General features: G+C 63.2%; 112 protein-coding genes (1 of these 112 only partly in view). 70 read left to right on the top strand and 42 right to left on the bottom strand.

Translation table 11 applies throughout. The features are described from left to right. Positions 1-119: the 3' end of a glycine cleavage system protein GcvH gene (gene gcvH, locus J2X56_RS12395; protein WP_121038740.1), read on the top strand. Its footprint begins 259 nt before the window's first position; 119 of the gene's 378 nt are visible here — the last part of the coding sequence; its start codon lies beyond the left edge, outside the window; its stop codon occupies positions 117-119. Between the two features lie 14 nt (positions 120-133). Here the strand turns inward: gcvH and ssuD (J2X56_RS12390) are convergent, their stop codons facing one another. Continuing rightward, positions 134-1261 (bottom strand): FMNH2-dependent alkanesulfonate monooxygenase, encoded by a 1128-nt coding sequence (gene ssuD / locus J2X56_RS12390; RefSeq protein WP_039787651.1) that lies wholly within the window; start codon positions 1259-1261, stop codon positions 134-136. A gap of 1046 nt (positions 1262-2307) precedes the next feature. Next, complete coding sequence (gene gcvA / locus J2X56_RS12385) at positions 2308-3201, bottom strand: transcriptional regulator GcvA (RefSeq protein WP_209582866.1); 894 nt, start codon at positions 3199-3201, stop codon at positions 2308-2310. A gap of 76 nt (positions 3202-3277) precedes the next feature. On the opposite strand from gcvA, the gene J2X56_RS12380 reads away from it, so the two are divergent. Continuing rightward, positions 3278-4429 (top strand): MFS transporter, encoded by a 1152-nt coding sequence (locus tag J2X56_RS12380; RefSeq protein ID WP_310160555.1) that lies wholly within the window; start codon positions 3278-3280, stop codon positions 4427-4429. Positions 4430-4550: 121 nt separating this feature from the next. Further along, the gene (locus J2X56_RS12375) at positions 4551-4706 is read left to right on the top strand and encodes a hypothetical protein (protein WP_310160554.1); all 156 of its coding nucleotides are present in this window, start codon (positions 4551-4553) and stop codon (positions 4704-4706) included. Positions 4707-4718: 12 nt separating this feature from the next. On the opposite strand, the gene epsC is transcribed toward J2X56_RS12375, so the two are convergent. Then, a complete protein-coding gene (gene epsC / locus J2X56_RS12370; protein ID WP_121038749.1) occupies positions 4719-5663 on the bottom strand; it encodes a serine O-acetyltransferase EpsC in 945 nt (314 codons plus the stop codon). A 450-nt stretch (positions 5664-6113) separates the two neighbouring features. Between epsC and J2X56_RS12365 the strand changes: the two genes are divergently transcribed. Together J2X56_RS12365 and J2X56_RS12360 are read left to right on the top strand one after the other, a co-directional pair. Then, entirely contained in the window at positions 6114-6614 is a 501-nt protein-coding gene (locus tag J2X56_RS12365) for a spore coat U domain-containing protein (protein ID WP_121038752.1), read from the top strand. 452 nt (positions 6615-7066) lie between these two features. Beyond that, the gene (locus J2X56_RS12360) at positions 7067-7444 is read left to right on the top strand and encodes a hypothetical protein (RefSeq protein ID WP_121038755.1); all 378 of its coding nucleotides are present in this window, start codon (positions 7067-7069) and stop codon (positions 7442-7444) included. Between the two features lie 19 nt (positions 7445-7463). Here J2X56_RS12360 and J2X56_RS12355 read toward each other — a convergent pair whose 3' ends face one another. Further along, the gene (locus J2X56_RS12355; RefSeq protein ID WP_310160553.1) at positions 7464-9179 is read right to left on the bottom strand and encodes a chloride channel protein; all 1716 of its coding nucleotides are present in this window, start codon (positions 9177-9179) and stop codon (positions 7464-7466) included. A gap of 256 nt (positions 9180-9435) precedes the next feature. Between J2X56_RS12355 and J2X56_RS12350 the strand changes: the two genes are divergently transcribed. Next, positions 9436-10440: a sulfonate ABC transporter substrate-binding protein gene (locus J2X56_RS12350; RefSeq protein WP_121038761.1), complete on the top strand. Its 1005-nt coding sequence runs from the start codon at positions 9436-9438 to the stop codon at positions 10438-10440. A gap of 87 nt (positions 10441-10527) precedes the next feature. On the opposite strand, the gene J2X56_RS12345 is transcribed toward J2X56_RS12350, so the two are convergent. The 3 genes from J2X56_RS12345 to J2X56_RS12335 form a co-directional block, all read right to left on the bottom strand. After that, on the bottom strand, positions 10528-12240 hold the full coding sequence (locus J2X56_RS12345) for an acid phosphatase (RefSeq protein WP_121038764.1): 1713 nt from the start codon (positions 12238-12240) through the stop codon (positions 10528-10530). Positions 12241-12713: 473 nt separating this feature from the next. Further along, on the bottom strand, positions 12714-13430 hold the full coding sequence (locus J2X56_RS12340; protein ID WP_121038768.1) for a Pr6Pr family membrane protein: 717 nt from the start codon (positions 13428-13430) through the stop codon (positions 12714-12716). Between the two features lie 385 nt (positions 13431-13815). Then, positions 13816-14091, bottom strand: coding sequence for a hypothetical protein (locus tag J2X56_RS12335; protein WP_134040135.1), 276 nt, complete (start codon positions 14089-14091; stop codon positions 13816-13818). A gap of 214 nt (positions 14092-14305) precedes the next feature. Between J2X56_RS12335 and J2X56_RS12330 the strand changes: the two genes are divergently transcribed. Together J2X56_RS12330 and purU are read left to right on the top strand one after the other, a co-directional pair. Then, a complete protein-coding gene (locus J2X56_RS12330; protein WP_039787631.1) occupies positions 14306-14827 on the top strand; it encodes a polymer-forming cytoskeletal protein in 522 nt (173 codons plus the stop codon). Between the two features lie 350 nt (positions 14828-15177). Then, positions 15178-16047 (top strand): formyltetrahydrofolate deformylase, encoded by an 870-nt coding sequence (purU, locus tag J2X56_RS12325; RefSeq protein ID WP_121038771.1) that lies wholly within the window; start codon positions 15178-15180, stop codon positions 16045-16047. Positions 16048-17067: 1020 nt separating this feature from the next. On the opposite strand, the gene J2X56_RS12320 is transcribed toward purU, so the two are convergent. The 6 genes from J2X56_RS12320 to J2X56_RS12295 form a co-directional block, all read right to left on the bottom strand. Then, positions 17068-18708 (bottom strand): fatty acid--CoA ligase, encoded by a 1641-nt coding sequence (locus tag J2X56_RS12320; protein ID WP_310160552.1) that lies wholly within the window; start codon positions 18706-18708, stop codon positions 17068-17070. Between the two features lie 145 nt (positions 18709-18853). Beyond that, a complete protein-coding gene (locus J2X56_RS12315; RefSeq protein WP_310160551.1) occupies positions 18854-19144 on the bottom strand; it encodes a copper-binding protein in 291 nt (96 codons plus the stop codon). 98 nt (positions 19145-19242) lie between these two features. Next, positions 19243-20625 carry a copper oxidase gene (locus J2X56_RS12310; protein WP_310160550.1) on the bottom strand — a complete coding sequence of 461 codons (1383 nt, stop codon included), beginning with the start codon at positions 20623-20625 and terminating at the stop codon, positions 19243-19245. After that, the gene (locus J2X56_RS12305; RefSeq protein ID WP_310160549.1) at positions 20622-22007 is read right to left on the bottom strand and encodes a TolC family protein; all 1386 of its coding nucleotides are present in this window, start codon (positions 22005-22007) and stop codon (positions 20622-20624) included. The genes J2X56_RS12310 and J2X56_RS12305 overlap by 4 nt, the downstream gene beginning before the upstream one ends. Before the next feature lie 93 nt (positions 22008-22100). Then, positions 22101-22541 (bottom strand): hypothetical protein, encoded by a 441-nt coding sequence (locus J2X56_RS12300; RefSeq protein WP_121038786.1) that lies wholly within the window; start codon positions 22539-22541, stop codon positions 22101-22103. A gap of 52 nt (positions 22542-22593) precedes the next feature. After that, on the bottom strand, positions 22594-24930 hold the full coding sequence (locus J2X56_RS12295) for a heavy metal translocating P-type ATPase (protein ID WP_204725220.1): 2337 nt from the start codon (positions 24928-24930) through the stop codon (positions 22594-22596). Between the two features lie 80 nt (positions 24931-25010). Here J2X56_RS12295 and cadR point away from each other — a divergent pair, with 80 nt between their 5' ends. Continuing rightward, on the top strand, positions 25011-25463 hold the full coding sequence (gene cadR, locus J2X56_RS12290) for a Cd(II)/Pb(II)-responsive transcriptional regulator (RefSeq protein WP_121038792.1): 453 nt from the start codon (positions 25011-25013) through the stop codon (positions 25461-25463). A gap of 9 nt (positions 25464-25472) precedes the next feature. Here cadR and J2X56_RS12285 read toward each other — a convergent pair whose 3' ends face one another. The 4 genes from J2X56_RS12285 to J2X56_RS12270 form a co-directional block, all read right to left on the bottom strand. Next, positions 25473-26375 (bottom strand): alpha/beta fold hydrolase, encoded by a 903-nt coding sequence (locus J2X56_RS12285; RefSeq protein WP_121038795.1) that lies wholly within the window; start codon positions 26373-26375, stop codon positions 25473-25475. A 139-nt stretch (positions 26376-26514) separates the two neighbouring features. Further along, positions 26515-27486, bottom strand: a complete 972-nt coding sequence (locus J2X56_RS12280) for a Gfo/Idh/MocA family protein (RefSeq protein ID WP_209568478.1) — start codon at positions 27484-27486, stop codon at positions 26515-26517. Next, positions 27483-27905, bottom strand: a complete 423-nt coding sequence (gene cueR / locus J2X56_RS12275) for a Cu(I)-responsive transcriptional regulator (RefSeq protein ID WP_121038801.1) — start codon at positions 27903-27905, stop codon at positions 27483-27485. Before cueR ends, J2X56_RS12280 begins: the two co-directional genes overlap by 4 nt. A gap of 2 nt (positions 27906-27907) precedes the next feature. Further along, complete coding sequence (locus J2X56_RS12270) at positions 27908-30160, bottom strand: heavy metal translocating P-type ATPase (protein WP_310160548.1); 2253 nt, start codon at positions 30158-30160, stop codon at positions 27908-27910. Positions 30161-30324: 164 nt separating this feature from the next. On the opposite strand from J2X56_RS12270, the gene J2X56_RS12265 reads away from it, so the two are divergent. Next, positions 30325-30525, top strand: a complete 201-nt coding sequence (locus J2X56_RS12265; RefSeq protein ID WP_034335405.1) for a heavy-metal-associated domain-containing protein — start codon at positions 30325-30327, stop codon at positions 30523-30525. Positions 30526-30529: 4 nt separating this feature from the next. Here the strand turns inward: J2X56_RS12265 and J2X56_RS12260 are convergent, their stop codons facing one another. The 3 genes from J2X56_RS12260 to J2X56_RS12250 are packed head-to-tail and all read right to left on the bottom strand — an operon-like array spanning position 30530 to position 33211. Continuing rightward, positions 30530-31699, bottom strand: a complete 1170-nt coding sequence (locus J2X56_RS12260) for a VWA domain-containing protein (protein WP_204725224.1) — start codon at positions 31697-31699, stop codon at positions 30530-30532. 21 nt (positions 31700-31720) lie between these two features. Next, entirely contained in the window at positions 31721-32308 is a 588-nt protein-coding gene (locus J2X56_RS12255) for a GNAT family N-acetyltransferase (RefSeq protein ID WP_034335411.1), read from the bottom strand. 27 nt (positions 32309-32335) lie between these two features. Further along, on the bottom strand, positions 32336-33211 hold the full coding sequence (locus J2X56_RS12250; protein ID WP_034335413.1) for a MoxR family ATPase: 876 nt from the start codon (positions 33209-33211) through the stop codon (positions 32336-32338). Positions 33212-33413: 202 nt separating this feature from the next. Here J2X56_RS12250 and J2X56_RS12245 point away from each other — a divergent pair, with 202 nt between their 5' ends. From J2X56_RS12245 to J2X56_RS12235, 3 genes are all read left to right on the top strand, one after another. Then, positions 33414-35663: a site-specific recombinase gene (locus J2X56_RS12245; protein WP_310160547.1), complete on the top strand. Its 2250-nt coding sequence runs from the start codon at positions 33414-33416 to the stop codon at positions 35661-35663. A gap of 364 nt (positions 35664-36027) precedes the next feature. Next, positions 36028-36348, top strand: coding sequence for a cytochrome c (locus J2X56_RS12240; RefSeq protein ID WP_039787601.1), 321 nt, complete (start codon positions 36028-36030; stop codon positions 36346-36348). 13 nt (positions 36349-36361) lie between these two features. Further along, positions 36362-36715, top strand: a complete 354-nt coding sequence (locus J2X56_RS12235; protein WP_039787599.1) for a cytochrome c — start codon at positions 36362-36364, stop codon at positions 36713-36715. Positions 36716-36796: 81 nt separating this feature from the next. On the opposite strand, the gene J2X56_RS12230 is transcribed toward J2X56_RS12235, so the two are convergent. Next, on the bottom strand, positions 36797-37228 hold the full coding sequence (locus J2X56_RS12230; protein ID WP_088754068.1) for a DUF1841 family protein: 432 nt from the start codon (positions 37226-37228) through the stop codon (positions 36797-36799). 274 nt (positions 37229-37502) lie between these two features. On the opposite strand from J2X56_RS12230, the gene J2X56_RS12225 reads away from it, so the two are divergent. Continuing rightward, the gene (locus J2X56_RS12225) at positions 37503-38684 is read left to right on the top strand and encodes a branched-chain amino acid ABC transporter substrate-binding protein (RefSeq protein WP_310160546.1); all 1182 of its coding nucleotides are present in this window, start codon (positions 37503-37505) and stop codon (positions 38682-38684) included. A 7-nt stretch (positions 38685-38691) separates the two neighbouring features. Here J2X56_RS12225 and nth read toward each other — a convergent pair whose 3' ends face one another. From nth to fdxA, 5 genes are all read right to left on the bottom strand, one after another. Then, positions 38692-39342: an endonuclease III gene (gene nth, locus J2X56_RS12220; protein ID WP_039787592.1), complete on the bottom strand. Its 651-nt coding sequence runs from the start codon at positions 39340-39342 to the stop codon at positions 38692-38694. Next, complete coding sequence (gene rsxB / locus J2X56_RS12215; protein ID WP_034341160.1) at positions 39339-40061, bottom strand: electron transport complex subunit RsxB; 723 nt, start codon at positions 40059-40061, stop codon at positions 39339-39341. The genes nth and rsxB overlap by 4 nt, the downstream gene beginning before the upstream one ends. 129 nt (positions 40062-40190) lie before the next feature. Next, complete coding sequence (locus J2X56_RS12210) at positions 40191-41426, bottom strand: polyhydroxyalkanoate depolymerase (RefSeq protein WP_121038817.1); 1236 nt, start codon at positions 41424-41426, stop codon at positions 40191-40193. 317 nt (positions 41427-41743) lie between these two features. After that, complete coding sequence (locus tag J2X56_RS12205) at positions 41744-42817, bottom strand: NAD(P)/FAD-dependent oxidoreductase (RefSeq protein ID WP_039787591.1); 1074 nt, start codon at positions 42815-42817, stop codon at positions 41744-41746. 313 nt (positions 42818-43130) lie between these two features. Beyond that, positions 43131-43454: a ferredoxin FdxA gene (fdxA, locus tag J2X56_RS12200; RefSeq protein ID WP_039787587.1), complete on the bottom strand. Its 324-nt coding sequence runs from the start codon at positions 43452-43454 to the stop codon at positions 43131-43133. A 466-nt stretch (positions 43455-43920) separates the two neighbouring features. On the opposite strand from fdxA, the gene J2X56_RS12195 reads away from it, so the two are divergent. The 5 genes from J2X56_RS12195 to J2X56_RS12175 all read left to right on the top strand — a co-directional run bounded on the left by J2X56_RS12195 (position 43921) and on the right by J2X56_RS12175 (position 49941). Then, positions 43921-45093, top strand: a complete 1173-nt coding sequence (locus J2X56_RS12195; RefSeq protein ID WP_134135336.1) for an ABC transporter substrate-binding protein — start codon at positions 43921-43923, stop codon at positions 45091-45093. A gap of 194 nt (positions 45094-45287) precedes the next feature. Continuing rightward, positions 45288-46463 carry a nicotinate phosphoribosyltransferase gene (pncB, locus tag J2X56_RS12190; RefSeq protein ID WP_034340811.1) on the top strand — a complete coding sequence of 392 codons (1176 nt, stop codon included), beginning with the start codon at positions 45288-45290 and terminating at the stop codon, positions 46461-46463. Positions 46464-46541: 78 nt separating this feature from the next. Next, positions 46542-47354 carry a hypothetical protein gene (locus J2X56_RS12185; RefSeq protein ID WP_245202157.1) on the top strand — a complete coding sequence of 271 codons (813 nt, stop codon included), beginning with the start codon at positions 46542-46544 and terminating at the stop codon, positions 47352-47354. Between the two features lie 191 nt (positions 47355-47545). Then, a complete protein-coding gene (locus J2X56_RS12180; RefSeq protein ID WP_199725010.1) occupies positions 47546-48910 on the top strand; it encodes a sodium:proton antiporter in 1365 nt (454 codons plus the stop codon). Between the two features lie 50 nt (positions 48911-48960). Beyond that, on the top strand, positions 48961-49941 hold the full coding sequence (locus tag J2X56_RS12175; RefSeq protein ID WP_310160545.1) for a D-glycerate dehydrogenase: 981 nt from the start codon (positions 48961-48963) through the stop codon (positions 49939-49941). A gap of 111 nt (positions 49942-50052) precedes the next feature. Here the strand turns inward: J2X56_RS12175 and J2X56_RS12170 are convergent, their stop codons facing one another. Then, positions 50053-50310, bottom strand: a complete 258-nt coding sequence (locus tag J2X56_RS12170) for an acyl-CoA-binding protein (RefSeq protein WP_034340818.1) — start codon at positions 50308-50310, stop codon at positions 50053-50055. 18 nt (positions 50311-50328) lie between these two features. Continuing rightward, positions 50329-50685: an FKBP-type peptidyl-prolyl cis-trans isomerase gene (locus J2X56_RS12165; RefSeq protein WP_039787583.1), complete on the bottom strand. Its 357-nt coding sequence runs from the start codon at positions 50683-50685 to the stop codon at positions 50329-50331. 324 nt (positions 50686-51009) lie between these two features. On the opposite strand from J2X56_RS12165, the gene J2X56_RS12160 reads away from it, so the two are divergent. The 5 genes from J2X56_RS12160 to J2X56_RS12140 all read left to right on the top strand — a co-directional run bounded on the left by J2X56_RS12160 (position 51010) and on the right by J2X56_RS12140 (position 55684). Further along, positions 51010-52002 carry a cytochrome D1 domain-containing protein gene (locus J2X56_RS12160; protein ID WP_134134945.1) on the top strand — a complete coding sequence of 331 codons (993 nt, stop codon included), beginning with the start codon at positions 51010-51012 and terminating at the stop codon, positions 52000-52002. 28 nt (positions 52003-52030) lie between these two features. Then, entirely contained in the window at positions 52031-52852 is an 822-nt protein-coding gene (locus J2X56_RS12155) for a polysaccharide deacetylase family protein (RefSeq protein WP_134134947.1), read from the top strand. 81 nt (positions 52853-52933) lie between these two features. Beyond that, positions 52934-53920: a sterol desaturase family protein gene (locus J2X56_RS12150; RefSeq protein ID WP_034340837.1), complete on the top strand. Its 987-nt coding sequence runs from the start codon at positions 52934-52936 to the stop codon at positions 53918-53920. Next, entirely contained in the window at positions 53920-54765 is an 846-nt protein-coding gene (locus tag J2X56_RS12145; RefSeq protein WP_121038840.1) for an EI24 domain-containing protein, read from the top strand. The genes J2X56_RS12150 and J2X56_RS12145 overlap by 1 nt, the downstream gene beginning before the upstream one ends. A 112-nt stretch (positions 54766-54877) precedes the next feature. Further along, on the top strand, positions 54878-55684 hold the full coding sequence (locus J2X56_RS12140) for a molybdopterin-binding protein (RefSeq protein ID WP_121038843.1): 807 nt from the start codon (positions 54878-54880) through the stop codon (positions 55682-55684). Between the two features lie 81 nt (positions 55685-55765). On the opposite strand, the gene J2X56_RS12135 is transcribed toward J2X56_RS12140, so the two are convergent. After that, on the bottom strand, positions 55766-56329 hold the full coding sequence (locus J2X56_RS12135; protein ID WP_145603080.1) for a phasin family protein: 564 nt from the start codon (positions 56327-56329) through the stop codon (positions 55766-55768). Positions 56330-56775: 446 nt separating this feature from the next. Between J2X56_RS12135 and J2X56_RS12130 the strand changes: the two genes are divergently transcribed. Together J2X56_RS12130 and J2X56_RS12125 are read left to right on the top strand one after the other, a co-directional pair. Further along, positions 56776-57624, top strand: a complete 849-nt coding sequence (locus tag J2X56_RS12130; protein WP_409025217.1) for a histone deacetylase — start codon at positions 56776-56778, stop codon at positions 57622-57624. A 44-nt stretch (positions 57625-57668) separates the two neighbouring features. After that, positions 57669-58568 carry a DMT family transporter gene (locus J2X56_RS12125; RefSeq protein WP_039790411.1) on the top strand — a complete coding sequence of 300 codons (900 nt, stop codon included), beginning with the start codon at positions 57669-57671 and terminating at the stop codon, positions 58566-58568. Between the two features lie 24 nt (positions 58569-58592). On the opposite strand, the gene J2X56_RS12120 is transcribed toward J2X56_RS12125, so the two are convergent. After that, entirely contained in the window at positions 58593-59399 is an 807-nt protein-coding gene (locus J2X56_RS12120) for a helix-turn-helix transcriptional regulator (RefSeq protein WP_134134955.1), read from the bottom strand. 130 nt (positions 59400-59529) lie between these two features. Here J2X56_RS12120 and J2X56_RS12115 point away from each other — a divergent pair, with 130 nt between their 5' ends. From J2X56_RS12115 to arsC, 5 genes are all read left to right on the top strand, one after another. Then, positions 59530-60291, top strand: a complete 762-nt coding sequence (locus J2X56_RS12115) for a methyltransferase domain-containing protein (RefSeq protein WP_204725232.1) — start codon at positions 59530-59532, stop codon at positions 60289-60291. Positions 60292-60728: 437 nt separating this feature from the next. Then, the gene (gene pbpG / locus J2X56_RS12110; RefSeq protein ID WP_121038858.1) at positions 60729-61829 is read left to right on the top strand and encodes a D-alanyl-D-alanine endopeptidase; all 1101 of its coding nucleotides are present in this window, start codon (positions 60729-60731) and stop codon (positions 61827-61829) included. A gap of 173 nt (positions 61830-62002) precedes the next feature. Beyond that, positions 62003-62359 (top strand): helix-turn-helix transcriptional regulator, encoded by a 357-nt coding sequence (locus J2X56_RS12105; RefSeq protein WP_121038861.1) that lies wholly within the window; start codon positions 62003-62005, stop codon positions 62357-62359. A 13-nt stretch (positions 62360-62372) separates the two neighbouring features. Continuing rightward, entirely contained in the window at positions 62373-63662 is a 1290-nt protein-coding gene (locus J2X56_RS12100) for an arsenic transporter (protein WP_121038864.1), read from the top strand. Between the two features lie 40 nt (positions 63663-63702). Next, on the top strand, positions 63703-64128 hold the full coding sequence (gene arsC, locus J2X56_RS12095) for an arsenate reductase (glutaredoxin) (protein WP_134134959.1): 426 nt from the start codon (positions 63703-63705) through the stop codon (positions 64126-64128). An 18-nt stretch (positions 64129-64146) separates the two neighbouring features. Here the strand turns inward: arsC and J2X56_RS12090 are convergent, their stop codons facing one another. Then, positions 64147-64932, bottom strand: coding sequence for an IclR family transcriptional regulator (locus J2X56_RS12090; protein WP_034329682.1), 786 nt, complete (start codon positions 64930-64932; stop codon positions 64147-64149). A gap of 331 nt (positions 64933-65263) precedes the next feature. On the opposite strand from J2X56_RS12090, the gene J2X56_RS12085 reads away from it, so the two are divergent. The 13 genes from J2X56_RS12085 (at position 65264) to J2X56_RS12025 (ending at position 76762) form a co-directional block, all read left to right on the top strand. After that, positions 65264-66277, top strand: coding sequence for a sulfate ABC transporter substrate-binding protein (locus J2X56_RS12085; RefSeq protein WP_034329680.1), 1014 nt, complete (start codon positions 65264-65266; stop codon positions 66275-66277). A gap of 63 nt (positions 66278-66340) precedes the next feature. After that, positions 66341-66937, top strand: coding sequence for an NADPH-dependent FMN reductase (gene ssuE, locus J2X56_RS12080; RefSeq protein WP_121038873.1), 597 nt, complete (start codon positions 66341-66343; stop codon positions 66935-66937). A gap of 105 nt (positions 66938-67042) precedes the next feature. Further along, positions 67043-68026: a sulfonate ABC transporter substrate-binding protein gene (locus tag J2X56_RS12075; protein WP_121040312.1), complete on the top strand. Its 984-nt coding sequence runs from the start codon at positions 67043-67045 to the stop codon at positions 68024-68026. A gap of 48 nt (positions 68027-68074) precedes the next feature. Then, on the top strand, positions 68075-69226 hold the full coding sequence (gene ssuD, locus J2X56_RS12070) for an FMNH2-dependent alkanesulfonate monooxygenase (protein WP_121038876.1): 1152 nt from the start codon (positions 68075-68077) through the stop codon (positions 69224-69226). Positions 69227-69233: 7 nt separating this feature from the next. Beyond that, on the top strand, positions 69234-70073 hold the full coding sequence (ssuC, locus tag J2X56_RS12065) for an aliphatic sulfonate ABC transporter permease SsuC (RefSeq protein WP_310160531.1): 840 nt from the start codon (positions 69234-69236) through the stop codon (positions 70071-70073). Between the two features lie 30 nt (positions 70074-70103). Beyond that, positions 70104-70937 carry an ATP-binding cassette domain-containing protein gene (locus tag J2X56_RS12060; protein ID WP_310160529.1) on the top strand — a complete coding sequence of 278 codons (834 nt, stop codon included), beginning with the start codon at positions 70104-70106 and terminating at the stop codon, positions 70935-70937. A 106-nt stretch (positions 70938-71043) separates the two neighbouring features. Next, positions 71044-71259, top strand: coding sequence for a molybdopterin-binding protein (locus J2X56_RS12055; protein WP_006464491.1), 216 nt, complete (start codon positions 71044-71046; stop codon positions 71257-71259). A gap of 63 nt (positions 71260-71322) precedes the next feature. Continuing rightward, positions 71323-72159 (top strand): EAL domain-containing protein, encoded by an 837-nt coding sequence (locus tag J2X56_RS12050; RefSeq protein WP_121038885.1) that lies wholly within the window; start codon positions 71323-71325, stop codon positions 72157-72159. Between the two features lie 39 nt (positions 72160-72198). Next, positions 72199-72783, top strand: a complete 585-nt coding sequence (locus J2X56_RS12045) for an alpha/beta hydrolase (RefSeq protein ID WP_039790379.1) — start codon at positions 72199-72201, stop codon at positions 72781-72783. A 160-nt stretch (positions 72784-72943) separates the two neighbouring features. Continuing rightward, positions 72944-73834 carry a sulfate ABC transporter permease subunit CysT gene (gene cysT, locus J2X56_RS12040; RefSeq protein ID WP_204725235.1) on the top strand — a complete coding sequence of 297 codons (891 nt, stop codon included), beginning with the start codon at positions 72944-72946 and terminating at the stop codon, positions 73832-73834. Between the two features lies 1 nt (position 73835). Continuing rightward, positions 73836-74741: a sulfate ABC transporter permease subunit CysW gene (cysW, locus tag J2X56_RS12035; RefSeq protein ID WP_252696797.1), complete on the top strand. Its 906-nt coding sequence runs from the start codon at positions 73836-73838 to the stop codon at positions 74739-74741. Between the two features lie 9 nt (positions 74742-74750). After that, on the top strand, positions 74751-75830 hold the full coding sequence (locus tag J2X56_RS12030) for a sulfate/molybdate ABC transporter ATP-binding protein (RefSeq protein ID WP_204725236.1): 1080 nt from the start codon (positions 74751-74753) through the stop codon (positions 75828-75830). Then, positions 75827-76762 carry a CysB family HTH-type transcriptional regulator gene (locus J2X56_RS12025; protein ID WP_121038898.1) on the top strand — a complete coding sequence of 312 codons (936 nt, stop codon included), beginning with the start codon at positions 75827-75829 and terminating at the stop codon, positions 76760-76762. Before J2X56_RS12030 ends, J2X56_RS12025 begins: the two co-directional genes overlap by 4 nt. 19 nt (positions 76763-76781) lie before the next feature. Here J2X56_RS12025 and J2X56_RS12020 read toward each other — a convergent pair whose 3' ends face one another. The 3 genes from J2X56_RS12020 to J2X56_RS12010 form a co-directional block, all read right to left on the bottom strand. Then, positions 76782-77261 carry a GNAT family N-acetyltransferase gene (locus tag J2X56_RS12020; RefSeq protein ID WP_121038901.1) on the bottom strand — a complete coding sequence of 160 codons (480 nt, stop codon included), beginning with the start codon at positions 77259-77261 and terminating at the stop codon, positions 76782-76784. Positions 77262-77387: 126 nt separating this feature from the next. Further along, entirely contained in the window at positions 77388-77588 is a 201-nt protein-coding gene (locus J2X56_RS12015) for a hypothetical protein (RefSeq protein WP_083859771.1), read from the bottom strand. Between the two features lie 145 nt (positions 77589-77733). After that, positions 77734-78600, bottom strand: a complete 867-nt coding sequence (locus J2X56_RS12010) for a M15 family metallopeptidase (protein ID WP_209568462.1) — start codon at positions 78598-78600, stop codon at positions 77734-77736. A gap of 219 nt (positions 78601-78819) precedes the next feature. Between J2X56_RS12010 and J2X56_RS12005 the strand changes: the two genes are divergently transcribed. Beyond that, positions 78820-79104, top strand: a complete 285-nt coding sequence (locus J2X56_RS12005) for a hypothetical protein (protein ID WP_034338034.1) — start codon at positions 78820-78822, stop codon at positions 79102-79104. Between the two features lie 367 nt (positions 79105-79471). Here the strand turns inward: J2X56_RS12005 and J2X56_RS12000 are convergent, their stop codons facing one another. Next, entirely contained in the window at positions 79472-80284 is an 813-nt protein-coding gene (locus J2X56_RS12000) for a phosphodiester glycosidase family protein (RefSeq protein ID WP_209568460.1), read from the bottom strand. Between the two features lie 412 nt (positions 80285-80696). Between J2X56_RS12000 and J2X56_RS11995 the strand changes: the two genes are divergently transcribed. From J2X56_RS11995 to J2X56_RS11955, 9 genes are all read left to right on the top strand, one after another. Then, positions 80697-81818, top strand: a complete 1122-nt coding sequence (locus J2X56_RS11995; protein WP_039790367.1) for a branched-chain amino acid ABC transporter substrate-binding protein — start codon at positions 80697-80699, stop codon at positions 81816-81818. A 99-nt stretch (positions 81819-81917) separates the two neighbouring features. Continuing rightward, a complete protein-coding gene (livH, locus tag J2X56_RS11990) occupies positions 81918-82844 on the top strand; it encodes a high-affinity branched-chain amino acid ABC transporter permease LivH (protein ID WP_034350126.1) in 927 nt (308 codons plus the stop codon). Positions 82845-82887: 43 nt separating this feature from the next. Continuing rightward, the gene (locus J2X56_RS11985; protein WP_121038907.1) at positions 82888-84114 is read left to right on the top strand and encodes a high-affinity branched-chain amino acid ABC transporter permease LivM; all 1227 of its coding nucleotides are present in this window, start codon (positions 82888-82890) and stop codon (positions 84112-84114) included. Next, positions 84111-84887: a high-affinity branched-chain amino acid ABC transporter ATP-binding protein LivG gene (gene livG, locus J2X56_RS11980; RefSeq protein ID WP_034338298.1), complete on the top strand. Its 777-nt coding sequence runs from the start codon at positions 84111-84113 to the stop codon at positions 84885-84887. The genes J2X56_RS11985 and livG overlap by 4 nt, the downstream gene beginning before the upstream one ends. Then, entirely contained in the window at positions 84887-85591 is a 705-nt protein-coding gene (locus J2X56_RS11975; protein ID WP_034338301.1) for an ABC transporter ATP-binding protein, read from the top strand. The genes livG and J2X56_RS11975 overlap by 1 nt, the downstream gene beginning before the upstream one ends. Before the next feature lie 198 nt (positions 85592-85789). Beyond that, on the top strand, positions 85790-86293 hold the full coding sequence (locus J2X56_RS11970) for a sugar dehydrogenase complex small subunit (protein ID WP_134134975.1): 504 nt from the start codon (positions 85790-85792) through the stop codon (positions 86291-86293). Between the two features lie 18 nt (positions 86294-86311). Beyond that, positions 86312-87916 (top strand): GMC family oxidoreductase, encoded by a 1605-nt coding sequence (locus J2X56_RS11965; protein WP_034334885.1) that lies wholly within the window; start codon positions 86312-86314, stop codon positions 87914-87916. Beyond that, a complete protein-coding gene (locus J2X56_RS11960; protein ID WP_134134979.1) occupies positions 87909-89273 on the top strand; it encodes a cytochrome c in 1365 nt (454 codons plus the stop codon). The genes J2X56_RS11965 and J2X56_RS11960 overlap by 8 nt, the downstream gene beginning before the upstream one ends. Before the next feature lie 169 nt (positions 89274-89442). Continuing rightward, positions 89443-90282 carry an ABC transporter substrate-binding protein gene (locus J2X56_RS11955; RefSeq protein ID WP_134134981.1) on the top strand — a complete coding sequence of 280 codons (840 nt, stop codon included), beginning with the start codon at positions 89443-89445 and terminating at the stop codon, positions 90280-90282. Positions 90283-90367: 85 nt separating this feature from the next. On the opposite strand, the gene J2X56_RS11950 is transcribed toward J2X56_RS11955, so the two are convergent. After that, entirely contained in the window at positions 90368-91267 is a 900-nt protein-coding gene (locus J2X56_RS11950; RefSeq protein WP_227022600.1) for an IclR family transcriptional regulator, read from the bottom strand. A gap of 175 nt (positions 91268-91442) precedes the next feature. Between J2X56_RS11950 and J2X56_RS11945 the strand changes: the two genes are divergently transcribed. The 8 genes from J2X56_RS11945 to J2X56_RS11910 all read left to right on the top strand — a co-directional run bounded on the left by J2X56_RS11945 (position 91443) and on the right by J2X56_RS11910 (position 98933). Beyond that, positions 91443-92246 carry an ABC transporter substrate-binding protein gene (locus J2X56_RS11945; protein WP_121038922.1) on the top strand — a complete coding sequence of 268 codons (804 nt, stop codon included), beginning with the start codon at positions 91443-91445 and terminating at the stop codon, positions 92244-92246. A 118-nt stretch (positions 92247-92364) separates the two neighbouring features. Continuing rightward, positions 92365-93063, top strand: a complete 699-nt coding sequence (locus J2X56_RS11940; protein WP_121038925.1) for an amino acid ABC transporter permease — start codon at positions 92365-92367, stop codon at positions 93061-93063. A 10-nt stretch (positions 93064-93073) separates the two neighbouring features. Then, positions 93074-93769, top strand: a complete 696-nt coding sequence (locus J2X56_RS11935) for an amino acid ABC transporter permease (protein ID WP_204725621.1) — start codon at positions 93074-93076, stop codon at positions 93767-93769. Then, positions 93769-94497 carry an amino acid ABC transporter ATP-binding protein gene (locus J2X56_RS11930; protein ID WP_121038928.1) on the top strand — a complete coding sequence of 243 codons (729 nt, stop codon included), beginning with the start codon at positions 93769-93771 and terminating at the stop codon, positions 94495-94497. The genes J2X56_RS11935 and J2X56_RS11930 overlap by 1 nt, the downstream gene beginning before the upstream one ends. Positions 94498-94535: 38 nt before the next feature. Then, positions 94536-95738 (top strand): pyridoxal phosphate-dependent aminotransferase, encoded by a 1203-nt coding sequence (locus tag J2X56_RS11925; protein WP_121038931.1) that lies wholly within the window; start codon positions 94536-94538, stop codon positions 95736-95738. Positions 95739-95764: 26 nt separating this feature from the next. Next, positions 95765-96463: an RraA family protein gene (locus J2X56_RS11920; RefSeq protein ID WP_204725245.1), complete on the top strand. Its 699-nt coding sequence runs from the start codon at positions 95765-95767 to the stop codon at positions 96461-96463. After that, the gene (locus J2X56_RS11915; protein WP_310160512.1) at positions 96456-97499 is read left to right on the top strand and encodes an amidohydrolase family protein; all 1044 of its coding nucleotides are present in this window, start codon (positions 96456-96458) and stop codon (positions 97497-97499) included. The genes J2X56_RS11920 and J2X56_RS11915 overlap by 8 nt, the downstream gene beginning before the upstream one ends. A 66-nt stretch (positions 97500-97565) precedes the next feature. After that, positions 97566-98933: an MFS transporter gene (locus J2X56_RS11910; protein ID WP_204725247.1), complete on the top strand. Its 1368-nt coding sequence runs from the start codon at positions 97566-97568 to the stop codon at positions 98931-98933. A 42-nt stretch (positions 98934-98975) separates the two neighbouring features. On the opposite strand, the gene J2X56_RS11905 is transcribed toward J2X56_RS11910, so the two are convergent. After that, positions 98976-99323: a FlxA-like family protein gene (locus tag J2X56_RS11905; RefSeq protein WP_039790353.1), complete on the bottom strand. Its 348-nt coding sequence runs from the start codon at positions 99321-99323 to the stop codon at positions 98976-98978. A gap of 194 nt (positions 99324-99517) precedes the next feature. Next, positions 99518-100633, bottom strand: a complete 1116-nt coding sequence (hppD, locus tag J2X56_RS11900) for a 4-hydroxyphenylpyruvate dioxygenase (protein ID WP_310160509.1) — start codon at positions 100631-100633, stop codon at positions 99518-99520. A gap of 147 nt (positions 100634-100780) precedes the next feature. Between hppD and J2X56_RS11895 the strand changes: the two genes are divergently transcribed. The 4 genes from J2X56_RS11895 to alkB all read left to right on the top strand — a co-directional run bounded on the left by J2X56_RS11895 (position 100781) and on the right by alkB (position 104242). Then, complete coding sequence (locus tag J2X56_RS11895) at positions 100781-101299, top strand: Lrp/AsnC family transcriptional regulator (RefSeq protein ID WP_039785713.1); 519 nt, start codon at positions 100781-100783, stop codon at positions 101297-101299. A 185-nt stretch (positions 101300-101484) separates the two neighbouring features. After that, positions 101485-102627 carry a bifunctional DNA-binding transcriptional regulator/O6-methylguanine-DNA methyltransferase Ada gene (ada, locus tag J2X56_RS11890; protein WP_310160505.1) on the top strand — a complete coding sequence of 381 codons (1143 nt, stop codon included), beginning with the start codon at positions 101485-101487 and terminating at the stop codon, positions 102625-102627. A gap of 53 nt (positions 102628-102680) precedes the next feature. Then, entirely contained in the window at positions 102681-103592 is a 912-nt protein-coding gene (locus J2X56_RS11885) for an alpha/beta hydrolase (protein WP_310160503.1), read from the top strand. Then, a complete protein-coding gene (gene alkB / locus J2X56_RS11880; protein ID WP_209568445.1) occupies positions 103589-104242 on the top strand; it encodes a DNA oxidative demethylase AlkB in 654 nt (217 codons plus the stop codon). Before J2X56_RS11885 ends, alkB begins: the two co-directional genes overlap by 4 nt. A gap of 11 nt (positions 104243-104253) precedes the next feature. Here the strand turns inward: alkB and J2X56_RS11875 are convergent, their stop codons facing one another. Both J2X56_RS11875 and J2X56_RS11870 read right to left on the bottom strand, forming a co-directional pair. Further along, a complete protein-coding gene (locus tag J2X56_RS11875; RefSeq protein ID WP_310160501.1) occupies positions 104254-105489 on the bottom strand; it encodes a DNA topoisomerase IB in 1236 nt (411 codons plus the stop codon). Positions 105490-105623: 134 nt separating this feature from the next. Next, positions 105624-107327, bottom strand: coding sequence for a ShlB/FhaC/HecB family hemolysin secretion/activation protein (locus tag J2X56_RS11870; RefSeq protein ID WP_310160499.1), 1704 nt, complete (start codon positions 107325-107327; stop codon positions 105624-105626). Positions 107328-107577: 250 nt separating this feature from the next. On the opposite strand from J2X56_RS11870, the gene J2X56_RS11865 reads away from it, so the two are divergent. The 4 genes from J2X56_RS11865 to J2X56_RS11850 all read left to right on the top strand — a co-directional run bounded on the left by J2X56_RS11865 (position 107578) and on the right by J2X56_RS11850 (position 110406). Beyond that, complete coding sequence (locus J2X56_RS11865; RefSeq protein ID WP_310160497.1) at positions 107578-108822, top strand: filamentous hemagglutinin N-terminal domain-containing protein; 1245 nt, start codon at positions 107578-107580, stop codon at positions 108820-108822. Between the two features lie 14 nt (positions 108823-108836). Beyond that, entirely contained in the window at positions 108837-109349 is a 513-nt protein-coding gene (locus tag J2X56_RS11860) for a hemagglutinin repeat-containing protein (protein ID WP_310160495.1), read from the top strand. Positions 109350-109452: 103 nt separating this feature from the next. Further along, a complete protein-coding gene (locus J2X56_RS11855; protein ID WP_310160493.1) occupies positions 109453-109932 on the top strand; it encodes a hypothetical protein in 480 nt (159 codons plus the stop codon). 84 nt (positions 109933-110016) lie between these two features. After that, on the top strand, positions 110017-110406 hold the full coding sequence (locus J2X56_RS11850; protein ID WP_276842278.1) for a hypothetical protein: 390 nt from the start codon (positions 110017-110019) through the stop codon (positions 110404-110406). A 146-nt stretch (positions 110407-110552) separates the two neighbouring features. Here J2X56_RS11850 and J2X56_RS11845 read toward each other — a convergent pair whose 3' ends face one another. Next, positions 110553-110825 carry a hypothetical protein gene (locus J2X56_RS11845; RefSeq protein WP_310160489.1) on the bottom strand — a complete coding sequence of 91 codons (273 nt, stop codon included), beginning with the start codon at positions 110823-110825 and terminating at the stop codon, positions 110553-110555. Between the two features lie 44 nt (positions 110826-110869). Then, positions 110870-111054 (bottom strand): hypothetical protein (locus J2X56_RS11840; protein ID WP_310160487.1); only part of this gene is annotated, 185 nt, incomplete at its 5' end.

Raw genomic sequence — 111054 nt, 5'->3', positions numbered from 1 at the left:
CGCCTGACGCCATCAATGGTGAGCCGTATGAGCAATGGATCTTCAAGCTCAAGCCGGCCGCGCCATTTTCGGCGGAGGGTTTTCTTGATGCGGCGGGTTACATCAAGCTGATTTCCTGAGGCGCTTTTTGCGTTCAGGAAGCCGATGCGGCGGCGCGGATATCGAAGGCGCCGCCGGTTTGGGCGCGGTCACGCAAGGTGACCGCGTTCTTGCCCAGCAGGGGGAAGACCAGTTCGGCAAAGCGTATCGCTTCTTCCAGGTGCGGGTAGCCGGAGAGGACGAAGGTGTCCACGCCCAGGTCCGCATATTCCTGCAGGCGTTCGGCGACGGTGGCCGCATCGCCAACCAGCGAGGTGCCGGCACCGCCGCGCACCAGTCCCACGCCGGCCCACAGGTTGGGGGCGATTTCCAGTTTGTCGCGGCGGCCGCCGTGCAGGGCGGCCATTCTTTGTTGTCCTACTGAATCCATCTTGGCGTAGTTCTGCTGGGCGCGGGCAATGTCTTCGTCGGTGAGTTTGCTGATGAGGCGTTCGGCGTCGGCCCAGGCTTCGGCCGTGGTTTCGCGCACGATGGCATGCAGACGCACGCCGAATCTGACGGTGCGGCCTTGCTTGGCGGCGCGTTCGCGTACGTCTTCGATCTTCTGTTTGACGGCGGCGGGTGGCTCGCCCCAGGTCAGGTAGGCGTCCACATGCTTGGCGGCGAGGTCGTGCGCAGCAGGGGAGGAGCCGCCGAAATACAGTGGGGGGTAGGGCTGCTGTATCGCCGGATGGAACAGCTGGCCGTTGCGGATGCGGAAGTGCTTGCCTTCGTAGTTGACGGTCTCGCCCTGCAGCAGCTTGCGCCAGATGGTGAGGTATTCGTCAGCAGCTTCGTAGCGTTCGTCGTGCTTAAGGAAGACGCCGTCGGCTTCCAGTTCCGTGGCATCTCCTCCGGGCACCACGTTGAGCAGGAGGCGGCCGTTCAGGGCCTGGTCCAGCGTCGCTGCCTGTCTCGCCGACGGGCCCGGGCCGCCCAGAGACGTCCTCAGTGCCACCAGCAGCTTGATGCGCTGAGTCACCGGGACCAGGCTGGCCGCCACTACCCATGGGTCCAGGCAGGACGCTCCCGTCGGGATCAGCAATCCATCGTATCCCAGCGCTTCACTGGTCACCGCTATCTGGCGCATGTAGTCCAGCGTGGGGGCTCGGCCGAAATCGGATTTGCCCAGGTAACGTGTGTCGCCCGACGTAGGGAGAAACCAGAAGAGTTCTAATGACATGCCAGAGTTTCCTTTTGCATTTTTCGCTTTGGCGTTATTAGAGCGCTCTGTTCTCTTTGTGGCTAAGAATGTTTTCTTCTTTGCTTAGTTGGTTTTTGGTTTTGTTGTCTTGGCTGCGTGCTTTTCTGGTTTTTTGGTATGGGGTAGTCTGCACGGAAATCTTTCCTGCGCTCTAGCTTAATTCTTATCACTCTCCGGTCGGGAGGACGCGCCGGGAGCGGCCCGGCAGCCGCTCACTTTTCTTGTCTCGCCAAGAAAAGTAAGCAAAAGAAGGCGACCCCAAAGAGCCAGCCCTCCTCCGGAGGGTCCCCGCCGCAGCGGAGCGAAAAGTGGGAAGGATAGAGTCGCTTCGCTCCGACTATCCTTCTGATCCACTTTTCGCTCCGCTGCGGCGGCTGGCTCTATGGGGACAACATCCCTACGGGCTCGCCTTCGGCCTCGCCGCGTCTCCGACTCGCCTTCGGCTTTGGGTTGGCTCGCCTGCGGCATCGACCTTTTGTTCGTTCCCACTCCCGCTCTGGGTTTTGGGTTTTTCCTTTTTTGTTCTTTTTTTTGTTTTTTTGTTTTTTTGGTTTTTTGGTTTTTGTTTAAATAATTTCCGTCCGTTCGTCCTGAGTAGTCGCGCAGCGACGTATCGAAGGCTAAAGAACGCCAAGGCAAAGCCGGAGGCAAGTAGGAGAGGGTGCGAGGCCGAAGGCGAGCCGTCTCAGTCGTCCGCATCTGCGCCGCCGCTTCAGTACCCAATAAAACGGATCAGAAAAATAACCGGAGCGAAGCGACTTTATTTTTCCCGTTTTATTGGGTACTGAAGCGGGGACCCTCCGAAGGAGGGCGGCGGAGTTGCGGTCGCCTTCTTTTGCTTACTTTTCTTGGCGAGACAAGAAAAGTGAGCGGCTGCCGGGCCGCTCCCGGCGCGTTCTTCCGACCGGAGAGGGAAAATAATTAAGCTAGAGCGCAGGACAGAATTCCGTGCAGACTACGCCAAACCTAACAACCAGAAAAGCACCCAGCCAAGACAGGACAAAACAAGACAACACAAAACCAACTCAACCACCGATCAAAGCCCCGCGATATTCCCCAAGCCATTTGGCAAACAATTGCGCCTCAGCTCCTGCCTGCAAGCTGATCCCGAGGTAGTAGGGTGCGAGGTTCAAGCGCAGATCAGGGAAGGGACAAACCAGCCGTCCCGAGCGCAGATCGTTATCCGCAAGTGATACAGGCGACAAGGCCACCCCCAGCCCATCCATGACCGCCTGCAATACAAAATGCACGTGATCGAAATGCAGCATTGCCTGGGAACGTGAGCGTTTCAGGCCGGCCAGCTTGCGCCAGTCCTCCCAGTCATTGCGCCGACTGCGCGACACCAGCACCGTATGCCGCGCCAACTGCGACACGTCCTCCAGCGGCATGGATTGCAGCAGCGCAGGAGAAGCCACCAGCACCAGCTCATCCTCCATGAACCGCTGCACCTTCAGGGTCTCAGGCCAATTGGTCTCTCCCCGCCGGATCGCGATATCAAACGAAGAGCCCGCCTTGCCCACGGTCGCCGTACTGGTCACCACCTGGGGCGCAATCCCCGGATACCGCTCCACGAAATCGGACAGATGCGGAATCAGCCAGCGCACCGCAAAGGACGGCCGCACATTGATGACCACCGTGCGCGTAGGCGCATCCCGCATCACCCGCCGCGCCGCATTGGCCAGAATATCGAGCGCCGGACTGGCCTCCTCGAAGAACTGCCGCCCACGCTCGGTCAGCAACACCTGCCGCGTACGCCGCTCGAACAAGGGCATGCCCAGATAGTCTTCCAGGTTCTTGATCTGGCGACTGACCGCGCCATGTGTGACATTGAGCTCCTGCGCCGCAAGCGTGAAACTCTGGTGACGGGCCGCTGCCAGAAAGGCGCGGATGGCATTGAGCGGAAGAGTGAGATCGGCCATGCGTCAAATATTATCACGCATGCCCGGAATTAATATCGTTTGTCAGCCCACCCCACGCGGCGCATCATCGGCCTCCATGACCACGCCAGACCACCGCCAGGCCGATATCGATTCGCGCCACGCCGCCATGTCGCTCTCGGCCGCCTTGCCCTGCGATATCGTCCTCTACCTGCTCCTCCCCATGTACGCCGCCCAGTTCCACGTCAGCCTCGCCGAGGCCGGCGTGCTGCTCGCGGCCAACCGGCTGGTGCGCATCGCCGGCTATCGCTGGGTCGCCAGCTTCTACGCACAACGCGGCGATCGCCCCACCTGCACCCTGGCTGTCTGCGCCGCCATCCTCTGCGCCCTCGGCTATACGGTCGCCAGCGGCTTCTGGGCCCTGCTGCCACTGCGCCTGCTGTGGGGTATGGCCTTCGCCGGACTCAACCTCTCCACCCAGGCCATGTCCACCGCCAACCCCCAAGGCGCAGCCCGCCGCTCCGGCCGCTCGCGCGGCGTCATCGCCATCGGTCCCATGCTCTGGCTGCCTGCCGCCGCACTGCTGGCCCCCCACATCGGTCCGCGCATGGTGTTCGCCCTGGTGGCGGCCACCGCGCTGCTGGGCCTGCTGGCCGCACGCCGCCTGCCTCAGCACGCCTACGCACCGCCCCAGCCACGCCGCTGGAAACTGCCCAATGCCCTGGACTGGTGGTCCTTCCTCGAAGGGCTGACCCTGGATGGCCTCTTCATCGTCGGCCTGGCCTACATGAGCAAGCAATCCTTCGGCGCTGATGGCGAACTGGTCGCGGGGGTATTGATGGCGCTGCGCTACGCGGGGGAAATCGTCCTCAGCCCCCTGGGCGGATGGCTGGCCGAGCGCTTCGGTGCGGTCAAGGTACTGGTGACGCTGTCACTGGCCACCTGCGTGGCACTGGTCGGCTTCGGCGGGGGATTGCTGTGGCTGTTCGCCGGGCTGATCGTGATCCTGCGGGCTCTGCAACTGCCGCTGCTGGCCCCCATCGTCGCCGCCCGCACGCCACCGGCGCAGCGTGTGCATGCGCTGGCTGGACGTGCGATCTGGCGCGATATCGGCGCAGGCATGGGGCCGATGCTGGCCGGCCTGCTGCTGCCGGTGATGTCATCCCTGTGGCTCTACAGCCTCGCGGCCTCGGCCCTGGCGCTGGCAGCCATCGCCTGCGGACGCCAGCCGGTACCCGTGCCGCCAGGGTCCCTCTCCGGTCAGCCCTGAGCAGGGCGGGGCGCGCTTTATGCGGTGAACAGATATCCATCTGCCCATTGCTTCGTTCACAGCAGCACGCAGCTTGACTAGCATGGCCCTGATCCCTTCCTTGCCGGACTCAGGAGCCTCCATGAACGATCACCACATCTACCAGGAACTCGGCCACTTCGCGACTGAACCGCTGCTGCCCGCCGAAGGCCGTGCCATCGGCGCTGCCTTCGTCATTGGCCTGTCCGTGCTGGGTACGCTGTACCTCCTGCAACACTGGCTGGGCGCAGCTGGTTGAACGAGCGGCTGGTCAGGGCTGGCGGCAGTCGCTCAGCATCTCCGCCTGCGAGATGTTGCTGCCCGCCGGCACGCTGTGCGTGAGCCACACGTTGCCGCCAATGACCGACCCTCGCCCGATGGTGATGCGGCCCAGCAGCGTCGCGCCCGCATAGACCACCACGTCATCCTCGACGATGGGATGGCGTGCAATCCCCTTGACCAATGAACCGTCCGGCTCCTGCGGAAAACGCTTGGCACCCAGCGTCACGGCCTGGTACAGGCGTACGTTGCGGCCAATGATGGTGGTCTCGCCGATCACCACCCCGGTGCCGTGATCGATGAAGAAACTCGGCCCGATCTGCGCCGCCGGATGGATGTCGATGCCGGTGGCCGAATGCGCGATGTCGGCAATCAGCCGCGCCAGCAGCGGTGCTCCCAGCTGATGCAGGGCGTGCGCCAGGCGATGATAGATGATCGCCGTGGTGCCCGGATAACACAGCAAAATCTCCGAAATGCTCGACGCCGCCGGGTCGCCGTGATACGCCGCCTGGATGTCGCTGACCAGGATGTCGCGCACGCCCGGCAACTGGTGCGCGAAGTCGCGCGTGATGGCCGTGGCACGTTCCCGCAGCAGACCATCCTCTTCCACATCGCTGCTGAAATACAGACTGCGCCGCACCTGTTCGCGCAGAATGGACAACGCAGCATTCAACTGGCTTCCAACGAAATAATCGATGGTCTCATCGGATAAATCGGTGTGCCCGTAATGCGTGGGGAACAAGGCGGCCTGCAGATGCTGCAACAGCTTCTGCATGGCTTCCCGCGAGGGGAGTTCGCGGATCTCGCCGCGGTAGCGGATCTTGTTGGTGACTTCGCGCGAGGTACGCAGGCCGGCGACCACGGCGGACAAGCCCAGGCCTGCAGACTCAACCGAGTCAGACAATGCGTTCAGTTCGGGGATGTAATCAGGTTCCATGCCCGCATGCTATCAAAAATGCGCGCGGGGTGCCGGACAGGGCAGGGAAGCCATCGAAGAGAAAAGCCAGGCGGGGAAACACGGGAAGAGAGATTCGCGGTGCCCAGTTCTATCTGAAAAGTGGCACCGCTGTTGAATCTGCTCTGGTCATGGACTGTACCCGCGAATGAAGGTTCCTGCAAAGTATCATTGCGCATATCCTCATGCGCATTTGATCTGCCGCAAATCCGCACCACGCTTGCCTGGCCAGCCGACGCCGTGAGACTTGATGAATATCTCACGACATGATGCATTTATATCATTCAGGAAAATCCTGACGCAAAAGCGCGTCACCTCAGGAAGCTCCCGATATTGGGTGGAACAACAAAAACTTAAAGTCTCGTCATACCAGCTGCAGCAAGAAGTCCGAGCGAGGGGCGAGGACCAGGCAGCCAAACCAGGAGAGACTCGATGTTCCACGCCAAGAAAAACCGCTTCGTTGCCGCCACCGTCGCCGCTGTCGTGCTGGCCTCCAGCGCACCGGCCTCGTTTGCCGCCACTGCCAGCGGTACGCTGACCATCAGCGCTTCGGTCGTGGCCTCCTGCACCGTGGTCGGTTCGGCCATCGCCTTCGGCGCCTACACCCAGAGCCTGGTCAACCAGTCCGGCACCATCACTGTCCTGTGCACCAACGGTACTGCCTACAACGTCGGTCTTGACGCTGGTACTGGAACCGGTTCCACCGTCAGCAGCCGCAAGATGAGCGCGGCCGGCGGCGGTACCCTGAACTACGCGCTGTACCGCGATTCGGCCCGCAGCAACAACTGGGGCTCGACCATCGGCACCGATACCGTCACCGGGACCGGCTCCGGCCTGACCCAGACGCTGACCGTCTACGGCCAGATTCCTGCCGCCCAGACCCCGTTGGCGGGCGCTTATTCGGACACCGTGACCGTCACGCTGACCTACTGATGTTGCGCCACATGCGGCAGCAGGCCAGATTCCCTGCGCCCATCGTGGCTTTTAGGGCCTGTTCACATTCAATCTGTGAGTGCGAGAGGTCGCCAAGCGTTGTCTGCCTAGGCGCGGCGACGCGCCGTGGTGGTGCCACGGCAAGGAGCTGCAACAACGGCAGGCGACGCTTGGCGGCCTCTCCCGGAGGGTTGCCTCCAGAAGGCGCGCTGGCCGCGTTGCACGTCAGGGCTGGTGGCACCACCACCAGCCCTGACGCGCGCCTTGCCAGCCCGCCTTCTGGGGGCAACGCATCTCACAGATTGAATGTGAACAGGCCCTAGTACCTCGATTACCGGGAAGCCCTGAGGGGGGCTTACTTTTGGGCGTACTTCCGCAAGGAGGTGCGCCCTTTTTTTGTTTGTGATGCAATACGGGCTCGATCCGACAGATCCAACAAGGGAGGCCTTTCCATGCGCGCACCGCGGTTTTCATCGTTCCACCTTGCGCTTCTTTCTCTGCTGTCCAGTCTGCTGCTGTCCGCCGCAGCGGCCCGTGCGCAAGTCCCGGTGCAGGTGCCGGCCGCCGTCCCCGTGCCGGCCAGTACTGCTGCCCCTTCGCCGGTGGCCAGCGACATCACCCGCAGTTGCGCGGCGGGCAGCGGCTGCGTGCTGACCTGCCTGAACATGGCGGCCGAAACGGTCATGACCGAGACCGCCACGCGCGCGGTCCGCATCATCTCGCTGGCCAACGGCAACAGCGAATTCCGCATGGACAACGGCAATGCCGGTATCAACGTGATCCTGGTCTCGCATGACAACCTGATGTGCAAGCTCAGCGGTGGCGTCTGAGCTGCAGTCAGACGAGGCTTCAGCTTCCCAGCAATTTTTCCCGTACTGATTCTTCCTCGGCATGGCTGGCACTGGCACGTGCCAAATCTGACAAGGACAGCACGCCGACCAGCTGTCGGCGTTCCGGTCCATTCACCACCGGCAGGCGCGCCACCCCTTGTCGCGCCATCGCTCCGGCAGCCGCGCGCGCACTCAGATGGGGCAGCAGGTAGCCGGCCTCGGCTTGCATCAGGGTGCCGCAGCCTGCGGCCGGATCGGCGGCCTGCAGGCGGCTCAGCGCAACCATGCCGAGCAGGCGGCCATGCGCCGTCACCGGATAGTAGCGATGCACACGCTCTGCCGCGCGGCACCGCGCCAGCGCTTCACCGGCCGGCAGCGCCGCTTCCAGCGCCTGCGGGGGGGACATCAGGTCTTCCACATGCACCCGTTCCAGCGGATCGACACCATATTCGCGATGCACATGCAGGCCGCGCCGTGCGATCTTCTCGGTCATGATGGAGCGCTTCATCGACAACACGTTGACGCCATAGGCAACGGCCGTGGTGGCAATCAGCGGTAGCAGCGCATTGCCCGCGTGGGTCAGGCCGAAGGCGAAGACGATGGCCGTCAGCGGCGCACCGAGCACGCTGCCCAGCACACCGGCCATGCAGACCAGCGGCCATAGTCCCGGCGAGCCGCCCGGCAGCCACGGTGCGAGCACCAGGCCCAGACCGGCCCCCATCATCAGCAGCGGTGCCAGCACCCCGCCCGAGGTCCCCGACCCCAGCGCCAGCAGCCAGATTACCGCCTTCACCAGCAGCAGCGCCAGGGTCGCCGACACCAGCATGTGCTGGTTCAGCAGGTCGGCGATGACGTCGTAGCCCACGCCCAATGCGCGTGGTTGCAACAACCCGCCGAGCCCGACGGCGATGCCGCCCAGCGCCGGCCACCACATCCAGTGCAGCGGCAAGCGATGGAAGCCGTCCTCAATGCGATACAGGGCCAGCGTCAGCAGCGCCGCCAGCACACCGCTGGCCAGGCCGGCGGCGAGGCAGGACAACAGGGCGATCGGCGCGGCCGGTGCCACTTCCAGCGGAAACAGCACGCCACCTTCCATCAGCCACGGCCGCAGGAAGCCTGCGATGGCGCAGGCCAGCGCGACCGGCAGCAGACTGCGCGGGCGCAGTTCGAACAGCAGCAGTTCCACCGCCAGCAGCAGAGCGGCCACGGGCGTGCCGAAGATCGCCGTCATGCCGGCACAGGCTCCCGCGACCAGCAGGGTCTTGCGCTCGGCCGCAGTCAGGTGCAGCCACTGCGCCAGCAGGGAGCCGAGCGAGCCGCCGGTCATGATGATCGGCCCTTCGGCACCGAACGGACCGCCGCTGCCGATGGCGATGCCCGATGACAGCGGTTTCAGCAACGCGACCTTGGGCGACATGCGGCTCTTGCCGAAGAGGATGGCCTCGATCGCTTCCGGAATGCCGTGGCCCCGGATCTTGTCGCTGCCGTAGCGCGCCATGAGTCCGACGGTGAGACCACCGATCACCGGCAGCAGGGCCGCCATCCAGCCCAGTGCATGCGCGGCAGGCGAACTGGCCTCGAAGGACAGGCGCTGGAAGTAGAACAGGTTGGTGAAGAGCGCAATGAGCTTGAGCAGCAGCCAGGCCGCGCCCGTGGACAGCGCGCCGATGGCCGCCCCGATGGCGCATAGCAGGGGCAGCCGCCGGTCGGCGGTGTAGTCGCGTTTGTGTTTCATTGAATGGCGAATTTGAGGGGTAGTGGTGACGACCTCATCGTGGAGAAGAAGTCGCATGGATAAAAGGATAGGGAATTAATATATCACAACGTGATATAAAATATTCGGCCAGGAAGAGGCCGGGTGTTGCATGCATGGCGCGACTTATCCGCTTTTCTTCTATGCACAGGAGGAATGATTCGTTCGCAGCATGAGGAGGGCTCGCTACCCTGTGAGCCAGGAAATATCGACCTCAACCATGAATGATGGAGTCCCCATGCCGCAGTACGAAGACAAACGCCAACGCGCCCTCGCCACCGTGGAATTGAACAGCAAGCGCCGCCGCCTCATCGGTGCCGGACTGGCCCTGGGTGCGGCCGGTGCGGCTGCGGCGTTCAGTCCGCGCCTGGCACACGCGGCCACGCGCCAGTTGCGTGTGGGTTATCAGAAAGGGGCGCTGAGCATCATTCGCGCCCATGGCACGCTGGAGCAGCGGCTGGCATCGCTGGGGGCGACCGTGAAGTGGGTGGAATTCAGTGCCGGCCCGGTGCAGCTGGAAGCGCTGGGGGCGGGCTCGATCGATTTCGGCGACGTCGGCGAAGCGCCGCCCATCTTTTCGCAGGCGGCCGGCACGCCGCTGGTCTACGTGGGCGCGACGGTGCCGCGTCCTTATGTGGAAGCAATCCTGGTCAAGGATGACAGCCTGCAGAAACCGGCGCAGCTCAAGGGCAAGCGCATCGCCCTGAACAAGGGTTCCAACGTGCATTACTTCCTGGTCAAGCTGCTGGAAAAGCATGGCCTGCAATACGGCGACGTGACCCCGGTCTGGCTGGCACCGGCCGATGCGCGCGCTGCGTTTGAACGCGGCTCGGTCGATGCCTGGGCGATCTGGGAGCCCTATCTGGCGGCCGCCCAGCAGACCCTGAAGGCGCGCATCCTGGCCGACGCCGACGGGGTGGTCAAGAATCGTGCCTATTATTTTTCGACCCGTGATTATGCGCGGGACAATGCCGACCTCATCCGCATCGCGCTGGAAGAGCTGGCCAAGGTAGATGAGTTCGCCAAGACGCGCCCCGATGACTACGCCAGCGAACTGGCCGGCATCCTGGGGCTGCCCAAGGGCGTTCTGGACGTGGTGGTGCGCCGCTACAACTACGGTACGCTGCCGATCACGCACGCCATTCTCGACGAGCAGCAGCAGATCGCCGATACCTTCCTCGATCTCAAGCTGATCCCGAAGAAGATCAACCTGCGCGAGACGGCACCACCCTGGCTGGCGTAAACCATCCGCGCACGGTTCGTCACACCATGAACAAGGCCGCCGCAGGAAAACCCTGCGGCGGCCTTGTCGTTCTCGCGTAGCGGTTGATCAGGCCTTGAACTGCAAGGCGTTGGTCAGGTCGCCCATGGGCTGCTGGCCGCGCGCGATCATGGCGTCGTCACGTTCCTTGAGGCCATTGAGCTTTTCCAGGCCGAAGGTGCGGGTGATGAGGCGCAGGATGGAGGCGGTGTCATAGACGGTGTGATCTACCGTCCCCTTGCGGGCGAAGGGCGAGATCACCAGCGCGGGCACGCGCGTGCCCGGCCCCCAGCGGTCGCCCTTGGGCGGGGCCACGTGATCCCACCAGCCGCCGTTCTCATCGAAGGTGATTACCACCACCATGTTCTTCCACTGCGGGCTGGCCTGCAGGCTCTTGACGATGTGGGCGATGTGGCGGTCACCCGAGGCGATGTCGGCGTAACCGGCGTGCAGGTTGAGGTTGCCCTGCGGCTTGTAGAAGGTCACCGGCGGCAGGCGGCCCGCCTCGACATCGGCCAGGAAGCGGTTGGTGCGCGACTCGTCGCCCAGGCCGCCATCCCGCAGGCGCTTGTTGCGCTCGGCCGGATTTTCCGGACCCAGGTTCTTGAAGTAGTTGAAGGGCTGGTGGTGATACTGGAAATTGGGAATCTTGGGGATGCCCTTGGAATCCTTGAACTCATCCAGCGTGGCCTGCCATGCACCCGCATACCAGGCCCAGTCGATGCCCTTCTTGTTGAGCTTGTCGCCGATGTGTTCATGCGTCTGCGGCACCAGCACGCTGGGCTGGTTGGGTTCGGCGTAGGCCGGATTGTTGCGGTCGCGGCTCCAGGTCGGCCAGTACGGCGGGGCCATGGTGTTGACGGCGTAGCCGTCCGGCGTCAGTGCGCTGGGGCCGAACTTCGGCGGACCTTGCAGGGCGCTGGCCGGGCTGCCTTCGGCCGGCACCAGTTCCGGCGAGAGCGGATCATTGTTTTTGGTCTTGGCCACTTGCGTGCGTGAGACCGAGCTCATCACGTTCGGATAGTAGGGCGCAGTGGCGCAGATCAGGTACTGGTGGTTCAGGAAGGAGCCGCCGAAGGCCCCCTGGAAGAAGTTGTCGCACAGCACGAATTCGCGCGCCACGTCCCACAGGCGCAGGTTGTAGCGGGTGTCCGCATAGTGGCCCATGGTCAGGCCACCGGAATCGGCCCAGGCCACGAAGCCATCGTTCTTGCCGCCGTTGATCTGCATCTGGTTCTGGTAGAACACGTGCCACAGGTCGCGCGTGACCAGGCTCAGCGGCAGCGCTTCGCCTTGCGGGCCCTTGAGCGCATAGGGTGCATTGGGCAAGCTGGTCTGGTATTGCTTGCCGCCGGCATAGTTGACGCCTTCCACGCTCTGGTCCTGGATCAGCACGCCGTTCCAGGCGGGCGGCAATTCCTTGAGCAGGCTGCCGTCGCGGTCACGCTGCTGGTAGTCCGAGGGCTTGAGCGAAGAGAGCGGCTTTTCCAGGCCGGGGAAATCGGCGAAGAGATTGTTGAAGCTGCGGTTCTCGGCGTAGATCACCACGATGGTCTTGACGTTCTCGCGCAGGGCGCGGTCCAGCGCGGCGGACTCGGCCGGGTTGCCGCTGGGGTAGGGCACCGGTCCCTGGCCTTCGGTGGCGCAGGCGGCCAGGGTGGTGCCGGCACCGAGGGCCGCCATGCTGCCCAGGAAGCGGCGGCGGCCGGGTTGTTGCGGGATAGGGGGTGTTTCGCTGGACGCAGGCTGGCTGCCGGCGATGTCGTCGTCGTGCTTGCTCATGGATGAATTTCCTGTCGGATATTGTTGTGGGGTTTGGCGCGTTGCGGGGGCAGCATAGCGCGACCGTATGACAAGGATGTGTCTTTTCCATCATGCTGGCAATCAAGAAAGTGACGAAACCGGCACCAAGAGACAGTGAAAGTTTGAGTAAAAGAAACGCTAGGATGGTGCTCATGCGTGGCGAAGGCCATAAAATGCGTCGACCGCACCGGTTGGGGCCACGCATCTCGCGGCCCGGCGACCGGGTCAGGTGAGTCCGGCAGGCCAGGGGATGGCCGGTTCGGCGCTCATGTCAAGGCGGTCTTGTTTGACGAGGGAATCATGGTGCTCAAAACTTTTCAATACCTGCTCATCGGTGCGGGCTTCAGTGCGTGCATGGTGTTCATGCTGGCGCTCGCCATCACGGAGCCGCTGACCTAGTGGCCTGGCGGCAGGGCCGGACGCGCAGTCCGGCCGCCCATCATCAGTACGTCCTATTTGCCTTGCAGCACCGGTTTTCCTGACCGGTTGACGGCGATGAACAAGGCCATCAACCCGACGAACGCGCCGAACAGCAGGGTGGCGTTCAGGATCACGCGCGGATAGCCGAGCGCGTTGACGTCGATGAAGGGGTAGGGATAGAAGCCCGACAGTGCCCCTCGCCACAGCGTCACCATCAGATACCCCAACGGGTAGACCAGCCACAGCAGTGCCTTCTTCAGCGAGGCCTGGAATACCGGCACGAAAAAAATCCAGTACACGATCGCCAGCAGCGGCACCACCGTATGCAGGCTCTCATTGACCAGCGCGCGAAAGCCGGTAGGCGTCCACAAATGGCGCAGCAGCAGGTTGTAGGCGATGCCGACGAAGGCCAGGTACGTGACCACGGCCGAGATCACGGTGGGCTGCCGGAAGAAGCGGCTCATGGGCGATCTCAGCGAGAGCGCCAGCGAGGTAAAGCACAGCGCGCTCATGAGGATGGTGAGGTTGGTCAGGTACATGGTCAGCCGGTCCAGGCCATCCAGGATGCCGCCGCCGCGTGCCAGCAGGCGGTTGATGGTGATGTCGGTCTGTGCCACGAAGGCGAACCAGCTGATCACGGCGATCAGGCCGGCGACCGTGCGGGCTGCAGCCGAGTGGCGGCGCGCCGGGAAGAGATGTGCGCCAAAGGAATCCAGCGATTCCGGCGAGGGGATCCTGTCGTTGCTCATGGTGTGGTCTGCGGGAGGAGAGAGGGCTGCTGCCGCCGGACGGGTGGAGCTCCGGCGGCAACCGGCAATGGCTCCATCATAAATCGGGCGGGCATGGTTGTGCTTGCCGCATGACATTCATTTTCAACGCTTACATCAAGACACATCGCCGATGCCCTTTGCGAGGGGCCTGTCGCATTCATGGTTGCGAGAACGCATGGCGGATGCGGCAGGCTCCTTCTTCGGGATGAAGCTGGCTCATCCATGCGGTGAATTGTGCTCATCAATGCGCTCAGTGGGGGAAGAGTGTGGCCTTGAAAGGTGGGGGAAATTGACCGGTTGAATTTCTAAGTTTTTTCTCTGTTGCAGCCGATCGATGTGGCCGCACCAAAATGGGAGAGGTTCTCTACAAGCCATATCCGGAGCGGACTTTGCGGAAGAGGGTGTCGCCTTGTGGCGACGCATGCTCTCTAACAACTGTTACATTTTTTTTAGTTACAAGGCGCTTCAAAATATAAATAATTTGCCCTGTATTCGCTGTGTATTCACTGCAGAAAAACGGTGCTTCCGGCGATGCATTCACTGTTACAAATTTGCGGTGAACTTTGCAAAAGGCATCCTGCCGAATCGCACAGGTTTCCTCCCGGACAACGCTTGGATGCTTCGCGTTCGGGCAGTCCATTCCCCTCTCATGGACCTCGGGAGGAGCCGCTTCCGTCGACCTTGTCGACGTTCCGACGCGCCGCTCGTGTTGCCGGTCTTTCCGATGATCGTGCAGGGCGGCCTGGCACCGCGCAGGCGGTGTGCGTCATGACGCTGTCGTGCGCACCTTGGCGCAGGCTTATTTTTCGCGCGTAGATTTTTACGCATCAGGCACTACCATTTCAGGAGATCACATGCTTCGCTCGGAATCCCTCTTCGGCAAACGCGAAACCAGTTCGACCAATTCCCCGTTCAGCAGTGCGGGCAACGTCTCTTCTACTACAGGCGGCAATGTGACCAGCGTGAACAAACCTACCCAATATCCTTCTTCCGTCTCCAATACTGCGCCTGCGGCGACCGAGGAGAGCGGCAGCAAGCTGACCGTCGGCCCCAACATCAAGGTCAAGGGCGAGATCGAGGACTGCGACACGCTCGTCGTCGAAGGCAAGGTGCAAGCCACGATCAACTGCCGTGTGGTGCAGATTGCCGAGCGTGGTGCCTTCAAGGGTTCTGCCGAAATCGACCTGGCCGAGATCCGTGGCGAGTTCGATGGTGATCTCACCGTGCGCCAGAAGCTGGTGATCTATTCCAGCGGCAAGGTGACCGGCAAGATTCGTTACGGCAAGCTGGTGATCGAAGAGGGTGGCCAGTTGGCCGGCGATCTGCAGGTGGGCGGCGGTCACGAGCAGAAGGATCTGTTGCAGAAGACCGCATGAGCTCCCCTGCGGGTGGTGCCGAAGTCGCAGTCTCGCGCGCCATCCGGTGAGGAGGCCTCTTGAGGCCGGGCCAGTGGTGTGTCTTGCTGGTCTTGTTTCTTTTTGGAAATAATTTTCGGGGCGAGGCGCGATTTGTTGTCAAATCGTGCCGATCTGCCGTGATTTTTGTCGGAATGACCTCGCTTTGACGCGTCCGGCGTGCGTTTGCGCGTGCCGGATTTGTCCGCATGGCCCGGCCGTGCGACAATAGCGCCTTTCGTCCTTTTGCCCGAAAGCCGGGCCGGTAGCGTCCCTGCGTGGGGCTGCCGACGGGACGCTGGCGCTTCTCGGTTTCATTCCTCAGTTCACTCATGGCTCACCCGGAATACATTCTTACCTTGTCCTGCCTGGACCAGCGCGGCATCGTGCATCGCGTCTCGGGCTTCCTGGCCGATCACGGCTGCAACATCATCGATTCGGCGCAGTTTGGCGATGCGCAGTCCAAGCTGTTCTTCATGCGCGTGCATTTTTCTTCGGAAGATGCCGGGGTGTCGGATGCGGCCTTGCGTGCGGATTTCGGCGTGCTGGGCGATTCGCTGCAGATGAACTGGCAGTTGCATGATGCGGGCAAGAAGCCGCGTGTGATGCTGATGGTGTCCAAGATCGGTCACTGTCTCAACGATCTGCTGTTCCGCTACAAGAGCGGTTTGCTGCCGGTGGAGATTCCGGCGATTGTCTCCAACCATACTGATTTCTATCAGCTGGCTGCGAGCTACAACATTCCTTTCCATCATCTGCCGCTGGCTACCGGCTCTTCCATCGAGACCAAGCGGGCCCAGGAGCAGCGGATCATGGAAATCGTCGATGCCAACCAGATCGATCTGGTGGTGTTGGCGCGTTACATGCAGATCCTCTCGCCTGAGATGTGCGAGGCCTTGCGCGGACGGGCGATCAATATTCACCACTCCTTCCTGCCTAGCTTCAAGGGCGCCAAGCCTTACTATCAAGCGCATGATCGTGGCGTCAAGTTGATCGGGGCAACCGCGCACTTTGTTACCGGCGACTTGGATGAAGGTCCGATCATCGAGCAAGGCGTCGAACGCGTCGATCACTCCATGGGGCCGGATACCCTCACCGCCATCGGACGCGATATCGAATGCGTCGTGCTGGCGCGCGCTGTCAAATGGTTTACCGAGCATCGTATCTTGCTCAATGGACATAAGACCGTGATCTTCAACTGATCCGCTGCTTGTCTTCGCCTTGGACGCCGTCCGGCCTTTGGTCGGGCGGCGTTTTTGGTTTTGTTTTTGGTTTTGGTTTTGTTGTCTTGGCTGAGTGCTTTTCTGGTTGTGCGGTTTGGGGCAGTCTGCACGGGATTTCTTCCTGCGCTCTAGCTTAATTCTTATCTTTCTCCGGTCGGAAGGACGCGCCGGGAGCGGCCCGGCAGCCGCTCACTTTTCTTGTCTCGCCAAGAAAAGTAAGCAAAAGAAGGCGACCCCAAAGAGCCAGCCCTCCTTCGGAGGGTCCCCGCCGCAGCAGAGCGAAAAGTGGGAAGGATAGAGTCGCTTCGCTCCGACTATCCTTCTGATCCACTTTTCGCTCTGCTGCGGCGGCTGGCTCTATGGGGACGGCACCCCCCACGGGCTCGCCTGCGGCCTCGCCACATCTCCGACTCGCCTTCGGCTTTGGGTTGGTTCGCCTGCGGCATCGACCTTTTGATCGTTCCCATTCCCGCTCTGGGTTTTGGGTTTTTCCTTTTTTGTTCTTTTTTTTGTTTCTTTGTTTTTTTGTTTTTTTGGTTTTTGTTTAAATAATTTCCGTCCGTTCGTCCTGAGTAGTCGCGCAGCGACGTATCGAAGGCTAAAGAACCCCAAGGCAAAGCCGAAGGCGAGTCGGAGGGGGGGCGATGCCGAAGGCGAGCCGTTTCGGCCGTCCGCATCTGCGCCGCCGCTTCAGAGCCCAACAAAACGGATCAGAAAAATAGTCGGAGCGAAGCGACTCTATTTTTCCCGTTTTGTTGGGCTCTGAAGCGGGGACCCTCCGAAGGAGGGCGGCGGAGTTGCGGTCGCCTTCTTTTGCTTACTTTTCTTGGCGAGACAAGAAAAGTGAGCGGCTGCCGGGCCGCCCCCGGCGCGTTCTCCCGACCGGAGAGAGAAAATAATTAAGCTAGAGCGCAGGAAAGATTTCCGTGCAGACTACCCCATACCAAAAACCCAGAAAAGCACTCAGCCAAGACAAAACAAACCAAAAACCAAGAAGGATCACCCCCCAACCGGATACTGCTCCCGCATCACCCGCTTGTTGAGCTTCCCGACGCTGGTGCGAGCCAATTCAGGAACAAACCGCACCCGATCCGGCACGCCATAACGAGAGATGGTCCCAGCCTCGGCAGCAGCCATTACATGCTGCCGGATATCCTCTTCAGAAACCGCAGCCACATCCTTCTTCAGGACGACCAGCGCAACCGGCCGCTCCCCCCATTTACCGTCCTGCACCCCGATGACGGCCGTCTCAGCCACGGCAGGGTGTCGCGCGATGATGTCTTCGATCTGCAGCGAAGAGACCCACTCGCCCCCGGTCTTGATGACATCCTTGATCCGATCCGTGACCTGCAGATAGCCTTCGGCATCGAGATGCCCGATATCCTGGGTATGCAACCACCCCCCACGCCACAATTCTTCAGAGGCTTCCGCCTGATGCAGATACCCCTGCGTCAGCCAGGGCGCGCGTACCACCACTTCACCGGTGCTCTTGCCATCCCGCGGACAATCATTCATATCGCCATCCACCGTGCGCAAGGCCACCAGCGGCACCGGCCGCCCGGTCTTCACGCGCAGGACGGCTTCACGCTCGCTGCCCAGGTCCTCGGTCGGCACCTGCGCCAGCGTCAATATCGGACAAGTCTCCGACATCCCGTAACCAGTAAAGACATCAATCCCCCGATCCCGCGCCATGCGCGCCAGACTGCCCGTCATCGCCGAACCACCAATGATCATCTTCCACTCTGACAGATCCACTTCCCGCGCCTGCTCGGAGGTCAACACCATCTGCAAAATGGTCGGCACGCAATGCGAGAAGGTCACCTTCTCCTCACGGATCAGCTTGCAGATCGTGTCCGGCACATAGCGCCCCGGATACACCTGCTTGACCCCCGCCATCGTCGCCACATAAGGCAGCCCCCAGGCATGCACATGGAACATCGGCGTCAACGGCATGTAGACATCATCCCGATGCAAACGCCCCTGCTGCGGCGCCAGCGCCAGCCCGGCCGTGGTGCCCAGCGTATGCAGGACCAGTTGCCGATGGCTGAAATACACGCCCTTGGGCAAGCCCGTGGTGCCGGTGGTGTAGAAGGTCGTCGCGCGCGCGTTCTCGTCAAAATCCGGGAAGTCATACTGCGCAGCCGCCTGCGCCAGCAACGCTTCGTATTCGCCCGCGAAGCCCGGCCCCTGCGGGCAGGGACTGCCATCGTCGGTCAACAGCACGCAGCGCGTGAGGGTGTTCAACTCACCACGGATCTGCTTCAACACCGGCATGAAATCCGAATTCACCAGCAAGACATCAGCCTGCGCATGATTGAGCGTGTAGGCAATCTGCTCCGGCGACAACCGTACATTCACCGTCTGCAACACGCAGCCCATCATCGGCACCGCAAAGAAACACTCCAGATAACGATTGCTGTCCCAGTCCATCACCGCCACCGTATTGCCGGCCTGCACGCCCATTTCCTTGAGCACATTGGCCAGCCGCTGCACGCGCTCGTAAAAACCGGCATAGGTCAGCCGGCGCGCACCGTAAATGATTTCCTGCTCGGGGGCGGTGGCCAGGGCGCTGTGCAGCAACTGCTTGATCAGCAGCGGATAGCCATAGGCCGACGGGGTTTGCTCGATCGCTTGGGGCATGCCGGAGTCTCCTCTGTTGTGCGGCAGCAGGGCCGCCTCTTATGGATGGGATGGATGAAACGAACTCCGATGATACCGCCAAGTCTCCAACCGCATCGTCGCCGGGACGACGAAATTGTGGATCGTCCCGGCACTCCTTGAGTGGTCAGCGCTTTTCTTCCAGCGAGGTCACGGTCAGCGCACCATCGACCCGGTCAGCGGTGAAGCTGATCTTCTCGCCTTCGCGTGCCCGCGCCAGGATCTCGGGATCGGCCTTGAACACCATCGTCATGCCGCCCATCTGCAGATTGGGAATCTCCGCATGGCGGATGGTGAGCTTGCCCGTGCTGGTGTCGACCCTGCGGATTTCGCCATCCACTTTGGGTGCATCACCCTGTGCGTGTGCCGCCAGCGCGGTAAAACAAAGGGCCGTGGTGAGGAGGAGGGAGTGCAACATGGTCTTTCCTTTCGTGAAGTCGTCAGCGACGCAAGGTCGCTGATCCAAAAACAATGATGTAAAAATATGATGATAGAGGTGCTCAATAAGTCATTTTTTCAATGATGTCCTTGATGCCCTCCCGGCTTGATGACCTCCAGCGTGGCTGGCGCAGCCGTGCCGGAAGGAGCGGCCCGCCGGGTCTCGGGCATCTCGCCCTGCCATTCCCGCGCCACCGTGCCGGCCGGTGCGCGATACCAGCCCGGATCCCGGTAATCATCCCGCGCCAGGTTGCGCCGGACTTTCACGGTGCTGAACATGCCACCCATCTCGATGGGGCCATACGGTCCGCGTCCGGTCATCATGGGCAGGGTGTTGTCGGGCAGGGGCATCTCCATCTCGCCCATCGATCCCCCCTTGTCACCCATGGCCATGTAGTCGGGAATGAGACGGCTGATCTTGCTGACGACCTTGGACTGGTCCACCCCGATCATGGTCGGCAGGTCATGGCCCATGGCGTTCATGGTGTGATGCGCCTTGTGGCAGTGCAGGGCCCAGTCGCCTTCTTCAGTGGCATCGAACTCGATGGCCCGCATCTGGCCCACCGCAATGTCGGTGGTGACCTCGGGCCAGCGCGCCGTCGGCGGCACCCAGCCGCCATCGGTGCCGGTCACGCTGAACTCGTGGCCGTGCAGGTGCAGCGGGTGATTGGTCATGGTGAGATTGCCCACGCGGATGCGCACGCGGTCGTTCTGCCGCACCACCAGCGGGTCGATGCCGGGGAAGGCCCGGCTGTTCCAGGTCCACAGGTTGAAGTCCAGCATGGTGCTGACCTTGGGCACCGAGGCGCCCGGCGCGATGTCGTAGGCATTCATCAGGAACACGAAATCCCGATCCACCCGCATGACGCCAGGATCCTTGGGATGCGTCACCCAGAACCCCATCATGCCCATGGCCATCTGTACCATCTCGTCGGCATGCGGGTGATACATGAAGGTGCCGGCGCGTTTGGCGGTGAACTCATACACATAGGTCTTGCCAGGCGGGATGGCCGCTTGCGTCAGGCCCGATACGCCATCCATGCCATTGGGCAGGCGCTGTCCGTGCCAGTGCACCGAGGTCGCTTCGGGCAGCTTGTTGGTCACGAAGATGCGCACCTTGTCACCTTCCACCACCTCGATGGTCGGGCCGGGGCTCTGGCCGTTGTAGCCCCACAGCCTGGCCTTCATGCCGGGCGCGATCTCGCGCTCCACGGCTTCAGCGATCAGGTGAAATTCCTTGATGCCGTTCTTCATGCGCCAGGGCAAGGTCCAGCCATTGAGCGTAACCACCGGCTGGTAAGGGCGGCCAGTGGCGGGTTGCAGCGGGGGCTGCGTGGCGGCGCTGGTTTGCAGCGGGGCTTCAGGCAGACCGGCGGCACCGGCGCGGCTGACGGCACCGGCCGTTACGGCGAGCGCCGCGCCTTGCAGGAAGTGGCGGCGCGCTTTGTCGTTCGGGTTCATGGTTGCTTTCCTGGTTGGGGACGGCCGCCCAGCGCCTGTTGCAGGCTGGCGTCGGCGATCCAGAAATCACGCTGGGCATCGATGGCGGCATTGATCGTGGCCGCCTGTTCGCGCGCATCCGCGAGCAAGGCGAAGACGCTGATGAGCATGCCGTTGTAGCGCAGCAGGTTTTCTTCGGCGATGCGCTGGCGCAGCGGCACCAGTTCATCCTGGTAGCGCCGGGCCAGCGCATAGGCATCCTGCCGCTCACGCCAGGCCAGGCGTGCCTGGGCGCGTGCATCGAGAAGAGCCGCAGCCAGCTTGTGCGCACCCTGCAGGTAGATGGCCTCGGCCTTGGCCGTGCGCGCCTCGCCCCAGTCGAAGAGCGGAATCTCCAACGAGATCTCGTAGCCGTTCTCATTGGGCTTGCCGCTCTCGGTGGTGCGCACCGCGCCCAGGTCCAGCACGTTGATGAAGCGGGTGGCGCGGGTCAGTCCCAGCGAAGCTTGCAGGCCCTCCAGTTCGGTGCGGGCGGCCTGGACGTCGAGGCGCTGCTGCAGGGCTTGCTGCTCGATGTCATCGACCGCCTCCAGCTGCTTGGGCAGGGGCGGCAATTGCGCCGGCAGCGCGAAATCCGGTGGCAGCCCCAGCAGGCGGGCCAGCGTTTCCTTGTTTTGCGCCGCTTGCCGGCGCGCCTGCTGCAGGCTGGCTTGCGCCTGGCCATAGAAGAACTGCTCGCGCGCACCATCGAGCTGGCTGATATTGCCCAGCCGCGCCATCTGCGCCGCCAGTTCATGCGCAGCTTCGGCCGCATCGGCCACCTGCTCCTGATACTGCAAGCCCTGCTGCGCGCCCACCGCCTGGTAGTAGGCCTGGCGCGTCTGCGCTGCCAGCGTCAGCACGCGCGCGGCCAGCGACAGGCGCACCTGCTCGAAGCGCCGCTGTTCGATGCGCGCAGTCGTCGGCAGGGTGATGAGGCGCATCAGGCCCAGTGACAGGCTGCGCTCGATCTTGAGATCGTCGCCCGCATGGGTGCGCTTGAAGGAGAAACCGGGATTGGGCAGGCGGCCGGCTTGCACCAGGTCGGCCTCAGCCACGCCCAGTCCGGCGAAATCGGCCTGCAGATCAGGATTGTGGAGGAGGGCGATCTGCACCGCATCGTCGGCACTGGCCAGTCGCGCTGCGCCGCTTGCAGGATCGTGCAGCAAGGCGCGTACGCGCTCGCTGCTGGCCTGGGTCTGTTGCGGGCTGCGGTTCCAGGCCGGGGTGTGGCCCAGGCGCTGCTGGCTGGTCTGCTCGACCTGGCCGAAACCGCCATCCGGCGACAGCTGCGCACAGCCGGCCAGCAAGGCACAGGCGGCCACGGCAGCGGCCCGCCAGGGACGTGAAACTTGGGGAATCATGGAATCCTCGTCTGATGATGATCGTCACGCCACGCGCGCACTGACGTCAGCGCGCACGAGGCTCAGGCGCACGCGAAGGTGCGCAGGGCAGGATCAGGCGAGGGCAGGGGGACGGTCGGGGTTTTCCGGCAGATAGCCGACGAAGCCGGAAGCCGGCAGCGCAATGAATTCGCGCGAGGGAAGATCAGGCGCAGGCGGTGCGCTCAAGGCCAGCGGCAACAGGCCACCGACGGTGCAGGCGGCGCAGAAGCTGCAGGAGGAATGCGTGTGATGTTGCTGATGGGGCGTGTCGGTGGCGTCAGCAGAGGTGAGCTGTGTTGCCGCGCCATGATCGGCGTGATGGCCTTGATGGGCCTGCTGGTCATGATGCTGATGCTGCTCATGCTGCATCTGAGGCGCTTGCACTGCGGGCGCATGATGCTGTACCGCCTGCTGCTGCGTCGGCGCGCAGGCCTGCAGCACGGCGGCGAAGCCCTGGACGGGAATCGCCAGCGCCAGCAGCCAGAGCAGGAGGAGTTTTGCGCGCAGCATCATGGGCGGCAGTATAGACCGGGGCCATCCCTGCGATCAACCTGTACGGCCGGCTTCAGGCCGCAGCCTTGCGCTGGCGCAAGCCGCGCACCAGGCGCAGGCCGTTGAAGACCACGATCAGGCTGGCCCCCATGTCGGCAAACACCGCCATCCACAGTGAACTCATGCCCACCAGCGCCAGCGCCAGGAACACCGCCTTGATACCCAGCGCAATGCTGATGTTCTGCACCAGGACCGTGTGGGCCTTGCGGCTCAGGCGAATGAAATCGGGGATCTTGCGCAGGTCGTCATCCATCAGGGCCACGTCGGCCGTCTCAAGCGCGGTGTCAGTACCGGCCGCGCCCATGGCGAAACCGATGTCGGCCCGCGCCAGCGCCGGGGCATCGTTGATGCCGTCGCCGACCATGCCCACCCCGCGCACGCCATGGCGCGCACTGAGTGCTTCGATGGCCTTGAGCTTGTCTTCCGGCAGCTGGTCCCCGCGCGCATCGGCAATGCCGGTCTGGCTGGCAATGGCCTGTGCGGTATGGCTGTTGTCGCCGGTCAGCATGATGACTTCCACGCCCAGCGCACGCAGCTCGGCCACCGCTTCCTTGCTGCTGGGGCGCACCGTGTCGGCCACCGCCACCAGCAACTGCGGCTGGCCGTCACGGCACAGCACGGTGGTGGTCTTGCCCTGCTTCTCGAAGGCTTGCAGGCGCGCCTCCAGCTCCGGGCTGCACTGGCCCAGCTCGTGCACCAGGCGGTGGTTGCCCAGGTGCAGCAGTTGTCCGCCGATGCGCCCCTGCACGCCGCGTCCGGCCAGGGCGGCAAAGTCGCTCACCTCCAAGGTGACGATGTCTTCCTGAAGCGCAATGGCGCGCGAGACCGGGTGGTCCGAGCGCGATGCCAGCGAGACCGCCAGTTGCAGCAGCGCCTGTTGATCCGCCCCGGCCTGCAGCGAGACCACATCGGTCACGGCGGGCTTGCCGAAGGTAATCGTGCCGGTCTTGTCCAGCGCCAGCGCGCGCAATTGGCGGCCCTGCTCCAGATAGACGCCGCCCTTGACCAGGATGCCATGCCGCGCCGCCGAGGCCAGTCCGCTGACGATGGTCACCGGCGTGGAGATCACCAGCGCGCAAGGGCAGGCGATCACCAGCAGGACCAGGGCCTTGTACAGCCACGGCTGGAAGGGGGCACCCATCAGCAGCGGCGGCAGCACGGCCACCAGTACCGCCATCAGCACCACCGCCGGGATGTAGTAGCGCGCGAAGTTGTCCACGAAGCGCTGGGTCGGGGCGCGCTGGCCCTGCGCCTGCTGCACGCTCTTGACGATGCGCGCCAGGGTCGAGTCGCCTTGCACGGCTGTCACGCGCATCTCGAAAGCACCCTGTTCATTGATGGTGCCGGCAAAGACCGGGTCACCGGGCTGCTTCTGTACCGGTATGCTTTCCCCGGTGATGGGGGCCTGGTTGATGCTGGTGCTGCCTGACAGTACCAGGCCATCCAGCGGTACACGTTCCCCGGGGGCGACCCGTACAGTTTCATCCACTGTCACGGTACGAGCCGGTACAGTTGACCAGACACCGTCCGCGCCACGCCGGGTCGCCATGTCGGGCGTCATGGCCATCAGTCCGGCGATGGCGTTGCGGGCGCGGTCCAGCGACAGGGCTTCGATCATCTCGGCCAGGGTGAACAGCACGATCACCACTGCCGCTTCCGGCCACTGGCCGATGACCGCCGCGCCGATCACGGCCAGCGACATCAGGAAGTTCATGTTCAGCGAGAAGTTGCGCAGCGCAATCCAGCCCTTCTTGAGCGTGCCCAGGCCGCCCAGCAGGATGGCGGCAAGCGCCAGCGCAATCACCGGCAGGGAGCGCTCATCACCGCTGGTCCAGGCCAGCACCTCGGCCCCCAGTGCGGCTACGCCCGCCAGCCCCAGCAGCGCCCAGCGGCGCGCCGGGATGCGGTAGGCAGCGGCCTGGTCGGGGGCATCGCGGCCGGCGTCGGCATCCAGTGAATCGGACTTCACGGCCGGCAGCATGTCCAGCGCCTTCAAGGTCTCCACCAGCGGCGCGATGGAGGGCAGTTGGTGCTGCACCGTCAGCTCGCGCTGGATCAGGTTGAATTCCAGCGTGCCCACGCCCGTCATCTGCGAGAGCCGTTCGCGGATCAGCTTTTCTTCGGTCGGGCAATCCATCTTCTGGATGAAGAAGACGGCTTCCTCGGTCTTGCCCTCCAGGTGCGCTGCGGGGACCGGGGCAGGGGCCGCTTCATTGCTGGCGCAGGCATGGCCGGAACAGCAGCCGTGTGCTTGCTGCGCGTGGGTATGGGCATGACCATGGTCGTGCTCATGCTCATGCGCGTGGTCGTGCGAATGGTCGTGATCGTGCTTGTGGGAATGTCCAGCCATCGAGGCCTCCTTGTGCAGCCAACAGGTTTCAGGGGTATATTAAAAACCCTGAAGTAACTACAAGGTCAAGCGAGGATCCCATGGATACGTTGAAGATCGGCGAACTGGCTGCCCAGGCAGATTGCCCGGTAGAAACCATTCGCTATTACGAGAAGGAAGAGTTGCTGCCCGAGCCCACACGATCGCAGTCGAATTACCGGCTCTATGGCGCGCGCCATGTGGAGCGGTTGCAATTCATCCGCCATTGCCGTTCGCTGGACATGACGCTCGATGAAGTGCGCGAACTGCTGCGCCTGCGCGACGCACCCGAGCAGAATTGCGGCGAAGTCAATGCGCTGCTGGACAAGCATATCGGCCACGTGGCCCAGCGCATCCTGCAGTTGCAGGCCCTGCAGGAGCAATTGCACCAGCTGCGCGCCCAGTGCGAGGTGGAACAGCCGGCGCGCGACTGCGGCATCCTGCAAGGATTGGCCAGCCTGCCCGACGACATGAAGCCGGCCAATCTTGGCAGCCATGGGGGCGGCTGCCACTGAAGTCCACGTTCAGGCCGGGCGCGCCAGCCAGGCCAGCACTTCCTCGACGACTTCTTCCGGTTTTTCGCGCTGGGGGAAATGCCCGGCCCCCGGGATGAGCACGCGGCGGTAGGCGGCCCCGAAGTAGGGCTCGCGGTCTTCCGAGGTCGAGGGATGATTGGCACCATCCTCGGTGCCATGCAGCACCAGCGTGGGCACCATGATGCGCGGTGTGTCCTGCAATTTGGCCTCCAGCGCCGCATAGGCGGGATCGCCCTCGGCAAAGCCCCAGCGGTGCCGGTAGGAATGCACGCAGATCTCGGCCCAGTCTGGATTGTCGAAGGAGGCGGCGGTATTGGCGAATTCGCTCTCGGCAAATTTCCAGGAAGGTGACCAGGTATTCCACATGAAGCGCGCGAAGCCACGGCGGTCCTCGCGCAATTCGGTTTCGCCGCGCGGGGTGGCGAAGAACCAGTGGTACCAGTAATTGCGCGATTGCTGCAGCGACAGCCGCTGCCCCGGCGTATTGGTGCCCCAGCCCACCGAGAGGGCGATGCAATGGGCGATGCGTTCGGGGGTCTGCGAAGCGGCGATGTAAGCGGCCCGTGCACCCCAGTCGTGGCCGATGACGGAGTAGCGCGCCAGGCCCAGGGCATCGGCAAAGGCCATCAGGTCGCTGCCCAGCGCGGCCAGCTGGCCGCTGCGGGGAGTCGATTCCGAGAGGAAACGGGTCGGGCCGTAGCCGCGCAGGTAGGGGCGGATCACGCGGTAGCCGGCCGCCCGCAGCGGACCGAGGAAGGCGTCCCAGGTGCGCACGTCGTCCGGCCAGCCATGCAGCAGGATCACGGCGGGGGCCTCTGGCGGGCCACTGGTTTCAAAGCCGATGCGCAGTGTGTCGGTCTCGATGAACGTCAGGTGATTGCTCTGTGGCATGTCGGACGGCCCCCCCGTGATTTTGATGTTGTTGGTACTAGCTGGATAACGTAATTTTTAGTGATATATGAAGGGTAATTATCATCTCAAGTCGGGATGCGTGCCGCGAGCCATGCATTCTTCATGCAGGTGAAGGATTTCACCGATTTTCCAGGATCGCTTCCATCATCCACGCCGTCTGCGCAGCGCTGTCGCCACAGGATGGGTGAGGCGCACCTCCGCTCAAGTGCCGTTGCAGGTTGGCCACGTGGTGTTGCTGGATATGTTCCGGATTGGGGATGGCCAGCTCGATGCGTTCGGTCGGCGTAGTCAGCACCAGCGGCCGTTCCTCGAAGATGGAAAATTCCAGCTTGCCCGCACTGCCCGTAATCTCCACCCGGTCCGCCCGTTCAAAGCTGCCGAAGTGCCAGCTGCCGCTGCCGGTGATGCCACTGTGATAGCGCCAGCTGGCCGCCACCGCATCCCGGGCGCTGTAGATCCCTTGCTGGTTGGCGCTGGCCCCGGCTACCTGCGCCACGTCGCCGAAGAAGTGCGAGAACAGGTTCAAGCCATGGCTGGCGAGATCATCGAAGTAGCCGCCCGGTGCGATGCGGGCATCGGTACGCCAGCGGTAGCGCCCCTGCAGGTCATCCGGATGCGGGGTGCGCGCCAGCTGCCAGTGCACGTGGCGCGGCGTGCCGATGCGGCCCTCCTGCAGCCATTGGCGCAACTGCTCGAAACGCGGCAGCGAGCGCCGGTAATAGGCCACGAACAGCGGTTGTTGCGCCGCCTCGAAGGCCTCGAGCATCTGCAGGCATTCGGCATGGCTGGGGGCCATCGGCTTCTCGACGCAGCAGGGTTTGCCTGCGGCAGCGACCTTCAAGGCATAGTGCAGGTGCGTATCGGGCGGGGTGGCGACGTAGACGGCATCGATGCCGGGATCGCCGATGAGCGCATCGGCATCGTCGAACCAGCGCGGCACCCCGTGGCGCTGCGCGTAGTCGGCGGCCCGGGCGGCGTCGCGGCGCATGACGGCGGCCAGTTCGAAACCGGGCGTGCTGCGATAGGCCGGGCCGCTTTTCTTTTCGGTGACGGCACCGCAGCCGATGATGCCCCAGCGCAGTACGCTCATGCCTGTGACTCCGCATGGGCGCAGCAGTCCGGCTGCGCGCCGAGGGCATCGAGAATGGGGCAGTCGGGGCGATGGTCGCCATGGCAGTCCTGCACCAGGCGTTCCAGCGTGCCCTTCATGGTCTGCAGTTCGCGGATGCGCTGCTCCAGTTCGCCGATATGGGTCTGGGCCAGCTGCTTGACCTTGCGGCTGGAGCGCGACTGGTCCAGCCACAGCCCGATCAGGTCGCTCACCTGGGGCATGGAAAACCCCAGTTGCCGCGCCTGGCGGATGAAGCGCAGCAGGTGCACGTCGCGCTCGGCATAGACGCGGTAGCCGGCATCGGTGCGGCCGGCCTTGGGGATCAGGCCCGTTTCTTCATAATGGCGAATCATCTTGGCCGAGACACCCGAGGCAGTAGCGGCTTCTCCGATATTCATGTTCACTTCTCCATTTTTGCGGGGCCATGCGGACGCCAGCGGCGCAGCAGCAGGGCATTGCTGACCACGCTCACGCTGGAAAACGCCATCGCCGCCCCGGCCAGCATTGGGTTGAGCAGGCCCAGCGCGGCCAGCGGAATCCCGACCAGGTTGTAGATGAACGCCCAGAACAGGTTCTGGCGAATCTTGCCGTAAGTGCGGCGCGAGATGTCGATGGCGTCTGCCGCCAGGCCGGGATCGCCATGCATCAGCGTGATGCCGGCAGCCTGCATGGCCACGTCGGTGCCCGTGGACATGGCGATGCCCACATCGGCGGCAGCCAGCGCAGGGGCATCGTTGACGCCATCGCCGACCATGGCCACGACATGCGCGCCGTTTTCGCGCAGGGCAGCGACGGCTTCGGCCTTGTCGCCGGGCAGCACTTCGGCGCGCACATCCTGGATGCCCAGTGTGGCGGCCACTTGTTGTGCGGCTCCCCGGTTGTCGCCACTGAGCATGGCGGTGCGGATACCCAAGGCATGCAGGGTGGCGATGGCTTGCTGCGCGCCGGGCTTGATCTCGTCGCCGAAGGCCAGCAGGCCCAGGATGCGCACATGGCCTGCCTCACGTTCGGCCAGCCACGACAGGGTACGGCCCTGTGCCTGCAACTGGTCGGCACGCGCTTGCAGGGCCGGGGCGCTGGCTTGCAATTGCTGCATCCAGCGGCTGCTGCCCAGGCAGAGTGCGCGGCCATCGACATGGCCTTCGATGCCCAGCCCGGCCACGCTGCGGACCTGGTCGGCTTGCGGGATCGAGATGTCGGTGTGTGCCGCAGCTGCCTCCAGCACGGCCCGCGCCAGCGGGTGTTCGCTGCGGGCTTGCAGGGCGGCGGCCAGGGCCAGCAAGGCATTGTCCTGTTCCTCTCCGGTGGCGTCAGCGGCGTGCAGTTCAGTCAGGCGCGGACGGCCCACGGTGAGCGTGCCGGTCTTGTCGAAAGCGATCACGTCGACCCGATGCGCGATCTCCAGCGCCTGCGCATCCTTGATGAGGATGCCGTGGCGTGCGGCCACCCCGGTGCCGGCCATGATGGCCGTGGGGGTGGCCAGGCCCAGTGCGCAAGGGCAGGCGATCACCATCACCGCCACCGCATTGAGCAGGGCCTGTTGCCAGTCGCCTGCCGCCAGGCCCCAGCCGAGGAAGGTGAGGGCCGACAGCAGCAGCACCGCAGGCACGAAGACCGCGCTGACCTTGTCCACCAGGCGCTGGATCGGCGCCTTGGCCGCCTGCGCCTGTTCCACCATGCGCACGATGCGCGCCAGCATGGTTTCGGCACCGATGGCGGTGGCTTCGAAGACCAGCACCCCTTCCGCATTGATGGCACCGGCGGCCAGATGGTCGCCGGCTTGCCTGGCTTGCGGGCGGCTCTCGCCGGTCAGCAGGGCTTCATCCAGATGGCTGCGGCCCTCCTTGACGATGCCATCGACCGGGACCCGCTCGCCGGGACGCAGCACCACCAGATCTCCCACGCGCACCTGGGCCAGCGGCACGTCGATGTCTTGTCCGTCGCGGCGCACGCGGGCACGGTCGGGACGCAGCGCATTGAGGGCGGCGATGGCGTCGGCCGTCTGGCGCTTGGCGCGGCCTTCCAGCCATTTGCCCAGCAGGACCAGGGTGATGACCACGGCCGAGCTTTCAAAGTAGAGATGCGGCATGGCCATGGCGTGATCGCCCATGTCCGGCATGCTCAGCCATTGCCAGACCGATAGCCCGTAAGCTGCACTGGTGCCCAGCGCCACCAGCAGATCCATGTTGCCCGAACGCGCGCGCAGCGCGCCCCATCCGGCGTGATAGAAACGCCAGCCCAGCCAGAACTGCACGGGCGTGGCCAGCAGCCATTGCCACAGCGGGGGCAGGCTCCAGCCGATGCCCAGCGGGGCCAGCAGCATGGGCAGCAAGAGCGGCAGCGACAGCGCGGCCGAGACGGCCACCGGCCACCAGCTGGGCAGCTGTTTCTTGGTGCTGGCCGGCGCGGCGGTTTCTTCAGGGATGTGCTGGTGCGCCTGATAGCCGGCCTTTTCAATGGCGGCAATCAGGGCAGCCGGGGCCACGGGTAGGGCCGTGGCGATGCTGGCGCGTTCGGTGGCAAGGTTGACGCTGACTTCGGTCACGCCAGGGATTTTCTTGAGCGCCTTTTCCACGCGCATCACGCAGGAGGCACAGCTCATGCCTTCGATCTCGAGGCTGATCTCGGCGGCAGCAGGGGAGGAAGAGGGCATGGCAACGACTCCGGAAGGATGGATCAAGGCCTGCATCATCATCCTTCCCATGATGGCAAGGTCAAGCCTGATTGTCGCATGGATGCACAAAGCTGCGCTTGACCTTGCCGTGGTGGGAAGGTTTAAGCTTCCATCATTGACTTCATTTCATGAAAGGAAACGCCATGAGCACCACCTTCACCGTCAACGACATGACCTGCAACCACTGTGCAGGCGTCATCACCAAGGCTGTCAAAGAGGTGGATGCCAATGCCAAGGTCGACATTGCAGTGGCCGACAAGCGCGTGGTCATCGACAGCAGCCTGCCGGCGCAGCAGTTTGCCGAGGCCATCGAGGAAGCGGGCTATACCCCGGTAGCAGCCTGAGCAGCTACTTGCTGAGCAATCGCATCGCTCCCTCCAGCCCATCCATGGTCAGCGGGAACATGCGGTTGTTCATGAGCTGGCGGATCAGTGCGATTGATTGCCGGTATTGCCACAGGCCTTCCGGCTCGGGATTGAGCCAGACGAAATGCGGGAAGGTACTGGTAAAGCGCTGCAGCCACTCGGCACCCGCCTCCGCATTGTTGTATTCCACCGAACCGCCCGGCTGCACGATTTCGTAAGGACTCATGGTGGCATCGCCCACGAAGATGAGCTTGGTGTCCGGCGTATATTTGCGCAGCACATCCCAGGTCGGGAAACGCTCGGCGTGGCGGCGGCGGTTGTTCTTCCACAGGTAGTCATACACGCAGTTGTGGAAGTAGAAGAACTCCATGTTCTTGAACTCGGTCCGTGCCGCCGAGAACAATTCTTCGGTGCGTGCGATGTGGTCATCCATCGAGCCGCCCACATCGAAGAGCATCAGCACCTTGATCTTGTTCTTGCGCTCGGGCTGCATGCGGATGTCGAGGTAGCCGGCGTTGCTGGCGGTGGCGCGGATGGTGTCGTCCAGCGCCAGTTCTTCGTCCAGTCCTTCACGCGCAAAGCGGCGCAGGCGGCGCAGCGCCACCTTGATGTTGCGGGTGCCCAGTTCGCGTTCGCCGTCGTAGTCCTTGTATTCGCGTTCTTCCCACACCTTCACCGCGCTGCGCTGGCCACCCTTGCCGCCGATGCGGATGCCCTCGGGGTTGAAGCCGCCGTGGCCGAAGGGAGAAACCCCGCCGGTACCGATCCACTTGCTGCCGCCTTCGTGGCGTTCCTTTTGTTCTTCCAGCAGTTGCTTGAGGCGATCCATCAGCTTGTCGTAACCGAACTTCTCGATGGCGGCCTTCTGCTCGGGCGTGAGGTCGCGCTGCAATTGCTTGACCAGCCATTCCAGCGGAATCTCCGGCCGCTTCTCGAAGATCGTTTCTATGCCCTTGAAATAGGCCCCGAAGGCGCGGTCGAACTTGTCGAAGTGCGCCTCGTCCTTCACCAGCGTGAGGCGCGAGAGAAAGTAGAACTCATCCAGCGAGGGCGAAATGACCTGCTTGTCCATCGCCTCCAGCAGGGTCAGGAATTCCTTGATCGAGGCCGGCACGCCGGCCTGTTTCACGGTGTAGAAGAAATCGATGAGCATGAATGCAATCCCGCAGCGGCCTCAGCGGCCCAGCTTGAACTGGAGATGGCGGCGCACCGTCGGCCATTCCGATTCGATGATGGAAAACACCACCGTGTCGCGATAGGAGCCATCGGGCATGCGCTGGTGATTGCGCAGGATGCCGTCCTGCTTGGCTCCCAGCCGCGCAATGGCCGCACGCGACTGCTGGTTCATCCAGTGGGTGCGGAACTCCACGGCGATACAGTGCATGTCTTCGAAGGCGTGCGTGAGCAACATCAGCTTGCACTCGGTATTGATGCCGGTGCGCTGGGCACTGGCGGCATACCAGGTGGAGCCGATCTCCACGCGCCGGTTGGCCACATCGGCATTCATGTAGGTGGTCATGCCGCACAGCGCACCGGTGTCATTGCGGCGGATCACGAAGGGCAGCATGCTGCCCTGCTGCTGCAGGTGCAGGCGGCGTTCGATCTCGGCGCGCATGTTTTCCGGCTTGGGGATGGCGGTGTACCAGAGCTTCCACAGCTTGCCGTCCGACACGGCGGCAATGAGCGCATCGTGGTGCTCGGGATGCAGCGGCTCGACGGTGGCGAACTGGCCCTTCAAGGTGATCGGCGAGAGAAATTGCATGGCGGCTCCCGGTGGTTGGCGGCAGGTTCAGCGGTTGTTGCGCGACATGAAGACCAGCCGCTCGAACAGGTGCACATCCTGCTCGTTCTTGAGCAGCGCGCCATGCAGGGGCGGGACCACGGCCTTGTTGTCCTGGCTGTGCAGGGCTTCGGGCGGGATGTCCTCGGCCATGAGCAGCTTGAGCCAGTCGATCAGTTCCGAGGTCGAGGGCTTCTTCTTTATGCCCGGTACCTCGCGCACCTGGTAGAAAGCGTCCAATGCCCGCGCCAGCAGGTCGCGCTTGATGTGCGGGAAGTGCACGTCAACGATCTGCTGCATGGTCTCCTTGTCGGGGAACTTGATGTAGTGGAAGAAGCAGCGGCGCAGGAAGGCGTCCGGCAATTCCTTCTCGTTGTTGGAGGTGATGACCACCAGCGGCCGGTGTCTGGCGCGCACCAGTTCGCGCGTCTCATAGACGTAGAACTCCATGCGGTCGATTTCGCGCAGCAGGTCGTTGGGGAATTCGATGTCGGCCTTGTCGATCTCGTCGATCAGCAGCACCACCGGCTCCTCGGCCGTGAAGGCCTGCCACAGCACACCCTTGACGATGTAGTTGTGGATGTCCTTGACGCGCTCGTCGCCCAGCTGCGAATCGCGCAGGCGCGAGACCGCATCGTATTCGTAGAGGCCCTGCTGGGCCTTGGTGGTGGACTTGATATGCCACTGCAGCAGCGGGCGGCCCAGGGCGGCGGCCACTTCCTCGGCCAGCATGGTCTTGCCGGTGCCGGGCTCGCCCTTGATCAGCAGCGGACGCTGCAAGGTGAGCGCGGCATTGACCGCCAGCTTGAGGTCGTCGGTGGCAACGTAGTTGTCGCTGCCGGTGAATTTGCCTGGATGGGATGAAGCGGCGGAATGATCTGGCATGGATGCTGTCCTTGTCAGGTTGCTGTGGTTGGATTGCCGGGAAGATGCGGCATTGCAGCAGCCGCGCCGGACATTTCATCGAGTATAAGGGAAAAACCGGCCAAATCCGGCGCACCTGCGCCGGCTTGAATTCTGCTCAATCGTTCCTATATCAAGGGCTACGCATGCAACAAACTGACAGCGCCCCAGGCGCTCACTGCCCATGAAATTTCTTTTCTTCAAGATGCTGGTGGTGTGGAGACGAATGCGTCACGGCATGCAGGCGCGTTACATGGACCGGCATGATGTCGGCCGGCAGCTGGAAGTCCTGATGCGCCGCATCGACCCGGCTGCCAGCTGGCACGAGCGGGCCAACTGGATGATCGACGTGGCTGAATGGCTGCGCCATCGCCCGGCGGTGTCGCTGCTGGACCGCCAGGCCTGGCACCAGGTGCGTCGCCAGCGGCTGGCCATCATGCTGGACTGGCTGGACCAGCACCGCGACGTGCGGCGCGCGGTCCAGAACGCGCTGCAGAAGACCCTGCGCGAAGCCACCGGCCCCGAACTTTTCTCCACCACTGGCCTGCCGCACGAACCTGGCTTCTTCGGCGAACTGAGCGAACGCCTGGCCCGGCTGATCCTGCCGCGCCACCTTTCGCCCACTGACCTCTCTTCGCTGTTCACGGCCATGTTCCCCGATCCGGACGACGCAGCCTGGCTGCTGGAGCTGGACAATGAACTGCTGCAGCGGCTGTGGAAGCTGATGGCCGATGATGGCATCTCCCACATGTACTGGCAGCAGATCGAGGAAGCCATCACCTATCTGACCACTACGGTGGTGGCCGATGGCATCAGCCCGGCCTTCCGCCAGCGGCTGGAACCCAAGATGCCCATGCGCGCCACGCCCTTCCTGGCGCTGCGGCGCGAGATGGAAGCCTGGCTGCGCGCCCAGCCGGGCGACCTCGGCGCCTTGCGCAGCGTGCGCATGCTGGTCGCGGTGTGCCATGCGCAGACCGACCGCATCTATGCGCACCTGGATGAATACGGCGTCTCGGTGAGCCTGGTGTATCGCGTCGAACGCATGCGCGCGCACTTGCAGCGCATCGGGCGGCTCATCGATGTGCGTTCCGGCGTGCCTGGTCCGGTCATCAGCCCGGCCGTGCCCGGCATGGTGGCGCGGCCGGCGGCGCTGGCCGGAGCCGGACGCATGCAGCTGCTGCTGTGCGACCTGATCTCCGCCCACCATCACCGCGATTCGGTACGCGGCCTGATGCGGCGCAGTTTTGCCCTGCTGGCGCGCAAGATGGTCGAGCGCAATGCCGATCACCGGGAGCAGGCCATCGCCCGCGACGGTGCCGGTTATCGCCGGGTGATGCGGGCCGGTCTGGTGGGCGGTGCGGTCATCGCCGCCACGGCGCTGGTCAAGCAGAGCCTGTCGACGCTGGGCGTGGTGCACTTCGTCGATGGCGCGCTGGCTTCATTGAATTACGCCGCCAGTTTCCTGCTCATTGCCGCGCTGGGCGGCGTGCTGGCCACGCGCCAGCCGGCCGTGACCGCACCGGCCCTGGCCTCGCGCATGGGGGACCTGGATGCGGAGGGCATGCGTGACCTGATCGCCGAATCCGGCCAGCTGCTGCGTTCGCAGTCGGCGGGTATCTTTGGCAATCTGCTGGCGGTGATTCCGGTCACCGCCGCGCTGTGTGCCCTGGGCTGGTTCGCGCTGGGCAGCCAGCCGATGCCGGCCAGCGAGGCGCGCCAGGCCATCGCCGCGCTCTCGCTGGTAGGCCCCACACCCCTGTATGCCGCGCTGACCGGCGTATTGTTGTGGCTGGCCAGTCTCGCGGCCGGGTTTGCCGACAACTGGTTCGCTCTGCGCCGGGTACGGGAAGTGGTGTCCAACCATCGCCGCCTGGTGCACGGTCTCGGCGCCATGCGCGCCCAGCGCTGCGCCGCCTGGCTGGAGCGCAACGTGGCCACCATTGCCGGTAGCCTCTCGCTGGCCGTGCTGCTGGGGCTGGCACCGGTGGTGGCGGCCTTCTTCAGCCTGCCGCTGGATATCCGCCATGTGACCTTGGCTGCTGGTACGCTCACCGCCGCAGTCTTCAGCCTCGGCTGGGAAATCCTGATGACGCCCGCCTTCTGGCTGGCTGCCGGCGGTGTGGCTGCGACGGCCCTGTTGTCGGTGGCGGTGGCCTTCGCCTGCGCACTGGCGCTGGCGCTGCGCTCGCGCGACTTGCCGCGCCGCGCCCGCAATATCGCCATGCGGGCGGTGTTGCGCCGTTTCGTCGTCCGGCCCTTGTTCTTCATTCTTCCGCAAAAAACGGATGCGGCAGTGCAGGATGACGCCGGAGAAGACGAGGACGACGACGATGACGGCCAGGGCGGCGCGCGCCAGGACAACCGGCAACCGCGCCTGGCTTCACTTGAGCCTGGGCAAGATATGCACGTCCAGGCTACGCGGCATGTCGCCTAGCGTTGGCATCAGCCAGATGCCATAGCGGTAATATTGCAGTGCATATAATGCGTCGATCGCCCGCCCGGCCTTGCCTGGCGGGCGATTGCGTCTGTCGGGGAGGGTTTGTGCGCAGGGATGACGCTGCCGGTTTTATTGGTTAGAATCGAAAGCGTTTTTTGCGCAAGGCAGGGGGAGTGGAGAGACAAGCTTGAGCCGAAACACCGGTTGAGCCATAGCAGAAGAGCCAAACCTGCAATACCAGGGCAATCGAACAAGCACGATAAAGTTTGCCGCTGGCAGCAAAAGATGCGTTTCGTCGGGTGTCCGCCGCGCCGAGGTTGAGGCGGGGCGGATGGGAAGTCCAATCACTTACCCTGCTCACATGAAAAAACACCTCGTGTTTCTTGCCTTGGCTGGCGTGCTCGGCAGCGCGTCCGCGGCCGACATCGTCGGCAATGCCAAGGCCGCTGAAAACAAAGTCTCCATGTGCATTGGTTGCCATGGCATCCCCGGCTACAAAGCCAGCTATCCCGAGGTCTACCAGGTGCCGATGCTGGGCGGGCAGTCCGCCAAGTACATCGAGAACGCGCTGCGCGCCTACCAGAAGGGGGAGCGCAAGCATCCTTCGATGATGGGCGTGGCCGCCAGCCTGTCGGACCAGGACATCGCCGACCTGGCCGCCTACTATTCGCAGCAGAAGTAAGGGGAGCCACGAGATGAAGAAGAACCTGATTGCCCTGTCGCTGCTGGGTGCTACAGCCCTGCTGTCGCAAGCTGCCAGCGCTGCTGATGTAGCCAATGGCCGTGCGCTGGTGGAGAAGTACAACTGCGCCTCCTGCCACGGCAAGGACTACAACTCGCCCATCGATCCGGGCTATCCGAAGCTGGCCGGCCAGCATGCGGACTACCTCAAGCATGCCCTGACGGCCTACCGCCGGGGCGACACCGCCATGAATGGCCGCAACAACGCCATCATGTCCGGCCAGGCCAAGCCGCTCACGGATCGCGACATCAACGATATCGCGGCTTATCTGCACAGCCTGCCGGGGAGCCTTGTGGTGCGCAAGTAAGCTGCGTCTGTTGGTTGCGTATGAAAGAAAGCCACGCCGCAAGAGAGTTGCGGTGTGGCTTTTTGTTGTGCGCGTGAAGGCTTATCCCTGCGCCCGCCGCTTGATATTCTCGATATAAGCCGCCCCATCCGGCGGCAAGCCATTGCGCTGGGCGTTCCAGATCATCTCGCCCAGGGCTTCCATGATTTCATGATGGGCATCGTGTTCCGAGCCGCGGCGCTGGGCCAGCAGCTGGAAGGCGCCACGGATGCCGGGGGGCTGGTCGATGGAGATCTGTTCCGTGATCGACAGGTGCATCGACAGGTGCAGGAAGGGATTGCTCTGGCCGCGTTCGATCGAATAGTCGGCCGCGAGTGCTTCGTCCACGTCGCGCAGGGCATCGTGGTATTCCGGATGCTGCAGGATCCAGTCGCGGGCGATGGCTTCCAGGGGCGTCAGGACCTGGTTGCCCTGGTGCTTGCGGTAGGCTTCGCAGAAAAAGCGGCGGACATCGTGCTGGGACGGCGTGAACATGGCGGTGCATCAATCGGGGATAAAGCGCTATTCTACGCTGGTCTGCCGCCCGCTTCAGGAGGCCGGCCAAGGCCTGCGGCACGACAGGTCCAGATGAAGTAATATTCTTTCCCTACGACAAGCATCTGAATAATCCATCCAATGCAGTACCCGGCCGCATCGCCTTGGCGCGATGGGGGGAAACGCAAGGCCGGGCAGCGAGAAGGAAGCATGCATGCTTTTTGGCGGAAGCCTGATCCGGCCTGTGCGCCGTCCACGGACATGGACGCGGCCCTTGCTCTGTATCGCGCTGGCCCTGCTGGGCTGCTGCGCGCAGGCCGCGCTGGCGGCTCCTTCGGCGTCGGCCAAGGCGAGCATGGCCAGCGACGAGCAGCCGGCCGACGAATCCATCCTGGCCATCGGCTTTGCCGGCCCCTTGAGCGGCCCCTCCATGGGGGTGGGCCGCAGCATGCGCAACGGCGTGCAACTGGCGCTGGATGAGGCCAACCGGCGCGGTGTGGTCATCGCCGGCAAGCATTACCGGCTCAAGCTGGTATCCCAGGATGACAGGGCGGACCCCGGTACGGCGGAGTATGTAGCGCGCTACCTGGTCGGCCAGCGCGTCATCGGTGTGGTTGGCCACTGGACCAGCGGCACCAGTCTGGCAGCGGCCCCGGTCTACCATGCCGCCGGCGTGATCCAGGTGACGCCCTCGGCGATGAGCCGCAAGCTGACGGCCCTGTCTTATCCGCGCATCTTCCGCACCATTCCCAACAACGAGAGCATCGGCCGCTGGTCTGCGCGTTATGCCGTCGACAAGCTGGGCGTGCGCTCCGTGGTCACCATTGACGACCGCACGCCCTTCGGGCAGGGGCTGGCCGAGCAGTTCGCCCGCGAGGTGGAGGCGCAGGGTGGCAAGGTGCTGGCGCGCTACAACGTCAGCGACAAGACCTCCGACTTCAACGCTCCGCTGATGCAGGCGCGCAGCCTCAAGCCGGACCTGATCTTCTTCGGCGGACTGGACTGGCAGGCCGGCGTGCTGGCCAAGTCCATCCGCCGGTTGAAGCTGGAAGCGCGCCTGATGGCCTCGGCCGGTACCTTGGGTTTGCCCTTCCTCATGCGCGCCGGACCCGATGCCAATGGCACGCTGGTCCTCGAACCCGGGCCGCCGCAGGACAAGATGCCCGGCTGGCGGCAGTTCCGCCAGCGCTACAGCGAAGCTTTCGATTCCGACATCGACCTCTATGCGGTCTTCGCCTATGAAGCGGCGCAGTCCATCCTGCTGGGCCTGCGCCAAGCTGGCAGCACCGATCCGGATGCGGTTGCCCGGGCCATGCACCGCCTGCGCTTCGAGGGCGTGAGCGGACCGGTGGCCTTCAACGAGGAAGGCGATCTGCTCAACCCGACTTTTACCCTGTATGAAGTTCAGGACCAGCGCTGGATGCCGGTCACCCGTCTGCACGGGCTTCCGCGCTAGGTCCTTCTCAGACGCCCTTGGCCGGAAGTGGCGTTTTCTGCTTGAATTCGCAGAGGTCGGCGATCAGGCAGTTCCAGCATTGCGGCTTGCGCGCGATGCAGGTGTAGCGCCCATGCAGGATCAGCCAGTGATGCGCATCCTGGCGGAATTCCGGGGCGACGAACTTGATGAGCTTGCGCTCGACTTCGTCCACATCCTTGCCCGGTGCAATGCCGGTGCGGTTGGAGACGCGGAAGATGTGCGTATCCACCGCGATGGTGGGATGGCCGAAGGCCGTGTTGAGGACCACGTTGGCGGTCTTGCGGCCGACCCCCGGCAAGGCTTCCAGCGCCTCGCGCGACTCCGGTACCTCACCGCCGTGTTCCTCGATCAGGATGCGGCAGGTCTCGATGACGTTCTTGGCCTTGGTGCGATACAGCCCGATGGTCTGGATATAGGGCATGAGCTGGTCCACGCCCATGCGGTAGATGGCCTCGGGCGTGTTGGCCACCGGATAGAGCTTGCGCGTGGCCTTGTTCACCGACACATCGGTCGCCTGGGCTGACAGCAGCACGGCGATCAGCAGCTCGAACGGCGTGGTGTATTCCAGTTCGGTAGTGGGCGTGGGGTTGGCCTGGCGCAGGCGCTCGAAGATCTCGCGGCGTTTGGTCGGATTCATGGTTGTGGGCTGTCGGGCTGGGGGCTGGCTTGTTCGGCTTGCAGTTTCTTCAGGCGCGCGCGTTCCATGGCGGCCTGGATGATGGCTTTCTTGCGGGCCAGTTCGGCTTGTTCCTCGGGCGTGCCGGCCGCCGCTGCTTCCACTTCCTTGAGCTTGGCCGCAGCCTTGGCGGCCAGGCGGGCATCGTTTTCTTCCTTCTCGCGCTGCAGGCGCAGGGTGCGCCAGTCATGGCGCGCGCGGGCGGCATCGGCTTGTTCCTGGCTCCAGGCTTGCCAGCCGGTGCGCCCCGGCGTGGCCTCGACCATGCTGATGCAATCGACCGGGCAGGGGGCCACGCACAGGTCGCAGCCGGTACAGAGCGATTCGATCACCGTATGCATCTGCTTGGCCGCACCGGCAATCGCATCGACCGGGCAGGCCTGGATGCAGAGCGTGCAGCCGATGCAGATGGCTTCATCGATCAGCGCCAGGCGGCGTGGCTGTTCGCTGCCGTTGGCGGGATTGAGCGGGATCACCGGTTTGCCCAGCAGTTGCGCCAGCCGTGCCACGCCTTCCTGGCCACCGGGCGGGCACTGGTTATAGGAAGCAAGCCCCTCGGCCATGGCCTCGGCATAGGGACGGCAGGCCGGGTAGCCACATTTGGTGCATTGGGTTTGCGGCAGCAGGTCTTCGAGGCGGTCGGCCAGGGTGGCAGAGGCGGTGGTGGCGGATGGCGGCACGGCGGTCAGGCAATTCAACGGGACAAGGGCGCTATTATCCGGCCAAACCGCCGTCAAGTCATGCCGCAGCCACAAAGCAAAACGGCACCACCGTGGAGACGGGGTGCCGTTTTGCCGCAACGCGCTGCGTTACGCGTTGGCGCGGATGAATTCGCCGATCTTCGGGCAGACGATTTCGCGCCAGCGGCGGCCCGAGAAGATGCCGTAGTGGCCTGCCTTGGGCACCGTGAAATGCTGCTTGCGTGTCTTCGGGATGCTGCTGCACAGTTCCTGCGCCGCCTGGGTCTGGCCGGAACCGGAGATGTCATCGAGCTCGCCTTCGATGGTGAACAGGGCGACCGACTTGATGTCCTGCGGGCGCACCAGCTTGCCTTCGATTTCCCAGGTGCCACGGGCCAGGTTGAAGTCCTGGAACACCACCTTGATGGTCTCCAGGTAGAACTCGGCCGGCATGTCCAGCACGGCGTTGTACTCGTCGTAGAACTTGCGGTGCTCTTCGGCGGAGGCATCGTCGCCATCGCGCAGGTGCATGTAGAAATCCCAGTGGCTCTGGGCGTGGCGACGCGGGTTCATGGCCACGAAGCCGGCATGCTGCAGGAAGCCGGGATAGACCTTTCGGCCGAAGCCGGGGTAGTTGGCCGGCACGCTGTAGATCACCGTGTTTTCGAACCAGGAGAAGGGCTTTTCGGTCGCCAGGTCGTTGACGGCGGTGGGCGACTTGCGGGCATCGATGGGACCGCCCATCATGGTCATGCTCTTGGGCAGCTTGGGATCGTTGGCGCTGGCCATGAGCGAAATGGCCGCCAGCACCGGCACGGTGGGCTGGCAGACGGAAATGACGTGCACGTCCGGGCCCAGGGTGCGGATGAAGTCCTGCACGTAATAAACATAATCGTGCAGGTGGAATTCACCGGCTTCGACCGGCACCATGCGGGCGTCGGTCCAGTCGGTGATGAAGACGTCATGTTCCTGCAGCAGCGCGCGCACGGTCTCGCGCAGCAGGGTGGAGTGGTGGCCGGACAGGGGCGCCACCACCAGCACCGTAGGCTGCTTCAGGGCGGTGCTCTGGCGCGCCGACAGGTCCTTCTTGAAATGGATCAGGCGACAGAAGGGCTTCTCTTCGACCACTTCCTCGGTGATGCCGACCGGCTTGCCGTCCACGGGCACTTCGCCGATGTTGAAGAGGGGCTTCTCGTATTCCTTGGAAAGGCGATACAGCAACTCGTAGCCGGCGGCGATACGTTGCGAGAAAGGGGTGTGGGCGAGCGGGGAAACCGGGTCCGAGAACAGTTTGGCCGAGGTTTCGGCCCATTGCATCATGGGGTTCAGGAACGCGCGATTGAGTTCATGCAGTTGATAAAGCATAGCTGACCTTTATACAAGCACCGGCTGGCTTTCCCGTCCGGATGGATAACCCGGACCAGGTGCGCAGCAAGCATGTGCCACAAACGTTTGGCGACGATCATCGGCTGACAGACTTCATATTATGTCTACTCTGTCAACTTTTTCCTTGTTGCGACGCGGTAGCATAGCACGCTTTGCCTTACGCCCCGCTTGCTGGTCAGACCAGTGGTGCGGGCCCCACAGGTTTCTGCAAAAACCTTCATAAACAAAAAGCCCCCGTACCGGACGGGGGCTCTGCAGGCCGCTTGCAGCGGCACGGGTGGTCAGGCGACGGAAAATCAGTCGAAGACCGGGCTTTCCACGCCCAGGATCTTGTGCAGCTTGGGCGAGGTGGTGGTGTACTGCATGTGGATCTTCTTTTCCGGGAAGATGTAGGGCGCAGCGCCGAAGGCGGCCAGCGCGGCTTCGTGGAAGCCCGACAGGATCAGCTTCTTCTTGCCCGGATAGGTGTTGATGTCGCCCACGGCGAAGATGCCCGGGACGTTGGTCTCGAACTTCTCGGTATCCATCACCTTCAGTTGCTTGCGTTCGATCTCCAGGCCCCACTCGGCGATCGGGCCCAGCTTGGGCGACAGGCCGAAGAACACCAGCAGCATGTCCAGCGGCAGGCGGCGGGTAACGCCGTCAGCGCCCGTAACCTTGACTTCGGACAGCTTGCCATCCTTGATCTCGGTGCCGGTGACTTGGCCGATGACCAGCTGCATCTCATACTGTTCGCACAGTTCCTTCATCTTGGCCACGGACGCGGGTGCGGCGCGGAATTCTTCACGGCGGTGCAGCAGGATCACCGATTCAGCCTTGCCCACGAAGTTCAGGGCCCAGTCCAGGGCGGAGTCGCCGCCGCCGCAGATGACGATGTTCTTGCCTTCGAACAGGGCCGGGTCCTTGACGCGGTAGAACACCTGCGAACCTTCGAACTGCTCGATGCCTTCGACCTTCAGGGTGCGCGGCTGGAACGAGCCCACGCCGGCCGCGATGAAGATGGTCTTGGTGATGAACTTGGTGCCGGTGGAGGTTTCGACGTCGAAACGGCCATCTTCGCGCTTGTTCACCAGGGTCACTTCCTGGCCCAGGTGGAAGGTCGGCGAGAAGGGCTCGATCTGCTTCAGCAGGTTGTCGGTCAGTTCCTGGCCGGTGCACACGGGCACGGCCGGGATGTCATAGATGGGCTTGTCCGGATACAGTTCCACGCACTGGCCGCCGACCACCGGCAGCGAATCGATCACGTGCGCCTTGATTTCCAGCAGGCCGAGTTCGAACACCTGGAACAGGCCGACCGGGCCGGCGCCGATGATGACGGCGTCGGCATCGATGACACCGTTGACTGCCGCAGTCTGGACATTGTTTTCCATGATTTTCTTGATATTCCTGTTTCAGTAGATCAGATCAGTAGAGCAGCTTTTCCCTCTTGCGCTGGGCGCTGGCTGGCGGCGGGGCCGCTGGCGGGGGAGAGGCCAGGTAAATGCGATGCGAAATGCTTGCCGAGAGCGCCACAGGACGGTAAGGCAGCGGGCAGTTCGGCCCGGCCATGAGGCTCTCAGGGGTATTGCTGGCGGCCAAATGCAAACGGCTGCGCATCTGGCGTGGCGATGAAACTGCCGGGCTGGATGCGCAACCGCCATGGCTGGCCGGGACAGGCCCGGCCAGCTTGATTCTTCGCAGGAATCAGCGCTGCAGGTATTGCAGCTTGTCGGTCTTGTCCTTCCATTCCTCGGCTTCCGGCAGCGGTGCCTTGGTCTTGGTGATGGAGGGCCAGCTGCGGGACAGATCGGCGTTCAGGGCGATGTATTGCTGCTGGTCGGCCGGCACGTCTTCTTCCGCGTAGATCGCATTGACCGGGCACTCGGCCACGCAGACGGCGCAGTCGATGCACTCGTCCGGGTCAATCGCGAGGAAATTGGGGCCTTCGCGGAAACAATCCACCGGGCAAACATCCACGCAATCCGTATAGCGGCAACGGACGCAGGAATCGGTGACAACGTGGGTCATAACTGTCCTATCTGTAAAATTTCTTCAAACCGATGGCTAACTGCGCCGCAATTGATGGCAATATGGCACGGTTAAAATCATGTTGCGGCTGGTCAACCTGTGGTTGAGGTGCTTGGGCCGGCATCCGGCGTCTTGTGAACGCTGTCGTGAAGGACTCTGGAAGCCTCTCATGATGCTGCTGCGCAACCCGCCGCAAAGCCTTGTATTTTAAGGTAATTCGATTTTTCCCACAAATGAGGCTTATACAGATTACGTATAAGTAAATAAACAAGCTCGCGATAAGCCCAGCCGCCGCCAGGGTCTTGTGGCCTGCGGTTCCAGCCCATGGAGCCAGGTCCGCCGGCATGGCGCCGCTTGTCGCACATCACCAGAAGGAAGTCCCGGCGTGAACGCTGCAGGCCCCCAGTCCTCCCCCCGATTCCGTCTTTCGCTGCTGCCGGCCTTGCTCGGTGCGCTGGCAGTGGCCATGTCCCTTGCGCTGCCCGTGGGCGCTGTCGCCGCCGAGCCGATCCGCATCGGCGAGATCAACAGCCAGGGGCGAGCCTCCACCGCCGGCCAGGCCTATCGCAATGGTTTGTCGCTGGCGCTGGAGCAGATCAACGAGTCCGGCGGCATCCATGGCCGGCCCTTGCAGCTCATCAGCCGCGACGACCAGGGCGATGCCGACCAGGCCGCCCGCAATGCCCGCGAACTGGTCAGCAAGGAGCATGTGGAGGTGCTGACCGGCACCATGCTCTCCGATGTGGCCCTGGCCGTGGCGCGCGAAGCCGCGCGCAGCAAGACCGTGCTGGTGGTGGGCGATGCCCTGTCCGATGCGGTCACGCTGGACAAGGGCAATCGCTACACCTTCCGCGTGCGTCCCTCGACCTACATGCTGGCCGCGATGCTGGCCGAGCAGGCTGCACGCATGCCCGGGCGGCGCTGGGCCATGGTGGCGCCCAACTATGAATATGGCCAGAGCGCCGTAGCCAGTTTCAAGATGCTGTTGAAGCAGGCGCGTCCGGATGTGGAGTTCGTCAGCGACCAGTGGCCGGCCATGGGCAAGATCAAGGCCGACGATGTGGCGCGGGCGATCCGCCAGTCGCGTCCGGACGCCATCTTCAATGCCACCTTCGGCGAGGACCTGCAGAAGTTCGTGCAGGCCGGCAATCGCCAGCAGTTGTTTGCCGGCGTGCGGGTGGTGTCGATGAGCTCGGCCGGTGCGCAGAGCCTCGATCCCAGCCAGAGTGAAGCCATTCGCGACTGGGTGGCCGTGGGCTACCCGTGGGACCAGATCAATACGCCGGAGCACCAGCGCTTCCTGGAAGCCTATCTGAAGAAATTCAGCGAACGTCCGCAACTGTCGGCGGTGCTGGGTTACAGCACCATGATGGCCATTGCCGGCGGCCTGAAGAAGAGCGAAGGCGGGGATGGCGAAGTGCTGCTGGAATCCCTGCGTGGCCTGCACTGGTCCTCGCCGCTGGGTGAGTTGAGCTTCCGCGCGCTGGACCAGCAATCCACGATGGGTGCCTTCATCGGCCTGGTCTCCCAGAAGGACGGGCGCAGCACCATGCGCGAATGGCGCTACCTCGATGGTACGGCCTACCTGCCGCCGCCGACCTATGTGCGTGGACGCCGTCCGGCTTCGGCGGGCAAGTAATCCGGTCCTGCGCCGCCCCAGGCCTTGTCAAAGCCCCCTCATGGCAGGGGGCTTTGCTTTGTGCGATCTCGGTTAAGATAGCGGTCGCGACGCTTCAGGGCGTGGCCAACGCATGACGCGGCGCGCTCCGGGGCAGCCCTCATGCACGTGGACCATCAACATGGCAGCATGCGGCATGTCCGCATCCGGACTTCATGATCATCACATCCTTACTCGATACCGACCTGTACAAATTCACGATGATGCAGGTGGTCCTGCATCACTTCCCCGGCGCGCAGGTCGAATACAAGTTCAAATGCCGCAACGAGCACATCGACCTGACACCCTATGTCGACGAGATTCGCGCCGAGATTGCCGCACTGTGCCGCCTGCGTTTCAAGGAAGATGAACTGAATTACCTGCGCGGCCTGCGCTTCATCAAGAGCGACTTCGTCGACTTCCTCGACCTGTTCCACCTGAACGAAAAATACATCACGGTCCAGCCTGATCCGGCCGGCAATGGCGAGATCGAGATCCAGGTGAAGGGGCCGTGGCTGCACACCATCATGTTCGAAGTGCCGGTGCTGGCCATCGTCAATGAAGTGTATTTCCGCGCGACCCAGCGCTCGCCCGATCTGGAAGAGGGCAGGGCGCGCCTGCGCAAGAAGATGTCGGTCATCACCGATGATGCCGAACTGGCCGGCTGCAAGATCGCCGATTACGGCACCCGCCGCCGCTTCTCGCGCAGCTGGCATGCCGAGGTCATCGACGAGATGAAGCAGCATATGGGGGACCACTTCGCCGGTACCTCCAACGTGATGTACGCCATGCAGCATGACCTGACCCCGCTGGGCACCATGGCGCATGAATACCTGCAGGCCTGCCAGGCACTGGGTCCGCGCCTGCGTGATTCGCAGACGTTCGCCTTCGAGATGTGGGCGCGCGAGTATCGCGGCGACCTGGGCATCACGCTCTCGGACGTTTATGGCATGGATGCCTTCCTGCGCGACTACGACATGTATTTCTGCAAGCTCTTCGACGGCGCGCGCCATGATTCGGGCGATCCGTTTGAATGGGGCGAGCGCCTGATCCAGCATTACCGTGACAACCGTGTCGATCCGTCCAGCAAGGTGCTGGTGTTCTCCGACAGCCTGGACTTCGACAAGGTGCGTGCGCTCTACCTGCGCTTCAAGGATCGCGCCAAGGTGGCCTTTGGCGTCGGTACCAATCTCACCAATGACCTGGGCTACACGCCCCTGCAGGTGGTCATGAAGATGGTCCGCTGCAATGGCCAGCCGGTGGCCAAGCTGTCCGATACGCCTTCCAAGAACATGTGCGATGACCCGGCCTATGTGAATTATCTGCGCCAGGTGTTCCAGATCAAGGCCTGACGGAGACGGAGTGATGCGGCATCGGGGAGGCGGGGCTTGAAGAAGCCGATGTTGTTCCGTCGGGTACGGACGCTGCGGTTGAGCCGCAAGATCAGCCATCGGGGCTTCCCCCGCCTGTTCATGCTGCTGCTCATCACGCTCGCCGCCAGTCTCGGATTGCTCGCCTCCGCATGGATGCTGCGGCATGGCTGGCACAACATGGGGCTGCGCTATGGGCTGGCCTGCCTGGTGGCGTATCCGGGTTTCCTGTTGATGCTGTCGGTCTGGCTGTGGCTGCTGCGGCGGCGTGACCGGCGCAGGGCGCTGGCCGGGACCGGGGTGGCGGCCAGCGCGGGCGCGCAGTTCGCGTCAGGCGTGCAGCCGGAGCAGGACGGGCGCAACCGCCGCAATGACGGCTCCGGAATCGACGCCGGTTTCGTCGGCGATATACCCCTCAATATTTCTCTGTCCAAGTCTGCGCAACAGTGGCAGGGCGGTGGTGGCAGCTTCGACGGCGGCGGGGCCAGCGCCAATGTGGATTTCAGTCTTGCTGACGGGGGCGATGCGGCGGGCCTGGCGGACGGCATCGACCTGGGCGAAGCACTGGGCTTGTTGATCTTCGCAGTGTCGGTGGTCTCGCTCATCGCTGCCGCGCTGTATTCCGTCGTCACCATGCTGGGCATGGCCCCCGTGCTGTTTTCCGAACTGATCTTCGACGCATTGCTGGCGGCCGGGCTGTATCGGCGCTTCGGCTACCGTACCGATCGCCACTGGCTGGAGACGGCCGTGCAGCGCACCTGGCGACCCTTCCTCGCGGTCCTGCTGCTGGTGAGCGCGAGCGGACTGTTGCTGTCCTTGATATGGCCCGATGCAGTCACGCTTGGTGAGGTGTGGCGCCAGCTGCGCAGTTGACGCAGGGGCATGCATACTTGAAATTTTTTCGCATGCCCGGCTTTCGCTTCGGGCGCGCTCGCGTGGCTGGTATAGTGTGGCTCCCTCTGGCCGCAGATTCTCGCGTGACGGCCGCCACCTCTATTTGCCATCAGGACCTTCATTTGCAGATCAGAGCTCTCACAATTCGTCTCTCCGCAATCCTGGCATCGATGCTGCCCGCCGTTTCCCAAGCCGCCGATCTGGACGGTGCCGGACTGTCCCTGGCCTGGGCCTTGCCGTTCGCGGGCGTTCTGCTGTCCATTGCCGTACTGCCGCTTCTGGCCCCGGCCATGTGGCATCACCATTTCGGCAAGATCGCCGGGGCCTGGGCGCTGGCCTTCCTGCTGCCGTTTGCGGCCCTGCATGGTGCGCATGCGGCCCTGGCCATCAGCGTGCATGCGCTGGTGGCGGAATATCTTCCCTTCATCATCCTGCTGACCGCGCTCTTCACCGTGGCTGGTGGCATCTGCGTACGCGGCAACCTGCATGGCACGCCCGCGCTCAATACCGGACTGCTGGCACTGGGCACCTTGCTGGCCAGCGTCATGGGCACGACCGGCGCCGCCATGCTGTTGATCCGCCCGCTCATCCGCGCCAACGATGACCGCAAGCACTCGGTCCACGTCGTGGTGTTCTTCATCTTCCTGGTTGCCAATGCAGGCGGCTCACTGACGCCGCTGGGCGATCCGCCGTTGTTCCTGGGCTTCCTCAAGGGCGTGGATTTCTTCTGGACCGCGCGCCATCTGCTGGGGCCGATGGCCTTCCTGTGCGGTGCGCTGCTGCTGATCTTCTATCTGCTGGATCGCCATTTCTATCTCAACCGCGAAGAGCGCCGCCCGCTCGATCCCACGCCGGACTCGGCGCTGCGGCTGGAAGGCAAGTTCAATTTCCTGCTGCTGGGCGCAGTGGTCGGTCTGGTACTGATGAGCGGCTTGTGGAAACCTGGCGTGGCGACCGAGGTGCTGGGCACGCCGCTGGAGTGGCAGAACCTGCTGCGCGATGGCGCGCTGCTGGGCGTGATCCTGCTGTCGCTGTGGCTCACGCCCACATCTGCCCGCGCTGGCAATGACTTCGGCTGGGGGCCCATGCTGGAAGTGGGCAAGCTTTTTGCCGCCATCTTCCTGACCATCGCCCCGGTGATCGCCATGCTGCGGGCGGGCGAGCAGGGCGCGTTTGCCGCCGTGGTGCACGCCGTGACCGGGCCGGACGGCAAACCGGACGACGTGATGTATTTCTGGATGACAGGCGTGCTGTCTTCCTTCCTCGACAATGCGCCGACCTATCTGGTGTTCTTCAACACTGCCTCCGGCGATGCGCGGGAACTGATGGGGCCGCTGGCCTCGACGCTGGCGGCCATCTCCGCCGGCGCCGTCTTCATGGGGGCCAACAGCTATATCGGCAACGCGCCCAACATGATGGTCAAGGCCATCGCCGAAGAGCGCGGCATCCGCATGCCCAGCTTCTTCGGCTACATGGCGTGGTCGGTGGGCATCCTGGTGCCGCTGTTCATCGTCATGAGCTTCCTGTTCTTCTGAGTGCTACCCCCGCTTTCTTCCGATAACGAAACCGAGACCACGAGACCCGCATGAAACCCAAGATCTTCGTCGCCCGCGCCGTCTTCCCTGAAGTCCTGGCGCGCCTGGAGCAGCATTTCGAGGTCGAATCCAACCAGGATGACCGCATCTACAGCGCCGATGAGCTGCTGGCCAAGGCCAATGGCAAGGATGGCCTCTTCACCACCCCGAGCGAGCCGGTGACGGCCGCGCTCTTCGCCGCCAATCCGCAACTGAAGGCGGTCTGCAACATGGCCGTGGGCTACAACAACATCGATGTTGCTGCCGCTACAAAAGCCGGCGTCATGGCCACCAACACGCCCGACGTGCTCAATGAAACCACCGCCGACTTCGGCTGGGCCCTGATGATGGCGGCTGCGCGCCGCATCACAGAATCCGAGCACTTCCTGCGCGCCGGCAAGTGGAAGAAGTGGAGCTATGACAGCTTCGTCGGCCCCGACATCCATGGAGCCACCCTGGGCATCATCGGCATGGGCCGCATCGGCCAGGCCATCGCCCGCCGTTCGCTGGGCTTCGACATGCAGGTGCTGTACCACAACCGTTCGCGCCTGGCACCCGAGCTGGAAGCGCGCGCCAACAACGCCCGCTACGTCAGCAAGGAAGAGCTGCTGCAACAGGCCGACCACGTCGTGCTGGTGCTGCCTTACTCGAAGGACACGCACCACACCATCGCCGCCCCCGAGCTGGCGCTGATGAAGCCGACCGCCACGCTCACCAACATCGCGCGCGGCGGCATCGTCGATGATGCAGCGCTGATCGCCGCCCTGCGTGAAGGCCGTATTGCTGCCGCCGGGGTGGATGTGTTCGAGAATGAACCTTCGTTCAAGCCGGAATTCCTCGGTTTGAGCAACGTTGTGCTGACCCCGCACATCGCCAGCGCCTCCACGCCCACGCGCCTGGCCATGGCCAACCGTGCGGCTGACAACCTGATCGCGGCGCTGTCGGGCCAGCGTCCGCCCAACCTGCTCAATCCGGACGTGGCGGCACGCTGATTCGCCGCGCCTGCTGAAGCATCAAACAAAACGGGCGCACCTGAGACCAGGTGCGCCCGTTTCTTCATCGACAGGCGGCGGGCATCCGGGGATGCCGCCGTCATGCCCGCATCAACCCTTCAATTCATTGAAGATGTCGATGTATTCCTGCTGCGCTTCGGCTTGCGGCTTGCCCTTGAGGGCGGCCCAGGCGTCGAACTTGGCGCGGGCCACGAAGTCGGTCATGCCGGGGCGCTCGCCCTGCACGTCGCCGTTGCTGCCCTGCTTGTAGAGGCCATACATCTTCAGCAGGGTCATGTTGTCGGGACGCTCGGGCAGGCTCTTGGATTCTGCGACCGCGGCTTCGAACTGTTCTTGCAGGGTACTCATGTCTCTCCTCCCTCGGGCTCAGACGGCCAGCAGTTCGACTTCGAAGATCAGGGTGGCATTCGGGGGGATCACGCCGCCCGCGCCACGGGCACCGTAGCCCAGGCCTGCCGGGATGATCAGCTTGCGGGTGCCGCCGACCTTCATGCCTTGCACGCCTTCATCCCAACCCTTGATGACGTGGCCAGCGCCCAGCGGGAAGGCGAACGGGTCATTGCGGTCCTTGCTGGAATCGAACTTGCTGCCGGCGGTGCCGTCCGTGTTCTGCAGCCAGCCGGTGTAATGCACGGTGACGTGGCTGCCGGCCTTGGCTTCATCGCCAGCGCCAACGTTGATTTCTTCATATTGCAGCCCGGAAGCTGTGGTGATGATGGACATCGGTTTCCTTTCGGTGAGGGGATCGGTTGGCGGCCGCATGGCCAGATTCCTGACGACTGCTGACCATGCAAAATGCTTCATGGAAACATTGCGTGTGCCAGGCCGTGCATCAGACGTCGCAGGTGCGCTGCGACTGGTGTTCAGGCCGCCCCGGTGGCGTCATGCGACCGGATCGGCAGGCAGTGTAAACCAAAAATCTAGAAATTTTTCATATTGCTTCAGTGGGCTGTCAGCGGGATCGTTGCAGCGAGCGTTAAGAGCCGAGGACGTGCTCCAGGGGCTGCTCTGGCACGATAGATCAGGCATTTTTGAGTAAAGTTCTTCATGTTGCGTCGATTCAGCCAACTTTTATCCCTTTCCCTGCGCGCCGCCTGTGTCTCGGCCGTGTTGGCCTGTATGGCCGCCCCGGCCCATGCCAATGTCGTCGTGGTACTCAACTCCGGTGACGCTTCGGTATCGCTGCTGGACGAAACCGGCGAGAAGGAGTTGTCGACCTTCTCGGTGGGCAAGGAGCCGCACCACCTGATGGCCACGCCGGACAACAAGTCCTTGATCGTGGCCAGCGCCACCGGCAACCAGTTGCTCTTCCTCGATCCCAAGACCGGTGCTGTGCAGCGCAAGCTGCGCGACATCATCGATCCCTACCAGATCGGCTTCACGCCCGACCAGAAGTGGTTCGTTGCCACCGGCCTGCGTCTGGACCGGGTCGATGTCTACAGTTACGACGGCCAGGACCTGAAGCTGTCCAAGCGCATCCCGCTGGCCAAGACCCCCAGCCACATCGCCTTCGACAACGCCAGCACCACCGCCTTCATCACCCAGCAGGGCAGCGACCAGATCAGCGCCATCGACCTCGCCACCCAGCAGGTCAAGTGGACCATGCCGGTAGGCAAGCTGCCGGCCGGCATCATCATGACCCCCGACAACAAGTACCTGATGGTCGGCATCATGGGCAGCGACTACGTCGAAGTGATCGACTGGCGCACCCAGAAGATGGTCAAGAAGATCAAGACCGGCATCGGTGCCCACAACTTCCGTGGTCAGGGCGACAAGCGCTACGTCTACGTCTCCAACCGCGTGGCCAACACCATCAGCGTGGTCGATATGACCACTTTGGAGAATGTCGGCACCATCAAGGTCCCCGGCGGCCCGGACTGCATGGAAGTGACCGCCGATGGCAAGACCATGTGGGCCACCCTGCGCTGGAGCAAGAAGGTCGCCGTGATCGACCTGGAAACCCGCTCGGTGACCAAGGTGATTCCGGTAGGCCGCTCGCCGCACGGCATCTACCTGTACAACCGCGCGCCGGATCTGTAATGGCGGACGCATCGTGGAGGACCTGCCGATGACGTTGCGTCCTTTGAAACCCTCCCTGCGCGGCCTGTGCCTGTTCGCCATCCTGGCGGCCGGCCAGGCCGTTGCGCAATCGGCGGCGCCGGAAGCACCCGCCTGCAAGGGCAGGATCTACCTCACCTTCGATACCGGCAGCCAGTCCCAGGCCGAACTCATCGAGCAGACCCTGCAGCGCCACCACATCAAGGCTACTTTCTTCCTCGCCAACGAGAAGACCATCCACGGCGACTATTCCCTGGATCCTGCCTGGGCACCGCTGTGGAAGCGGCTGGTGGCCGAAGGGCACGCCTTCGGCACCCATACCTTCGACCACGTCTACGTGGTGCGCGACCTGCCCGAGGGCAAGATCGAGGTACGTCCGCAGTTCGGGGCGCAAGCCGGCAAGAAGCTGCAATGGACGCCGGCCCAGTATTGCGAGGAAATGAAGCGTGTCGATCAACGCTTCCAGCAACTGACCGGCCACAAGCTTGATCCGCTCTGGCGTGCGCCCGGTGGCCGACTGACCCACAACCTGCTCAAGGCCGGCGAAGCCTGCGGCTATGCCCATGTGGCCTGGGCCCCCGCTGGTTTCTCGGGCGATGAACTGCCCAGCGACAAATTCCCCAACGAGATGCTGTTGAAGAAAGCCCTGGACGGACTCAAGGATGGTGATATCTTCCTGGCCCATATGGGTATCTGGTCGCGCCAGGATCCGTGGGCGCCAGCCGTGCTGGAGCCGCTCATCAGCGGGCTGGAGCAGAAGGGGTTCTGCTTTGCCACGCTGCGCGAGCATCCGTCCTACCGCCACCTGTTCGCTGCCGGGAAGGAACACTGACCCCGGACACCAGTCCAAACCGGCGCCGGCCCAGGGGAGGGGAGCTGCCGCCGCCACCGTCACACCGAATCAACGCTATCCATGATCCAGACCATTTCCGACCTCTTTGCCACCGTCCAGGGCTGGCTCTTCGAAACCCTGGTGCAACCACTGGTGTTCTTCATCGGCATGGGGGAATTCGTCGAAGAAGCTTTCACCGGCACTGAATTCGTCCTGGTAGGCATCTGTGAGCTGGTGATCCTGTTCCTGATCCTGCGCCCGCTGGAGTCTGCCATCCCGGTGCATCCCATCACCGACCCGCGCGCCCGCTGGAACGATTTCATCTACACCGTGCTGCAGCGCCTGGGCATCATCCCCATCATCGCCTTCCTGCTGCTCGATCCGGCGCTTTCGTATCTTTCCGAAGCCCTGCACCTGGAAGGCTGGGGCACCTTCAACCTCGACCAGGTCTGGCCCGGCGTGACCGACCGCGCGCTGGTGAGCTTCCTGCTCTACATGGTGGTGCTGGACCTGTGTGAATACATCTACCACTGGGCCCAGCACAACGTGCGCTGGATGTGGGCGCTGCACAGCCTGCACCACAGCCAGCAGAACATGAACCTGTGGAGCGACGACCGCAACCACATGCTGGACAACCTGGTGCACGACATCATCTTCGGTCTGATTGCCGTCCTGATCGGCGTGGAACCCTCGCAATACATTCTGCTGGTGTCGCTCTCGCGCATGCTGCAAAGCCTGCAGCATGCCAACGTGCGCATCCACTTCGGCCGCCTGGGCGAATACCTGCTGGTGTCGCCGCGCTTTCACCGCACCCATCACGCCATCGGGCTGGGCCATGAAAGCCGGGGCCGCAATTCGCTGGGCGGACACAACTTCGCGGTGCTGTTCCCGATCTGGGATGTGCTCTTCCGCACCGCCCACTTCAGCCAGGGCTTCGCCATGACCGGCGTGCGCGACCAGCTGCCGCCGCCGGCCGGCAAGGGACGCGACTACGGACGCGGCTTCTGGGCGCAGCAATGGCTGGGTTTGAAACGCCTGGTCGAATTCACCCGCAGGAAGCCCCGCTGATGCGCCTGTTCATCGCTTCCTTCGGGCGTGCCCTGCTGGCGCAATTGCATATCCGCATGTTGTGGCTGACAGTGCTGCCCTTCGTCGTGTCGCTGGGCTTGTGGGCGGTTTGCCTGTGGCTGGGGCTGCAACCCATCATCGACTGGCTGCAGGGCTACTTCGTCTCGCACGGCATGTTCGGCGAGATCGGTGGCATGCTGGCCTGGTTCGGCATGGGGGCGCTCAAAACGGTATTGGTACCCTTGCTGGCCATGTGGACGCTGCTGCCGCTGATGATCCTGACGGCGCTGGTGTTCGTCGGCTTGTTCACCATCCCTGCCATCGCCCGTCACATCGGCATGCGCCACTATCCCATGCTGGACAAGCGCCACGGCGGCAGCGTGGCCGGCAGCCTGTGGACCTCGCTGTGGTGCTTCGCCGTCTTCACGGTGCTGTGGCTGGCCACGATCTGGGTATTCCTGATCCCGCCGCTGGCCTTCGTCATTCACTCGCTGCTGTGGGGCTGGCTGACTTATCGCGTGATGGCCTATGACACCCTGGCCGACTACGCCAGCACCGAAGAACGGCGTGCCGTCCTGCACCTGCATCGCTGGCCGCTGCTGGCCGTGGGCACCATCGCCGGTGCGCTCGGTGCGGCACCGACGCTGCTGTGGCTGGGCGGGGTGCTGTCGGTGATCCTGCTGCCGGCGCTGGCGGCGGTGGCGATCTGGCTGTACGTCGTGGTGTTCGTCTTCACCGGCTTGTGGTTCCAGTTCTATTGCCTGGAAGCGCTGCTGCGTTATCGCAGCGGCCAGGCACCCGATGGTCCTGCCGACACCAACGTCATCGACGTGACGCCACGTTGACGCCGGTTTGATGGTCCCTGCCCGAGACGAACCCGGGGCAGGGCAATCCGTCCCGGCCCGAATCGGGCATAATCGCCGCAATGTTTCATCAACCTATCGGGCAGACAGACTCATGGCATTCGGACTCATCATCATCGGCGACGAGATCCTCTCGGGCCGCCGCATCGACAAGCATTTCCCCAAGGTCCTGGAGCTGCTCAGCCAGCGCGGACTGCAACTGTCCTGGGCCGAGTACCTCGGCGACGACCCCGAGCGCATCACCGCCACCCTCAAGCGCACTCTTGCCACTGGCGACGTGGTGTTTTGCACCGGCGGCATCGGCGCCACCCCTGACGACCACACCCGCCAGTGCGCGGCCGCTGCACTGGGCGTGCCGCTGGTGCTGCATCCAGAAGCCAAGGATAAGATCCAGGAGCGCATCGCCGACATGGCCCGCGAAGCCGGGACCACGCCCGACTTCAACGCAGCGGACAACCTGCACCGCCTCAAGATGGGCGAATTCCCGCAGGGCGCCTCCATCATCCCCAACCCCTACAACAAGATCCCCGGTTTCTGGCTCAAGAACACCAGCGGCACCGGTGCCCATTACTTTGCGCCGGGCTTCCCGGTGATGGCCTGGCCGATGTTCGAGTGGGTGCTGGAGACCCATTACGCCGACCAGTTCCACCGCCAGGCCTGGGCCGAGCGCTCCATGCTGGTGTTTGAAGCGATGGAGTCGACCCTGACCCCGCTGATGGAAGCCATCGAAGCGCAATTCCCGCTGGTGAAGGTGTTCAGCCTGCCGCACGTGGGCGACGACAAGACCCGCCGCCACATCGACCTGGGCGTCAAGGGTGACCCGGCCCAGGTGGAACCGGCTTTCGAGAAGATGCAGGAAGGTCTGCGCGCGCTGCACGCCGAGTATCAGATCAGCAACTGAGGCCGCTGCCGGCGTTGGCGCAGGTCAAAAAAAATGCCCCGGCCAGACCGGGGCATTCATTTCTGCGGGAGAACCCGGAGATTACTTCTTGGTTGCGCGGGTCACCTTGGCGCCGGCCTGGGAGATCTGGTCCACGGCGTTGGTCACGTTGGCTTCCAGCACTTCAGCGGCTTGCTTGGCGTTCTTGGTGAACTGCTCGTAGCCTGCGCTCAGGTTACCGATGGTGGACTTCAGGATCGAGATGGCTTGCTCGGAACCGGCCGGTGCATTCTTGGCGGCTTCGTCGATCAGTGCCACGACCTTGCGGTTGACTTCGGCGATCTGGGCTTCGGCAGCCTTGGTCAGTTCAGCCTGGGTGCTGGAGAAGATGCCGCTCAGGTGACGGCCGTAGGCCACCGACTTTTCCAGCGTCGGCTGGGCGTGCGAGCTGGTCAGGGTGAAGAATTCCTGCGGATCCTTGGCCGAGAACAGCTTTTGCGCAGCAGCCTGGGTTTCTTCGAGCGAGGACTTGGCAGCCTTCAGGTTCAGGTCCACCAGTTTTTCCACGCCTTCAAAGGTCTTGCTGGCCAGCTGGTTGAACAGGGCGATTTGCGCTTCAGCGTTGGCTTTGGCAGCGGCGGAAAATTGCTCGGTGTAGGTCGTCATGTTGAAACATCCTTCTCGTTGATGGGTTGATGAACAAGGCAGCGACAGTGATTGCTTACGGACCGATCAGTGTTGACAGGTGGATCTCCGATGTAATTTCTTCTTTGAATATGATGCGATGCACAAGGCGGATTCTAGTTCAATCGTGCATAAAGTCAAACGTTTCAATGCACGGGAATCATAAAAAGCGCTTCAAAATTGATCCAAGTCTAATCAAGGACTTAGCGCTGTTTTGGGAATTTTCTGAAAAGAGATGTCATTCCGGATGAGCTTTTGCATTGCAGCATCAAAAGCAGTTATCGTTGCGGGTCGCGCAATCGTTTGCGCTGCGCAGCAAAGCGTTTTGTTGCAATGCGGCAATCATTTCAACGTAATGGAAAATCAATGTGAAAGCGTACTACAGTGATCACTTCGTTTTACCCCTGCCACCGGGCCACCGCTTCCCGATGGTGAAGTACCGGATGATCCGGGAGGGGGCTGCGGCTGCCGTGCCGGATCTGGACTTTCACGAGGCTCAGCCCGCCAGCGACGGCGAACTGGCGCTGGCCCACCATCCGGACTATATCGCCCGCGCCAGTGCCGGCCAACTGACCGCCGCCGAACAGCGCGAGATCGGCTTCCCTTGGTCGCCGCAGATGGTAGAACGCTCGCGCCGCTCTTCCGGTGCCACCATTGCCGCCTGCCGCGCCGCCTTCAGCGAGGGAATCGCGATTAACCTGGCCGGCGGTACGCATCACGCCTACGCCGATCATGGTGCAGGTTTTTGCGTCTTCAACGACGCCGCCATCGCGGCCCGGCTGATGCAGGCGGAACGCCGTGCGGCGCGGGTGGCCATCGTCGATCTGGATGTGCATCAGGGCAACGGCACCGCTTCCATCCTGGCGCGTGATGATTCAGTGTTCACCTTGTCGCTGCACGGAGAGAACAATTATCCTTTCGAGAAAGAGCAGAGCGACCTCGACGTGGCCTTGCCAGATGGCGTGGGGGATGCCGATTACCTGCAAGCTCTGCGCGACGCCCTGCACACCCTGCAGCAGCGTTTCGCCCCGCAGTTGCTGATCTATCTGGCCGGGGCCGACCCGCATGAGGGCGACCGCCTGGGCAAGATGAAGCTGACCCTGGGCGGACTGGCGGCCCGCGACGAGACGGTCTTCGGCTATGCCCGCGAGCATAAAATCCCGGTTGCGGTTACGATGGCGGGCGGTTACGGACGAGATATCGAACAGACCGTCGCCGTACACATACAAACGATAAGACTCGCCAGCCTCCACGCTGCCCGCTGGAGCGCACGTTGAGATGACCCGGGCAGCACCCCCGTGCGCCCGCTGATGGAAAAGAAATGATGCAATCCGCCGCCGGTGCCCGCCGGCCTCGCCAGCTCCTGATGAGCCTGGTGCCTTTGTTGTTCGTGCTGATCTGGAGTACCGGCTTCATCGTGGCCAAGTTCGGCCTGCCGTATGCGCCGCCGTTGACGTTCCTGCTGCTGCGCTTCACCGGGGTGCTGGTGGTCCTGCTGCCGCTGGTGCTGTTGTTCCGCGCCCCCTGGCCGCACGGCCGCATCCGCCATGTGGCGGTGGCCGGTGTGCTGCTGCAGGCTGGTTACCTGGCCGGGGTCTGGTGCGCCATCAAGATCGGCATGCCGGCCGGCTTGTCGGCCCTGATCGTCGGGCTGCAACCCATCCTCACCGCCTTCGCCGCCCCCTTGCTGGGCGAATCGGTGAAGGGCCGGCAGTGGATTGGCCTGGCGCTGGGCCTGTGCGGGGTAGGGCTGGTGGTGGCCAACAAGATTTCACTGATTGGCCTGTCCACTGCCAGCATCGCGCTGTGCGTCTTTGCCTTGCTGTGCATCACGGCCGGTACGCTGTACCAGAAGCGTTATTGCGCCCACTTCGATTTGCGCACCGGCACGGCGATCCAGTTCATGGCTTCCATCGTCGTCGTCTTGCCCTTTGCCGTGGCCGTCGAAGGACTGGACTGGCAGTTGAGCAACGTCCATTGGACACCGCAATTCATCGGCGCACTGCTGTGGTCGGTGCTGGCGCTGTCGATTGGCGCGATCTTCCTGCTGTTTGCGCTGATCCGGCGCAGTGCTGCCACCAGCGTCACCAGTCTGCTGTACCTGACGCCGCCGACCACGGCCGTCATGGCCTGGCTGATGTTTGGTGAAGCGTTCAGCCTCATCGGTGCGCTGGGCATGCTGGTAGGCGTGATCGGCGTGGCCTTCGTGGTGCGCAAGTAATCCATTGCGGTGTGGTGACGTTCTTCAGCCGGGCGTCATCGCGCCCGGCATCAGCGTCACCAGCTTCAGGTCGGGTCGGTTGGCCACGCGGAAATTGACCTGACGGTACAGCAGTTCCCCCAGCTGCGGATGCTGGAAGCGGCGCTCGCCGCCTTCACGTTCGATCACATCCTGCAGGTGCCAGGCCCGCTGGAAAAGCGGGCTGGCGGCCGACAATTCCTCCACCAGCCCCAGCAGTTCCGGATCATCCAGCAGGCTGGCGCTATCGGCGCGGAATTCGGCCACCAGCCGCCGCGCCCGTTGTTCCCATTCCACCGTCAATGATTGCGCGGCCGCGCTGCTGAACATGAAGCGCAGCAGGTTGGGCGGTTTTTCCTTGCCATCCAGCCACCCTGCAAAGAGCTTGCGCGCGGCCGGATTCCAGGCCACGGCATTCCAATAGCGGTCCAGCAAATAGGCCGGGGCGCGGAACTGGCTGACCACTTCCAGGATTTCCGGCGCCACCGCGGTGGCGGCCTGCTGCTCCGGCAACACCGGATCTTTCTTTCCCGCCAATTCAAACAGATAGGCCCGTTTGGCACGCGGCAGGTGCAGCGCATCGGCGATGCGCGCCAGCGCCTGGGGCGAAACCGAATCCGTGCGCCCCTGTTCGATCCAGGTGTACCACGTCACGCTGATGCCGCACAGTTGCGCCACTTCCTCACGCCGCAGGCCGGGCGTGCGGCGTCGCCCATGGGCCAGATGCGGCAGGCCGGCCTGGGCCGGTGCGGTCTGTTCGCGCTGGGATTTGAGGAAGTCGCCAAGGGCGCGGCGGGCGAGGTCGGGTTCCATGAAGGCGGGCAGGGTGGTGGTCGGGGTAATAGTATAAATGCTTCACTTGTAACAGGATAAGAATTCGCTAGACTGGCGTTTCCTTCACAGCACTGCTGTCTTTTCCTTCATATCGCCCCGGAGCCCCGCCATGCGCAGCCATCAGCAAGTCGTCACCGAACAGTTCGGCAGTACCGCCGCCGCCTACCTCACCAGCAGCGTCCATGCCCAGGGAGCCGACCTGCAGGAGCTGGCGCAGATCGCCGCCTCCATCCCCGGTGCACGCGTGCTGGATCTCGGCTGCGGTGGCGGCCACGCCAGTTTCGCCGTGGCACCGGTGGTGGAGAAGGTGATTGCCTATGACTTGTCTGAAGAGATGCTGAAGGTGGTGGCGACTGCCGCCGCCGGACGCGGTCTCGGCAACCTTGCCGTGCGCCAGGGCAGTGCCGGCCGGCTGGATTTTCCTGATGCCAGCTTCGACCTGATCTGCACGCGCTTTTCGGCCCACCATTGGCGTCAGTTGCCGCAGGCCTTGAATGAAGTATTTCGCGTGCTCAAGCCGGGCGGGCGTTTCATCGTCATCGACACCGCCGCGCCGGCGGATGTCCTGGCGGACACCTATGTGCAGGCCATCGAATTGTTGCGCGATACTTCACACGTACGCAATGTCAGCCTGAACTCCTGGCGCAAGCTGCTGCGCGGCGCCGGCTTTGCCATCGCCAGCGACAAGACCTGGAAGCTGCGCCTGGAATTCGATTCCTGGGTGGCCCGGATGCGTACTCCGCAAGACAGCATCACTGCCATTCGTGCCCTGTGGCAGGCTGCGCCCGGCGAGGTGAAGGAGTATTTCGACCTCGACGCGGCTTGTTCCTTCTCCATCGACGTGGCCATGCTGGACGCCCGCAAACCTTGACCGGCCAGTGCCGGTGCCTGCGAATCGGGCCAATGGAAACGCCCCGTCCCCCGCCCTTGAAGGCAGGAGACGGGGCGTCAACGATATGTGACACTGCCTCGTTATCATTTCACTTTGGATTATGGTAAAGCGAACATCTGGGGTCAGTATTGCCGTCTGTTATCGTGATTGTGACCGAAAGCTGACAGCTAGACTGGTAATATGCCGTGTCGTTGGCCTGGGTTTTGCTTGAGAAAATTCGAAAAACATCGAGCAGCCACCCGGCAAATTTGCAGTGAATCCCGAAAAAGTGTGGGGCACCGGATCGGGCGCGGAGATAGAAACGCGTTTAAAAAAATGCGCTAACGTCTTAATTCTCTTGCGAAAAATCTGCATTTTGCTACACTGCCGACGTTTCTCTTGTGTACTTTCAGGGTAAATTGGGGGGAGTTCCACCTATGATCAAATCAGCGCTGGCCATTTTCACATCACTTCTGTTCATCCACGCTGGTTTGGCTCCTGCCGCTGCCCAGACGGTCAACAATGCCGCCAAGAAAGCGCCGGCCAAGAAAGTCGTGGCCAAACGCCCGGCCCAGGCCGTCAGCAAGACGGTGGCCAAAGGCTCCCTGAACAACCGCGAAAAACTGGTCCGCAAGGTCAGCGTGGTCAAGGGCAAGCGTCACATCAGCTACCAGCGCGTCTCGGCCGCGCCGTCCATTCCGGTGGTGCCGCCGGTGATGACCGCCGGTGATCTGGCCGGCCTCAATCTCACCCCTGATCCGGTCGGACTGCGCTCCAACGTGGCGCTGGTGATCGACCAGGCCAGTTCGCAAGTGCTGTTCGAGAAGAATTCTTCAGTTGCGCTCCCCATTGCCTCGGTCACCAAGCTGATGACCGCGCTGGTGGTTGTCGAAGCGCGCCTGAACATGGAAGAAACCCTGACCGTCACCGATGACGACGTCGACCGCGAAAAGCACAGCAGCTCGCGCCTGCGCGTGGGCGCGACCCTGAGCCGCGATGACATGCTGCACATCGCCCTGATGAGCTCCGAAAACCGTGCTGCCTCCGCGCTGGGCCGCAACTACCCGGGTGGCCTGCCGGCCTTCGTGGCGGCCATGAACGCCAAGGCCCGTTCGCTGGGCATGACCGATACCCGCTATGTCGATTCGACCGGCCTGTCCAGCCAGAACGTGGCCAGCGCCCGTGACCTGGCCAAGCTGGTGGTGGCGGCGTACAACTATCCGATCATCCGCCAGTACTCCACCGATCCTAAGTACATGGTCGAGCCCAGCGGCCATGCCATGCAGTACAACAGCTCCAATCGCCTGACCTCCAACAAGGAGTGGGATATTGGCCTGCAGAAGACCGGTTTCATCAACGAAGCCGGCCACTGCCTGGTCATGTATACCCGTATCGAAGGCCGTCCCATCGTGATGGTGTTCCTCGACTCCAAGGGCCGCCTGTCGCATGTGGGCGATGCCGCGCGCATGCGCAAGTGGCTGGTGGAAGACCAGCCCAACCTGACCCGCGTGAAGATGGTGCGGGCGGACGAGGGTTGATTCTTTCTTCATCTGCTTCACCGGCTGCAAATAAAAAGCGAACCTGATGGTTCGCTTTTTTAATGCCCGTCGTTTGCCATGCAAGCTTTGTGATCACGCCTGAGTGTCCGAAACGCTTGTATCAATTCAATATTTCAACAATAATTGAAATGTTGAATTAACAGGAGAAGCGTATGGAAACCGGCCCCGTCATTGCGGCCTTGGCGGCCCTGGCCCAGGAATCGCGACTGGCGATCTTCCGTCATCTGGTGCAAGTCGGGCCCGCGGGCAGCGCCGCCAGCAAGATCGGCGAGGCCTTGGCCATCGCACCGTCCTCGCTTTCCTTCCATATGAAGGAACTGTCGCACGCCGGACTGGTGACTTCCCGCCAGGAGGGGCGCTTCGTCATCTACGCGGCCGATTATTCCCGCATGAATGAAGTCTTGCGCTTCCTGACCGACAACTGCTGCGGCGGCAATCCCTGTACGCCCGTTGCCGCCTGCTGCGAACCCTCCAGCGGCATCGCTGGAGCGGCGGCCAAACCGTGTTGAGCCAGGAGAGAACGTGCTGACCGCTTTATTCATCTTCCTGCTGACCCTGACGCTGGTGATCTGGCAGCCCAAGGGACTGGGCATCGGCTGGAGCGCCTGCGGTGGTGCCGCCCTGGCGCTGGCCTGCGGCGTGATCCACCTCGCCGACATCCCGCTGGTCTGGCATATCGTCTGGAACGCCACCGGCACCTTTGTTGCCATCATCATCATCAGCCTGTTGTTGGACAAGGCCGGCTTTTTCGAATGGGCCGCCTTGCACGTGGCCCGCTGGGGCGGCGGACGTGGCCGCATGCTGTTCGTGCTGCTGATCCTGCTGGGGGCGGCGGTCTCGGCCTTGTTCGCCAACGACGGCGCCGCGCTGATCCTCACGCCCATCGTCATCTCGATGCTGCTGGCACTGCGCTTCTCGCCAACGGCGACACTGGCCTTCGTCATGGCGGCGGGATTCATCGCCGATACCGCCAGCTTGCCGCTGGTGGTATCGAACCTGGTCAATATCGTTTCGGCGGATTTCTTCAACATCGGCTTTGCGCAATACGCTTCGGTCATGGTGCCGGTCAACCTGGTCTCGGTGGCGGCAACTCTTCTGGTGCTGCTGATCCATTTCCGCCGCGACCTGCCAGAGCGCTACGACCTGGCGCAGCTGCGCACGCCCGCCTCCGCGATCCGCGATCGCGCCACGTTCATTGCCGGCGGCTGGGTGCTGGCGCTGCTGCTGGCCGGCTTCTTCTGGCTGGAAGGAAAAGGCTTGCCGATCAGTGTGGTGGCGGCTGTCGGGGCATTGATCCTGTTGCTCGTGGCCGGCAGAGGGCGCGTCATTTCCACCCGTGCGGTCATCAAGGGGGCACCGTGGCAGGTGGTGTTCTTCTCGTTGGGCATGTATCTGGTGGTCTATGGCCTGCGCAATGCCGGGCTCACCAACGCTCTCACCGGTGTACTGAATGAATTCGCCACGCACGGCGTCTGGGGTGCCGCCCTCGGCACGGGTGTGCTGACGGCCTTGCTGTCGTCGATCATGAACAACATGCCTACGGTGCTGGTCGGTGCGTTATCCATCGACGCCACGTCGGCGCAAGGTGTGGTCAAGGAAGCGATGGTCTACGCCAACATCATCGGCTGCGACCTCGGCCCCAAGATCACGCCCATCGGCAGCCTGGCGACCTTGCTCTGGCTGCATGTGCTGGACAGCAAGAACATTCATATCTCCTGGGGTGCCTACTTCCGCACGGGCGCCTTGCTGACGCTGCCGGTGCTGCTGGTCACCTTGTCGGCACTGGCGCTCAGGCTGGGTGCCGGGGCCTGATCATCCCGGGATGCAATCCACTTCAACACGGACCTTCACCATGACTACCATCTATCACAATCCTGCCTGCGGAACCTCCCGCAATACCCTGGCCATGATCCGCAACAGCGGTGAAGAACCGACCATCATCGAGTACCTGCAGCACCCGCCCAGCCGCGAACAATTGGAGACGATGATCCGCGAGGCTGGTCTTGCGGTGCGCGAAGCCATCCGCCAGAAGGGGACGCCTTATGCCGAACTGGGCCTGGACCATCCGGCCTTGACGGACGCGCAGTTGCTGGATGCGATGCTGGCCCATCCGATCCTGATCAACCGGCCCTTCGTAGTGACTTCGAAGGGGACGCGCCTGTGCCGTCCTTCCGAACTGGTGCTGGAGATCCTGCCGCATCCGCAGCAAGGTCCGTTCACGAAGGAAGATGGGGAAGTGGTGGTGAATGCGGACGGCCAGCGCGTTGCTGCCCGGTGAGTCTGCAGAGGGTCGTGCTCAGCCGCGATCCTTGCGATACCCCAGTGCCGAGGAAATCTGGCTGGCCGTGCTCACCAGGTCATCCACCCATTCATCCTGCAGGCGGTCGGCCGGGGCCGAGATCGACAGGCCCGCCACCAGCTTGCCGCTGTCGTCGCAGATGCCGGCGGCCATGCAGCGCACGCCCAGTTCCAGTTCCTCGTTGTCGCGCGCATAACCCAGCGCGCGCACCATGGACAGTTCGCGCTCCAGCTTGGTCAGGTCGGTAATGGAGTTCTTGTTGTGTCCGGCCAGCCCGGTGCGGGTGGCATAGGCGCGCACGTTCTTGGGATCGTCCACCGACAGGAACAGCTTGCCCGTCGAGGTCAGGTGCAGCGGCGCGCGTCCGCCGATGGCGCGTACCACCTGCATGCCGGAACGTTCAGAAAAGGAGCGGTCGATATAAACGATTTCATCAGCCTGCCGCACCGACAGGTTGATCGTCTGGTGCGTCTTGCGATGCAGCGCCCGCATGAAGTCCAGCGCCGCTTCCCGCACCGACAGCCGGCTCTTGACGATGTTGCCCAGTTCCAGCAGGCGCATGCCCAGTCGATAGGTGCCCGGCTCCACGCGGTCGACGAAGCGCTTCACGACCAGGTCATTGAGGATGCGGTGCGCCGTCGACGGATGCAGGTCGGTCGCCGCCGACAATTCCTTCAGGCTCACCGGGTCGGGATACTCCGCCAGCGCGTCGAGCAGCGACACCATGCGCTCGATGACCTGGATTGAAATCTGTTCTGTCTCGCCTGCAGCTTCTTTTTTCATGGCGCGGCCTGGTGCGTTGCAATATGAAGGTTATACCACAATGTGAAAAGAACAAAAAGTCCGGTCGTGCTGTTCTTGCGTGGCGGGAGCTTCACATGGCCCGATGTGAGGGTCGCAAAGCCGCGTCGGGCGGGGAGGGCAGCCTGGTACGATTTCAGCACGCTCGTCCCCTCAACCAAGACTTTGGTTATATAGACCGGGATCCTTATTCCGGCGCCGTGTTCTTTCATATCTGTTTTTCGCATATCGAGAGAAGAAAGTATTCGTTCTTTTTGGACAGCAGGCTCATTAACCTGTGTGCTCCAAAACAACAGAACATTCGGGAACGGATATGCTGAAGAAGATCATCAAATCGGTCGCTGCCGCTCTGGTGCTGGCGCAAGCCGCCTCGCTGGCGCACGCGGCCGATATTTCGCTGCTCAATGTCTCTTATGACCCGACGCGCGAACTCTACGCCGACTACAACAAGGCCTTCGCCAAGTACTGGAAGGAAAAGTCCGGCGACAACGTCACCATCAAGGCCTCTCACGGCGGCTCCGGCAAGCAGGGCCGTTCTGTGATCGACGGTATTGATGCCGACGTGGTGACCCTGGCCCTGGCCTATGACATCGACGAAATCTCGGAAAAGGCCAAGCTGCTGCCGGCCGACTGGCAAAAGCGCCTGCCGCACAACAGCTCGCCCTATACCTCCACCATCGTGTTCCTGGTGCGCAAGGGCAACCCCAAGGGCATCAAGGACTGGGGCGACCTGATCAAGCCGGGCGTCTCCGTCATCACCCCCAACCCCAAGACCTCGGGCGGTGCCCGCTGGAATTACCTGGCGGCCTGGGCCTATGCCAAGCAGAAGGGCGGTAGCGACGACGCCGCCCGCGACTACATCGCCAAGCTCTTCAAGAACGTGCCGGTGCTGGATTCCGGTGCCCGTGGCGCCACCATCACCTTCGTCGAGCGCGGCATCGGTGACGTGCTGCTGGCCTGGGAAAACGAAGCCCTGATCTCCTTGAAGGAATGGGGGCCGGACAAGTTCGACATCGTCGCTCCCTCGGTTTCCATCCTGACCGAGCCGCCGGTGGCCGTGGTGGACAAGGTGGCTGACCGCCGCGGTACTCGCAAGGTGGCCGAGGAATACCTGAAGTACCTGTACTCGGAACAGGGCCAGGAAATCATCGCCAAGAACTACTACCGTCCCATCGATCCCAAGATCGCCGCCAAGTACGCTTCGCAATTCCCCAAGCTGAACCTGGTGACCATCGACAAGGATTTCGGCGGCTGGCAGAAGGCGCAGAAGACGCACTTTGCTGACGGCGGTACTTTCGACCAGCTCTACGCTCCCAACAAGAAGTGATCTGAACCTGCAAGAGGGACCGGCCCGGCCGGTCCCATCCACCCCTCAGCACAAGCACACGACATGACCATCCTGTTACTGGCCGGCAGCCCCTCGGCGCCTTCCCGCTCCACCCGTCTGTTGCACCACGTCGGCGACAAGCTGGCCCATCTGGGCCACCGCTATGCACGCTTGGATGTGCGCGACCTGCCGGGACAGGCCATCCTGCGCGCCGACTGGAACGATCCGGACATCAAGGCGGCCCTGGCTACCGTCGAAGAAGCCTCGGCCGTGGTGGTCGCCACCCCGGTCTACAAGGCGGCCTACAGCGGCATCCTGAAGGCTTTCCTGGACCTGCTGCCGCAGTTCGGCCTGACCAACAAGCTGGTGCTGCCGCTGGCCACCGGTGGCAGCCAGTCGCACATGCTGGCGCTGGACTATGCGCTGCGCCCGGTGCTGTCGTCGCTGAACCCCAAGCACGTGCTGCCCAGCATCTACGCCACCGAGGCGCAGGTGACCTGGAGTGAAGAAAACGGCCTGGTGCTGGATGCGCCCATCGAAGCCCGCGTCAATGAAGGCGTGGAGCAGCTCTCGGCCAGCCTGCAGGCCCTGCACAAGGTGGCACCTGAACAATTCCGCGAGATTCCCTTCTCGCAGTTGCAATACAGCGTTTCCTACTGAACCTGGCCGGATTCATTCCGGCTTTGCCCTCGACTGAAAAATCACCGGCTGGTGCAGCGGAAGGCCCGCTGTACGCCTGAATTTCTGGAATCTGGAGAAAACATCGTGTCCGCCAACAAGAACAAGACCCTTCGTTCCCCGCGTCGCCGCACCCTGCAGCGCCTCTCTGCCATCGCTTTGGGCGCACTGGCCTTCTCCCTGGGCGCGGCCCCGGCCCAGGCGCAGGAAACCAAGCTGCTGCGCATCGGCTATCAGAAAGCCGCCAATACCCTGGTGCTGCTCAAAGCCCACGGCGCGCTGGAAAAGCGCCTGCAGCCGCTGGGCGTGGAAGTGAAGTGGGCCGAGTTCGCGGCGGGTCCGCAACTGCTGGAAGCGCTCAACGTGGGCTCGGTCGATTTCGGCTACGTCGGTGAAGCGCCGCCGGTCTTTGCGCAAGCGGCCGGTGCCGACTTCGTCTACACCGCCTATGAAATCCCGACCCCGGATGCCGAAGGGCTGCTGGTGCAAAAGGATTCACCGATCAAGAGCGTGGCCGAACTGAAGGGCAAGAAGATCGCCTTCAACAAGGGTTCGGACGTGCATTGGCTGGTAGTGGCCTTGCTGAAAAAGGCCGGTCTGCAGTACAGCGACATCCAGCCGGTCTACCTGGCCCCGGCTGACGCCCGTGCCGCCTTCGAACGTGGTGCGGTCGATGCCTGGGCGATCTGGGATCCGTTCCAGGCCGCCGCTGAAAAGCAGGTCGGCGCACGCCGCCTGGCCTCGGGCGTGGGGGCGGTCAGTCACCACCAGTTCTTCCTGAGCGCGCGTCCCTTTGCGTCCAAGAATCCACAGGTCCAGAAGATCCTGCTGGAAGAGATCACCCGTGAAGGCGAATGGGTCCGTACCCACACTGCAGAAGCCGCCGCCCAGCTGGCGCCCATCCAGGGTCTGGATGCCGACATCATTCAGACGGGCCTGAAGCGCTATGCCCACGTCTACAAGCCGGTCGATGCCCAGGTGCTGGCCGAGCAGCAGAAGATCGCCGACGCCTTCTTTGAGCTCAAGCTGATCCCCAAGCAGCTCAAGGTCAGCGACGCCGTCCTCAAATAAACAACATAGTGATCGAACACCCCTAGTCCAGCAGCACAGGAGTCAAGCATGAACGTTTTCTGGTTTATCCCTACCCACGGCGACAGCCGCTACCTCGGCACCTCCGAAGGAGCGCGCCCGGTGACCCACGACTACATGAAGCAGGTCGCCGTGGCGGCCGATACCCTCGGGTATGACGGCGTGCTGCTGCCCACCGGACGTTCCTGCGAAGACGCCTGGGTGGCTGCGGCCAGCCTGATCGATGCGACGCAGCGCCTGAAATTCCTGGTGGCGGTGCGTCCCGGTCTGACGGCGCCCACGCTGTCGGCGCGCATGGCCGCGACCTTCGACCGCCTTTCCAATGGCCGCCTGCTCATCAACGTGGTCACCGGTGGCGATCCGGTCGAGCAGGAGAGCGATGGCATTTTCGGCAGCCATGCCGAGCGCTATGAAATCTCTGACGAATTCCTCAAGATCTGGCGCGACGTACTGGCAAAAACCCGTACCGGCGAAGAGACCAACTTCGAGGGCAAGCACCTGAGCGTCAAGGGCGCCAAGGCGCTCTACCCGCCGGTGCAGACACCCTATCCGCCGCTGTACTTCGGTGGCTCCTCGGACGAAGCCATCGACCTGGCCGCCGAGCAGGTCGACGTCTACCTGACCTGGGGCGAACCCCCGGCGGCCGTGGCCGAAAAAATCGCCCGCGTACGCGAACGCGCCGCCAAGGCCGGCCGCACGCTGCGCTTCGGCATCCGCCTGCACGTGATCGTGCGCGATACCAATGAAGCCGCCTGGCGCGCCGCCGACGAACTCATCAGCCGCCTGGACGACGAGACCATCGCCAAGGCCCAGGCCAACTTCGCCCGCATGGACTCGGAAGGGCAGCGCCGCATGGCTGCCCTGCACGGCGGCCGCCGCGACAAGCTGGAAGTGAGCCCCAACCTGTGGGCCGGCGTCGGCCTGGTGCGCGGCGGTGCCGGTACTGCGCTGGTGGGCGATGGCCCGACCGTGGCTGCCCGTATCAAGGAGTATGCGGACCTGGGCATCGATACCTTCATCCTCTCCGGCTATCCGCACCTGGAAGAATCCTACCGGTTTGCCGAACTGGTGTTCCCGCTGCTGCCGCGCACCCAGCGCGAAGGCCTGGCCGGTCCCTTCGGCGAGATCGTCGGCAATACCGAACTGCCCAAGCCCGCGCCGGTGCGCGTGTCGGCAAGCTGAGGCCGGCATGACCAGTGCATCCAATCCCGTGCTCGCCAACACTGCTCCGCAGGAGCAGGCGCGCCCCAAAGCCGCTGCCAAGGCCGCACGCAAGCCGCGTGGCGCCTGGGTCGGCTGGCTGCTGCCGGTCCTGCTGCTGGTGTGGTGGGAGATCGCGGCACAGGCCGGCTGGCTGTCCAGCCGCATCCTGCCGGAACCGTTCGCGGTGTTGAAGGCCGCGTGGAACCTGTCCGCCTCCGGCGAGCTGTGGCGCCACCTGGCTGTCTCCAGCGGCCGTGCGGCTTCCGGCTTTGCCGTCGGCGCAGGACTGGGACTGATCCTGGGCCTGCTCTCCGGCAGCCTGCGTTCAGCCGAACTGCTGCTTGATACCACCCTGCAGATGGTGCGCAACATTCCGGCACTGGCCCTGATTCCACTGGTGATCCTGTGGTTCGGCATCGACGAGACGGCCAAGCTGTTCCTGGTCTCGGTGGGCGTGTTCTTCCCGGTCTACCTGAATACCTTCCACGGCATCCGCTCGGTGGACCAGGGTTTGATCGAGATGGCCAAGAGCTACGGCCTGTCGGGCTGGCCGCTGTATCGCGACGTGATCCAGCCGGGCGCCTTGCCCTCCATCCTGGTCGGCCTGCGCTTTGCGCTGGGTCTGGTGTGGGTGCTGCTGATCGTGGCCGAGACCATCTCGGCGCAGGCCGGCATCGGCTACATGACCATGAATGCCCGCGAATTCCTGCAGACCGATGTGGTGCTGGTGGGCATCCTGCTCTACGCCTTGCTGGGCAAGCTGGCCGATACCGCGGCGCGGGCACTGGAACGCTTCTTCCTGCGCTGGCACCCCGGCTACCAATGACGAGCCCCATGAATGCATCAGGAAACCATCATGCGCAATGACACCCAGGAACACCAGCAAGTCAGCCGTGCCGCCGGCCGGGGCGTAGGCCTCAGGCTGCGCGCCTTGTCGAAGTCCTTCAGCGGACGCACGGTGCTGCACGACATCGACCTCGACATCGAACCCGGCGAATTCGTCGCCATCGTCGGCCGCAGCGGCTGCGGCAAGAGCACCTTGCTGCGTCTGGTGGCCCAGCTCGATGGCGCCAGCGGCGGCGAGGTCGTCTATGAACACGAAGGCAGCGGCGAGCCCGAGATCCGCATCATGTTCCAGGATGCGCGCCTGCTGCCCTGGAAACGGGTGCAGGCCAACGTCGCGCTGGGCTTGCCCAAGCAGGCCGCGCCGCAGGCACTCAATGCCCTGCGCCAGGTCGGCCTGGACCAGCGTGCCGGCGAATGGCCGGCAGTGCTCTCCGGTGGCCAGCGCCAGCGTGTGGCCCTGGCGCGCGCACTGGTCCACGACCCGCAATTGCTGCTGCTGGACGAGCCGCTGGGCGCGCTCGATGCGCTCACCCGTATCGAGATGCAAGCCCTGATCGAATCGCTCTGGCGCGAACGCGGTTTCACCGCCTTGCTGGTGACCCACGACGTGCAGGAAGCCATCGCCCTGGCCGACCGCGTGCTGCTGATTGAGGACGGCCACGTGGCACTGGACCAGCGCATCGACCTGGCGCGCCCGCGTTCACGCGGCCAGGCCCAGTTTGCCTCGCTGGAAGAAGCCATCCTGGCGCGCGTGCTGCGGCACCCCGGCAGTGAGGCGGCTACGGAGCCATCTGAAGATTTCTTCACGCCACGCGGCGTACATCAGGTGCAGTGGGCGGTGTGAGTTTGACCGCATGAAGGTTTGACCCGATTTTCAGTTTTTTAGTGGTACCCCATTTCAACCCATGCGGCGCGGCAGGTGCCGACGCCGTTTCATCAAGGAGCAGAGCATGACCATTCAAGCAATCAACGTCCGTAACCAGTTCAAGGGCAAGGTCAAGGCCATCATCGAAGGTTCGGTGGTGTCCGAAGTGGATGTGGAAACCCCGGCCGGTATCGTGACCTCGGTCATCACCACCCGCTCCGTGAAGGACCTGGGCCTGACCATCGGCAGCGAAGTGGTGGCACTGGTCAAGGCCACCGAAGTTTCGATCGCCAAGCTGTGATCGTCTGGCCGTCCTGGCCGGTGATGCCGGCCGGGCGGTGTCTTTTTTTCAGGAGCAGGCCCGATGGCATATCAGGCACTGAAGGCTTATCTGGCCCGCCTCGATGCGCAGCATACTGGTGGCACCGCGTCCGCCAAGGTCTGGCTGGATGAACAGGGGCGCGCCGCGGGGCGTTTCTTCAATACTTCGCTGACCTCGGCCTTCCAGCCGGTGCGCAGCTTCGACGATGGCCACATCGTCGCCTGCGAGGCCTTCGCCCGCAGCCACTCGGCCGTCGACGACGGCCTGCATCTGTGGAAACTGCTGGACCAGGCCGCCAGCGACGACGAGTCGGTGGAACTGGACCGGCTGTGCCGCATGCTGCACGCCATCAACTACTACCGCCAGGTCGGCGAAGACGCGCCCGAACTGCATCTCTCGGTGCATGCGCGCCTGCTGGCCGCCGTCAACAACAATCACGGCGTGGCCTATCGGCGCATCCTGGCCGCGCTGGAACTGCCGCACGAACGCATCGTGCTGCAACTGCCGGTGGTCACGCCCAACCAGCGCTGGCTGCTCAACTACGTGCTCGACAATTACCGCCGCAACGGTTTCCGCCTGGGCGTCTCGGCCAACAGCCCGCTGGAAGCACTGGGCCTGCTGGACAAGGTCAAGCCGGATCTCATCAAGGTCGATGCGCGCGAACTGGCCGATCCCGACAGCGTGGCTTTGCTGCTGCTGCGGGCGGCCGAGCAGGGGGTGCGCATCTTCTTCAAGCGGGTCGAGAACCGCGAGGTCTTCGACAAGCTGGAGCAGTATGGCCAGGCCCTGGCGCAGCCCATCCAGGCCCAGGGGTATCTGTGGGACGTGCCCGGTGCGCGCCTGCCGGACACCTTGCTTGGCCTGAAGGATGCCGCGTAAGGCATACTGCATGACTTCATCACTCGCTGCGGGGCCTGCATGAGTCTGACTTCTCCTTCTTCTTCCACCACACCGGCCCGGCTGGCGGATTTCCGGGTGCTGGTGGCGCCGGGCCTCTCCGACAGCGGGCCGGAACACTGGCAATCGCGCTGGCAGCGGCTCTATCCCGCCTTCGAACGGGTCAAGCAGGATGATTGGGAAACCCCGGACCTGCCGCGCTGGTCGGCCCGCCTGGGCGAAGTGCTGGCGCGTGATGGCCGCCCTACGGTGATCGTGGCGCACAGCTTCGGCTGCCTCACCACCGTGCATCGCACGGCGGCCCTGCAGGCGGCTTCCGAGGGGTCTGCGCATCCCATCGTGGCGGCCTTGCTGGTGGCACCGGCCGATCCGGTCAAGTTCAGCCTGAGCGCAGCGGTGCGCCACAAGCTGCCGTATCCGGCATTGGTCGTGGGCAGCGACAACGATCCCTGGATGAGCGCCGAGCGCGCCCGCCACTGGGCCGAGGCCTGGGGCGCGCAATTCCGCTCGGTGGGCGCGCGCGGGCATATCAACTCCGAATCGGGCCTGGGCGATTGGACCGAAGGCCAGCAGTGGCTGCTGGAGCTGCTCGAACGCATCGCCTGAAGCTTTTTTCTTCGCCTCTCCATGAGCGCATAAAGACGGATTCCAGCCCGGCTTTATGCGCTTTTCTTCTAAGGACATGCAAAAAGTTTCGTTCTCTTTATAACTGGTGAGTGCGAATATCGCTCACCTATAGTCGCATTTGTAATAATAAGAGATCGACATGTCCGCATCCCCCGTTTCCCTTGCCGCTCCAGCGGCCGCGCCAGCCCGCTCGGCGGGCAGCGCCAACCGGCGCGTATTGCCCGGTTTCCGGCTGTCGCTGGGCTTCACCATCTTCTACCTGGCGCTGATCGTGCTGATCCCGCTGTCGGCGCTGTTTTTGAAGACCTTCACCCTGACCTGGGGCGGCTTCATCGACGCGGTGACTTCGCCCCGGGTGATGGCGTCCTATCGCCTGAGCTTTGGTGCCTCGCTGATCGGTGCCTTCCTCAACGTGATCTTCGGCGGCATCGTGGCCTGGGTGCTGGTGCGATATCGTTTCCCCGGCAAGCGCATCATTGATGCCCTGGTGGACTTGCCCTTCGCCCTGCCCACGGCGGTGGCCGGCATCGCCCTGACCACGCTGTATTCGCAGAACGGCTGGCTGGGCAAGCTGCTGGCGCCCCTGGGCATCAAGGTCGCCTTCACGCCGCTGGGGGTGCTGGTGGCGCTGACCTTCATCGGCCTGCCTTTTGTCGTGCGTACCGTGCAACCGGTGCTGGAAGAAGCCGAGCGCGAGCTCGAAGAAGCCGCCGCCAGCCTCGGTGCCAGCCGCTGGCAGACTTTTACCAAGGTGATCTTCCCGACCGTGCTGCCGGCGCTGCTGACCGGCTTTGCGCTGGCCTTTGCGCGCGCCTCGGGGGAATACGGCTCGGTGGTCTTCATCGCCGGCAACATGCCCATGGTCTCTGAAATTACCCCTTTGTTCATCGTCACCAAGCTGGAGCAGTACGACTATGCCGGTGCGACCGCCATTGCGATGGTCATGCTGCTGGTTTCCTTCATCCTGCTGTTGACCATCAACCTGCTGCAAGCCTGGACCCGCAAGCGCGGCCAGTCGGAAAGGACCTGAGATGAGCGCTGCCCCCATTTCCGCTGCCCCGCAAGCCAACGCGATTGCCCGTGGCGAGCCGCCGCTGACCCCCGGCGCCATCACCGAACCCTGGTGGGTGCGTGTGCTGCTGATCGGCATCGCACTGGCCTTCCTGACCCTGTTCCTGTTCGTGCCGCTGGTGGCGGTGTTCTACGAAGCGCTGCGCAAGGGCTGGGATGTCTACGTGGCGTCCATCACCGAGCCTGACGCCTGGTCTGCCATCAAGCTGACCCTGCTCGCTGCCGCCATCGCCGTGCCGCTGAACCTGGTCTTTGGCGTGGCGGCCGCGTGGGCGATTGCCAAGTTCGAGTTCCGTGGCAAGAACGTGCTGCTGACCCTGATCGACCTGCCGTTCTCAGTCTCGCCGGTGATCTCGGGTTTGATCTACGTGCTGCTGTTCGGCCTGCAAGGTTACTTCGGCCCCTGGCTGCGCGAGCATGACATCAAGATCCTCTTCGCCGTGCCGGGCATCGTGCTGGCCACCATCTTCGTGACCTTCCCGTTCGTGGCGCGCGAGCTGATCCCGCTGATGCAGTCGCAGGGCAGCGAGGAAGAAGAGGCCGCGCTGGTGCTGGGTGCTTCCGGCTGGCGTACCTTCTGGCACGTCACGCTGCCCAACATCAAGTGGGGCCTGCTGTATGGCGTGATCCTCTGCAATGCGCGCGCCATGGGCGAGTTCGGTGCCGTCTCGGTGGTCTCCGGCCACATTCGCGGCGAGACCAACACCATCCCGCTGCAGGTCGAGATCCTCTACAACGAATTCAACATCACCGGCGCCTTCGCCGTGGCGTCGCTGCTGGCCTTCCTGGCCGTGGTCACGCTGGCCATCAAGAGCGTCATCGAGTGGCGGCTGCACCAGCAGCAAGCCGCCAGCGAACAAGCTTAAGGAGTCATCATGAGCATCGAAGTCCATCACATCCAGAAGCGTTTCGGCAGCTTCACCGCGCTCAACGACGTGTCCCTCAATTTCCCGGCGGGCGAACTGACGGCCTTGCTGGGTCCCTCCGGCTGCGGCAAGACCACGCTGTTGCGCATCATCGCCGGTCTCGAATCGCCTGATTCGGGCCAGGTGCTGCTCGATGGCGAAGACGCCTCGGCGCGCCACGTGCGCGAACGCCAGGTCGGTTTCGTGTTCCAGCACTATGCGCTGTTCAAGCACATGACCGTCTTCGAGAACATCGCCTTCGGCCTGCGCGTGAAACCGCGCGCCCAGCGTCCCTCGGAAGCGGTCATCCGCGAGAAGGTCAAGCGCCTGCTGGAACTGGTGCAGCTGGACTGGCTGGCCGACCGCTATCCGCCGCAACTCTCCGGCGGCCAGCGCCAGCGCATCGCGCTGGCCCGCGCACTGGCCGTGGAGCCGCGCGTGCTGCTGCTGGACGAACCCTTCGGCGCCCTCGATGCCAAGGTGCGCAAGGAACTGCGCCGCTGGCTGCGCCGCCTGCACGATGAACTGCACGTCACCAGCATCTTCGTCACCCACGACCAGGAAGAAGCCCTGGAAGTGGCAGACCAGGTGGTGCTGATGAACAAGGGACAAGTGGAGCAGATCGGCACGCCCGAGACGGTGTACAACCATCCGGCTTCGCCCTTCGTCTACGGCTTCCTGGGCAATGTGAACCTGTTCCATGGCCGCCTGCATGAAGGCGTGCTGGACGCCGGCGGTGCGCGCTTCGAGGCCCCCGGCCACGTCGATATCCGCGATGCGGCCGGCGTCGGTTTCGTGCGTCCGCATGACCTGGACGTGGAGCGCTACTCGCCCGGCGCCGAAGGTATCGTGGTGCAACTGCGCCGCTCGCATGCCATCGGTCCGCTGGCGCAACTGGAACTGGAACGCGATGACAATGCCGAGCTGATCGAGGCCGTCATCCCCAATGAACGTTTTGCGCAGCTGGGTTTGAAGAATGGCGAGACCCTGGTCGTGCGTCCGCGCCGCCTGCAGGTCTTTGCGCAGCAGGAAGGAGGGCAGGCACGATGAATTTCCAGCAGCTGCGTTCCATCCGCGAAGCCGCGCGTTGCGGCTTCAACCTGACCGAAGTGGCCAACGTGCTCTTCACCTCGCAACCGGGCGTGAGCCGCCAGATCCGCGAGCTCGAAGAAGAGCTGGGCGTGGAGATCTTCGAGCGCAACGGCAAGCGCCTGACCGGCCTGACCGAGCCCGGCAAGGGCATCCTCGGCATCGTCGAGCGGCTCCTCCTGGAAGCCGAGAACCTGCGCCGCGCCAGCAAGGAATACGCCGGCGAGCAGAGCGGCACGCTCTCCATCGCCACCACCCACACCCAGGCGCGCTACGTGCTGCCGCGCGTGGTGCAGGCCTTCCGCGATGCCTTCCCGCAGGTGCGCATCGCCCTGCAGCAGAGCGCGCCGGAACACATTGCAGAATGGGTCATCTCGGGCAAGGCCGACATCGGCATCGCCACCGAAGGCCTGTCGCAGTTCAAGGAACTGGTGTCCTTCCCCTGTTATACCTGGAGCCACGTGATCGTGGTTCCCAAGGGCCATCCGCTGCTGGGGCTGGAACAGGTGTCGCTGGAAGACCTGGGTACCTGGCCGCTGATCACCTATGACGTCGGCTTTACCGGCCGTGGTCACATCGACGAAGCCTTCCGCCAGGCCGGCATTGAGCCTGATATCGTGCTCACCGCCATGGATTCGGACGTGATCCAGCAATACGTCTCGCTGGGCATGGGCGTGGGCCTGGTGGCCTCGATGGCGGTGGACCAGGGCAAGCACACGGAGATGGTGGCCATCAATGCCTCCCACCTGTTCAAGGCCAACATCGCCCGGCTGGCGGTGCGGCGCGGTGCCTACCTGCGCGGCTATGCCTTCGATTTCATCCAGCAGTTTGCACCGGATCTCAAGCGCGCTGACATCGTCAATGCGCTCAATGAGGCCAACGCCCAGGCGTGAAGCAGGCGGGCATCAGCAGCTATCTGAGGTTCTTGCGATAGACGATGAAGCCTGAATCCACGGCCAGGTGGTCATAAAGTTTGCGGGCCGTGGCATTGGTGTGATGGGTGTGCCAGTACACTCGCTCGGCACCGTCCGCTGCGGCGTACCGGTACAGTTCTTCGATCAGTGCACGTCCCACGCCACGGCCGCGTGCGGCTTCGGTGGTGAACAGGTCCTGCAGGTAGCAGGTGGGGCCGATCAGGATGGTATTGCGGTGATAGAGGTAATGCGCCAATCCCAGCAGCCGTCCGCCGGATTCGGCCACCAGCGCATGCACCGGCTCGTCGGCTGCATGGATGCGTGACCAGGTGGAACGGGTGATGTCCAGGGGCAGGGCAGTGGCGCCACTGCGGCCGTAGAAGGCATTGTAGTCATCCCACAGGATCTTCCATTGCGGGTAGTCATCCTGGCGGGCAAGTCGGATGTGCAGGGCTTCGGGGTGCAGCGGATCTGGCATGGCGGCTCCTGGCGTCTGAGGTCGCAGTATAGCCGTACCGGGCCAGTTTCCAGGAGTGTCAGGACAAAGGCCGGACAGTGTTTGCGCACTGTCCGGCCTTTGTCATTGCGGGCAGGATAATTCTGCTTACACCGTGCGGGTCGGTGTCGTGGTGAAGGTGCTGGTATCTGTACTGCTGGGCTGTGCGGAAGTGGACTGGGCCACTTGGGTGGACTGTCCGGCGGCTTTCAGGACGTCATTGAAATTGACGGCCGGCTTCTTCGCAGCCTGCTGGCCGCCTGCCGGTGCGTTGCCGTGATAGACGGCGGAAATGGAATTGGTCGACATGCGTGCACTCCTCAAGTAAGGCTGTCCCCCGGGCCAGCGCCCAGACCGGTATTGCCGGGGCAGTATAGGGGCGCGCCATGAAGCTGCTGCGCTGGTTTACCGAAACTTGCCGATCTTTACCTGTTCGGCATGGACTGAGGGCTGCTTACTTGCGCAAGCGTGCGGCGCACTGGTCGCGCAGGCGGCTGTCCTCGGGGGCATCGTCGTCGCCGGACGCGGTGGCATTGACCGTGGCGGGATGGGCACACTGGCGATAGCGCGTCACATAGCGTTCAAACTCGGCGCGCGCCTGGGCCTTGGGCAGACTGGCCAGTTTCAGGATGAAGCTGCGGCTGCCGATCTCGAAGTGCTGGTAATCGATGGGTTGTTTCCACTGGCCGCCCCAGACCAGGAATCCATGTTCATAAAACACGCTGACCACCTCCTCGGCCATGCCCGGCTGCAGGGGCGCGCGCTGCAGGTAGGCCGCGCCCTGCGGCGGCAGGACTTCCTGCTCGGGGCTGCCGGCCTTGCTCACATAAGGATTCTGCAGCGGATTGATGTCGATGGCCGCGCCATAGGCGTGCTTGGACCAGCCACCGCCGCCCGTCATGGGGCGCCCATTGAAGGCCGAACTGTTGTTGGCGGCCATGGAGCGCTGGTCGTCGCCGTCATAGGCTTCCAGCCCTTGCGCCCCGGCCAGCGGGAAGGAGCGCAAGAGCAGCTCACCGAACAGCGCTTCGACCTGCGGAGCCAGCGCGTCGAGCACCACCACGCTGCCCTGGCGGGTGGCCCCGCCGAAATCGGTGTAGTCGAAGCTGACCGTGGCCAGGCGCGTGCAGGGGACCGGATTGCCGGAGGTGATGACTTTGCTGGCCCGCATCTGGGCGCATTGCGCGGGGGAAACCGGCGTGATGTCGGCCTGGGCGGCCAGCGGCAGTGCCATCGCCAGCACGGTCGCGGGAAGGGCCAGCGCGCGGCGCAGGAGGGTCAGGCGGGCGAGGGCGGGGAAGCGGGCGGTGAAGGTCATCATGGGAGGCGATGATACGGGTTTTCAGGGGGAAATGCTTTGTCAGGATTGTCAGATTGCCTGTGATGGCTGACATCAAGATGCGCCGTTTTCTGACAGCGTTGGAACGGCTGAACGGGAATAATCGGTGTCCAGAAGCTGTCGAATTCCGGCAAGCACGTGCTCTGTGCCTGTTTGTCCGCATTTCGGCAAATCCCCCTCAACAACTTTAGGAGGCAACATATGAAGATTCGCCACACCCTCTTGGCTGCCGCCGTGTTCACTGCTGTGCTGGCTGGTTGCAACAAGCGCGACGAAGCGCCTGCAACGCCTGCCGCCACCCCGCCGGCCGCTTCGGAACCGGCACCGGCAAGCAGCACCCCGACCACGCCGGCACCGGCTGATTCCGGTACGGCTGCGGGCTCGACCGCTACGCCGGCGACCCCGACCCCGACTACGCCTTCGGATTCCTCGGCCACTACGCCGAGCACCCCGGCCGCCTCTGGCGACAGTGGTACGCAAAAGTAAACGCCTCACAACAAGAGCCAACAAGACGGCAAGCGCCGCACCCTCTCCCGCAGTGGGAACAGCACTGCATGCGCCGCGACGGGCAACTGTCGCGGCGTTTTCTTTTGGGGCGCTGGAAAGGTGGTTTTTGCGGTAAATGTGAAGAATCTTGCCAAGCACCTGGCCCTTGGGGGCAATTTGCGCGTTGGCTGGAAAAATCTTTCCGAACTTTTTTTTGCGGCTTGCAGTCGTACAGGTGGTTGAACTGTTCCTTCAACCTCCCTCTTGATAGGGAACTTGCCCGCAGTTCATTGGCTGCGGGCTTTTTTTCGTCCCTTCAACGGGTGGACAAGACTGGCTGTCTTCGCCATCTTTTCGCATGTGCCAGCTACTTCCCCCCATGCCCCTTCACCACCGCAATCATTGCCCCGAACGCCGGACCCATATTGGCTTCCAGCGTGGGATACATGCGCGAAATGCTGCCATCCAGGTACAAGGCGTCACTGCACTTGAGCTCATCACGAAGGAAACTGGCGAAATCGTAAAAGCTGATCGGATTGCGCGCGATGGCCAGCGTGACGATGCCCGCGGCATCCAGGCACACCGCATTGCGCACCACCGTGTTGGCTGACTCGGGATCGAAGCGCGGATTGATCTTGCCGTCCACAATCATCAGCGGACCCGATTGCGTGGCGTAGCGCGTCACGCCATTCCAAAGACCCAGTTCGGCTTCATAGTCGGAGGTCTCGACGATGTAAGCCTGGCGCTCGCTCAACACGAAGACCCCATTGGGCTGCAGATAGAAATTGCCATACGCGTTCTTGCGCGTATTGAGGCGGCGCAGCTGGTTGCCGCCTTCCACGTACAGCCCCAGCGGCTGCAATTGCTTGTCGTAGATGCCGGCATTGGTGGCGCAGACCATCTCCTGTCCCTGGCTGCGCAGATGCGCATCGAGCCGGCTGAAGTTGCCCAGCGGCGTGCCAGCGGCATCCTTCCAGTACATGCGGATGGTGTCGCTGCGCGGATCAGCGCGGCAGGTGCTGATGAAGACCTGGTGATACTGGTACTGGCGCACCTCGGCCGCCTGTGCCGGCGGGCTGCCCGATCCCACCAGCAGCGCCGGTATCACGCCGGTCAATGCGAGCAGGCGCAGCAGTGTGCGGCGGAAACCAGAGGCAGGGAGGGAAGGGGAGCGAAGCATCGAAACCAGGTCTTGTTCTGCGGGAACGCGGAGGGCGAGGCGGTATTGTAAATGGCGCAAGCCGGGCTTGCCACGGGAAAACGGATTTTGGCCGCAAATCCAGTCCCATCAAGACTTTGCAGGTGATGCACCGAATTCGCTCATGCTGCAGTGCAGTTCTGCACCGAATATGGGAAAATGAAGAAAAACGGCATGAAATGTGCGAAAAATCGAAGACCACAGCGCATTAATGATGGGGTTTGACGAAATTTCAAAAAAAATTTGCCCCATATGACGGCAGTGTTACACTCTGCCCCCATGTTGCGGCCAGCCTCCCGTAAAACGGGGTCAGGTATCCACAACCCTACGCGCGCCGGCCTGTTCGCCAGGTAACGGCGCCTCTTGAATCCGTTCCATCCTGGAGGAAACGACAATGAAGTTTGCAAGCCGTCTGACCAAGATCGCCCTGGCCGCCGCCACCTTTGCCGCCTTCGCCGGCGTGGCCCACGCCGAAACCGTCAAGATCGCCATCGCCGGTCCCCTGACCGGTGCCGTGGCCCAGTACGGCGACATGGTCAAGGCCGGTGCCCTCACCGCCATCGAACAGATCAACGCCGCCGGCGGCGCCAACGGCAACAAGTTCGAAGCCGTCATGATGGACGACGCCTGTGAACCCAAGCAGGCCGTCGCCGTGGCCAACAAGATCGTCAGCCAGGGCATCAAGTACGTGATCGGTCACGTCTGCTCCGGCTCCACCATCCCCGCCTCCGACATCTACGAGAACGAAGGCGTGGTCATGATCACCCCGTCGGCCACCGCGCCGCAGCTGACCGAAGCCAAGCCGCACAAGTTCATCTTCCGCACCATCGGCCGCGACGACCAGCAAGGTCCTGCCGCCGCCCGCTATGTGATCGAGAAGCTCAAGCCCAAGAAGGTCGCCGTGCTGCACGACAAGCAGTCCTACGGCCAGGGCGTGGCGTCGTCGGTGAAGTCGGCCTTGGAGGCGGCCAAGGTACCGGTGGTGGTGTTCGAAGGCATCAATGCCGGTGACAGCGATTACTCGGCCATCGTCACCAAGCTGAAGTCGCAGGGCGTGGACTTCGTCTACTTCGGCGGCTACCACCCGGAAATGGGCCTGATCATGCGCCAGGCGCGTGAGCAGGGCGTCAAGGCCGTCTTCATGGGCCCCGAAGGCGTGGGCAACAAGGACATCACCGCCATCGCCGGCCCTGCCTCCGAAGGCATGCTGGTGACCCTGCCGGCCGACTTCGCCGCCGATCCGGCCAACGCCGCCCTGGTCAAGGCCTTCGCCGCCGCCAAGCGTGACGCCAACGGTCCGTTCCAGATGCCGGCCTACTCGGCCGTGAAGATCATTGCCGATGCCATCACCGGCGCCAAGTCCACCGATCCGGACAAGGTCGCCGCCTACATCCACGGCAACAGCTTCAAGACCCCCATCGGCAACGTCGAATACGACAAGAAGGGTGACCTGAAGGCCTTCAAGTTCGTCGTCTTCACCTGGCACAAGGACGCCACCAAGACCGAAGCCAAGTGATTCGCCCCGAATCGCTGGCCTGACTGTCTGACCTGACGTCAAACCGCGAAATGCCCCATTGCAGTCGGAATGGGGCATTTCCACTTTATGGGTTCCCTCATGAATGAATTGCTCCCTCAACTGACCCAGCAGCTCGTCAACGGGCTGTCGCTGGGTGCGATCTATGCCTTGATCGCCATCGGCTACACCATGGTCTACGGCATCATCGGCATGATCAACTTCGCCCACGGCGAGATCTACATGATCGCCTCCTACGTCGGCCTGGTGACCTTGACCGCCATCGGCGTGCAGTCCGGCTATCCCTTGCCGCTGCTGCTGGGTGGCGCGCTGATCGTCTCGGTGCTGGTGACCGGCCTGTACGGCTGGACCGTCGAACGCGTGGCCTATCGCCCGCTGCGCGGCGGCCCGCGCCTGGTACCGCTGATCTCGGCCATCGGCATGTCCATCTTCCTGCAGAACTACGTGCAGATCGGCCAGGGTGCACGCGACATGTCGGTGCCGGTGCTGATCTCGGGCGCGCTGGAATTCCAGATGGGCAGCGACTTCACCGTCACCGTGCCGTATTCGCGCATGGTCATCGTGGGCGTGACGCTGGTGCTGATGGTGGCCCTGACGCTGTTCATCGCGCGCTCGCGCATGGGCCGCGCCTGCCGCGCCTGCGCTGAAGACATGGGCATGGCCAACCTGCTGGGCATCGATACCAACAAGGTGATTTCCTTCACCTTCGTCCTGGGTGCGATGCTGGCGGCGGTCGGCGGTGTGCTGATTGCCCTGACCATCGGCAAGCTCAATCCCTACATCGGCTTCATCGCCGGCATCAAGGCCTTCACGGCGGCGGTGCTGGGCGGCATCGGCAGCATTCCCGGCGCCATGCTGGGCGGCGTGCTGCTGGGGCTGGCAGAGACCTTCGCGGCCGGCTACCTGCCTTCCGAATACAAGGACGTGGTGTCCTTCGGGCTGCTGGTGCTGATCCTGCTGTTCCGTCCCACGGGCCTGTTGGGCAAGCCCGACATCGAAAAGGTCTGAGCCCGCACGGCTCGACGGACAACGACATATTCAAGGAGGCGTGATGCCTGAGACTTTCAAGAATGCCGTGGCGGCGGCGCTGGTGACCGCCGTACTGACCATCCCGCTGCTGGGCATGCAGCTGCAGCTGGAGGGCTACCGCGTGGTCCTCAATACCCACTGGACCCCGGTGCTGGTGGCGGTGCTGGCCGTGTTCCTGTTCCAGCTGGCCAAGCCTGCGCTCTCGCGCACCAGCGCCGGCATCAAGCTGCCTGCGCTGCCGCGCATGCAGCCGGGCCAGCAGCGCGCGGCCGTGCTGATCCTGCTGATGGCTGCGCTGGTGTGGCCCTTCTTCGGTTCGCGCGGCTATGTGGACGTGATGACCCTGGCGCTGATCTACGTGGTGCTGGGCCTGGGTCTGAACATCGTGGTCGGCTTCGCCGGCCTGCTCGATCTGGGCTACGTGGGTTTCTATGCCGTGGGTGCCTACACCTATGCGCTGTGCAACCAGTACTTCGGCCTCTCGTTCTGGGAATGCGTGCCGCTGTCGGCCGCTGCCGCCGCGCTGTTCGGCTTCCTGCTGGGCTTCCCGGTGCTGCGTTTGCGCGGTGACTACCTGGCGATCGTCACGCTGGGCTTTGGCGAAATCATCCGCCTGCTGCTCAACAACATGACCAGCCTCACCGGCGGCCCGGATGGCATCTCCGGCATCCCCAAGCCGACCGTGTTCGGCGTGGTGATGGCGCGCAATCCGCTGACCGAAGACGGCACCACCTTCCACCAGTTGCTGGGCCTGACTTACCAGGGTGGCCACATGGTGATCTTCCTGTACTTCCTGGCCTTGCTGATGGTGCTCTTTACGTATTTCGTCACCAGCCGCCTGCTGCGCATGCCCATGGGCCGCGCCTGGGAAGCCCTGCGTGAAGATGAAATCGCCTGCCGCTCGCTGGGCATCAACCCGACCCGCGTGAAGCTTTCGGCCTTCACGCTCGGTGCGGCCTTCGCCGGCCTGGCCGGTTCCTTCTTCGCCGCCCGCCAGGGCCTGGTGACGCCGGAATCCTTCACCTTCATCGAATCTGCCCTGATCCTGGCCATCGTCGTGCTGGGCGGCATGGGCTCGCAGCTGGGCGTGATCCTGGCGGCGATCCTGCTGACCGTGCTGCCGGAACTGGCGCGCAGCTTTGCCGAGTACCGCATGCTGATCTTCGGCCTGGTGATGGTGCTGATGATGATGTGGCGTCCGCAAGGACTGCTGCCTGCCACCCGTCCGCATGTGGAGCTGCCGCAATGAACCCGACCGTGAAAACCATGCTGGAAGTGTCAAACCTGTCGATGCGCTTCGGCGGCCTCCTGGCCGTGGATGGCGTCTCGCTGGCCGTGCAGGAGCGCGAAGTCTTCGCCATCATCGGTCCCAACGGGGCCGGCAAGACCACCGTCTTCAACTGCATCAGCGGCTTCTACCAGCCGACCTCGGGCGAGATTGCGCTCGATGGCGTCTCCATTGCCCGCCAGCCCAGCCACCAGGTGGCGCAGCAGGGGCTGGTGCGCACGTTCCAGAACATCCGCCTCTTCAAGTCCATGACCGTGGTGGAAAACCTGCTGGTGGCGCAACACCAGCAGGTCAATACCAACCTGCTGTCGGGGCTGCTGAAGACCCCGTCTTATCGCAAGTCCGAGCAGGAGGCCCTGCAACGTGCGGCCTACTGGCTGGACCAGCTCGGCCTGACGGCGCTGGCCAACCGCGAGGCCGGTACGCTCTCGTATGGCCTGCAGCGCCGCGTGGAAATCGCCCGCTGCATGATCACCAAGCCGCGCCTGCTGCTGCTGGATGAACCGGCGGCCGGCCTGAACCCGCAGGAGAAGCAGGAGCTGTCGCAACTGATCGACCGCCTGCGCCGCGAACATGGCGTAGCCGTGCTGCTGATCGAACACGACATGAGCCTCATCATGGGCATCTCCGACCGCATCCTGGTCATGGAGCACGGCAAGCCCATCGTCACCGGCACCCCCGAACAGGTGCGCAGCGACGAACGTGTGATCAAGGCCTACCTGGGAGAAGAATGATGCTGCAGTTTGACAAGGTGCATACCCACTACGGTGCCATCGAGGCCCTGCACGGCGTATCGCTGACGGTGGAAAAGGGCGAGATCGTTACCCTCATCGGTGCCAACGGTGCCGGCAAGACCACGCTCCTGATGACGCTGTGCGGCCGTCCGCGCGCCTCCAGCGGCCGCGTACTCTTCGAAGGGCAGGACATCACGCAGCTGCCGACCCATGAGATCATGCGCCGCGGACTGGCGATCTCGCCCGAAGGCCGGCGCGTCTTCCCCAGCCTGACGGTGCTGGAAAACCTCAAAATGGGGGCCTTCTTTGCCAGCAATGAAGAGATCGAGCAGGGCATCGAGTATGTGTTCGGACTGTTCCCGCGTTTGAAGGAACGCGCGGCGCAGCGGGCCGGGACCATGTCCGGCGGCGAGCAGCAGATGCTGGCCATCGGCCGCGCGCTGATGAGCAAGCCGCGCCTGTTGTTGCTGGACGAACCCACGCTGGGCCTGGCCCCGCTGGTGATTGCGCAGATCTTCGAGATCATCCGCACCATCCGCGACAGCGGCGTGACCGTGTTCCTGGTCGAGCAGAACGCCAACAAGGCGCTGGGCGTGGCCGACCGTGGCTACGTGCTGGAAAACGGCCATGTGGTCATGTCCGATACCGGTGCCAACCTGCTGGCCAACAGCGACGTGCGCAAGGCCTATCTCGGCCACGGCTGATACCGGCAGCGACGCCACCCGATCCACGGCCCGGCCATGTACATGGCCGGGCCGTGTCGTTTCCAGTATCCTGAAAACCTGCTGCGCCCTTTGCTGCAGAGCAGCAACAAAGTGCGTAGAATACCGGCCCATCCTGGCCCCGGCGCGACGGCGCGGCACCTTGAGCGTGCTTTGGGGGCCTTTCATTTGGACGACGACATGACACATCCCACACGCCGCCGGGTACTGAAAGTGGCGGGCCTGATGGCAGGTGCCGGCGCTGCCGGCCTGTTCTGGTCCCTGCCGCACCGGGTCACGGCACAAAACAATCCGGCGACCGTGCCGGTGGACGATTTTCTTCAGGTTTCCCGGCAACTGACTGAACGCCAGGATTTGAGTCCCAAGCTGGGCGCGGCTTTGCTGCTGGCCCTGTCGAAAACCGAAAAAGACCTGGCCGCGCGCCTGCAATCGCTCAAGGGCCTGCTGCAAGCCCAGCCGGCGCTGTTGCAGGCTGAGCGCCTGGCCTTCCCGGCCGAGCAGGGCGACAGCGAAAAGCTGGCCCGCGTCATCCTCGGCGCCTGGTACGACGGCGTGGTCGGCAAGGGCAAGAACGCCCAGTACGTCACCTACATCAATACGCTCTCCAACGGACTGGTGAGCGGCAAGCTGGTGCCGCCCAGTTTTTCCTATGGTCCCTGCGGCAGCTGGTCGCGCCAGCCCTGATTTGCGAGAGTGACATTCATGAGTAATCCCAATTCCGCCGACGTGGTGGTGATCGGTGCCGGTGTGACCGGCGCCTTGCTGGCTACGCGCCTGGCCAAGACCGGCAAGTCGGTGCTGCTGCTGGAATCCGGCCCGCGCATGGGCCGCGACCAACTGGTTGAACGTTTCCGCAGTTCGGCTTTCAAGTCCGACTTCATGGCGCCGTATCCGTATTCGCCGCTGGCACCGCACCCGCGCTATACCCCGGAGCCCAACGGCTATCTGCAGCAGAAGGGGCCTCATGCCTTCAATGCGCAGTACATCCGCATGTTCGGCGGCACCAGCTGGCACTGGGCGGCGCAGTTGTGGCGCTATGTACCCAACGACTTCCGCCAGCACAGTCTGTATGGCGTCGGCAAGGATTGGCCGATCAGCTATGACGACCTGGAAGACTACTACTACCAGGCCGAGGTCATCGCCGGTGTCGGCGGTTCGCCCGAGAGTGGCTCGCCGCGCAAGCATCCTTTCCCGATGGAGCGGGTGCCGGCCTCGTGGCTGCAGCAACGCGTGACGGCCCGCCTGGCGCCGGAATTCACCGTGCTCGACGACAGCACCGGCCGCAACAGCCGCAACTATGACGGCCGTCCGGCCTGCTGCGGCAACAACAACTGCATGCCGCTGTGTCCCATCGATGCCCAGTATCACGGCGGGCTTGCTGCGCAGCAGGCCGAAGACAGCGGCGTACAGGTCATCACCGAGGCCGTGGTCTATCGCCTGGAACATGACGACAAAGGCCGCATCGCCGCCGTCCATTATTACGACTGGAACAAGGTCAGCCACCGCATCACCGCGCAGACCTTCGTGCTGGCCGCCAATGCCATCGAGACCCCCAAACTGCTGTTGATGTCGGTGAGCGACAAGTTCCCGCAGGGGATCGCCAACGCCCGCGACAACGTCGGCCGCAACCTGTGCGACCACCCGGCCATCGGCGTGACCTTCGATGTGGATGAAGAAATCTGGCCCGGCCGTGGTCCGGTCAGCCCTTGCTCCATCGGCCAGTTCCGCGATGGCGATTTTCGTGCGGAGCACGCGCCGTTCCGCATCGATATTTCCAATGCCTCGCAGGTGGCCTCGGTGACCAAGGAAGTGCTCGCCGAGGGTTACTTCGGCAAGCGCCTGGAAGAGCAGATCCTGTTCCGCGCCGCACGCCGCCTGAGCATCAAGAACGCGCTGGAACAACTGCCCGACCGCAACAACCGCGTGACCCTCGGCGACAAGAAGGATGAACTTGGCCTGCCCGTCCCGGCCCTGTACTGGAACGTGGACGACTACGTCGTCAAGGGCACCGAGAAGACCCGCGCCGCCTACGACGCCATCGCCGCCCGGCTGGGTGCGACCAACATCAAGCACAGCAAGAGCGGGGCGTTCTCCAATCGCCAGCACATCACCGGTACGCTCTCCATGGGCCTGGACCCGGCCACCAGCGTCACCGACGCCTGGGGCCGCGCACACGACCACGAGAACCTGTTCATGGTCGGTACCGGCGTCATGCCCACGGTCGGCACCTGCAACGTCACGCTGACCGCGATGGCGCTGGCGCTGCGCACGGCCGACAAGATCATCGAGGAGAGCCGCCATGCGTAAGCCGTTCAAGCGCCTGCTGGCGATGCTGTCCTTGCTGGGCGTGGTCGCGCTGGCCCATGCGGCCAATGATGCGCAGTTGATCAAGCGCGGCGAGTACCTGGCCATCGCCGGTGACTGCGCCGCCTGCCACAGCGAGAAGGGACGCGCCCCGTTCAGCGGCGGGCATCCGATCAGCAGTCCTCTTGGCACCATCTACAGCACCAACATCACGCCCTCCAAGACCCACGGCATCGGCCAGTACACGCCGGAGCAATTTGCCGCTGCCTTGCGTCGCGGCGTGCGTGCCGATGGCAGCAACCTGTATCCGGCCATGCCCTACACCGCCTATGCGCGGCTGAACGATGAGGACGTGGCGGCGCTGTACGCTTACTTCATGCAGGGCGTGCAGCCGGTGGACCAGGCTGCGCCGGCGACGGCGCTGCCGTTCCCGTTCAACATCCGCATGTCGATGAAGGCGTGGAACTGGCTGTTCCTGGACACCAAGCCCTTTGAGCCCGATCCGGCACAATCGGCGCAGTGGAATCGCGGAGCCTACCTGGTGCAGGGCCTGGCCCATTGCAGCACCTGCCATACGCCGCGCAATGTGCTCATGGCCGAGCAACTGGAGCGCCGCCTGCAAGGGGCCTCGCTCGGCACCTGGTACGCGCCCGACATCAGCCCCGCTGCCTTGCAGGCCAAGCCGGCCTGGACCCGCGCCATGCTGGCCGAGTACCTGGCCAGCGGCCACGCCGCCAATGGGGCCACCGCCGGCGGACCGATGCTGGAAGCCATCGAAAAGAGTTTCTCGCGCATGACCCGTGAGGATCTGGATGCGATGGCCACCTATCTGCTGCCGGCCAGTCCGGCCGAGGCGGCTCCGGCGTCCGCGACTGCGCCGGCTGCTGCCGTCCCTGCGCTGACCCCGGTGCAGGGCGACGATACGCCCCAGGCGCTGGCCGCCATGAGTGTGGGTGCACGTGTCTATATGAACAATTGCGCCTCCTGCCACAACACCGGCGGCCAGGGCCTCAACGGCCTGCCATCCCTGCAGCAGCATCCGCTGCTGCGCCAGCCCAATGCCGACAACGTGGCCATGGCCATCCTCGAAGGCGTGCTGCCGGAGCACGGACAAGGCATGATCGGCTTTGCTCATACCTTGAACGATGGCGAGATTGCGGCGGTGACCAACTACCTGATGCAGGATCTGGGTGGCAGCAAGGTCAGCATCAGCGCCGAGCGCGTCAAAGCCTTGCGGGCCGGCGGTGAGCCCTCGCCGCTGTTGTGGGTGGCGCGCGGCGGCATGGTGCTGCTGGTGCTGGTCCTGCTGGGCGTGGCGGTCTGGTGGCGTCGTCGCCGCAAGCCCGGCACGGCAGGCTGAAGCCGAAGGATGACCTTCCAACGCTCCTGACATGTCATACCAGATGCCGCCCGGCCCACACCGGGCGGCTCTTTTTTGTGCTGCGTGGCGGCTTTTGCGTGGCAATGGTCTGCTGCGAGTGACATTCGGGATTGTTTCGGGCTATCCTCGACATTCGATGAGGAAAAGCATGAAAAAGATTTCGCAGCACCTGAAGCAACTGGGCATGGGCAGCCTGCTGCTGGCCAGCGCCTGGATGATTCCCGCTGCGGCACACGCGGACCGGCTCGGCGAGATCCAGGAGCGTGGCTCGCTGATCTGCGCCACGCTGGCCAGCAATGAGCCGCTGGGTTTCCCCGATCCGCAGAGCGGCCAGATCGTCGGTTTCGATGTGGACATGTGCAGTGCCATCGCCGCCAAGCTGGGCGTCAAGATGCGACAGCGGAGCCTGACCGTGGAGGCAAGACTGCCGGCGCTGATCGAGGGCGAGGTTGACCTGGTCTCGGGCGCACTTGGCTATACCCGCGAGCGGGCGCGCCAGATCGATTTCACGGCTTCGCATTACCAGACGCCGATCAAGCTGCTCGTGTACAGCGATTCCGGACTGAATCTGGTCTCCGACCTGGAAGGCAAGCGTATCAGCGCCAATCGTGGTTCCACCCCGGAGCAGGCGGCGCGGCGCGTACTGCGCAAGGCCACCTTGCTGACTTTCCCTGAGACCCCGCAAACCTTCCTGGCGCTGGCCCAGCGGCAGGTCGATGCCATGGCCGTGGCCATGCCCTCGGGGATCCGCTTCGTCAACGAATCGGGCGGACGCTTCCGCTTCGTCGAAGGCGCACTGGCCTGGGAGCCGACGGCGCTGGGTGTCAAGAAGGGCGAGCACCGACTGCTGGACGCCGTCAACAAGGCGCTGGTCGCGCTGGAAAAGGACGGCGAGATCGACGCCATGTGGACCAAGTGGTTCGGTCCCAAGACCAAGTTCAATATTCCCCGCGACAAGAAGCTCACGCCCATTGCCAGCCTGCGCTAGCAGGCTTGGTTCAAATCAGTTCCAGTTCCGGTTCCCGCGCGTGGTACGGCGGACGTCCCTGCATTGCCGCGGCCTGGTGCTGCCTTTATCCGTCGCCGGCAACCGCTTGCGCGGCAGCCTCATCGAAGATATCGGCTGTGGGTGAACAATAGACTTGGGGGGAGGCCCCCAGCCTGGCTGACAAATCCTGCGCCAACTGCAGCAGAGTGGCCCGCATGGCCTCGCTGGCGGCCGGGTCGAAGCGCAGGCTCAGGCCAAAAATGGTCAGCGCACCCACCAATGCGTTGCCGGCGCCGAACACCGGAGCCGACATCGACGAGGACAGCGGATTGTTGATCCCGACCGAAATGCTGACATAGCGGCCGCCCGAGCGCGCCGCATTCCCCGGCACGGAAAAGAAACGCAACACCTGCGCGCTGGAGGTCTGGTCCATGGCAAAGAGGCTGCCGGCCTTGACTGTGGCCTTCACCGAGGCCGGTGTTTCGGCCGCATACAGGCAAAGCCGTTGCTCTTGCTGGCGGATATAGAAGGCAGTGCTTTCGCCGGTCGCCCGGACCAGCTTCTCCAGCGTGGGCATGATGAAGTCGGCATAGTCGAACCGGGCTTCGAAGGCCTTGCCCAACTGATAGGCGCGCGGCCCCAACTGATATGAGTTGTCTGCCCGTTGCACGACATATCCCGCTTTGATGAACGACATCATGTAGCGGTGGATCACGCTCTTGAACAGCCCCGTACGCGCTTCCAGCTCGGTGAGCCCAAACGGCTCGGGCGCATCAATGAAGGCGCTCAGGATTGCCAGGCTACGTTCGGCCCCCAGTACGGTGCGGTCGGGCACTGCATCCTTGTTCTCGGGCTCATTCTTTTTTTTCATAAATCCATTTTGCATTTCTCGATGGGGCGAGGTTATCACACCTTTTTCGATTGGCGCGGCGCACCAAAAGGTGCCGGCGCCCCCCTTTTCTGCACCGGCGGCGGGAGCCCGCATGCCCCTTTTCAGGTTTTTTGCACCGCCGCGGAACACGCGCTAAGTTCATGAAAAATAAGGAGAAATCACGCTTGTTTAAAAATCATAATGCAATTATGATTTGTTGAACCGAGCTTCGTTGTTCAACCAGGGAAAGGGAATGAAAATGAATGTGGGGCGCTTTCACAAGAGCTGTATGGCAATCGCGGCTGCGGCCGTTTCGCTGATGTTCGCCACGGCGGCGCATGCTGACCGGTTGTCTGATATCAAGGCGCGCGGCACCTTGGTATGCGCCACCTTGACCAGTAGTGAGCCGCTGGGCTTTCCCGATCCGGCCACCCGCCAGGTGGTGGGCTTCGATGTCGATATGTGCGCGGCAGTGGCCAAGGAGTTGGGGGTCAAGCTGGAACACAAGGGCGTCTCGGTGGAGGCACGCATCCCCGAGCTGACGCTGGGACGGGTGGACCTGGTGGTCGCTGCGCTGGGATATACCAAGGAGCGGGCACAGCAGATCGATTTCACTGCGGCGCATTACCAGACGCCGATCAAGCTCATCGTCCACAGCAACGGCGGTTTCAGCAAGATCGAGGATCTGGCGGACAAGCGCATCAGCGCCAACAAGGGGTCCACGCCGGAACTGTATGCGCGCCGCACACTGCCCAAGGCCACCATCCTGACCTTCCAGGACACGCCGGCAGCCTTCCTGGCGCTGGCTCAGAACAAGGTGCAAGCGCTGGCGCTGTCGCAGCCCTCGGGTATCCGCTTCGTCAATGAATCGGAAGGGAAGTACAAGTTCCTCGACGGAGCGCTGGCCTGGGAGCCCACGGCCATGGGCGTCAAGAAGGATGAGCCGGCCTTGCTGGCGGCGGTCAACGACGCCCTCGAGAAGCTGGAGAAGAGTGGCCAGACCGATGCCCTGTGGAACAAGTGGTTCGGCCCCTCTACCAAATTCAACATCCCGCGCGAGAAAAAGCTCACGCCCATCTCCGCCTTCCAGTAAGCCTATCGTTCCAGCCGCAATGATCCCGCGCACCGCTTGTCCCGGTGCGTGCGGGAGCGGCTTGCCCTTTGCCTGGCGATATTCACGCGCCAGGCAGTCCTAGCAAGAAAGCGATGACATGCTCAATCTCGATTTCGCTGCAGTATTGCAGGGCCAGTATCTGGACTGGCTCATCGGTGGCGCCCTCACCACGCTGTGGCTGTTCGCTGCAGCCTGGGTCTGTGCCTTCCTCCTGGCGGTAGGACTGGTGGCATTGCGTACCCTGGCCTTGCCACCACTGGAGTGGGCCATTGCCGCCTACGTCAACTATCACCGCAACGTGCCTGGGCTGGTGCAGATCTTCGTCTGGTACTTCGGTATTCCCGAGCTGCTGCCGGCGAGCATCACCGGTTTTGTCAATGACCACAATGGCGAATTCATCTTTGCCTTGATCGCGCTGTCCCTCAACAGTGCGGCCTACATGTCGGAGGATCTGCGCAGCGGTATGCGCTCGGTGGCGGAAACCCAGATGGAAGCAGCCCGCGCGCTGGGCCTGTCTTATCTGCAGTCGATGCGCGACGTGCTGCTGCCGCAGGCCATCCGCATCTCGGTGCCGCCGCTGGTGAACCAGTCACTGTCGCTGTTCAAGTCCACCAGCCTGGCCATGGCCATCGGTGTGGCCGAGATGACCTACGCCAGCCGCCAGATCGAAAACGAAACCTACCGCACCTTCGAGACCTTCATCCTGGCATCGGCCTTCTACCTGCTCATGTCGTGGTCGATCATGGCACTGGGAGCCTGGTACAACCAACGGCATCTGGCCGTGAAGGGGCGCTGACATGTTCGACATGCTCGATATCCTCCGTACCTATGGCCTGCAACTGCTGATCGGGGAATTTCCGCACGGTCCCCTGGGTGGTCTCGCATTGACCCTGATCCTGGCGGTGACGGGGCTGGTCTGCGCGTTTCCCCTGGCGGTGCTCTTCGGTATCGCCCGTACCAGCCGCATCGGCTGGGTGGCCTGGCCGGCCGCCGGCATCGTGCATACCTTGCGCGGCCTGCCGGTACTCATGCTGATCTTCTGGGCTTACTTCATCGTGCCGCTGTTGACCGGCAAGCCGATCTCCGGCACCACCACGGTGATCTGCGCGCTGGTGGCCTACGAGACGGCTTTCCTGGGCGAGGTCATCAAGGCTGGCATCCTGGCCATCCCTCAAGGGCAGGTCGAGGCGGCGCGTTCGCTCGGTATGGGCTACTTCACCACGCTGCGCGAGGTGGTGCTGCCGCAGGCCCTGTTCAACATGATCCCGAGCATCCTCAATCAGTTGATTTCGCTGATCAAGAATACCTCGCTGGCCTACATCATCAGCGTCAATGAACTCACCTATGCAGCCTACCAGGTCAACGCACAGCTGCTGACCAAGCCCTTCCAGGTGTACTTCCTCCTGGCCATGACCTACTTCGCCCTGTGTTACCTGCTCAGTTCGATGGTGGGACTGGCCGAGCGCCGCATCAAACAAAAACGTCAATTCAGGAGTCTCTGATGATCCGATTCAATCATGTGAACAAGTGGTACGGCCACTATCACGCCCTGCGCGACATCAACGAGGAAATCAAGCGCGGCGAAGTGGTCATCGTCTGTGGCCCGTCGGGCTCGGGCAAGTCGACGCTGATTCGCACCATCAACCGCCTCGAGCCCATCGACGATGGACAGATCTATGTGGATGGCCAGGACGTGCGTGGCAATGGCGTCGACATCAACAAGCTGCGTAGCCGTATCGGTTTCGTGTTCCAGTCCTTCAACCTGTTTCCGCACATGAGCGTGGAGCGCAACGTGATGCTGGCCACCATGCGTGTGCTCAAGCTGTCGGAGAAAGCCGCTCGCGAAACGGCCATGAGCCTGCTGGACAAGGTAGGCCTGGCCGCCAAGGCGCAATCCTATCCCGGCCAGCTCTCGGGCGGCCAGCAGCAGCGTGTGGCGATCGCCCGCGCCCTGGCCATGAAGCCGCCGGTGATGCTCTTCGATGAACCGACCTCGGCGCTGGACCCTGAGATGGTGGGCGAGGTCTTGCAGGTCATGAAGCAGCTTGCTGCCGAGGGCATGACCATGGTCTGCGTCACGCATGAGATGGGGTTTGCCCGCGAGGTAGCCGACCGACTGCTGTTCATGGCCGATGGCCAGGTGCTGGAGCGTGCCACCCCGCAAGACTTCTTCGAGCGCCCGCAACATGAGCGCGCCCGCAAGTTCGTGGCCGATATCCGCCACGCCTGACACCACGATTTCACCGCATTTCCACCACGAGACCCCCTATGGCATTCATTTCCGATTCACTGTCGCGCATCAAGGCTTCGGCCACCATCGCCATTACCCAGAAGGCGCGCGAGCTGGCCGCCCAGGGCCGCAACGTGATCGCCCTGAGTTCGGGGCAGCCCGACTTCGATACCCCCGAGAACATCAAAGCGGCCGCGTACGCTGCCATCGCCCGCGGCGAAACCCGCTATACCGCCGTGGCCGGCATCACCGAGTTGCGCCAGGCCGTGGTGGCCAAGTTCAAGCGCGAGAACCAGCTCGATTACAGCGTGGCCCAGACCATCGTCTCCAACGGCGGCAAGCAGGTCATCGCCAACGCCCTGATGGCTACCGTCAACGCCGGCGATGAAGTGATCGTGCCGGCGCCTTACTGGGTTTCCTATCCCGAACTGGTGGCCTTGTGCGGCGGGCGTGTCGTGTACGCACAGACTACGCGGGCAGCCGGTTACAAGCTGCGTCCGGAAGCCCTCGAGGCCGCCATTACTCCGCGTACCAAATGGCTGATGTTCAATTCCCCCTGCAATCCCAGCGGTGCGGCCTATACCCGCGCCGAGCTGGAGGCGCTGGCCGAGGTGCTCAAGCGCCATCCGCATGTATGGATCCTCTCGGACGATATCTATGAACACCTGACCTATGGCGACTTCGAGTTCACCACGCCGGCCCAGATCGCACCCGAACTGTACGAACGCACGCTGACCATGAACGGCGTCTCCAAGGCCTACGCCATGACGGGTTGGCGCATCGGCTATGCCGCCGGTCCGCTGCCGTTGATCAAGGCCATGGAAAAGATCCAGGGCCAGCTCACCTCCGGCGCCAGTTCCGTATCGCAATGGGCGGCGCTGGAAGCCTTGAACGGCCCGCAGGATTACATCCATGAAAGCCGCAAGGTATTCCAGGCGCGGCGCGATCTGGTGGTGTCGATGTTGAACCAGGCCGAGGGGCTGGATTGCCCGGTGCCGGAAGGGGCGTTTTATGTCTTCCCGTCGTGCGAGCGGCTGATCGGCAAGCGCACCGAGGATGGCCAGACCATCGCCAGCGACGAGGATTTCGTCTCGCTGCTGCTGCAGGCCGAAGGCGTGGCGCTGGTGCATGGCAGTGCCTTCGGGCAGGGACCGAACTTCCGTCTGTCCTATGCCGATTCGACCGAGCGGCTGCGCCAGGCATGCCTGCGCATCCAGAATTTCTGCGCGAGTCTGCGTTAAGCCCTTCCATCAACCAGGAGAACATCATGTCTGCAGGATTCCGTATTCTCGAGCGCACGCGCAAGGTCAACGAGCAGGACGTGAAGAATTTTGCCGCCATCCCGGTGGCCAACATCAGTGACTCGATGGCCCGCATGAGCGCGGCCGGCGCGCGGCTGCGCCCGCTGCATCGCGGCGGCAAGCTGGCGGGACCGGCCCTGACGGTGAAGTCGCGCCCGGGTGACAACCTGATGGTGCACAAGGCACTGGACCTGGCAGAACCGGGCGATATCGTGGTGGTCGATGCGGGTGGCGACCTGTCCAATGCCATCATTGGCGAGCTGATGGTCGCGCACGCGATACAGCGCGGCCTGGGGGGCATCGTCATCCATGGCGCGGTGCGCGACGTGGATGCGATCCAGTCGGGCAGCTTCCCGGTGTTTGCTGCCGGCGTGACGCATCGCGGTCCCTACAAGGATGGACCGGGCGAGATCAACGTCGCCATCGCCATCGACGGCATGGTCATCGCGCCGGGCGACCTGGTGGTGGGCGACAGTGATGGCCTGCTGTGCGTGGCCTACGAGGATGTGGCGGCCGTCTATGCCGCCGCCAAGGCAAAGAATGACGCCGAGGCTGCCCAAATGGCCGCCATCCGGGACGGCAGCACTGACCGTGGATGGATAGATGCCGCCCTCCTGCGCCTGGGTTGCGAAGGGGGCGATCAGGCGCGCATTCGCCATGGCTGACGCCGCTGCTTCGCCGCATCTGCAGGTCCGTCCGGCATGGCTGGCGCTGACGCGGGAAGCGGTGCTGGAACCGGAGTTGCCCATCGTGGATGCCCATCACCACCTGTGGGACCGCGCCGGGAGCCGCTACCTGTTCGATGAATGGATGGCCGACCTCAACAGCGGTCATCGCATCACCGATACGGTCTTCGTGCAATGTCGGTCGATGTACCGGCAGGGGGGGCCGCAGGCCATGAAGCCGGTGGGCGAGGTGGAATTCGCCAATGGCGTGGCCGCGCAGTCGGCCAGCGGCCAGTATGGGCCGGTGCGGGCTTGCTCGGCCATCGTCGGCTTTGCCGACCTGATGCTGGACGCAGAGCTGCCAGCCGTACTGGACGCATTGCTGCAAGCGGGCAATGGCCGCCTGCGCGGTATCCGCAACACCACCGCCTCGCATCCTGACGCGGCCATCCGCAGCAATCCCCAGCCACCGCCGCCTGGTCTGCTGGCGCAGGAGGCGTTTCGTGCCGGGGCGCGCCTGCTGGCCCGCTACGATCTGTCGCTGGATGTCTGGGCCTATCACACCCAGCTTGATGAAGTGCTTGCGCTCGCGCGCGCTTGTCCGCACACACGCATTGTGCTCAATCACTGCGGCGGTCCGCTCGGTGCAGGACCCTATGTCGGCCGGCGCGAGGCGGTACGGCGTGAGTGGGCGCAAGGCATGCAGGCCATCGCGGCCTTGCCCAATGTCTGGCTCAAGCTGGGCGGTCTGGGCATGCCGGTGGGAGGCTGGGATTTCCAGCGGCAGGCGGCACCGCCCGACTCGCTACAGTTGGCGAAGGCCTGGCGGCCCTACATCGAGACCTGCATCGACCTGTTCGGCCCGCAACGCTGCATGTTCGAGAGCAATTTCCCGGTGGACAAGGGCATGTTCGGTTATGTCAGCCTGTGGAATGCCTTCAAGCGCCTGAGCTCGGACTTGTCCGCAACTGAGCGCACGGCGCTCTTCAGTGGCACGGCCCGGGAAGTTTATCGCTTGCAGGCGGCAGGGCAGTGATAGCATATCGCCCTCATTCGGGCGCCACCTTCGTCCATGGTCATTCCCAAGCTTTGAGGGCAGATAGTGCAAGTATCCCCCATCAGCGCCGTCCCGCATGACGCCGACGGCCTGCCAGCCAGGCAACGCCTGCTGGCCATCGCCACCGTCGTGCTGGGCCTGAGCATCGCGGTGCTCGACGGCTCCATCGCCAATCTGGCGTTGCCGGTCATGGCCACCGACCTGAAAGCCAGCGATGCCGATGCCATCTGGGTCATCAACAGCTACCAGATCGCCATGGCGGTGTGCCTGCTGCCGCTGGCCTCCCTGGGCGAAGTGATCGGCTATCGGCGCGTCTACCTGGGCGGCTTGTTCCTGTTCACCCTGGCTTCGCTGGCGTGTGCAGCCAGCGGCGACATGCTGCAACTGAGCCTGGCGCGCGTGCTGCAGGGGCTGGGGGCGGCCGGCATCCTGTCGGTCAATACCGCGCTGATCCGCTTCATCTATCCTGCCCGGCAGCTGGGCCGGGCCATCGGCTACAACGCGCTGGTGGCCGGGACCGGCAATGCGCTGGGGCCCACCGTGGCCGGGGTCATCTTGCATCTGGGCTCATGGCACTGGCTGTTCCTCATCAACATCCCGCTGGGGCTGGCGGCGCTGGCCGTGGGCAGCCGCGCCTTGCCGTTCAATCCCTTGTCGGCCCGCCGTTTCGATCGCCAGTCGGCGCTGCTGTGCATGGCCTTCATCGGCTTGCTGCTCTACACCATCGATGCCATCGGCCACCTGCAAGGCGGCTGGGTGGTGGCGGGCTGCGCGCTGCTGACCGCCATCAGCCTGGCATTGCTGCTCAAGCTGCAGTCGCCGAGCGCGCCCATGCTGCCGCTGGATCTGCTGCGCATCCCCTTGTTTGCCTTGTCGATCGGGACCTCGTTCTGCTCCTTTGCAGCGCAGATGGCGGTTTTCGTCATGTTGCCCTTCATGCTGCAGAATCATCTGGGTATGGGCGCCGCGCGCGCGGGCATGCTGCTGACGGCCTGGCCGGTGGCCGTTGCGCTGACCGGCGTGGTGGCCGGCAAGCTGTCGGACCGCGTCGCTGCGGGTTTGCTGGGGGGGATCGGGCTGGCCGTGATGTGCCTGGGATTGCTGGCCTTGCTGACGGTGGACCGCAGCACGCCCGATGGCCTGATGCTGTCCATGTTTGCGGTGTGCGGTATCGGCTTCGGACTGTTCCAGTCGCCCAACAACCGCACCATGATCAGTGCCGCGCCGCGTGAACGGACCGGCGGAGCCAGCGGCATGCTGGGCACGGCACGCCTGACCGGGCAGACCGTGGGGGCGTCGGTGGTGGCGATGCTGATGGGGTTCTCGGGCTCGCCGTATGCGCTGGTCCTGTGCTTTGCCGCCGCCCTGGCGGGCGCGGCCAGCCTGGTCAGCCTGTCGCGGCTGCGTTATTGAGCGGGAGGGCCGGGCAGGGCGTTGAGACCGGGTTTGCCGGGCTTACAGCGCCGGTGCCACCGTCTCGCCGTGCGCATGCTGGTGCGCCGCATGAGCCGCCACGGAGAGCGCCATGCTGAGATAGTTTTCGCTGCGGCGGCGCTGCTGCGCCTGCTGCTGTTCCAGCGCAAACAATTGCTGGTAGAGATTGCGGATCTGCTGCTGCAGCAACTGGCGCTGCTGCTTGCCATCCCGGTTGCCCGGGAAACGCGCCAGGGACTGCGCCTGCTGCTGCAGGAGCAGGATGCGGTGGCTCAATTGCGCCACCAGCTCGGCGGGGTCATGGTCCAGCGTGTCTGCCACTGCGACTTCAGCGTGGGCAGGTTGTTCTTGTTCATACGCGACGTTCATGCGAACTCCAGCCCACAGGGGCGCAAGGATTGCAAGGGGACTGCGATAGTGCCTTCGCTTTGTTTTACGGCAGCCACGCGGACATCTTGAGCCACGGAAAGTAAAAAAAGTAAAAGGCGCAGTCCCGTAAAGGGTGCTGCGCCTTCGACATGCGGGCGGCCTCAGGGCGGCCCGCAGTGGCTTCGGTCAGGGGATCAGATCACGCCACGGCGCATCTGGTCCAGCTCGATGGATTCGAACAGGGCCTTGAAATTGCCCTCGCCGAAGCCGTCATTGCCCTTGCGCTGGATGATTTCATAGAACACCGGCCCGATCAGGTTCTGCGTGAAGATCTGCAGCAGCAGGCCCTGGCCATCGGTGGGCGCGCCGTCGATCAGGATCTTCAGTTCACGCAAGGCAGCCAGGTCTTCGCCATGGCCGGGGATGCGGCATTCCACCAGGTCATAGTAGGTGGCGATGGTGTCCTGCAGCGGCACGCCACGGGCATAGAGCGCGCGCACGGTCTGGTAGATGTCGTCGGTGCCCAGGGCGATGTGCTGGATGCCTTCGCCGTTGTACTGCTTGATGAATTCCTCGATCTGCGACTTGTCGTCGGCACTCTCGTTGATGGGAATGCGGATCTTGCCGCAGGGGCTGGTCATGGCGCGCGAACGCAGGCCGGTGACCTTGCCCTCGATGTCGAAATACTTGATCTCGCGGAAATTGAACAGGCGCGTATAGAACGACGACCAGGTATCCATCGCGCCGCGCATGACGTTGTGGGTCAGGTGGTCGATGTAGGTCAGGCCCACGCCCTTGGGATTGCGCTCCACGTTCGGGAAGAACTGGAAGTCGACGTCATAGATGGAGCCATTGTCGCCATAGCGGTCCACCAGATAGAGCAGCGAGCCGCCGATGCCGCGAATGGCAGGAATGTTCAGTTCCATCGGGCCCAGCTTGGCTTCCACGCCTTCGGCACCGAGTTCGAGTGCACGTTTGTACACATGGGCCGCATCCTTGACGCGGAAGGCCATGGCGTTCACCGAAGCCCCGTGCACCTGGGCGAAGGCGGCGGCATTGCTGCCGGGTTCGCCGTTGAGGATGAAGTTGATCTGGCCCTGGCGATACAGGGTCACATTCTTGGAGCGGTGGCGCGCCACGGCGGTGAAGCCCATCAGCTCCAGCACGGCGGCAATGCCGGCCGGGTCGGCGGCGGTGTACTCGACGAACTCGAAGCCGTCGGTGCCCATGGGATTGTCGAACAGGTCGCCGCTGGCGCGGACAGGGGAATTGGCGGCTGCGGTGGCGAACTGGGTGTCTGCGTGGCCCATCTGGTGTCTCCTCGTGTGGGGAGGGCCGGCAAGCGCGGCCCATGCGAGGAGTTTATTGCGTCAAGACTGCAATTTGTGATTGTTTTTTGCGCGATATATTAGATAATATGCACAAATAATTCTTAAATATGAACTTTGGAGAGACAAATGAGCATCATCAACGTGGACCGCTACGACCTGGCCTTGCTGACCGAACTGCAGCGAGATGGCCATATTACCAATAGCGCCCTCGGTCTGAAAGTCCACCTGTCCACTTCGCAGATCAGCCGCCGCGTGCAGCGGCTGGAAGAAGCCCATGTCATCGAACGCTACACCGCCGTGCTGGACCCGGCCGTGGTCGGTCTGGGCGTGACCGCGTTCACCACCGTGACTCTGGACCGCCAGGGCGAAACCCGAGGCGAACTCTTCGAGAAGGCCGTGGAAACGATGCCGGAAGTGACCGAATGTTTCTCCGTCACGGGCGAGGGCGATTATATCCTGCGCATCGTGGCCCCCGACCTGGCCGCTTTCTCCGAATTCATGATGACGCGCTTGCTGCGCCTGCCGGGCGTGACCAACGTCAAGTCCAACATCACCCTCAAAAAGGTCAAGCAGTCCCACGAACTGCCGCTGGAACACGTGATGCAGCCGGTGAAGTCGCGCCAGCGCATCCGCTTCTCGCAGTGAGGCTTCAAAAAGCATGATGCCCTTATTCAATGATTGGATGCCTCAATCATTGAATAATCGAATGATGCTTTTTATCAGGCTTTTCTCCGCCTCTAATCCGGCCCAGGAATTCAAAAGCAATCTCCGGAGTGCCGCCCCGTCAGCGCAGGCCTAGAATCAGTGGCATCCGATTCCGGGAGCGCTCCATGCTGACCATGACTTCTTCTCCTCCGCCGACTAGCTCCGCTGCCTCCGCCGCCGACGTCAACAGACTCCATCCCGACACCTGCTGGCAAGCCGTGCAGCAGCGCGATGCGTCCTTCGATGGCCGGTTCTGGTATGCGGTGCGCACCACCGGCGTGTACTGCAAGCCCTCCTGCGGGGCACGCACACCCTTGCGCAAGAACGTGGCCTTCCACGCCAGCTGCGCTGCGGCCGAAGCAGCGGGCTTTCGTCCATGCCAGCGCTGCAAGCCGGACCAGCCGCCCTTGCACGAGCGCCAGGCACAGGCCATCGCGCAAGCCTGCCGCCTGATCATGCAGGCCGAGGAACAGCCCGACACGGCCACGCTGGCGCAGGCCGTGGGCTTGAGCCGTCATCATTTTCATCGGCTCTTCAAGCAGCACACCGGCCTCACTCCCAAGACCTATGCCGATGCCCATCGCGCCGGCCGCCTGCGCGCGCAACTCGGCGGCAGTGCCAGCGTGACCGAGACGTTCTATGACGTCGGCTTCCATTCCAGTGGCCGCTTCTATGCGCAAAGCACGGCGCAACTGGGCATGCAGCCGGCGACCTATCGTCGCGGCGGCCGTGGCGAGAAGATCCGCTTCGCCGTTGCGCAATGCTGGCTGGGGGCCTTGCTGGTGGCGGCTACGGAGCAGGGCATCTGCGCGCTCACCTTGGGCAGCGAGCCGGAGGAGTTGCTGCGGCAACTGCAGGATCGTTTCCCCCATGCCGATCTCGCCCCCGGCGATGCCGCCTTCGAGCAGACGCTGGCACAGGTACTGACCGCGCTGGACGATCCGCAACAGGGTGCCGCCTTGCCACTGGACGTGCGCGGTACCGCCTTCCAGCAGCGTGTGTGGCAAGCACTGCGCGCAGTGCCGCCCGGGGTCACCTTGACCTATGCCGAACTGGCTGCGCGCATCGGCCAGCCTGCGGCGGTGCGGGCGGTCGCCAATGCCTGTGCGCGCAACGAGATCGCCGTGCTCATTCCCTGCCATCGCATCGTCCGGCTCGATGGCGCACCCTCCGGCTATCGCTGGGGCATCGCGCGCAAGAGCGCCTTGCTGGCGCGCGAAGCCGAGGGCAGGGAAGACGCCGCCAGCCCGAAAGACCGGCGCGCCTGAAGCCTTTGCCCTGCGCGGCTACAATAGGCCTTCCTTCATCGCTGGAGTTGCGCATGCATGTTCTTGGCAAGGCTGGTCTCGCATTCGCGGGCGCGGTACTGATCCTGGGTGGTGTGGTCGCCTGTTCGCCGCTGTCGGCCATCAATGCCGTCACGCCCGCGTCCTCCTACGTCAAGACCGAAGGGGTGGCCTACGCCAACACCGATAACCCGCGTCAAAAGCTGGACATCTATCGTCCTGCCAACGCGCCGGCCACCGCCTCCGGTCCGGGCTTGCCGGTAGTGGTGTTCTTCTATGGCGGCAGCTGGAACGACGGCAGCCGCAAGGATTACGCCTTCGTCGGCGAGGCCCTGAGTTCACGCGGTTTCATCGCCGTACTGCCTGATTACCGCGTCTATCCCGAAGTGCGTTATCCCGAATTCGTGAAGGACAGCGCCCAGGCCGTGGCCTGGACCTTGCGCTCGGTGCGCGAGCTGGGCGGCGATCCGCAGCGCGTCTTTGTCATGGGACATAGCGCCGGTGCCTACAACGCCGCCATGGTGGCGCTCGATGCGCGCTGGCTGCGCGCAGCCGGGGCCTCGCCGGCACAGCTGCGCGGCTGGATCGGCCTGGCCGGACCCTATGACTTCCTGCCCATCGAAAACGAGGATGTGAAACCGGTCTTCTTCGCGCCCGATTCGCCACCGGATTCGCAGCCGGTGCGGCACGTGGAAGCCGGTGCGCCGCCCGCGTTGCTGATCGCCTCGCACAAGGACAAGCTGGTGGGCGCTGAACGCAATACCGGTGGCCTGGCCAAACTGCTGCGTGCACAGCAGGTGCCGGTGGTGGAGCGCTACTTCGACAACACCTCGCACGCTTCGCTGGTGGGCAGCCTCTCTCGGCCGCTGCGTTTCATCGCGCCGACTCTCGAAGAAGTGAGCCAATTCATTGAAAATCCGCCACCGCGTCCGGAGCCTTCCAAGTGACGGGTGACCTCTTCGCTGGCCTGGCGCGTGACCCTTCGGTGGAGACCATCACCGAAGGTGCGCTGCTGCTGCGCGCCTTTGTCGACGAAGAGGAAGCCGCAGCCTTGATGGCGGCCATCGACAAGGTTCTGGCCGCCTCGCCCTTGCGCCACATGCAGACCCCGGGCGGTTTCCGCATGTCGGTGGCGATGAGCAATTGCGGCCAGTTTGGATGGGTGACGGATCGCCGTGGCTATCGTTACCAGTCACTTGATCCATTGGCCGAGCGCGACTGGCCAGCCATGCCAGAGGCCTTTGCGGCATTGGCCGCGCGCGCATCAGCGGCGGCGGGGTTTGCAGGATTCGATCCTGACGCTTGCCTCATCAATCGCTACGAACCCGGTGCGCGCATGTCGCTGCATCAGGACAAGAATGAACTGGACATGGACCAGCCCATCGTCTCGGTCTCGCTCGGTCTGCCCGCAACCTTCCTGTTCGGTGGCATGGCGCGCACAGACAAGCCGCAGCGCATGCGGCTGGAGAGTGGCGATGTGGTGGTGTGGGGTGGCCCGGCGCGGCTGGCCTTCCATGGCGTCGATCCCTTGCGCGACGGCGAGCACCCGCTGACCGGGCGCTGCCGCTACAACCTGACTTTCCGCCGCGCGCGCTGAGCGCTGCCGATTCAGGCGCGTGCCGCTGGCCGCGCCGCTTTTCTGCGCGGCACCGAAGCGGTGGCGGTGCGCGCGGCAGGTTTGCGACGTGGCTTGCGGGCCGGTTGTTGTTCCGCCTCTTGCAGACGCTGTTGCAGCAAGGCCAGTACAGCGGCTTCCTCCGGTGACAGATCCTGCAACTCTTCCACCAGTTCGGCCTGCACCCGTTCTTCCAGCCGCTCCGCAAAACTGCCGTCCAGGTAGCTTTCGATGACGGCAGGATGCACGTAACACTTGCGGCAGATGGAAGGCGTATTGCCCAGGCGGCGCGCCACGTTCTCGATGGCGCGCACCACGTTCTGCTTGGCCTGCGCCTGCGAGTCCACCCGCTCGAAGGCCTGCAGCGCCAGCGTGGCCAGCACCGTGCCGGCCCAGGTGCGGAAATCCTTGGCACTGAAATCCTCGCCCGCTGCTTCACGCAGATAGGCATTCACGTCACCCGAATCGATGCAGTGGCGCTCGCCCTCGTCATCCACGTACTGGAACAGTTCCTGCCCCGGCAACTCGCGCATCTTGCGGATGATGCGGGCCACGTAGGGATCGTGCAGCTTGATGTCATGCTGCACGCCGCTCTTGCCGCGGAAGCGGAACAGCACATCGCTGCCATCCACGCGCACGTGGCGATGGCGCAGCGTGGTCAGGCCGAAGGATTGATTCTGTTTGGCGTATTCGTCATTGCCCACGCGCATGAAGGTGGTCTGCAGCAGATGCACAACAGCGGCCAAGACTTTCTGCCGATGCAGGCCGGGACGTTTCAGGTCTTGCTCCACCACGCGGCGGATGGTCGGCAGCGCACGCGCAAAACTGATCATGCGCAGGTACTTGGCATCATCGCGCACCGAGCGCCAGCGTGCGTGATAGCGATACTGCTTGCGCCCGCGCGCATCGCGTCCGGTGGCCTGGATGTGGCCGTTGGCGTGCGGGCTGATCCAGACGTCTTCCCAGGCGGGCGGGATGGCCAGAGACTTCAGGCGCGCCACCACATCGTCATCACGAATGAGCTCGCCGTGCGCATCGTGATACGCGAAGCCCTTGCCACGCCGGCTGCGGCGTATGCCCGGCATGCTGTCGTTAACGTAGCGCAGCTGGTTGGCGCGGGCGATGTCGATGGCCTCGTCCTGATGGCGGGCATCGGCGGGCGGCGGGGCCGAAGGCGACGGCGATGATGATGATGAAGATTGTTCGGACGCTGCGGCGATACGATCCATGATGGTCTCCTCGGACGCTGTCCGCCGGGAGATCCGGCGGCCGTCCATGCGGGCCATTATTGAGCAATCGCCGTGACGCGGCAGTCAGCCATCGGCCGGGGATGGTGTGGGATTTTTCCGGCAGGCAGCTCGACTCAGAACGCCCATTGCAGGTTGAAGCCGCCCGTCACGGCCGCCGTCTGGAAGCCTTGCGGCTTGGACAGGGGCGTGGCCACGAACATGTCATAGCTCAGCTTGCCGAGGTTGCCGCGCAAGCCCAGTGCCGCGCCCGTGAGCCGCTGGCCGGTGAGGAATTGCGCCGAGGGCCCTGCGACCGCGCCGGTATCGATGCCGGCAAACACTTCCTGCCCGCTCTCGCCCAGGCCCAGCGCCAGTTCATTGCGCAGGAACCAGCCACGCTCGGCCTGCAGCGTCAGTTCGCCGTCGAAACCGCGCACCGTATAACGGCCGCCGATGGAGAACTGATCCTGTGGCGGCAGACTGCCCCGGTTCCACTGCGCGCGCAGCGTGCTGCTGTAGCGCAGGCGCGCACCGGCCAGCTGGAACGGCGCATTGAGGGAGGCATCCAGCAGCCACAGACCATAGCGCGTGCCGATCTGCGGCAGGTCGAAGGGCGAGCTGGGTTCGGCCCCTTGCGTATCGAGTGAACGGCGATAGGCCAGCGTGGCATCGGCAATTGCATCGCCCAGAAACTGCCGGTGATTCAATCCCGCTTCCCACGCCGTGGTGCGGCGTTGCTGGGCGCCGACTTCGAGTTCGTCAATCGCGTTGTAAGCCTTGCGCAGCAAGGCTTTGCCGAAGGCCGTGGTCTTGCCGGCCGCATCGCGATGGAGCAGGCGAGACAGTTTGAATTCGGTGGTTTCGGAACGCCCGCTGTAGACGAAATTCTCGAAGGCCCCCGCGACCGTCTGGTGATAGCGGTTGCCCGACATCGTCACGGCCGCCATCCAGTTGCCCAGCGGGAGCGAGTAATGCAGCGTGTAGGCATGGCTGCCGTGGTCGCCGTAGTGATTCAGGCTGCGGCTGACGCTGACGTAGAAGAGGTCATTGAGGGTCCACCAATTGTCATAGGACAAGGTCAGCCCGGCCAGGTATTTGCCGGTGGCCTTGGCACCGCCATCGTCCAGCGATGCCGTGAGACGGAAGGGGAAAGCCTGCTGGTACTGGATCACCAGATCGCTGTCGCCCGCCTCGGCCCCCTTGTCCTCGGAGGGCGTGATCTTGATGTCGGCCTGCACGGTCGGCAGGCGCTTGAAATTTTCCAGGCCCTGTTCGATATCGCGCAGGTTGAGGATGTCGCCCGGGCTGATGGGCAGGGCATTGAAGGCGGTCCCGCGCGCATCGGCGTCGGGCGCAAAGCGGATGTGGCGCACGCGCCCCGGCACCACGCTCAGCACCAGCCGTCCCGTCGACAGATCTTGCGGACGCGCCAGCACGCGCGTGGTGGTGTAGCCGCGCGCGACGATGGCGCTCTCGACCCGGGCCAGGACCAGGTTCACCCCTTGCGAGCCCAGGCAGCGGCCCACCGCGCCACGTTCGCCGGTGACGCTGTCGAGCGCAAAACGAAAACGCTCGGCCTGTTCACCCTCCAGCGCAATCGCCGTGATCCTGCGGCAGGGTTGCTCCTGCTCGGGGAAATCCTGCGCCATCGCGCTGGCGGCGGGCGTACCCAGATTCACGTCAGGACGCTGCTCCTGTTGCTGGCGCAGGGCGCGTTCGCGCTCGCGCTGCAACTGCTCCTGGTTGACGGCGGTTTGCCCGTGGGCAAGGGAAATGACCAGATTCAGACCAAGGATGAGTACAAATCGGGGAGACGGCGAACGGAAGATGGAAGACATCGGAAACATGGTGAGTCGTCCCAAAGCCACACTGGGCAAGGGATTCAAAAGAAATGGGAGGGCTGGCAAAACAAGTGTTGGTTTTTGCCTACAGGAAAGCTTCTCGTGTACTGAAAAATCACCTTTCCTCGTTAACCTAAATTAACATCCCGACCCTGGCAAGCAAAATATTGCTAACCGGAAACGGAAAACAACGAATCGGGGTTCGTTGTCGTGACCGGTCATAACGACAACAGCACCCGGGGTTTTCATGAATCGTCAGCGTTACAAGCTGGTTTTCAACCGGCATCGTGGCCAGTTGATGGCCGTTGCAGAAATCGCCTCCAGCATCCAGCATCACGGCCGCACATCGGCCAACGGTGCGGCGATGCCGGACCTGTTACCGTCCGCTTTGCGCTTTTCGCTGCTGGCGGTAGCGCTGGCCCTGGCCATGAACACGGTGGCCCATGCGCAGATCCTGGGCGACCGCAACGCTCCGCGCAACCAGCAGCCGACCGTGCTGGCCACGCCCAATGGCGTACCGGTGGTCAACATCCAGACCCCGGGTGCAGCGGGGGTTTCGCTCAACACCTACCGGCAATTCGATGTCGGCCCCAATGGCGCCATCCTCAACAATGCGCAGGGCACCACGGCCACCCAGCTGGGCGGCTATGTGGCGGGCAATCCATGGCTGGCCACGGGCGCAGCGCGCGTGATCGTGAACCAGGTCAACTCGGCCAACCCCAGCTATCTGCGTGGCTACCTGGAAGTGGCGGGGGCGCGGGCGCAGGTGGTGGTGGCCAATCCGGCGGGCATCACCTGTTCCGGCTGCGGCTTCATCAATGCCAATCGCGCCACGCTCACCACGGGCGTACCGCAGATCGTCAACGGCAATCTGGACAGCTATCGCGTGTCCAGCGGTGCGGTACGCATCGAGGGCAACGGCATGGATGCCAGCCGCACCGATTACGCCGAGATCATCGCGCGCGCCGTGCAGGTCAATGCCGGCATCTGGGCCCCCGAACTCAAGGTCAGCGCGGGCCTCAACACCGTCAGCGCGGATCACGCCAGCGTCGTTCCCGGTGTGGCCGCCAGCGACGCCGCACCGGCGGTGGCCATCGACGTGGCGCAACTGGGCGGCATGTATGCCGGCCACATCTATCTGACCTCCACCGAGCATGGTGTGGGCGTGCGCAACGCGGGCAACATCGGCGCGTCGGTAGGCCAGGCGGTGGTGACGGCCGATGGCCGGCTCGAGAACAGCGGCAGTCTCACTGCTACCGGCCTGCTGGCGGTGCAGACCACAGGCGGCATCAGCAATGCGGGCGAACTGGGCAGCAAGAGCGCGGCCAGCCTGAACACCACCGCGCTGGACAACGGCGGCAGCATCGCCAGTGCCGGTGCGCTGACGGTGCAGGCCAGCGGCGCGCTGCAGAACACCGGCAGCATCGGCGCCGAGGGCAGCAGATCAGCTGGGCCAATGACAGCGGTGCTTCCAACTGGGTCGGCACGTTGACAGGCCCGAATCTGGTGGACCAGTCCAACGGTGCGCACGGCATCAGCGAAAGCGGCGTGAACCGCGCCACGCTCACCGGCAGCAAAGATGTGAGCACGCAAGTCAGCGGCAACAACATCAGCATCCGCGCCGGTCAGGACGTGGTGACCAAGGGCACGCAGATCGTGGCCGAGGGCACGCTCAGTGCAACGGCCGGGCGTGATGTGCGCATCGAGACGGCCAACGAATCCGGCAGTGCAAGAGATGAACACCAGCACAGCTCTGGCGGCCTGCTCACGGCCACGTCGGTCAAGACGGATGATTCCAGCAGCTACAGCCGGAACGTGGGCAGCACTTTCTCGGGAAACACCGTGGCGGTGCGGGCGGGCAATGATGTGAACATCACCGGTAGCGATGTGGTGTCCACGCAGAGGACGGCGCTGGCGGCGGCAAAAATGACCCGGATGTATCAGGTCATTTGTCTCTGTCAAAAGGTGCAGACGTTGACTACGCGGGGGCGATCCAGTTTTCCCAGTCCGGGAAAATAAAATTTTGGGATAACGATTCAGGGCATTATCAGCCGCCAGCCAAAGGTGCGGCTGTTGTTAAGCTTCCAGCTAATTTATTTAAACCTCTTGACGATTAGCAGCCATGAGTGAGCCGTTTCTTATCGCAAAAAAGTTAGCATATGAGCTTGTTGAACGCCGGTTGTCGCCCCTGGAAAATGAACTATCAAAGCTTCTTCGGAGGTTAACCCCGGAAGAAAAGCTGGAGATCATCGTGCAGGTGATGGCGAAAAATGTACGGGCTGCGGCGGCTCTGGCAACTAGGGGTAATCTCTCGGTCTTGCAACAAGCTTCCCTGTTGGAAAAATTGTTGGAAGGAGGGCAGTCGAATGCAATTAAGCATATCGTCTCAGAGGTCTTTGTTCATCGCATGGGTGCGAAAGCGTTTTTGCATGTCTTGCATCAGAAACGCAGATCACTTCCAGCCGCCGTCAATCTGGCAGCATATTATTTCTTGAGCGCAGGTAAATTTGATGCGCAAACGCGTGCTTCGCTTCGTGCACTAATTGATGAAACGAAATCGATAGATATTGCATCAAATTTTATGCATGTCGATATTAAATGAGCTATAAAACACTGAGTGCCCAATTTCTTTCGCGACAGCAAAATAGAGAGAAATCGAAGAAATGATATCTAACGACTTACTTAAATGTCCGCTTCAATATCAGCCAAAAACAGCAGTCATCGCGAACAAGAAAGTTGTCAGTCGGGAGCGCTTCCTGCTAAAGCAACTTTATCGGATAAAGCGGCTAGAGAATGGTATTTAAACGCTGAATCCAAGATCTTGCAATTTGTTGATTCTTCCGCGCCACTCGTGAAGCAAGCAGAACAAGCATGGGCGCATAGAAGCTACTTGCGACAAGGTGTTAGAGATGGAGTGAGTAACCGATCACTTGCTGAACAGTTAGGTAAGGACCGTCCGCATTTAAGCTGGCAAGATATCATTGAAAAATATTCGAAAAAATATTTCGGCAATGATTTATGGAAGAAAATAATTAATGCCGCACAGAGATCTGACCCTGAAGTAACGAAAACCTGAATGTTCGACCTCCTGGAAAAGGAAGGTAGAAAATGATACCTAATGAAGATAACTGGAATGATTTTCCTGGTCTCGCCAAAAGAAACTTAAATTGGATTGCTAATCACGCCGGCGAAAAGCACATTCTCTTTGTTCTCGAATCTAATTCAACATGGAAGATTAGATTGAATGATTTTCCAGAAGAGCCAATTTACACACTGATCGTTGAAGAGAAAGAAGTACTTAACTTTACCGTTTGGCCAGATAGCTGGAAAAAAGTTCAACCATAAGTTGATCTGGTTAATTGCTTGTGAAGTGAAGCCGACGATTAAAAGCGCCGCTCTTTGTAAATCTCTTCGATGAAGTATGGCGGTCTCGCCGCCACTTCGTCGAATTTCATGGCCGGCCAGATAAATCTCTTCGACCTTGAGCATCTTCATGAAGCTCTCGTCGTGCGCGTTGGGATACGGATTTGCTGACGTACTCATTCCCGGTACACCACATTTCGAGAATTATTTAAAAAACGGAATATTACGATGAGCGAAAAACTCTTGGCATCGGCAAAGACGTATTTATGTTGATTTGCTCGCAGATTTGACCCTCTCCATTTGACCCACCTTCCATCGTCTACCAAAGGCGGCCACACGGTCGTACGACCCTTGATATCCC

Source organism: Herbaspirillum sp. 1173, assembly GCF_031455335.1.
In the GTDB taxonomy this organism is placed as follows: domain Bacteria; phylum Pseudomonadota; class Gammaproteobacteria; order Burkholderiales; family Burkholderiaceae_D; genus Herbaspirillum; species Herbaspirillum huttiense.
The sequence above is the reverse complement of the archived record's forward strand: the minus strand, read 5'-3'. Positions and strand labels throughout refer to the sequence as shown.

Excerpts from the sequence above, each read along its gene's own strand:
- ssuD (WP_039787651.1), bottom strand. The coding sequence starts at position 1,261 with ATGTCATTAGAACTCTTCTGGTTTCTCCCTACGTCGGGCGACACACGT.
- gcvA (WP_209582866.1), bottom strand. The coding sequence starts at position 3,201 with ATGGCCGATCTCACTCTTCCGCTCAATGCCATCCGCGCCTTTCTGGCA.
- J2X56_RS12380 (WP_310160555.1), top strand. The coding sequence starts at position 3,278 with ATGACCACGCCAGACCACCGCCAGGCCGATATCGATTCGCGCCACGCC.
- J2X56_RS12375 (WP_310160554.1), top strand. The coding sequence starts at position 4,551 with ATGAACGATCACCACATCTACCAGGAACTCGGCCACTTCGCGACTGAA.
- epsC (WP_121038749.1), bottom strand. The coding sequence starts at position 5,663 with ATGGAACCTGATTACATCCCCGAACTGAACGCATTGTCTGACTCGGTT.
- J2X56_RS12365 (WP_121038752.1), top strand. The coding sequence starts at position 6,114 with ATGTTCCACGCCAAGAAAAACCGCTTCGTTGCCGCCACCGTCGCCGCT.
- J2X56_RS12360 (WP_121038755.1), top strand. The coding sequence starts at position 7,067 with ATGCGCGCACCGCGGTTTTCATCGTTCCACCTTGCGCTTCTTTCTCTG.
- J2X56_RS12355 (WP_310160553.1), bottom strand. The coding sequence starts at position 9,179 with ATGAAACACAAACGCGACTACACCGCCGACCGGCGGCTGCCCCTGCTA.
- J2X56_RS12350 (WP_121038761.1), top strand. The coding sequence starts at position 9,436 with ATGCCGCAGTACGAAGACAAACGCCAACGCGCCCTCGCCACCGTGGAA.
- J2X56_RS12345 (WP_121038764.1), bottom strand. The coding sequence starts at position 12,240 with ATGAGCAAGCACGACGACGACATCGCCGGCAGCCAGCCTGCGTCCAGC.
- J2X56_RS12340 (WP_121038768.1), bottom strand. The coding sequence starts at position 13,430 with ATGAGCAACGACAGGATCCCCTCGCCGGAATCGCTGGATTCCTTTGGC.
- J2X56_RS12335 (WP_134040135.1), bottom strand. The coding sequence starts at position 14,091 with ATGGACTGCCCGAACGCGAAGCATCCAAGCGTTGTCCGGGAGGAAACC.
- J2X56_RS12330 (WP_039787631.1), top strand. The coding sequence starts at position 14,306 with ATGCTTCGCTCGGAATCCCTCTTCGGCAAACGCGAAACCAGTTCGACC.
- purU (WP_121038771.1), top strand. The coding sequence starts at position 15,178 with ATGGCTCACCCGGAATACATTCTTACCTTGTCCTGCCTGGACCAGCGC.
- J2X56_RS12320 (WP_310160552.1), bottom strand. The coding sequence starts at position 18,708 with ATGCCCCAAGCGATCGAGCAAACCCCGTCGGCCTATGGCTATCCGCTG.
- J2X56_RS12315 (WP_310160551.1), bottom strand. The coding sequence starts at position 19,144 with ATGTTGCACTCCCTCCTCCTCACCACGGCCCTTTGTTTTACCGCGCTG.
- J2X56_RS12310 (WP_310160550.1), bottom strand. The coding sequence starts at position 20,625 with ATGAACCCGAACGACAAAGCGCGCCGCCACTTCCTGCAAGGCGCGGCG.
- J2X56_RS12305 (WP_310160549.1), bottom strand. The coding sequence starts at position 22,007 with ATGATTCCCCAAGTTTCACGTCCCTGGCGGGCCGCTGCCGTGGCCGCC.
- J2X56_RS12300 (WP_121038786.1), bottom strand. The coding sequence starts at position 22,541 with ATGATGCTGCGCGCAAAACTCCTCCTGCTCTGGCTGCTGGCGCTGGCG.
- J2X56_RS12295 (WP_204725220.1), bottom strand. The coding sequence starts at position 24,930 with ATGGCTGGACATTCCCACAAGCACGATCACGACCATTCGCACGACCAC.
- cadR (WP_121038792.1), top strand. The coding sequence starts at position 25,011 with ATGGATACGTTGAAGATCGGCGAACTGGCTGCCCAGGCAGATTGCCCG.
- J2X56_RS12285 (WP_121038795.1), bottom strand. The coding sequence starts at position 26,375 with ATGCCACAGAGCAATCACCTGACGTTCATCGAGACCGACACACTGCGC.
- J2X56_RS12280 (WP_209568478.1), bottom strand. The coding sequence starts at position 27,486 with ATGAGCGTACTGCGCTGGGGCATCATCGGCTGCGGTGCCGTCACCGAA.
- cueR (WP_121038801.1), bottom strand. The coding sequence starts at position 27,905 with ATGAATATCGGAGAAGCCGCTACTGCCTCGGGTGTCTCGGCCAAGATG.
- J2X56_RS12270 (WP_310160548.1), bottom strand. The coding sequence starts at position 30,160 with ATGCCCTCTTCCTCCCCTGCTGCCGCCGAGATCAGCCTCGAGATCGAA.
- J2X56_RS12265 (WP_034335405.1), top strand. The coding sequence starts at position 30,325 with ATGAGCACCACCTTCACCGTCAACGACATGACCTGCAACCACTGTGCA.
- J2X56_RS12260 (WP_204725224.1), bottom strand. The coding sequence starts at position 31,699 with ATGCTCATCGATTTCTTCTACACCGTGAAACAGGCCGGCGTGCCGGCC.
- J2X56_RS12255 (WP_034335411.1), bottom strand. The coding sequence starts at position 32,308 with ATGCAATTTCTCTCGCCGATCACCTTGAAGGGCCAGTTCGCCACCGTC.
- J2X56_RS12250 (WP_034335413.1), bottom strand. The coding sequence starts at position 33,211 with ATGCCAGATCATTCCGCCGCTTCATCCCATCCAGGCAAATTCACCGGC.
- J2X56_RS12245 (WP_310160547.1), top strand. The coding sequence starts at position 33,414 with ATGAAATTTCTTTTCTTCAAGATGCTGGTGGTGTGGAGACGAATGCGT.
- J2X56_RS12240 (WP_039787601.1), top strand. The coding sequence starts at position 36,028 with ATGAAAAAACACCTCGTGTTTCTTGCCTTGGCTGGCGTGCTCGGCAGC.
- J2X56_RS12235 (WP_039787599.1), top strand. The coding sequence starts at position 36,362 with ATGAAGAAGAACCTGATTGCCCTGTCGCTGCTGGGTGCTACAGCCCTG.
- J2X56_RS12230 (WP_088754068.1), bottom strand. The coding sequence starts at position 37,228 with ATGTTCACGCCGTCCCAGCACGATGTCCGCCGCTTTTTCTGCGAAGCC.
- nth (WP_039787592.1), bottom strand. The coding sequence starts at position 39,342 with ATGAATCCGACCAAACGCCGCGAGATCTTCGAGCGCCTGCGCCAGGCC.
- J2X56_RS12210 (WP_121038817.1), bottom strand. The coding sequence starts at position 41,426 with ATGCTTTATCAACTGCATGAACTCAATCGCGCGTTCCTGAACCCCATG.
- J2X56_RS12205 (WP_039787591.1), bottom strand. The coding sequence starts at position 42,817 with ATGGAAAACAATGTCCAGACTGCGGCAGTCAACGGTGTCATCGATGCC.
- fdxA (WP_039787587.1), bottom strand. The coding sequence starts at position 43,454 with ATGACCCACGTTGTCACCGATTCCTGCGTCCGTTGCCGCTATACGGAT.
- J2X56_RS12195 (WP_134135336.1), top strand. The coding sequence starts at position 43,921 with ATGTCCCTTGCGCTGCCCGTGGGCGCTGTCGCCGCCGAGCCGATCCGC.
- pncB (WP_034340811.1), top strand. The coding sequence starts at position 45,288 with ATGATCATCACATCCTTACTCGATACCGACCTGTACAAATTCACGATG.
- J2X56_RS12180 (WP_199725010.1), top strand. The coding sequence starts at position 47,546 with ATGCTGCCCGCCGTTTCCCAAGCCGCCGATCTGGACGGTGCCGGACTG.
- J2X56_RS12175 (WP_310160545.1), top strand. The coding sequence starts at position 48,961 with ATGAAACCCAAGATCTTCGTCGCCCGCGCCGTCTTCCCTGAAGTCCTG.
- J2X56_RS12170 (WP_034340818.1), bottom strand. The coding sequence starts at position 50,310 with ATGAGTACCCTGCAAGAACAGTTCGAAGCCGCGGTCGCAGAATCCAAG.
- J2X56_RS12165 (WP_039787583.1), bottom strand. The coding sequence starts at position 50,685 with ATGTCCATCATCACCACAGCTTCCGGGCTGCAATATGAAGAAATCAAC.
- J2X56_RS12160 (WP_134134945.1), top strand. The coding sequence starts at position 51,010 with ATGTTGCGTCGATTCAGCCAACTTTTATCCCTTTCCCTGCGCGCCGCC.
- J2X56_RS12155 (WP_134134947.1), top strand. The coding sequence starts at position 52,031 with ATGACGTTGCGTCCTTTGAAACCCTCCCTGCGCGGCCTGTGCCTGTTC.
- J2X56_RS12150 (WP_034340837.1), top strand. The coding sequence starts at position 52,934 with ATGATCCAGACCATTTCCGACCTCTTTGCCACCGTCCAGGGCTGGCTC.
- J2X56_RS12145 (WP_121038840.1), top strand. The coding sequence starts at position 53,920 with ATGCGCCTGTTCATCGCTTCCTTCGGGCGTGCCCTGCTGGCGCAATTG.
- J2X56_RS12140 (WP_121038843.1), top strand. The coding sequence starts at position 54,878 with ATGGCATTCGGACTCATCATCATCGGCGACGAGATCCTCTCGGGCCGC.
- J2X56_RS12135 (WP_145603080.1), bottom strand. The coding sequence starts at position 56,329 with ATGACGACCTACACCGAGCAATTTTCCGCCGCTGCCAAAGCCAACGCT.
- J2X56_RS12130 (WP_409025217.1), top strand. The coding sequence starts at position 56,776 with ATGGTGAAGTACCGGATGATCCGGGAGGGGGCTGCGGCTGCCGTGCCG.
- J2X56_RS12125 (WP_039790411.1), top strand. The coding sequence starts at position 57,669 with ATGATGCAATCCGCCGCCGGTGCCCGCCGGCCTCGCCAGCTCCTGATG.
- J2X56_RS12120 (WP_134134955.1), bottom strand. The coding sequence starts at position 59,399 with ATGGAACCCGACCTCGCCCGCCGCGCCCTTGGCGACTTCCTCAAATCC.
- J2X56_RS12115 (WP_204725232.1), top strand. The coding sequence starts at position 59,530 with ATGCGCAGCCATCAGCAAGTCGTCACCGAACAGTTCGGCAGTACCGCC.
- pbpG (WP_121038858.1), top strand. The coding sequence starts at position 60,729 with ATGATCAAATCAGCGCTGGCCATTTTCACATCACTTCTGTTCATCCAC.
- J2X56_RS12105 (WP_121038861.1), top strand. The coding sequence starts at position 62,003 with ATGGAAACCGGCCCCGTCATTGCGGCCTTGGCGGCCCTGGCCCAGGAA.
- arsC (WP_134134959.1), top strand. The coding sequence starts at position 63,703 with ATGACTACCATCTATCACAATCCTGCCTGCGGAACCTCCCGCAATACC.
- J2X56_RS12090 (WP_034329682.1), bottom strand. The coding sequence starts at position 64,932 with ATGAAAAAAGAAGCTGCAGGCGAGACAGAACAGATTTCAATCCAGGTC.
- J2X56_RS12085 (WP_034329680.1), top strand. The coding sequence starts at position 65,264 with ATGCTGAAGAAGATCATCAAATCGGTCGCTGCCGCTCTGGTGCTGGCG.
- ssuE (WP_121038873.1), top strand. The coding sequence starts at position 66,341 with ATGACCATCCTGTTACTGGCCGGCAGCCCCTCGGCGCCTTCCCGCTCC.
- ssuD (WP_121038876.1), top strand. The coding sequence starts at position 68,075 with ATGAACGTTTTCTGGTTTATCCCTACCCACGGCGACAGCCGCTACCTC.
- ssuC (WP_310160531.1), top strand. The coding sequence starts at position 69,234 with ATGACCAGTGCATCCAATCCCGTGCTCGCCAACACTGCTCCGCAGGAG.
- J2X56_RS12060 (WP_310160529.1), top strand. The coding sequence starts at position 70,104 with ATGCGCAATGACACCCAGGAACACCAGCAAGTCAGCCGTGCCGCCGGC.
- J2X56_RS12055 (WP_006464491.1), top strand. The coding sequence starts at position 71,044 with ATGACCATTCAAGCAATCAACGTCCGTAACCAGTTCAAGGGCAAGGTC.
- J2X56_RS12050 (WP_121038885.1), top strand. The coding sequence starts at position 71,323 with ATGGCATATCAGGCACTGAAGGCTTATCTGGCCCGCCTCGATGCGCAG.
- J2X56_RS12045 (WP_039790379.1), top strand. The coding sequence starts at position 72,199 with ATGAGTCTGACTTCTCCTTCTTCTTCCACCACACCGGCCCGGCTGGCG.
- cysT (WP_204725235.1), top strand. The coding sequence starts at position 72,944 with ATGTCCGCATCCCCCGTTTCCCTTGCCGCTCCAGCGGCCGCGCCAGCC.
- cysW (WP_252696797.1), top strand. The coding sequence starts at position 73,836 with ATGAGCGCTGCCCCCATTTCCGCTGCCCCGCAAGCCAACGCGATTGCC.
- J2X56_RS12030 (WP_204725236.1), top strand. The coding sequence starts at position 74,751 with ATGAGCATCGAAGTCCATCACATCCAGAAGCGTTTCGGCAGCTTCACC.
- J2X56_RS12025 (WP_121038898.1), top strand. The coding sequence starts at position 75,827 with ATGAATTTCCAGCAGCTGCGTTCCATCCGCGAAGCCGCGCGTTGCGGC.
- J2X56_RS12020 (WP_121038901.1), bottom strand. The coding sequence starts at position 77,261 with ATGCCAGATCCGCTGCACCCCGAAGCCCTGCACATCCGACTTGCCCGC.
- J2X56_RS12015 (WP_083859771.1), bottom strand. The coding sequence starts at position 77,588 with ATGTCGACCAATTCCATTTCCGCCGTCTATCACGGCAACGCACCGGCA.
- J2X56_RS12010 (WP_209568462.1), bottom strand. The coding sequence starts at position 78,600 with ATGATGACCTTCACCGCCCGCTTCCCCGCCCTCGCCCGCCTGACCCTC.
- J2X56_RS12005 (WP_034338034.1), top strand. The coding sequence starts at position 78,820 with ATGAAGATTCGCCACACCCTCTTGGCTGCCGCCGTGTTCACTGCTGTG.
- J2X56_RS12000 (WP_209568460.1), bottom strand. The coding sequence starts at position 80,284 with ATGCTTCGCTCCCCTTCCCTCCCTGCCTCTGGTTTCCGCCGCACACTG.
- J2X56_RS11995 (WP_039790367.1), top strand. The coding sequence starts at position 80,697 with ATGAAGTTTGCAAGCCGTCTGACCAAGATCGCCCTGGCCGCCGCCACC.
- livH (WP_034350126.1), top strand. The coding sequence starts at position 81,918 with ATGAATGAATTGCTCCCTCAACTGACCCAGCAGCTCGTCAACGGGCTG.
- J2X56_RS11985 (WP_121038907.1), top strand. The coding sequence starts at position 82,888 with ATGCCTGAGACTTTCAAGAATGCCGTGGCGGCGGCGCTGGTGACCGCC.
- livG (WP_034338298.1), top strand. The coding sequence starts at position 84,111 with ATGAACCCGACCGTGAAAACCATGCTGGAAGTGTCAAACCTGTCGATG.
- J2X56_RS11975 (WP_034338301.1), top strand. The coding sequence starts at position 84,887 with ATGCTGCAGTTTGACAAGGTGCATACCCACTACGGTGCCATCGAGGCC.
- J2X56_RS11970 (WP_134134975.1), top strand. The coding sequence starts at position 85,790 with ATGACACATCCCACACGCCGCCGGGTACTGAAAGTGGCGGGCCTGATG.
- J2X56_RS11965 (WP_034334885.1), top strand. The coding sequence starts at position 86,312 with ATGAGTAATCCCAATTCCGCCGACGTGGTGGTGATCGGTGCCGGTGTG.
- J2X56_RS11960 (WP_134134979.1), top strand. The coding sequence starts at position 87,909 with ATGCGTAAGCCGTTCAAGCGCCTGCTGGCGATGCTGTCCTTGCTGGGC.
- J2X56_RS11955 (WP_134134981.1), top strand. The coding sequence starts at position 89,443 with ATGAAAAAGATTTCGCAGCACCTGAAGCAACTGGGCATGGGCAGCCTG.
- J2X56_RS11950 (WP_227022600.1), bottom strand. The coding sequence starts at position 91,267 with ATGCGGGCTCCCGCCGCCGGTGCAGAAAAGGGGGGCGCCGGCACCTTT.
- J2X56_RS11945 (WP_121038922.1), top strand. The coding sequence starts at position 91,443 with ATGGCAATCGCGGCTGCGGCCGTTTCGCTGATGTTCGCCACGGCGGCG.
- J2X56_RS11940 (WP_121038925.1), top strand. The coding sequence starts at position 92,365 with ATGCTCAATCTCGATTTCGCTGCAGTATTGCAGGGCCAGTATCTGGAC.
- J2X56_RS11935 (WP_204725621.1), top strand. The coding sequence starts at position 93,074 with ATGCTCGATATCCTCCGTACCTATGGCCTGCAACTGCTGATCGGGGAA.
- J2X56_RS11930 (WP_121038928.1), top strand. The coding sequence starts at position 93,769 with ATGATCCGATTCAATCATGTGAACAAGTGGTACGGCCACTATCACGCC.
- J2X56_RS11925 (WP_121038931.1), top strand. The coding sequence starts at position 94,536 with ATGGCATTCATTTCCGATTCACTGTCGCGCATCAAGGCTTCGGCCACC.
- J2X56_RS11920 (WP_204725245.1), top strand. The coding sequence starts at position 95,765 with ATGTCTGCAGGATTCCGTATTCTCGAGCGCACGCGCAAGGTCAACGAG.
- J2X56_RS11915 (WP_310160512.1), top strand. The coding sequence starts at position 96,456 with ATGGCTGACGCCGCTGCTTCGCCGCATCTGCAGGTCCGTCCGGCATGG.
- J2X56_RS11905 (WP_039790353.1), bottom strand. The coding sequence starts at position 99,323 with ATGAACGTCGCGTATGAACAAGAACAACCTGCCCACGCTGAAGTCGCA.
- hppD (WP_310160509.1), bottom strand. The coding sequence starts at position 100,633 with ATGGGCCACGCAGACACCCAGTTCGCCACCGCAGCCGCCAATTCCCCT.
- J2X56_RS11895 (WP_039785713.1), top strand. The coding sequence starts at position 100,781 with ATGAGCATCATCAACGTGGACCGCTACGACCTGGCCTTGCTGACCGAA.
- ada (WP_310160505.1), top strand. The coding sequence starts at position 101,485 with ATGCTGACCATGACTTCTTCTCCTCCGCCGACTAGCTCCGCTGCCTCC.
- J2X56_RS11885 (WP_310160503.1), top strand. The coding sequence starts at position 102,681 with ATGCATGTTCTTGGCAAGGCTGGTCTCGCATTCGCGGGCGCGGTACTG.
- J2X56_RS11875 (WP_310160501.1), bottom strand. The coding sequence starts at position 105,489 with ATGGATCGTATCGCCGCAGCGTCCGAACAATCTTCATCATCATCATCG.
- J2X56_RS11870 (WP_310160499.1), bottom strand. The coding sequence starts at position 107,327 with ATGTCTTCCATCTTCCGTTCGCCGTCTCCCCGATTTGTACTCATCCTT.
- J2X56_RS11865 (WP_310160497.1), top strand. The coding sequence starts at position 107,578 with ATGAATCGTCAGCGTTACAAGCTGGTTTTCAACCGGCATCGTGGCCAG.
- J2X56_RS11855 (WP_310160493.1), top strand. The coding sequence starts at position 109,453 with ATGAGTGAGCCGTTTCTTATCGCAAAAAAGTTAGCATATGAGCTTGTT.
- J2X56_RS11850 (WP_276842278.1), top strand. The coding sequence starts at position 110,017 with ATGTCCGCTTCAATATCAGCCAAAAACAGCAGTCATCGCGAACAAGAA.
- J2X56_RS11845 (WP_310160489.1), bottom strand. The coding sequence starts at position 110,825 with ATGAAGATGCTCAAGGTCGAAGAGATTTATCTGGCCGGCCATGAAATT.